This window comes from Mediterraneibacter catenae, assembly GCF_008691045.1.
GTDB lineage: Bacteria > Bacillota > Clostridia > Lachnospirales > Lachnospiraceae > Mediterraneibacter > Mediterraneibacter ornithocaccae.
Map to the genome: position 1 here is coordinate 1 of NZ_VMSO01000003.1, position 115,343 is coordinate 115,343.

A 115,343-nucleotide genomic window follows, 5' to 3' on the forward strand; every position below is an offset into this window, starting at 1 on the left:
GAAAGAAACTTCTTGAATTCCTTACGGTTTTATGCTACGATACCAAATGTATGGAAAGCAGATATATGGTACGTTCTCCATGCAAATATTTTACGCGGCGCAAAGCTGCATTATTGATTGAGTTAGGAGCTCAAATTTTATAAGTTGGTTACTTTATAACCGCGGTGTGCACAATACGCATACACAACTTGTGAAACGGTCAATAAGAGTAGTAAAAGTAAAAATATTTGCTATATAGACTCTACGTCCAATATCTGTTATATCTGTAAATCAGACGGGTCCTTCCGCGCAGGGAGGGCGCGAATATAACGCGATATCACACAGGCTGGGTGCAAAGTGCATCCGGCCTGTTTTTGTCGTAACACTTCATGAGCAAAGAAGCTGCGCAGCCGTAGTAACCACGTTAGTGCGGCTTTGCGAATGGCGCGTGCTGAACTGTTACTTTTCGGTAACATGGCAGGCGGATGCATACGCCGCAATCTTACATAGCGGAGGTTTGAGATGGAGAGATCATTACAGAAGAGAGCGCCGATTTATGAGGCGCTGGAACGTTTCCGGCGGAACAGGGTCGTGCCTTTTGACGTGCCGGGGCATAAGCACGGAAGAGGAAATCCGGAACTGGTGGAACTATTGGGGGAGCGGTGTGTCAGTATCGACGTGAATTCCATGAAGCCCCTGGACAATCTGTGCCACCCGGTATCCGTGATCAAAGAGGCGGAGGAGCTGGCGGCTGACGCATTTGGTGCTGAACATGCATTCCTGATGGTGGGAGGAACGACGTCGGCAGTTCAGACTATGATCCTCTCGTGCTGCAAGAAAGGCGACAAGATCATACTGCCGAGAAATGTGCACCGCAGTGCGATCAACGCCATGGTGCTCTGCGGAGCAAAACCCATCTATGTAAATCCGGATGTGGACCAGAGGCTGGGAATATCGCTGGGGATGAAACGTGCTGATGTGGAACGGGCGATCGAAGAAAATCCGGACGCCGTGGCGGTATTTGTCAATAATCCGACCTATTACGGTGTATGCTCTGATCTGCGGGCGATTGTTAAGATGGCGCATGAGAAGGGCATGAAAGTTTTGGCAGATGAGGCACATGGGACACATTTTTATTTCGGAAATAATTTACCGGTTTCTGCAATGGCAGCGGGAGCAGACATTGCTTCGGTAAGTATGCATAAGTCCGGCGGAAGCCTGACACAGAGTTCTTTCCTGCTGACCGGGAAGGGAATGCATCCGGGCTATATCCGCCAGATCATCAATCTGACGCAGACGACAAGCGGATCCTATCTGCTGCTGTCCAGTCTGGATATTTCAAGGAGAAATCTTGCCCTGCGCGGAGAAGAATCTTTTAAGATGGTGACGGAACTGGCGGAATACGCGAGAAAAGAGATCAACCAGATTGGCGACTACTATGCGTTTGGGCGGGAGATGGTAAACGGCGACAGTATTTTTGATTTCGATCCGACGAAACTGTCAATCCACACGCTGGATATCGGCCTTGCCGGGATTGAGGTGTATGATATTCTTCGGGATGAGTATGACATCCAGATCGAGTTCGGGGATTTGGGCAATATCCTTGCCTATCTGTCCATCGGCGACAGGAAGCGGGAGGTAGAACGGCTTGTGACAGCGCTTGCAGATCTGAAACGCAGATACAAGAAAGATAAAACCGGCATGCTCACTCAGGAGTATATCGCTCCGAAGGTGGTCATGACACCCCAGGATTCATTCTATGCGGAGAAAGAATCTCTGCCGCTTAAAGAGACCAAAGGGAGGATATGTTCCGAGTTCGTTATGTGTTATCCGCCGGGAATACCGGTGCTGGCTCCGGGGGAGGAGATTACTGATGAGATCATCGATTATATCGTCTATGCGAAAGAAAAGGGATGCTCCATGACCGGACCGGAGGATGAGCGGATCGAGCGGCTGAATGTGCTGACCGGAAGATAAACTATGATACGACGGCGAGCAGACAGATATTGTGGAGGGAGAGTGAGAAGAAGATATGGAAATGTGGTTTTCTGATATACATACGGACGGCGTGAAGCTGTCCATCCGCATTGAAGAGCAGCTCTTCAGTGCACAGAGTGAGGTGCAGAGGATCGATGTTCTTGAATCAAAGGATTTCGGGAAGATACTCGTTGTGGACGGAGACCTGATGCTGACGGAGCGGGATGAATTTATCTATCATGAGATGATCACACATGTACCGATGGCAGTGCACCCGGATGTAAGGCAGGTGCTTGTCGTGGGCGGAGGAGACGGCGGCGTCGTGCGGGAACTGATCAAGTATGATACGATCGAGACGATCGATGTAGTGGAGCCGGATCCGCTGCTTGTGGAGGCATGCCGGAAATATATCCCGGAGATAGCCAACAGCCTGACAGATGAGAGAGTCAGTATCTTTAATGAGGACGGTCTGAGGTTTATCCGGTCGAAGAGCGATGCCTATGATCTGATCATCATTGATTCCCCGAATCCATTCGGAGCGGGAGAGGGACTGTTTACGAAGGAGTTTTACGGCAACTGCTACAATGCCCTCCGCGAGGACGGTGTTATGATCAATCAGAATGAGAGCCCGTTCTATACGGAGGAAGCTTTTCAGTGCCAGCGGATGCACAAGAGGATACTTGAGACATTTCCGATCTGCCGTGTGTATCAGGCGCATATTCCGTCTTACCCGTCGGGGCACTGGCTGTTCGGTTTCGCCTCGAAGAAATATCATCCGCTGGATGATCTGGACAAAGTAGGGTGGAAACTGAAAGGAATACATACGAAATATTACGAACCGAGGCTGCATGCCGGAGTATTTGCACTTCCGGCCTATGTGGAAGCCCTGCTGGAGGATGTAGAGAGATGATATGGAAAAATACAGTGAATTTTATCGGCTGTGATGCTGAATATGCGGAGGCGGAGGTCGTGATCTTCGGTGCGCCCTTTGACTCTACGACGTCATTTAGGCCAGGTACCCGGTTCGCAGGTCAGTCAGTGCGGAATGATTCTTACGGACTGGAGATCTACAGCCCGTATCAGGATAAAGAACTGCCGGAAAATGTCGTATACGACTGCGGCGACCTTGAGCTGGCGATCGGAAGTTCTGAGAAAGTGCTCGAGCAGATCAGAGAATGTACGGAAAGTATTCTGAAAAACGGAAAACTGCCGTTTATGATCGGTGGAGAACATCTGGTCACATTGGGGAGTGTGCGCGCGGCGGCGGAGAGATATCCGGATATGCACATTATCCATTTTGATGCGCACACGGATCTGAGAGAGGATTATCTGGGAGTGAAACTCTCCCATGCGTGTGTGATCCGCAGATGCTGGGAAGTGCTGGGAATGCAGGACAAAAGCAAGAGTGCGGACGGACGGATCCACCAGTTCGGCATCCGTTCCGGTGAGAAAGTGGAGTTCGACTGGGCGAGAGAGGGACATACGGATTTTCACCCGTTTACGCTGGACGGGCTGGATAAAGTGCTGGAACAGATCGGGGATGCGCCGGTGTATTTCACGGTCGATCTGGACGTGATGGACCCGTCGGTATTTCCGGGGACCGGGACGCCGGAGCCGGGAGGTATTGACTTTCTCACAGCTATGCGCGGTGTGACGAAAGTATGTGAGCGTGTGAATCTGATCGGGTGCGACGTAAACGAACTGTGTCCGCCCTGTGATCCCACAGGCGCGTCTACAGCTGTGGCGTGCAAGATCATCCGTGAGATGCTCATAGCGGTGACAAACCGGAAATGATGATAAGTAAAGATATAAAAAAGATATGGGCTCGGAAAGAGCAGAGAGTCATAGGAGAAAAGAAAGGAGATTTATCATGGGAAAAGTAATGGTGATCGGCTGCGGAGGAGTAGCCAGTGTAGCAATTCATAAGATCTGTCAGAACAGCGAGGTGTTCTCTGAGCTGTGTATTGCCAGCAGGACCGTGTCAAAATGTGACGCCCTGAAAGAGAAACTGCAGGGGACCACGAAGACAAAGATCACAACTGCACAGGTGGATGCGGATAATGTGGAAGAACTGACAGAGCTGATCAAAAGAGAGCAGCCGGAGGTGGTGCTGAATCTGGCGCTGCCGTATCAGGATCTGACGATCATGGATGCATGTCTGGCAGCAGGTGTGCACTATATCGATACGGCAAACTACGAGCCGGAAGACACGGCGAAATTCGAGTATAAATGGCAGTGGGCTTACCGGGAGAAATTTGAGAAGGCCGGACTTACCGCTCTTCTCGGCAGCGGATTTGATCCCGGTGTCACAAGCGTATTTTCAGCTTATGCACTGAAACATTATTTTGACGAAATAAACTATATTGACATCTTAGACTGCAATGCGGGTGACCACGGATATCCGTTTGCCACGAATTTTAATCCGGAGATCAACATCCGTGAGGTGTCTGCAAAAGGCTCCTACTGGGAGGACGGCCACTGGGTAGAGACAGAGCCCATGGAAATCAAGCGCGTGTACAATTTTCCGGAAATCGGAGAAAAAGATATGTATCTGCTCCATCACGAGGAGATCGAGTCTCTGGCACTCAATATTCCGGGGATCAAGAGGATCCGTTTCTTCATGACGTTCGGGGAGAGTTATCTGACACATCTGCGCTGTCTGGAAGATGTGGGCATGACATCCATCGAGCCGATCATGTACGAGGGGAAAGAAATCGTGCCGCTCCAGTTCCTGAAGGCAGTACTGCCGGATCCGTCATCTCTGGGTCCGAGGACAAAAGGGAAGACGAATATCGGATGTATCTTTATCGGAAAGAAAGACGGACAGGAGAAGAAGCTCTATATCTATAATACATGTGACCATCAGGAGTGTTATAAGGAAGTAGGATCCCAGGCGGTCGCCTATACGACAGGTGTGCCGGCGATGATCGGAGCGATGATGGTAATGACCGGCACATGGAAGAAACCTGGCGTCTACAACATGGAAGAGTTCGATCCGGATCCGTTTATGGACGCCCTGAATAAATGGGGACTGCCATGGAAGATCAGTGAAGATCCGGAACTGGTGGATTAAATTGCTCTGGAGCGAACGGAAATTATGAGAAAAGATGAACTGAGGACTCCCTGCTATGTAGTACAGGAGAGCAAACTGAGGAAGAATCTGGAGATATTAAAGTCGGTACGCCAGGAGACAGGATGCCATATCCTGCTGGCGCAGAAGGCGTTTTCCATGTATCATTTATATCCTCTGATCGGAGAATACCTGGATGGTGCGACGGCGAGCGGACTGCACGAGGCACGGCTCGGATATGAGGAGATGGGGAAGGAGAACCACATCTTCTCCCCGGCGTATAAAGAGGAGGAGATGCCGGAGATCCTGAAGATGTGCGATCATATCGTGTTTAATTCTCCGGCCCAGTTCCGGAAGTATAAGGATCAGGTCAGGGCATATGGACGCCGGACTGACGGTCAGGACGGATCTGCGGATGCCGGAAGCATGTATGGTGGATGCGCGGGGGGCAGGAGCATGGGGCTTCGTATCAATCCGGAATGCTCCACCCAGGAAGGGCATGCGATCTATGATCCGTGCGCTCCGTTTTCAAGACTGGGCACTACTCTGGAACAGATGCAGGCAGAGCTGACGGAGGAAGAAATCAGTGAGTTGGACGGACTTCATTTTCATACACTGTGTGAGCAGAATTCGGATGATCTGGCGACAACATTGAGAGCTGTAGAGGAGAAGTTCGGGAAATATCTCCATCAGATGAAATGGGTGAACTTCGGTGGAGGACACCATATCACGAGGGAGGACTACGACCTTGAGCTGCTGAAGAAATGTATCCGTCATGTGAAGGAGACTTATGATGTGGAAGTCTATCTGGAGCCGGGGGAGGCTGTGGCGCTCAATGCCGGGGAGATGATAACAGAAGTGCTTGAGATCGTGGACAACGGTATGAAGATCGCGATACTGGATGCATCTGCGGCGTGCCATATGCCGGATGTATTGGAAATGCCTTACCGGCCGCCGTTGAAAGACGCGTGGGAACCAAATGCAGAGGAAAGTGTGGTATGCCGGGAGGGAAGTGAAACTGCGGAAGACGGAAGCCTGCATGGCGAATGCGCGGGCGGCCGGCAGTATATTTACCGGCTCGCAGGACCGACATGCCTTGCAGGCGATGTGATCGGCGACTATGCGTTCGATCATCCGCTGCAGTGCGGCGAGAGACTTGAGTTTCAGGATATGGCGATCTACACGATGGTGAAGACAAATACATTTAACGGCATGAACCTGCCGGATATCGTACTCGAGAGAGAGAACGGAGAGTGTGAGATCGTGCGGACATTCGGATATGAAGATTTTAAGTCGAGGCTGTGACACAGCAGTTCAGCTTTGTAAATAGCGCGGGCTGAACCATTTTCCGAACAGCGATAAAGTATGGTCTTTACTTGACAATCATTTCCCTGTGTGCTAACCTTTTTTACAGGTCAAAGAATATATGATGATCGACAAAAGCGATGATGAAGAGAGTAATCTGGCGGAAGTCTTACAGAGAATTCCCGGAGGATGCGGACACTAGTTCATGCATCTGTGCTGAGAGGGATAGATGGAAAGCAGATGAACATGGCTTCTGAGCAGCGCACCGAACTATGGAGGATTTATTCATCCATAGCGAGACTGCGATGGGGACCGCCCATTACAGCGGAGAAGTGCTGACAGGCACTTGCTGAGGTCTTATCCCGTGAGGGAGAGATGAAGAGAAGTGGTAACACGGTTTGATATCCGTCTTCTTGCTCTTATTAAGAGAGCAGGAAGGCGGTTTTTGTTTAATAGGAAACTTTCGTTTCCTATTAAACAAAAACGCTCCGCGGGATGCACACTCGCGCGAAGTGGGAACTTGTCGCTAAAGCGACCGCGCTCGGCGCGAGAGTTCCGCTTGCGGAACTCTTTGTTCTGTTACAAAAATAGTTGGTGAAAAGGGGACAGGGTAAAATTCAGTTTGGGACACCCTGAAGTTTGATTCGGGACGTAGTAAAACCCGAAATGAGTACGTCCCCAAAGGAGGTTAATATGTCAGAGAATCAGAAACCAAAGTATTACATTACCACGGCGATCGCCTATACATCAGGCAAGCCGCACATCGGAAACACGTATGAGATTGTCCTTGCGGACGCTATTGCGCGTTACAAGAGAAGCCAGGGATATGACGTGTTCTTCCAGACAGGTACAGATGAGCACGGTCAGAAGATTGAACTGAAAGCGAATGAGGCGGGAATCACTCCGAAGGAATTCGTGGACAACGTATCTACTGAGATTAAAAGGATCTGGGACCTGATGGATACATCTTATGATAAATTCATTCGTACGACGGACGCTGATCACGAGAAACAGGTTCAGAAGATATTCAAGAAGCTGTACGATCAGGGAGATATTTACAAAGGATATTATGAAGGAATGTACTGTACTCCGTGCGAGTCGTTCTTTACGGAGTCACAGCTTGTCGATGGCAAATGTCCGGACTGCGGACGCGAGGTACAGCCGGCGAAAGAGGAAGCATATTTCTTCAAGATGAGCAAATATGCAGACCGTCTGATCGAGCATATCAACACACATCCGGAGTTCATTCAGCCGGTGTCCAGAAAGAACGAGATGATGAATAACTTCCTGCTCCCGGGCCTGCAGGACCTGTGCGTATCCAGAACCTCCTTTAAATGGGGAATCCCGGTTGATTTTGATCCGAAGCATGTTACTTACGTATGGCTTGATGCGCTGACAAACTATATCACCGGTATAGGATACGATGCTGACGGCAACAGCACGGAGCAGTTTGGGAAACTGTGGCCGGCGGACCTGCATCTGATCGGAAAGGATATTATCCGTTTCCATACGATCTACTGGCCGATCTTCCTGATGGCATTGGGGCTGCCGCTTCCGAAGCAGGTGTTCGGACATCCGTGGCTTCTTCAGGGGGACGGTAAGATGAGCAAGTCCAAGGGAAATGTGCTCTATGCTGATGAACTGGTTGATTTCTTCGGTGTGGACGCGGTGCGTTATTTCGTGCTCCATGAGATGCCGTTTGAGAACGACGGTGTGATCACATGGGAGCTGATGGTAGAGCGTCTGAATTCCGACCTTGCAAATACACTTGGTAATCTTGTAAACCGTACAGTTTCTATGACAAATAAATACTTTGGAGGAACAGTGACGGACAAGGGCGTTGCAGAGGAAGTGGATGCAGATCTTAAGTCTGTTATTGAGAAGACGCCGAAAGCAGTTGAGGAGAAGATGGACGGTTTAAGAGTTGCAGATGCAATCACGGAAATCTTTAACCTGTTCAAACGATGCAATAAATATATCGATGAGACGATGCCGTGGGCTCTTGCAAAAGACGCTGCGAAGAAAGATCGACTGGAGACCGTGCTGTGGAATCTGATTCAGGGTATTTCCGCAGGTGCAGAGCTCCTGGAATCATTCATGCCATCAACAAGCAGGAAGATTCTGGAGCAGCTCGGCGGCGGACACGTGACGGATAAGCCGGAGATCCTCTTCCAGAGACTGGATCTCGAGGAAGTCATGAAGAAAGTTGAGGAACTCCACCCGCATGTGGAAGAGGCTGAGACTTCTGACAATGCCGATGGCGGGGCAGAGGAGAAAGCTGTGATTGATATCGAGCCGAAAGACGAGATCACATTTGACCAGTTCGGGGCAATGCAGTTCCAGGTGGGTGAGATCATCGCGTGTGAGGAAGTGAAGAAGTCAAAGAAACTTCTCTGCTCTCAGGTGAAGATCGGAAGTCAGGTAAAACAGATCGTGTCAGGCATCAAGGCTCACTACACACCGGAAGAGATGGTGGGCAAGAAGGTCATGGTACTTGTAAACTTAAAGCCTGCAAAACTGGCAGGAGTGCTTTCAGAAGGAATGCTTCTGTGCGCGGAAGATGCGGATGGAAATCTGTCGCTGATGGTGCCGGAGAAAGATATGCCGGCAGGGGCAGAGATCTGCTAATATAGGCTGGAATATTAAAACGGTAAGAAAAGGGACAGGGCTAATCTTGATTGGGGACGTAGTAAAATCCGATTTTACTACGTCCCCAATCAAAGTTTACCCTGTCCCTAATTCATGCAGCAGCCGGCTGTTCGCTTCCGGCATCATGACGCAGAACCGTATAAATTCTCCGTCGAGACACTGGAACGACGAGCAGTCCCTGATCATGAGTCCTGCCTTAATGCACCGTTCAAACACATCAAAGGATGTGATCCCGTCTTTTATGATCTTTACGAGCAGGAAATTGGCGTATGGCTCGTAAGTTTTATACCCTGGCATCTGAGACACTGCCTGATACATCCGATCCCGCTCTGAGAGGATCAATTCTCTTGTCTGCCTGATATATTCCTGATCTTTAAACATCTCTTCTCCGGCGAAGGCGCCGATGCTGTTTAATGACCACGGGATCTGTTTTTCTTTCATCTTCTCTAGAAATTCTCTGTTGCCTGTGATTCCGTATCCGAACCGCATGCCCGGAGCGGCAAAGAACTTGGAAACGCCGCGCAGCACCATCAGATTCTCATGATCGCAGGTAAGCGGGACTGCGGTAACCGCGGATATGTCCGGCGCGAATTCTACGTATGTTTCGTCGATCATGACGAAAATATTGCGGGAGGCGCAGAAGGTGAGCAGCCGCTCCATATCTCCGCGAAGGATTGCAGAGGAAGTCGGATTGTTCGGGTTACAGAGGATGAGAAAATCATAGCCATTCTCAAGTGTACGGCAGAGATCATCCACATCCAGATGAAAATCTTCATCTTCTTTCAGATGATAATAACCCTGTGTACTTCCGGAAAAGGATAGCTCCCGCGAATACTCGGAATAGGTGGGGCCCAGTATGAGTGTGTGCCGGGGTGCGAGTGTCTCGATCAGCAGTGAGATCAGCTCGCTGGAACCGTTGCCCGGCAGAATGAATTCCGCCGGGATATGGCAGTATTCGGAGATTGTCTGCCGGAGCGATGAGTACTCCCTGTCCGGATAGGATGAGAGCAGATCCAGATGTCCGGCAATCGCACGCTTCACCTTTTCGGACAGTCCGAGCGGGTTGACGTTTGCTCCGAAGTTGGTAATATCTTCTTTATTTAAATGATAGTACTCACATATTTTTTCGATATCGCTTCCGTGGAAGGCAGGTCTTGCAGTCATAGTTGATACTCCTTATGCAGCATTTACTGACATCAGATAACTAAACCGTTACAAACATTACTTTGTTTCGAACAATATCCCCAGCGTATTCGGCCCGCAGTGGCAGGAGATCGTGCAGCTTGCTTTTGTTACATGGATTTCTTTGAAAGCCATTGTGTCTTCTACAGTTTTTCTTACTAAATCGATGTATTCCTGCGGGATGCCGGAGTGCGTGATGAACAGAAGATCCGTATTGATGTCCGGATGCCTTGCAAGTTCATCCTTTACATATTTTACGAGCACTTTGTCCAGTGCACCGCGGTATTTCTTTCCGACGCTCATGCTTCCGTCATGGTTATCCACCTGGATGCTCGGTTTGAGCTTCAGGATATTTGCGCCGAGAGCTGCGACGGCCGAGCATCGCCCGCCCGCGTGGAGAAATGTGAGGGTGTCAAGTACAAAACTGGCGTGACGTTTGGATGTACTGGCGCGGAGCTTCCCAGCGATCGTTTCGGCATCCATTCCTTCTTCGATCATTTTCCCGGCGGCGACGACAGTCAGACCTGTTCCAGTAGAAAGGTTGCAGCTGTCTACGACATGGACGTGTCCGAGCTCCTGAGCTGCAAGGCAGCAGTTCTGATATGAGCTGGAGAGTGCGTGACCGAGATTGACATGGATAACTTCGTATCCATCCTCGACCCAGGGGCGGAAATGATCTATGTATTCCTGGACATTTACTGCAGAAGTTTTCGGAAGTACTTTATGGTCATAGTATTCCTGGTAGACCTGCTCCGGCGTGATATCGACATTGTCCAGATAATCTCTGCCATTCAGGTTGATATGTAACGGAAAATAGTTGACGTGATATCGTTCTTTCAATTCTTCGTCTAGATCGCAGGTGCTGTCTGCGCTTAATATGATCTTTTTCTTTTCTGACATATAAAATAACCTCCATATATGAGATTAGTATATCACAGTTTTGGGAGGAAAAAAGCATAAGCCTGCAAAAACTATTGACTTTTTAAAATTTATATACTATATTATTAAAAACTTAACTATTAAATCTTAAACAACGCCGGTTTTCCAGCCGGCGGTATTGTAGTATAAAGAGGTGAGCAGAAATGAGATGCCAATTTTGTAACAAAGAAAGGGTAGACAGAGTTTTTTACATAAACTGGCTGGGAACAGTCTATCAGGTTCCGGTATGTGCGGACTGCCTGCGGAAGATGTGGAATCAGGCTTCAGCAGCAGGCCGGACAGAAGAATTTAAGAATTATACGGGCTGGTGGCCCGGAAAGCCTGACCCAAGGCACTTGGGAGACAGGGCATTCCCGGATGCTGCTGTTCCTGGGCTGGTTAAGAGACGTAAGCTTGCAGCACTGCGGGTGCGTCTGAGTGAGGCGGCCGAGACAGAGAATTATGAAGAGGCGGCAAAACTGCGGGATGATATTGCAGTGATTGAAAAGGAGGTGTGTACACATGGAAATTAATCTGGGGATATTCAGCCAGCGGACAATGAAAGTATTTCAGTCGGCGCTGCGGTTTGTGACGCACATGGAGCATGGCTTTATAGGAAGTGAACACTTCCTGTGGGCGCTGGCGGCAGATCGGGGCACAGCGGGAAGAGCCCTGAGGCGCAATGGACTGGATCAGAAGCTTATAGAGGAATATCTTCATCAGTATGATTTTAATGCAAAAGCAGGCGGAAGTTTCCAGGCTGTACAGATTTCTGATGAAGCAGAACAGGTACTGCATATCGCGGAACGGCGCTCAAAGGCACAGGGACATCATCAGACAGAGCCGGAAGATTTGTTGAGAGCAATCCTGGATGCGGGAGACTGTGCTGCATCGCAGCTTATTTCCTCTCTGGAAATGGATCCGGAGGAGATAAGAAGAGAACTGGGGCCCGGACAGCCTCCGATGCTTGTGAGAAATGCACCGCAGGGAGATGTGGTGTCGGGAGAAAGCGTAGCAGGAGATGTTGCGGCAGCAGAGCCAACGCAGGGCGAGACTGCATACAGTGGAAACCCGGCACAGGCTGGAAGGGCAGACAGAGCGAATGTAGAAGACGAGCAGCCGGAGGATGAAGATGTGCCGGTGCTGGAGAAATTCGGCACGGATATGACAGAAAAAGCATCGGAAGATGCATATGATCCGATGATCGGCCGGGAGGATGTACTGGAGCGTGTGATTCAGGTGCTGTCCAGGAGAACTAAAAATAATCCGGTGCTCACAGGAGAGCCTGGAGTCGGTAAGACCGCAGTTGTTGAAGGCCTGGCAGAGCGTATTGCAGATGGAGTTATTCCTGCAAATCTGAGAAACAAGCGTATCATTGCCATGGATTTGGTGGGGATGCTTTCAGGTGCAAGATTCCGCGGTGACTTTGAAGAGCGGATGAAGAATTTTCTCGAAGAGGCGGAAGCTGACGGCAATGTGATTCTCTTTATTGATGAATTACACATGATCATGGGAGCGGGGGCAGGTGCCAGTGAAACGATGGATGCGGCGAATATTCTGAAGCCGATCCTTGCAAGAGGCAGACTGCAGGTGATCGGTGCGACAACTCTAAAAGAGTACCGCCGTCATATCGAGAAGGATGCAGCTTTTGAGAGAAGGTTCCAGCCTGTTGCCGTAGAGGAGCCGGATCAGGAAGATGCTGTAAAGATTCTTCTGGGCCTGAAAGGAAAATATGAATCGTACCACGGACTTATCATTACAGATGAAGCTGTCCGGGCAGCAGTCACTCTGTCAGCGAGGTACATACAGGACAGATTCCTGCCGGACAAAGCGGTGGACCTGATGGATGAAGCTGCTTCCCGTATTAAGACGAGAGGTCTGACGACCCCGCCGTATCTTGCGGAACTTGAGCAGGAGATCAAACGGATAGAGCGTCAGAAGAAGCAGGCGGCTGACGCGCAGGAATACGAGAGAGCCGCAATCCTGCGGGACAGTCAGAATGCACTGGTCAAAGAGCTGACCCAGAAACAGACCGAATGGCAGAAGAAGCAGTGCAGCCGCGTTGACGCAGAAGATATTGCTGAAGTTGTTGCCGCGTGGACGAAGATACCGGTGACTATGCTGACGGAGAATGAGGCCGTGCAGCTTCGCTCCCTGGAAGCATCGCTCCACAGCCGTGTCATCGGTCAGGAGGATGCGGTGAGTGCCGTAGCGAAAGCAATCCGCCGGGGAAGGACGGGAGTGGCGGATCCGGAGAGGCCGGTCGGATCATTTCTGTTCTTGGGACCGACGGGAGTTGGAAAGACTGAGCTGTGCAGAGCTATGGCGGAGGTTATGTTCCATGACGAAAATGCGATGATCCGGCTTGACATGTCAGAGTATATGGAGCAGTATACTGTGTCCAAACTGATCGGTTCGCCGCCGGGATATGTAGGCTATGACGAGGGCGGGCAGCTTACGGAACTTGTACGCAGGAAACCATACAGCATTATACTTCTGGATGAGATAGAGAAAGCCCATCCCGATGTGTGGAATACTCTGCTCCAGATTCTGGATGACGGGCGGCTGACAGATGCCCAGGGACGTACGGTCAGCTTTAAGAACACGATCATCGTTATGACGTCCAATATCGGAGCGCGGGAGATTACGGGAAAAAGTTCCCTTGGATTTGCCAGAAATGAGGAGAACGAAGAGATCCGCCGTGAGGCAAACATCAGAAGCCGTGTTATGGAAGCTGTAAAGGCAACATTTCGTCCGGAGTTCATTAACCGTCTTGATGAAGTGATCGTATTCCATCCGCTTACAAAGGCGGATGTGAGAAGAATTGCAGATCTGCAGATTGCGAAATTTGCGGAGAGAATGCAGAAGCAGGGCGTTGCACTGCGAGTGGAGGAAAGTGCTCTGGAATTGCTCGCGGAGAAAGGATATGATCCGGCGTTTGGCGCACGGCCGTTGAAGCGGACAATCCAGTCAATGCTGCAGAATGCCGTGGCGGACTGTATTCTGGATGCTAAACCGGGAGAGGGAGAAACTCTTGCGGCGACTTCTGACGGAGAGAAGATTAAAGTGGAGCGGAAGGCTCTGATAAAAGAAGAATATGCACTGACGTAAGATAAAGAGAAAAGAACCCCCAAAGAGTATTTCCTTGGGGGTTCAAGTTGTAATATATCAATTATTATTTCTCATCGCAGAGCGTCATATACAACTCATCAAGATCACCCATCAGCCTCAGAAGCTGCCGCATATTTTCTTCTCCGAACCGGGTGAGAATCTCGTCCCACAGCTCGTCGAACTTCTTCTGCGACTGTTCGGCCGCGGCCTTTCCTTCCGGCGTAGCGCTGATAGATACTTTGCGTCGGTCTTTGGCATCAATCTCACGGGTGATGTATTTTTTCTTTTCCAATGTATTCAATATGTAAGAGATGGCAGGCTTTGAGATGTTGAGTTTTTTCTGTATCTTCGGCACGTCGAGATTCATGCACGGACACTCCTGACAGCATGTGCCTGCAATGCTCTGCAGGATGACCATTTCGTTCATCTGCATCTCACATTCTGAGGAGAAAGTCGACTCTAATTTTTTGAAATGAACGATAGATGTAAAAAACTGTTCTCTCAATTCACTGCTCATGATTAACTCCTTAAATAGTAAATCCTTAATAAATTATACATCAGCAGGTTTGGGATTTCAAGGAAAACAGGCTATCAGTCATTGAGATATAAAAGCTCAGCCTGCTCCATTAGAAAATCAGCACTAACGTGCTCTCTGTGGCTGTCTGACCCCTTTGCTCATATCTGATGAAAAATGAAAAAAATTATCAATTACACACCTTTTTGAGAATTATTATTGACAACAGGTCATGAGTCGTGATATATCAAAATGTGCCGATTAGTTAGTAAATACTAACTAAGTGCGCTGGAGCAAAATGGCTCAAGGAACAGAAATTATGACTTTAAGAAAGGAATATACTGTATGAAGAATCAGAAAAAGAATCCTGTGCGGATCGTGTGGCTGCTTATTGGTTTCCTGTCAATGGGGATCGGCGCAGTGGGAGTTGTGCTGCCGGTACTCCCGACTACGCCTTTTCTGCTTCTGGCATCCTTCTGTCTGGCAAAAGGGTCTGCGAGGTTCCACAGGTGGTTTACTGGTACAAACCTGTACAAAAAACATCTGGAGAGTTTCGTGGAGAACCGGACTATGACCCTGAAGACGAAATTCAGCCTGCTGATCCCGGCTTCATGTATGCTGATCCTGGCATTTCTTGCAATGCAGAATGTGTACGGAAGAGTATTTATCATTTTTCTGATCCTGTTTAAATATGTGTATTTCTTTACACGAATACGAACTGTTCCGGCAGGGCAGAACCGTATACCTGAGGTGGAGGGATGATGTGCTGTGAAAGCGGCTGACAAGAAACGGGAAAAAGAGCAGCGTGTAGTGGAAGAAATGATCCGCCTCTACTGCCGGAAGAATCATGCGGAATATGACAGCAAATCAGGACAGATGTGCCCCTCCTGTCAGGAATTGTCGGATTATGCGAAGCTTCGCAGCGAAAAATGCCCGTTTATGGAGAAAAAAACTTTCTGCAGTAACTGCAAGGTCCACTGTTACAAGCCGGAAATGCGGGAGAAGATCCGTCAGGTAATGCGGTTTTCCGGACCGCGGATGCTCTTATATCATCCTGCCCTTGCCGTCTGGCATGTGGTATGCAGTGTAAGAGAGAAGAAAAAGCAGAAGTAAGAGAGGAACCTATGATCAAGAAAAGACTCGTGGGGCTTTTATCCCATGCAAAGAAATATATCATTTATCAAGTGGTCTGGCAGTGGCTTGCACTGATCTGCCAGATCGTGATGATCTACAGTGCGGCCATGCTCCTGGAGACTGCGCTTTTCTGGGAGGTGACACCGCTGATGGCGGCTTGCTATGGCGGACTCGTGCTTGTGGCACTGATCCTGCGGTTTGTCTGTGATAGGCAGGCATCCCATGCGTCCTATCGGGCCAGTGTGGATGTAAAGAGGATCTTGAGGGACAAGATCTACAGCAAGCTGCTCCGTCTGGGGGCTGCCTACAGAGAAAAGGTGACGACTTCCGAGGTAGTTCAGATGGCGGCGGAGGGAGTGGAACAGCTGGAAACGTATTTCGGGAAATATCTTTCCCAGCTGTTCTACAGCCTGCTTGCACCGGTGACATTGTTTGTCATCCTGTCCTTTGTAAACTGGCAGGCAATCCTTGTCCTGCTGATCTGTGTGCCGCTGATACCGGTTTCCATTATTGCGGTCCAGAAGATCGCGAAGAAACTCCTGAATAAATACTGGGGAATCTACACGGAGCTGGGAGACAGTTTCCTAGAGAACCTGCAGGGGCTGACGACATTGAAGATCTACCGCTCGGACGAGAAGAAAGCAGAGGAGATGGATGAGGAATCCCAGAGGTTCCGTCAGATCACTATGAAGGTGCTGACTATGCAGCTCAACTCTACCAGCGTAATGGATATCATCGCATACGGCGGCGCAGCAGTGGGGATGATCGTGACCCTCACCCAGTTCATGAAAGGAAATTTAAGCGTCCATGGGGCGCTGATGCTGATCCTGCTGGCATCGGAATTTTTCATTCCGCTGCGGCTTCTGGGATCGTTCTTCCATATCGCTATGAATGGGATGGCGGCAAGCGATAAGATCTTTGCGCTCCTTGACCTGCCGGAGCCGGAAGAAAAATCCGAATGGCTTGACGGCATGGCGATGGATATAGAGTTTACGGGCGTACATTTTTCCTACGAAGAAGACCGGGAGATCCTAAAAGGGATCGACATGGAATTCCCGGCGGGAAGCTTTACTTCACTGGTAGGCGCTTCGGGATGCGGCAAGAGTACGGCTGCAGCGATCCTTATGGGAAGGAATCATGGCTATAAAGGAAGTGTGACTATCGAAGGCAAAGAGTTAGCAGACATACAGGAAACCAGTCTGATGGATCAGATCACCCTGGTCAGCCACAACAGCTATCTCTTTAAGGGCACCGTGGAGGACAACCTGCGGATGGGAAAACCGGATGCTTCGGAGGAAGAGATGAGGGAAGCTCTTAAGAAGGTCAACCTGTGGGGATTCCTGCAGGCACAGCAGGGGATAGGCACACCGATCCAGGAGAGGGGGAGCAACTTCTCCGGCGGTCAGTGTCAGAGACTCGCTATCGCGCGGGCGCTTCTCCACGATACACCGGTCTATATCTTTGATGAGGCGACATCAAACATTGATGCGGAGAGCGAAGAGATGATCATGGATGTGATCCATAAGCTGGCAGAGACAAAGACCATTATCCTGATCTCCCACCGGCTTGCAAATGTTGTGAAGTCAGACCGGATTTATATGATGAAGGAAGGATGTGTCACGGAGACAGGAACTCATGAAGAGCTGATGGAGCAGAACGGTGATTATGCGAATCTGTACCGGTCACAGATGGAATTAGAGCAATATGGAAAGGAGGCGGTATCATGAGTGCAGGGAAGATCATGCAGGGCGGGAAATCCCGCCGCAGCGGTATCCGTATCATGGGTCAGCTCATTGGTCTGGTAAAACCGCTCCTTCCGGTGATGCTCCTTGCCATCGTGCTTGGGACTGTCGGATATCTGTGCGCCATCTTCCTTACGATCCTTGCGGGATACGGTCTGATGCATATCCTGCTGGAGCCGGTCATGGAGGCGCTTGGGTTAAGCCTTGCTTCTTTGGGCGCCGGGGCATTCCTGCAGATGGAAACGCAGACCCTGTTTATCGCGCTGATCGTGATGGCGGTGATGAGAGGAATCCTCCACTATGGAGAGCAATACTGCAATCATTTTATTGCATTTAAGTTATTGGCGATCATCCGTCATAAAGTGTTCGCTGCGCTGCGAAAACTTTGTCCGGCGAAACTGGAGGGGCGGGATAAGGGTAACCTGATCTCTATTATCACCTCGGATATCGAGCTCCTTGAGGTCTTTTACGCACATACGATCTCCCCTATCGCTATCGCAGTGCTGACTTCTCTTGTGATGATCCTGTTCATCGGACAAATCTCACCTGCTGCTGCGATCCTTGCATTAGCAGGATATCTGGCGGTCGGAGCAGTGATCCCGCTGTTCTTCGGAAAAAGGGGAGCGTATAAGGGGATGGAATTCAGGAATGGGTTCGGTGACTTGAACAGTTTTATCCTGGATTCTCTGCGGGGGTTGGACGAGACGATTCAGTATTGTCAGGGAGAGAAGAGAACGAAAGAAATGGCGGAGCGTTCGGACCGGCTCGGCGGAGTACAGAAAGGGCTGAACAGACTGGAGGCGTCCCAGAGATCCGTTACCAATCTGGTGATCCTTCTGTTTTCCTTTGCCATGCTGTTCCTGATGATCACACTGAGGCAGACGGGGAGCGTGGATCTCACCGGCATGTTGGTGGGCACCATTGCCATGATGGGATCCTTTGGGCCCGTGACCGCCCTTGCGAGCCTGTCTAATAACCTGAACCAGACTTTGGCAAGCGGAGAGCGTGTGCTGGCTATCCTTGAGGAAGAGCCGAAGGTTGAGGAAGTGTCAGGCGCGGAGAGTGTTTCTTTTGCCGATGCAGAGGCCGACAATATTGATTTTGCATATGAAGAGGAACAGATCCTGAAGGATTACTCCGTCCGGATACCGAAAGGAAAGGTTATCGGCATCCACGGCGCCAGCGGATCCGGAAAATCCACGCTGCTGAAGCTTCTGATGCGTTTTTGGGATGTGCAGGGAGGTCGGCTCCTGATCTCGGGACGGGATGTGCGGGGGATCAATACCTCGGATCTGCGGGAGATGGAATCCTATGTGACCCAGGAAACGGTCCTGTTCCATGATTCCATCGCCAACAATATCGCCATAGGAAAGCCTGGAGCGGCAAGAGAAGAAATCATGGAGGCCGCGAAGAAAGCATCTATCCACGATTTTATCATGTCTTTGCCAAAAGGATATGATACAGAGGTCGGAGAGCTGGGTGATACGTTATCCGGCGGGGAGAAGCAGAGGATCGGGATTTCCAGGGCATTCCTTCATGACGCCCCGTTTATCCTGCTGGATGAGCCCACCAGTAATCTGGATTCGCTGAACGAGGGAATCATCCTGAAATCGTTGAAGGAAGGAAAAGGCGATAAGACCGTGCTGCTCGTATCCCACAGGAAATCGACAATGAATCTGGCAGATGTTGTGTATGAGATGGATAACGGGAGGATTTCATAGATTATAATCTTCAGCTTTGCAGAGCGCTTCTGATACGGTATAATTTTTTCAAACACTATTTGATTCTGGAGTTTGTGATATGGAATATACTTTTGGAAGCGCTTTGCTGTTGAATATTCCACTTGTCTTAGCGGAATATAAATGCTGTATCTTACTTACATTTGCTCTGACGAAAAAGACACTGCAGGGAAAGCGGGTATGTTTTATGTTTATCCCATATAGCCTGCTTATCATTATTCCGGCTTCGTTGTTTTTCGTACAGAGCTTATTTGAAAATGTGATTTTTGTGATAATTGTGAGTTATCTGGAAACCTCCGGATGGACGATTGCCCTGAAAGTTTCCGGAAGGGAAACATGGGAAAGATCGCTGGTCACCGGGGCGATGGCGGTATTCTTATATGGGGTGTTGGATGAACTGGGAGGGTTCTTCCTTCAGAACAACTTTAATCTGAAGATTCCCCGTGAACTGCTGCTGTATATGGTGAGCACCATGGCCGCGATACTGGTTTCTGCTTTTAGTAATTGGAGGCATGAACTATGCGTTTCGCTGCGACATACAGAGTAAACAGCTTCAGGAGCAGCAGGCTAGTCTGGAGCAGCAGAAATTGTATATACAGAATCTTGAAAGTGTACAGCGGGATGTGAGGGCTTTCCGCCATGACTTTAAGAACCGGATGGCAGGTATCAGGATACAGGCTGATGACGGAGACCTGAATGCGGTTCAGAATTTTATTGCTGAAGTAACAGGGGATTTCGAGAGAAAGGTGGGAGAGAAGATTTTCCAGATTTCTCAGCTCGGCAACATCAGGATAACCGAGCTAAAGGGGCTGGTTGCCGTTAAAGCATCTGAAATGCAGCAGCGGGGAATCCCGTTCCGTCTGGAGGCAGCGGCGCCTGTTACATATGTGAATATGCCGGCGGGAGATTTGTGCAGGGCAGCAGGTATATTGTTGGACAATGCAATGGAAGAAACAGAAAAGATTCTTCAGAGCGTTGGGGAAATTACAGAGGATCAGAAAGAATACAGAGTGACAGCGCTGTTCTGTGCAGAAGAATCAGGTGTGAGTATCGTGATCTGTAATCCGGTTAAAGAACCGGTGCCTATTTCAAAGATATGGGAGGACGGGTATTCCACGAAAGGATCGGGAAGAGGGATAGGACTGGCAAGCCTGCGCCGTATTGTTGAGATGTATGATAATATTTCCTCACGTACATATCAGGAGGACGGACTTTTTATTCAGGAACTTAACATTAGAACGGGAAAAGAGGGATATATTTTCTCGATGTGGATTTAAAGAATGAACGATATACAGGGTTTACATTAGGTCAGGCTATTAGAAAAATTGATCCGAGAGGTTTCCTGATTTATGTCACGGCATACGGAGAACTGGCTTTTGACACCTTTCGGTATAAGCTGGAAGCGCTGGATTATATTGTAAAAGAGGATCGGGAAAGCATGTTTCGCGGGATCAGGAAATGTCTGGGAGTGATCAGGGATCGTCTGAAAGAAGAACGCGGTGAGGACAGGCAGTATTTTACAGTGAAATTCATGGACACGGTCCGCCATATACCGGTTGATGAAATCCTTTATTTTGAGACCGGAGGAAAAAGCCATCGTATCATTCTGCATGGACTAAAAGAAAATATGGATTTTACGGGGAGCATTCAGGAGCTTCAGAAAAATCTGAGTGGAAAATTTGTCCGTGTGCACCGCTCTTATCTGGCAAATGTCCGTATGGTTAAATTATTGGACATAAAAGAGAAGAAAATAGTATTTATAAATGGAGAAATATGTCCGTTTTCCCAAAAAGTCAAGTATGAATTAATGCAGAGGATTAACGAGTAAGATTTGCAGATCTATTCAGGTATGAAATAAGCATTTCAGGCAAAAATCCCCCTGTATTCAGAGTGATATGCGACAATATCATATCATCTGGATTATGGAGGTTTCATATATGGCTAAAGAGACAAAGGTATGGGAAATTATCAGAGAAGCGGGTTTTGAACCGATTGAGAACAAGAGCATCATTGTATCCTATGCTCCTGCTGACCTGAGCGATGCGATCGTAAAGTTTCTGGGTGTAAGCACAGAATTCCTTGTCCTGCAGATCTGCAGGGAGGAGCTGGTTCTGATTCCTTTTGGTAAACTGGATTGGGGGCTGAAAAAGGACGTAGCATTGTCAATCCCTTTTGCTGAAATTATAGATGTGGAAATCAGGGAATCGGCGCTAAACTACCGTCTCACCATTAAAACGAAAAAAGATGTAATCACCCTGTCTGTACAGCAGAAAGGGCTGAGCACCCTGAGAAGTTCGGGGATACTGGGAGGAAGCCTGTCAGAAGGAAACTGGCACAGTGAGAATCTGGACGGCACACTTCAGGCGCTTCAGGAATTGCAGGCAGGTCAGGATTGAGGTTATGAGAGGAAGATGCCGGCTTTATATAAGCCGGTACTTCCTCTTTCTGTTATTGAGCAGCACCCGAAAAGTAATTGGCTGTATTTATATCAATAATCTCTTTCGCAGTTTCGGTCAGATGGTCTGTGATTTGGCCTGCGTTACTCTCATCACAGGCAGGTCCGCTGAGTGAGAAGACAGCGCTGTTTTCCTCATCGACCCAGACTACGTGCGGAATAAAGCCGGAAATACTGTCATCATTTCTGTCGTTATAAACAACAGTTCCGATCTGTAAAGTGATTCCTTTGTATTCTTCAGTCCGGAGTCTGCCGGACTGAAGATGCTCGGGTGACCAGATATTTTCTGAATTCAAGTCAAAGCAGTATTGGTACAGCTCGTCTTTTGTACTTCCAAAAGAAAGTGACTCGGCCCCGTCACTGCCATAGTCCACGGAATACCATTGGTAAGCCGGTGTGATAAGAGCTTCCAGATAACTGGTTCCATGCGGAACAACATATCCGGTGGTTATGTTACAGAAGACGTTTCAGTCCAGCGATTCCGGAATGGTGATTCCCAGCTCTTCGGATATACTCTCTGCTCTTTCTTTAACTGTGGTAAAGCTGACTGTTGGCACAGGCAGTTCCTGCACGGCTTCATATAATCTGTCTTCAATCATTATGATACCTCCATTTCTGCCCGGAGTTTTTTTATTGCACGTTCGTAACGTTTCTTAGCCGCTGCTACGGTCGTTCCGGTGATGTGTGCAATTTCTTTATGAGAAAACCACCGATGAATTTCAGTGAAATGATTTCCTGTTCTGATTTTGTCAGGGGAGAGATCATTTCTATAAATGTCCGGTTCCAGTCGGGGTCGGCAGGAACGTCCGGCGGCAGCTCATCATGTTTTCTGTTTTTCTTTAATAGGTCCAGACATCTGTTCCGTGCCACTTTATAGAGCCATGTCTGTTCTTTTCCGGGGGCAAGACGGACATTGCTTATGAGCAGTTGTACAAATGTATCCTGCAGTACGTCTTCCGCCAGATGAGGATCATGTGTCATTGACAGGATATATCTGGAAGTATACTATCGGTGGTCATTACTGTGTAGAATTATATGAAAATGACGATTTTGTAGGAAATACGCAAAATAAAAATGACGATTTTGTAGGAAAAATGAATATGACAGCTATATCCTCAGTGATTTCTTAATTGCGTCTCAGACGGTAAAAGGCCTTTGTGTCAATTTGGGATTTGTATGAAAACATAGTGGCTCAGATGCTGACTGCGAACGGAAATGAAGTGTTCTACTACACATTTATGAATGAGAAAACAAGACATAATTACGAAATAGATTTTATACTGACAAGAAATAATAAGATATGCCCGATTGAAGTAAAATCATCAGGATATAAAACACATGCGTCTCTGGATAAGTTCTCCGAGAAATATTCCGGACGTATAGCAGAGAAATATCTTGTCGCAATTTTTACCGCATTGTTTTTTCGAAGCCGTCCGTCTGCCATGTAGCAGCTCGAATCCACTGCTGCGCAGTTACTTCTCGCTGTATGGCGTGCGCCATATAGCAGAATTACCGCTAGTTGTCACTTGCAAGTAAACTTGCGTGACACCTATCGATAATTCTTACTGCATGGCAGACTGTTAACATATCCTCGGCAGTTGTATGCCGCTTAGTTTTGCCAGAATTCTCCTGCCTCCGATGGGAGTTTTCAGGAGGACTTTTCCGGGCATGTTTTCTGTCACGGTTCCGATCTGTGCGGCGTTTTCTCCACCGGGGATTTTTCGCATGGCGTCGAGGATATCTCCGGCAGTCTCCGGATCGCAGACTGCCAGCATCCGCCCTTCGCAGGCGCAGTAAAGGGGATCGAGGCCGAGTATGTCGCAGGCTGTCTCTACTGCAGGATCGATGGGGAGGGCAGACTGGTCAAGCTCAATGGAGAAAGGCATCTGTTCTGTAAATTCATTGAGTGTAGTGGCGACTCCGCCTCTGGTCGGATCGCGCAGGATTCGGACAGGCGCAGAGCTGCCGGATGCCCGGGCAGTCATGCCTGCGGCTTCGAGAGCCGCCGCGCTGATCTGGTGCAGGGGCTGGCAGTCAGAGACGAGAGGACTGTCTTCTCGCAGCAGTCCGGAGCGGGCCATCATGACAGCGGCTCCGTGACAGCCGATACTTCCACTGATGAGAACGGCGTCTCCGGGACGTATGGCGGACTTGCCGGGCAGTACAGCTCTCTGGAAACCGATTCCTGCGGTATTGATATAGATTCCGTCGCCTTTGCCGGAATCTACAACCTTTGTGTCGCCGGTCACGATGGATACGCCTGCTTCTTTCGCCTCATCGGCGATCGAGGAGACGATACTTTTAAAGTCAGAGAAAGGAAATCCCTCTTCTAATATAAAAGACAGGCTCAGATATTTTGGGATTCCTCCTGCCATACACAGATCATTTACTGTACCGCAGACAGAGAGCCTGCCGATATCCCCGCCGGGGAATTTCCACGGAGAGACGACGAAGCTGTCTGTTGAGAATACGAGCTTCTGACTGCCGTCGAGGACTGCGCCGTCTCCGAGTGAGGCGAGCGTGTCATTGTCAAATGCGGGCAGCAGGATGGATTCAATCAGTTCTGAGGTCTTCAGGCCTCCGCTTCCGTAGTCAAGCGTGATCCTGTCGTCTGTTGTTCTTGATTCAATTATTCTGTCTTCCATAGTCGTTACCTCTATTCATACTGGTATGCTGCGGCACAGGCACCCTCGCCGGACACCATGCACGGTCCTACCGGATTGTCCGGAGAGCATAACTTTTTAAACAGCGGACATTCTGCGGGACGCAGGACGCCGCGTATGACCTGCGCGCAGCGGCAGCCGGGTATCTCTTTTTCACCGGCAGGAGCAAGGGAGAATTTCTTCACAGCGTCCCAAGGCGCATACTGTTCCCGGATCGCATAACCGCTGTCTTCAATCAGTCCCAGCCCTCTCCAGTCGGATGGAGCAGGGCAGAATACCTGTTCCATGAGAGCGAGAGCTGCCGGATTGCCGCTTTGTCGTACGAGCCTGGTATACTCGTTCTTTAATTCCGGTATGCCGTGCGCGAGCATCTCTATCAGCTCCAGGATGGAATAGAGAAGATCGCCGGGCTCAAAACCGCTCACGACTCCCGGGAGCCTGTAATCATCCGGGAGAAAGGAAAAACCATCCGCACCGATGATGGCAGCCACATGCCCCGGGCACAGGAATCCGTTTACGGCGAAATCATCCGACTCGATGAGAGAACGGATGGCAGGTTCGGTCCTTTTTAACAGACAAAGCACAGAGAAATTATTCAGTTTCCGGGAGGCTGCCTCCAGGATACACGCGGCAGTTCCGGGCGCTGTAGTTTCGAAGCCGACTCCGAGGAAAACTACTTCCGTTTCGGGATGCTCTTCTGCAATCTTAAGAGCGTCCATCGGTGAGTAGACGGATTCAACTTTCCCTCCGCCGGCACGGCGCGCCAGAAGGCAGTCGCCCTGTGCCGAGCCGGGAACTCTTAAAAGATCACCGTAGCTTGTGATCAGCACGCCCGGTCTCTGGGACAGATCCAGGATCATATCGATCATATTTGCGGGGGTGACGCAGACCGGACAACCGGGACCGGAGAGGAGCTGTACATTGTCCGGCAGGATACTTCTGATCCCGCTCCGGGCAATCGCCATAGTGTGGGTTCCGCAGATCTCCATCAGTCGGACCGGTCCGGTCTGCTCCGTGTATTTCTCTATTTTTTCAAGAAGCAGGGGCACATCCTTCGGATTTTTAAAATAGCTGTTATAGAGCATTTTTTATCTCCTCCAGGAGTTCCATGTTCTCGAGCGCTTCCTTTTCTGACATTTTCTCGATGGCAAATCCCGCGTGCACCATGACATAATCGCCGGGCTGCGGGTCAGTGATAAAGTCGATGCGGATATCCTGCGTGAGACCGCCGGCTTCACACTGAGCCAGAGAACCGTCTATTTTATTGATCTTCATAGGCATTGCTAAACACATAAGTTATGCTCCTTTTTTTCTTTTATAATGATCCGATGGCTGAACGGCGCTGCCCGCTCCGGATAACTTCTGTCTGTGCCGGGCTATGGCGAGTTGTCCTAAGGCTACGCCCTCATCGTTTGTCGATACCTGATGATGAGTATACACGGAAAATCCGCTGCTTTCCAGCAGGGTTGTGACGCCGTGCAGGAGAAAGCGGTTCTGGAAAACTCCTCCGGATAGGACGACAGGGAGCCTGTCGGGATTCAGCGCCATACACTGGTCTGCCGCCATACAGATGAGCGTCGCCATAAAGCGCAGTGCAAGAATGCCGTTACGCTCCTTTCCGTGCGGGCTGTACAGCTCTGAGGCTATACTGCGGATCACAGGGCGGGTGTCGAAGATGCGAAGTCTGTCTTCCTCATAAAATGTAACAGGCCAGGCGAGTTCCTGCAGAGACGCGGGTGGCTGACAGCGGGAGTTCTGTTCTCTCTCTGGAAGTATCCTGCTGTACAGCTCTTTACTGATCAGATCCGGTGTCTCGACCGGGGAGACCGCTTCCACAAGGGCTGCTCCTTCTCCTTCGTAGTCGATTTCGGAGCGCCCGAGGATCAGGGCGCATACCCCGTCAAACAGGCGGCCGATACTGCTTGCAGCCGGCAGGGACGACGGAGACATATCTATCAGGGCAGACAGCATCCGGCATTTCTCCTCCGGAAGGGGAACGCGCGAGAGATTGTCAAGCCCTGCATCTTTTGCGAGCGCGAGTGCGATTCTTCCGATTTCGCGGACGGCACGGTCGCCGCCGGGCAGAAGCACCTGGCGGATGGAGCCGACCCGTTGAAAAGATTCCAGATCCCCTGTGAGAAATTCACCGCCCCATATGTTCCCGTCTGTCCCGAGTCCGGTGCCGTCCCAGATGATGCCGAAACAGGGGCCATCCAGACCGTTGTCGGCCATGCAGGACGCCATGTGAGCCCAATGGTGCTGCACCTGCATGAGGGGGACATGCTCTTGTTCAGAACGGCGCTTCGCCTCGCGGGTGGACAGATAATCCGGATGAAGATCGCATACAAATACGGACGGCATGAGATGAAACAGTTTTTCATATGTCGCCATTGCGCCTGTATAGTGCTTAAAAGTCTCGGCATTTTTCAGATCCCCTATATAAGGGCTTAGGAACGCATAGGAGCCGCGTCCGAGTGCAAAGGAGGCTTTCTGCTCGGCACCCAACGCAAAGATGCCGTCCGCGTCAGCCGGGGGACTGCCTGTGCAGGCAGGACCGGTGCCTGCGTCTGCCGGGATTCCGTCGGGAGGCGTCTGGACAGGTATGTTCAGCCTTATGGGCCGGGGAGCGTAGCCCCGGCTTCTGCGCAGGAAATACGGACGCCCCTGCCATTCGGCTATTAGAGAATCATCACACCGGTTTGCAATCCTGCGGTTATGCAGCAGGAAACCGTCTGCCACGTCTGCAAGTGCACTCAGCGCGGCTTCATTATCTGTGAGTACGGGACAGCCCGGTACATTCCCGCTTGTCATGACGAGGATGTCCGGTCCCCCGTAAGTTCCGTCCAGAAGCAGTGTGTGGAGCGGTGTGTAGGGCAGCATTACTCCGAGCCTCGGACTGAAACTGAGTATATCAAGAGCCCTGGCAGTCTGTGAGTCCGATACTGTTTTCTTCTTTGCAAGCAGGACGATGGGACGGGCGGGATCAGACAGGAGTCTTTCTTCCACAGGAGTGATCTCGCAGATCCGGCGTACTGCATCGAGAGAACGGCACATGAGAGCAAGAGGCTTCTCGGCTCTGTGCTTGCGCCGGCGCAGTCTGAGGACGGCATCGGGGTTCAAGGCGTCGCAGGCAAGATGGATGCCGCCAATCCCTTTTACCGCGAGAATGCCGCCGCCTGCCAGAAGTTCCTGAGACCGGAGAAAAGTATCGTCTCCGGATATGCTGCGGGCGTGTGTACCGGCAGTGGAATCCGTATAAAAGACTTCAGGACCGCAGTCGGGACAGCAGTCCGGCTGAGCGTGATATCGCCGGTCGTGGATATCACTGTATTCGTCTGCGCAGTCCTGACACATGAGAAACTCCTTCATTACAGTACGTTCCCGGTCATAGGGGAGAGATTCTATGATCGTGTATCTGGGTCCGCAGTTCGTGCAGTTGATGAATGGATAACGGTATCTACGGTCAGACGGATCATAGAGCTCGGCTTCACATTCGGGGCACATTGTGATATCAGGGGATATGAGAGTGGATCCTGTACGGATACGGCTCTCGCGTATTGTAAAGCGGTCAAACGTCCCGGTGTGCTGCGCTGTATTCGAAGAAGTATCGATGTTTTCCTTCCGGATCGCTTCGATCTGTGCCATAGGAGGCGGTGAAGCCTTAAGTTCTGTCAGGAAGAGGCTGAGTTCCGCTGTCTCCCCTTCAAGGATGCCCTCGAGTCCTGCGGAAGTGTTGCGCACCCAGCCGCAGATACCATGCTCTTCGGCAAGGCGGTGGAGAAACGGGCGGAAGCCGACTCCCTGTACGATCCCCTCTATGTGAATATGGATACGCTGACGCAGATGTCCTTTTCTGATGCGGTCGCTCATGACTGTGCTTTCCTGATATGTTCTGAGATGAAGACGGACAGCTCCTGTATGCCGTCTTTTGTCCGGCTGCTGACCTTAAAGAGCGGGGCGCCGGGATTGACCGTTTCATAGTTGTCGCTCACCCGTTCTTCATCAAAATCAAAGTAAGGTATCATATCATATTTATTAAGTACAAGACAGTCTGTATCGGTGAACATGAGCGGGTATTTCTCTACCTTGTCGTCGCCTTCCGGTATGCTCAGGATCGTGATGCGAAGAGATTCGCCGATCCTAAACTCCGCGGGGCATACGAGGTTTCCGATATTTTCTACAAAGATGACGTCCAGGTCATCCAGAGGAAGTTCGGGCAGTATATGCTGAATGCTCATCGCTTCGATGTGGCATGCGCCGTCAGTGTTGAGCTGTACAGCGGGAATCCCGAGAGAAGCGATACGCTCCGCATCGACCTGACCTGCGATATCACCCTCGATAACGCCGACGCGAAAGTCTTCTTTTAAGCTGTCGATCAGAGAGGTGATAAGGCTCGTCTTCCCGGCGCCGGGGCTGCCCATCACATTGATCATACAGATATGATGAGCGGCGAGGGTGCCCTTTACCTCTTCACTTACATCTTCATTCCAGTCCATTACCTGATGCAGTACTTTGATCTCCATCGATGTCTACCTCCAAGCTTTTAATATAGAATTCTTTTCCTGACAGGAGTTTCAGCCGCATGCTCCCGCAGTGGGGGCATTTCAGCTGATGCGGGGTGATCTCTCCGTCTTCCTGGCAGTCCAGACAATGCACTTTGACGGGAAGTGTTTCCGACTCGATACGGGCACCTTCTGCGATGGTCCCCTCCGACAGCATATCAAGATAAATCTGGATGCAGTCAGGGACAATACCCCGCAGCTGTCCGATGCACAGCCGTATGACACGGATCCGGACCGCATTCTGAGCCCTGGCTTCCCGGATGCAGTCTTCGAGAAGATGTTCTGTTATGCTCAGTTCGTGCATGGTGTGTCCTCCTGTAACGTAACAGTTCAGCCCGCGCCATTCGCAAAGCCGCACTAGCGTGCTGACTGCGGTTACACCGCTTCTTTGCTCATTCACTGGCGCTCAGCTCATCTGTGCATCATTCGCCGGATTTTTATGCAGGCATAAATCCGTCTCCTGATGACAGATGGCTGAACTGTTATCCTGTAAAATATTCACTATTTGGACGGATTGGATATATATGGAATATGGCTATATGAACAATCGTCCATTGCTCATTTTAGCACATTTTTAGCAGAATTAAACATAAAAATCGCAAACAGCTATTGTAAAATCGGCGAATCGGGATTATAAATAAATAGGTAGAGAGTGAGTGAAAGGAGGATTACGATAATGATACCATTACTGATCGGAATTCCGGCAGTGCTGGCGGTGCTTTTCCAGTTTATCAGAAATGAGAAAGCAAGAGGGTATGTCGTCTATGCAGGTGCCGGTATTATTATGCTTACCACGGTTATTTTTATCGTCCGCTGGATTACCGGCGGGGCACAGATATGGATGTTTTATCCTGAGACAGAATTGATCGATCACCTGATGACGGCGGGGGATATTTTCCTGATGTGCCTGATCATCTATTTGAGTGTGAAGCATGGGAAAGTGCTGCCGATTATTCTGTCGATCGCACAGACAGCGATCGTATTGTACACGGAATTTACCGTGGATGTGAAAGAGGGAGCGCACATGATGGTGGACTGGCTGACGATCCTTATGTGCATCATCATCGCATTTATTGGAGGTTTCATTTGTATTTACACCGTGGGATATATGAAGGGCTATCATGCACATCACAAAGACGTGAAAGACAGACAGCCGTTCTTTTTCTCTATGCTGTTTTTATTCCTCGCAGCAATGTTCGGCCTGGTGCTCTCGCAGAATCTGATCTGGATCTATTTCTTCTGGGAGATCACAAGTGTGATCTCGTTCCTGATGATCGGATATACAAAAACGGACGAAGCTGTCAATAACAGTTTCTGCGCTTTGTGGATGAACCTGCTCGGGGGCCTGGGCTTCGCTGTGGCGATCGCCCTGATGGCGAATCTCCACGGAACGCTTCAGCTTCTTGAAGTAGTTAATATCGGGGCGCTGCTCCCGCTGATGTGCCTGTCACTGGCGGGTCTTACGAAATCCGCGCAGCTTCCGTTTTCCACATGGCTTCTTGGGGCCATGGTTGCACCTACGCCGTCCAGCGCGCTTCTTCACAGTGCAACGATGGTCAAGGCAGGTGTGTATCTGCTGATCCGTATCTCGCCGGCGCTTGAAGGGAACCTTGTGGGAATCATCGTCTCCAGTATCGGCGGACTGACATTTATCATGGCAAGTATGATGGCAATCGCGCAGAATGATGCCAAGAAAGTTCTGGCATTTTCCACCATATCCAATCTGGGACTTATTGTGGCCTGTTCCGGCATCGGGGTGGAGGAGACAGTGTGGGCAGCCATCTTCCTGATGATCTTCCACGCGGTGAGCAAGTCCATGCTGTTCCAGTCTGTAGGAGCGACAGAGAATACACTGGGTTCAAGAGATATCGAAAATATGCACGGGCTGATAATAACGGTTCCTAAGCTTGCTTATATAATGGGTATCGGTATCGCCGGAATGTATCTGGCGCCGTTCGGAATGCTCATCTCCAAGTGGGTGGCGCTCAAATCTTTCGTGGATTCAGGCAATGTTGTACTGGTGCTCTTTATCGCTTACGGCAGCGCCACGACTATGTTCTATTGGACGAAATGGCTGGCAAAGCTGCTCTGTTTCCACATACCGAGAGAGACAGTAAAGGATGTGACACACAGGGATGAGTACGTGTCCATGTTCTTCCATGCGGTGACAATGATCCTGCTCTGTCTGCTCCTGCCGCTGGTAGCGATCGGAGTGGTGAACCCGATCGTGAGGGAACTGTTCGGCAACTCGACAGACGTGCTTTCCATGAGCGTACTTACGACAATGGCTATCATGCTCGTCTCCATCTTTATCGTGCCGGTTGCGATGTTCTTCATCAGCAGAAGGTCGCACAGGGAGATCGTTCCTATTTACATGAACGGTATCAACGAGGGAGACAACCGTTTCTTTATGAACAGTTACGGGAAGAAAGAGCATCTGTACTTAAGCAACTGGTATCTGCGCTTTGAGTTCGGACGCAGGCATCTGAGGATACCGTCGATCATCATGGCGGCGGCAGTACTTGTTGTCGGATTCTGTCTCGTTATAGGAGGTGTGTCATGGTAAAAGTAGTATTTGTTCTGGCTTATCTGATCCTGGCACCGTTCCTCGGAGCGCTCCTGGACGGAGTGGACCGTATTATCAGCGCAAGGATGCAGCGGAGAAAAGGACCGAGCCTCCTTCAGCCGTTTTATGACCTGGGAAAACTTTTTTCCAAAGAGATGATCGCGGTCAACAATGTACAGTTCCTTCTGAACCTGAGCTATCTTGTGATTCTTATGATCGCAGGCTGTATGCTCTTCGCGGGAGCCGACCTTCTGATGGTGCTCTTTATCCTAAGTACCGCTGACATGTTTCTTATCATGGCGGCTTCCAGTGACTCTTCGCCCTATGCAAATATGGGAGCGAGCAGGGAAATGCTGCAGATGATGGCTTATGAGCCGCTGACGCTGCTGATCGCAGTCGGTTTCTATCTGACGACGGGATCTTTCCAGGTGTCAGACATCATCCGTGCCGATACGAGCGCGGTTCTGTGGATGCCGGGACTCCTGGTCGGATTCATGTTCACGGCGGCGATCAAATTCAGGAAATCACCCTTTGACCTGTCGACAAGCCATCATGCCCATCAGGAGATGGTCAAAGGTCTGACGACAGAGATGTCCGGCACAACGCTTGCCATCATGAATATCGCCGAATATTATGAGATGGTGCTGCTGTTCGGCATTTTCAGTCTCTTCTTTATAAACAGTACATGGTGGAGCTGGATCGTGGCGATACTGATCTGTGGCGTGATCTTCTTTATGGAAACGCTGTGGGATAATATCAGCGCGCGTGTGAAATGGAAGACCCTTCTCTACAGCTGCTGGGTAGTGACACTGGTAGCCGGCGGAGTGAATATACTGATCCTTATGTTGGACAAGTGAGCAGGAGGCAGATGAATTATGAATAAAGTATCAAAATCACCGTGGCTGCTCCACTATGATGCCAGCAGCTGCAACGGATGTGACATCGAAGTTCTCGACTGTCTTACACCGAAATACGACATCGAGCGTTTCGGTATCATCAATACAGGAGACCCGTTCCAGGCGGACATCCTGCTGATCACAGGCGGTGTGAACAGCCAGACCGAGAGTGTAGTAAAACAGATCTACAGCCAGATGCCGGAACCGAAGGTCGTGGTGGCTGTCGGGATCTGTGCCTGCACGGGCGGTGTGTTTAAAGAATGTTACAATATCAAGGGCGGGATCGACACCGTGATCCCGGTTGATGTATATGTTCCGGGCTGTGCTGCACGTCCGGAGTCCATTATCGACGGAGTCGTCAAGGCTCTGGATATACTCGACGCAAAACAGGCAGCTATGGCTAAGGACGGGAGGTGACAGAGATGGAATACAAGAATGAGATCAGAAAGATCACTGCAGCAGAATTCTTCCCGGCTGTTGTGCATATGAAGACAGAGAACTGGCGGCTGGTCCAGATCTGTGCATCCTGCATTGAGGGCGGATATGAGATGAGTTATTCCTTCTGCCTGAGATATGATATGGTGACGCTGCGTCTGGAAGTGGCGGAGGATGAAGAGGTTGCGAGTATCACGCAGATTTATCCCTGCGCATTTCTGCAGGAAAACGAAGCGGAGCAATTGTTTGGTGTGAAGATCAAGACGATCAAGCCGGACTATAAGGATAAACTATACCGGATCGATGTAGAGACACCGTTTAAGAAGAAGGAGTAGAGAAAAATGGCAAAGAGAAGTATAGTACCTTTTGGTCCTCAGCATCCTGTACTGCCGGAGCCGGTTCATCTGGATCTGGTACTGGAGGATGAGACTGTGGTACAGGCGGTTCCCAGTATCGGATATATCCACAGAGGACTTGAGAAACTTGTAGAGAAGAGAGATTTTAAACAGTATTGTTATATAGCGGAGCGGATCTGCGGCATCTGCAGCTGCGGCCACGGGCTCGGATATTGTATGGCGGTCGAGGAAGTCATGGGTATCGAGGTGCCGGAGAGAGCAAATTATCTCCGTGCGATATGGGTGGAAATGAGCCGTATCCACAGCCATCTGCTCTGGCTCGGACTCCTGGCTGACGCCATGGGATTTGAAAGCCTGTTCATGGAAAGCTGGCGCCTGCGTGAGAAGATCCTCGATATGTTCGATGAGACGGCAGGCGGCAGGATCATCCATTCCGTCAATCAGGTGGGCGGCGTGCAGAAAGATATGGATCATATGATGCTGCATCATCTGCTGGAGGCTGTTAAAGACATTGAGAGTGATATAAAACCTGTGGTTGATACATTTCTCCAGGATTACACTGTGCAGAGCCGTCTGAAAGGAGCCGGCGTCCTGAAGAAAGAGGATGCAGTTGCTCTTGGTGCGGTAGGACCGATGCTGAGAGCCAGCGGAGTCGAGTATGACGTCCGTATGCTCGGCTACGGAGCATATAAAGATCTGACAGTAAAACCGATCACGTCGACTGACGGGGACTGCTACGGGCGCTGCGAGGTGAGACTCAGGGAACTCTTCCAGTCATTTGATCTGATCCGCGAGGCGATCGGGAAGATCCCGTCCGGCGATATCAGCGTGCCGGTAAAGGGCAATCCGGACGGCGAGTATTTCATGCGGATCGAGCAGCCCAGAGGCGAGGCGATCTATTATGTTAAAGGAAACGGAACGAAATATCTGGACCGCTTCCGTCTGCGTACACCTACGACGAGCAATATCCCGCCGCTGGTGGAGACACTCAAAGGATGTCAGCTTGCGGATGTGCCTATCCTGATCCTGACCATTGACCCGTGCGTGAGCTGTACGGAGCGTTAAGCGGAAAGGAGCAGTAGTATGGAAAAGCCAAGAATGTTTACATTTGCCGGAAGGGTGATCAAGAACCTCTTCCAAAAACCGGCGACGACGCAGTATCCTTTTGAGCCTGTGGAATATCCGGAGAGGATGCGGGGGCATATCCGTATTGAGATCGAGAACTGCATTACCTGCGGGCTGTGCATGAGATCATGTCCCTCCCAGGCGATCCGGGTAGATCGGAAAGCGGGCACATGGACAATCGAGCGGTTCGACTGTGTACAGTGCGGATTCTGCGTGGCAACATGTCCGAAGAAATGCCTGTTTATGGAGAAAGGATATACAGAGCCGGATATCCTGAAGAAGAGTGAGACGTTTACTAAGCCGAAGGAAGAGAAGAAAGAAGCGCCTGTGACGGACAGCGGAAAACCCGTGATGGACGCAGAGAAGTGCGTATACTGTACACTCTGCGCGAAGAAATGTCCGCAGGAGGCGATCCATGTGGAGAGAAAAGAGAAGATCTGGAAACTGGACGAGGAGAAATGCGTGGAGTGTGGAATCTGCGCGGGAGCATGTCCGAAGAAGGCGATAGAGCTAAAAGGGTAGGCAAAAGAACTGTCAAGTTCGGATCGAATTGAAGGCAATGAAATGCAGCGCAACAGGTTTGCGTTGCATTTTTTATGAAACGAAAATATAATTTCAGTATATAAGTAGAAGACGAGGGCTATGGTGGATAAACTTTTTAGGAATAGAAACAGGAGGTCTGTCATGATTAATAGTGAAGACGTTTTGGAACTGTTAAAGTATGGCGAAAGAATTTGTTTGGAGTGTAAAGATTCAAGAAATGAAATTTCAAAATCTGTATGGGAAACATATTCGGCATTTGCCAATACGTGCGGTGGCGTTATTTTGCTTGGCGTAGAGGAACATATGTCTGAAACAGATATTGAAAAGCGTTTTACCTTTACAGATATAAAAAATCCAGAAGCCCGGTTAAAAGAATTTTGGAATACTATCAATAGCAATAAAGTAAGTGCCAATATTTTGTTGGATGACAATGTTGGATACTGTCAAGTCAATGGTCGTACTGTGTTGTGGATTGAGGTGCCTCAGGCTGATTACAGATATAAGCCGGTGTATATAAATGAGAATCCGATGAAAGGGAGCTATAAACGTAATCATGAAGGAGATTATCATTGTACTGGAGAAGAAGTGAAGGCAATGTTGCGAGATGCTTCTGATTATGGGATGGATGGCGGAATTTTAGATGGTTTTACAATGGACGATATTGATTTAAATACCCTTAGGTCTTATCGGATTGAATATGAACGCCATAATCCAGATCATGTCTGGAATGGAAAAGATGACAAAGAGTTTTTACGCAACTTGGGAGCATATGCATTGGATAGGTCGACAAAAAGAGAAGGTCTGACGACTGCCGGGCTGTTAATGTTCGGTAAGGGGCTGGCCATTAGAGAAAGATTTGATAATATACGAATGGATTATCTTGATCAGACAAATCTTTCGGATGGCATTAGAAGGGATGATACGAGTTGATGATACGGCTGTCCATAAAGCTATAAGAGAGGCTGTCGTTAACATGATTATTCATGCGGATTATCATAGCTATATACGAAGGCGGGCACTCCGTGGCAAGAAATCCTAAGATTCAGAAAATGTTTCGTATGATCGGTCTGGGAGATAATATTGGGTCTGGATTTCCAACTATTTTAAAGGCATGGGGCGATGAAAAATGGCGGCAGCCTGATTTGTATGATGATCAGGAACTGCATCAGGTTGAACTGAGACTCTGGATGGTTTCTTTGATGCCAACGGAATGTACGGAGTATCTGAATAATAAATTTGGAACCGCATATTGTCATTTGCATTCAGAAGAACAAATAATTCTTGCTACGGCATATTTGGAAGAAAAAGTGTCTAATGCAAGGTTACAGTCAGTTTTGGGCTTGCACTCTACTGAAATAGGAAAACTGCTCTTTAATCTTGTGGAAAAAAATATGCTTATAGCAGAAAGGCGAGGCCGGTGGACAACGTATCATATCAATAGGGAATATGTAATTCAACCAGAACAATTGGAGTTGACGGATATATCAATTCCAGAACTTGATTTAAATAGAACTGATCAATTGATTTATCAATTTGTTCAAGTAAATAAGATAATAACAACACAGCAGATTGTAGATATAATAGATTCTATTTCCACGAAACAAGGAGCTTCTGTCGCGATAAACCGGCTTATAAATAAAGGACTATTAATAAAAGTGCGTCAGGGACGGCATGTGTTTTACACTCTAAAATGATATATCAACTAGGTTTGAATTTTTTAGTTGATATATTGAAAAAAGTTGATGTATTTAGTTGAACAATCAATTTTGTTTTGTGAATAACGATATAAAACGATATTTTTATAGAATTTAAACAGGAGGCAGCCATCATGAAAAAACTCGCAGTCATTTTCCCGGGAGTCGGCTATCACACGGACAAGCCGCTCCTCTACTACAGTAAAAAGCTCGCGTCCCGGAACGGATATGAGATTGTCGAAGTGCCTTACGGCAAGTTCCCGAAAGGAGTAAAGGGCTCAAGAGAAAAGATGGAGAAAGCTTTTTTAGTGCCGTGGAGCAGGCGGAAGAGATCTTAAAGACCGTTGATTTCTCCGGGTATGACGACATTCTGTTTATCTCAAAGAGCGTGGGGACTGCCGTTTCGTCCGCCTACGCAGGAAAATACCATCTGAAGACGAGAAATATCTATTACACGCCGGTAGAGGCGTCTTTCCAGTTCATGACACAGCTGGGAATCGCATTCACCGGAACAAAAGATTCGTGGGTAGATCATGTGGCCATAAAAGAAGGCTGTGAGAAAGGCGGATTCCCGCTGCATATCACTGAGGATGCAGATCACTCGCTGGAGACGGGAAACGTGCTGAAAGATCTTGAGAATCTCCGGGAGATCATGCGGGTTACAGAAGAGTATATCGTGGGTAACAGCGATGAGTTTTGATTTCTACAAGCGTGCCGCCATCGTCTGCCGTGCCATCCCTTACGGGAAAGCCGCCACTTACGGACAGATCGCGCTCCTCTGCGGCAGACCGAAGAATGCGCGTCAGGTCGGATATGCGCTGAACCGGAACCGGCTGGGAGATGCCATCCCGGCCCACCGGGTGGTCAATGCAAGAGGGATCCTAAGCGGAGCCGCGGCTTTTGAGACGGCGGACATGCAGAAGATACTTCTCGAGAATGAAGGCGTAAAGGTCCGGTTTACGCCGGACGGATGGCAGGTGGATCTTAAGAAAGACGGCTGGCACAATACGATGGAGGACGCCCTGAGATTTCTGGAAATATTTCAGGCACAGGACATATAAAAACAGAGGTATGGGAAAATGCAGATAAAGTGTATCGCTCTTGATCTGGACAGGACGACGCTGAACAGTCAGGGGCATCTGAGTGAAGCAAACAGAGCAGCGATCGAGAGAGCTGTTGACGCCGGCATCCAGGTCGTAGTGGCGAGCGGAAGGGCGCTCGACTCTCTTCCGGCGGAGGTCACGGACATTAAAGGTATACGATATGCCATTACATCTAACGGAGCAGCCGTGTATGATCTGTATACAGGAAAATGTCTGAGGCAGTATAAGATGACGCGGGAGTCTGTAAATGAGATCCTTAAGTATACTGTTCCGGAAAGAGTGTACGGATATTTTGCCGGCATGGAGATATCATACGAGGCGTTTATCGACGGCAGGGCATACGCTGAGAAGCGGTATGTGGATGATCCGGTGAGATTCGGGGCGATGCCTCACGCTGTTGCATACATACAGGGAACCAGGACTCCTGTGGAGGATATGAGGGCTTTTATAAGGGAACATATTGAAGAACTGGACTGCATCGATCTTGTGGTAAAAAGTGAAGAACTGAAAGCACGATTGTGGAAAACTCTGCAGGAAAATGTAGAAGATGTGTATATCACTTCATCGGTGCGTCAGCTCCTTGAGATTTCCCACAGAGATGCCGGAAAGGACTCGGGCGCGGCGTTCCTGATGAAATATCTTGGACTGGAGAGGGAAGAGCTCGCGGCCTTCGGGGACGGGGACAATGACACCGGACTTCTTAAATATGCCGGGATCGGATTTGCCGTGGCGAATGCATCTGCTGCATGTCTGGCGGCCGCCGATGAGATCGTGGTGTCAAACGATGAGAACGGAGTAGCACAGGGGATAGAGAGGATATTATGAAGATTATTATTTCACCAGCAAAGAAAATGAATATTGACACCGATACGTTAGCCTTCAGGAGTATGCCGTCCTTTCTCAGTGAGACAGAAGAACTTCTCGCGTGGATGCGGCGCCTGACATTTGCAGAGGCAAAGGCGATCTGGAAGTGTAACGATAAGATTGCCGAGCAGAATTACCGAAGATTCCAGGAGATGGATCTGGAAAGGAATCTTACCCCGGCGGTCATTGCATATGAGGGGATACAGTACCAGTATATGGCACCTGCTGTGTTCGGCGGTGCACAGACGGATTACATTCAGGAACATCTGCGTATCCTGTCGGGATTCTACGGAGTGCTTAAGCCTTTTGACGGTGTGACACCCTACCGCCTGGAGATGCAGGCAAAGGCGTCCGAGGCGGGAGATCTGTATAAGTTCTGGGGCGATAAGCTGTACCGGGAAGTGGCAGGGGAAGAGAAAGATGGCGGGCTCATCCTGAATCTGGCGTCAAAAGAGTATTCAAAGTGTGTGGAGAAATATCTAACACCGGAAGATACATACGTGACAGTGGTGTTCGGTGAACTGGCAGACGGGAAGGTAAAGCAGAAAGGGACACTCGCCAAGATGGCGCGGGGAGAGATGGTGCGCTATCTGGCGGAGAATAAAGTAGAAGATCCGGAGAGAATCAAAGGGTTCGACCGGCTCGGGTACTGTTTTGAGGAAACCCTGTCGAACGAAAAAGAATATGTGTTTCTGAAACACGGAGAATAATGTGAAATACAGGAGGGAAAGTTTATGTACAATGCATCAGAAAAAAGATACGAGAACATGTTATACAACCGCTGCGGGAAGAGCGGGCTGAAGCTTCCGGCGGTATCGCTGGGACTATGGCATAATTTCGGAGACACTGCTCCGTTTGAGACGATGAGGCAGATCTGCTTTACGGCGTTTGACAATGGGATCACACATTTTGACCTTGCAAATAATTACGGGCCGGAGCCGGGAAGCGCGGAGAAAAATTTCGGAAGAATATTAAAGGAAGATCTCGGTCAGTACCGTGATGAGCTGATCATCAGCACGAAAGCCGGATATGATATGTGGCCCGGGCCGTACGGAAACTGGGGAAGCAGGAAATATCTTCTGGCGAGCCTTGACCAGAGTCTGCAGAGGATGGGACTTGAGTATGTGGATATCTTCTATCATCACAGAATGGATCCGGAGACGCCGCTCGAGGAGACAATGGGAGCGCTCGCGCAGGCAGTCTCATCTGGGAAAGCCCTCTATGTGGGTCTTTCGAACTATGACGGCGAGACACTGAAGAAGGCTTCGGCAATCCTTGACGAACTGCGTTGCCCGTTCATCATCAACCAGAACCGTTATTCTATTTTTGACCGTACCATCGAGAACAATGGACTCAAAGATACAGCGGCGGAACTGGGAAAAGGCATCATCGCGTTCAGCCCTCTTGCACAGGGACTGCTGACGAACCGGTATCTGAACGGGATTCCGGAGGACAGCCGGATTATGACGGACGGAAGATTCCTTACGAAGGATGCGCTCACGGAAGAACGTCTGCAGCAGATCAGGAATCTGAACGGGATAGCGGCAGGAAGAGGACAGACACTTGCAGAGATGGCGCTGAGCTGGGTGCTCCGTGACGGGATCGTGACGAGTGTACTCGTCGGTGTGTCCAGGCCGGAACAGGTGCTGGATGATATCAGGGCGATACAGAATCTGGAGTTCAGTAAAGAGGAGCTGGCCAAGATAGACAGCGTATCGCTGTAAAAGATCGGGAAGAGCAGCGAAAAAAGATGTAATATCTCCCGATTCCTGGTACGGTATTTGACCGGGGATAAAAACACAGCTTATTCAGCTCGCTGCCCCGCCGGGCAGGGGTCTCTTTATTTTGTACTTGACCTTGACGTTACGCCAACATTTATCATTAATGACAGAACGAAACCTGCCTCTGCATAATTTTATGGATTTTCGGCGGGCGGAAAGGGCGCCCGCTCTTATCTTTATCTGCCAAATCTTTCCCCGGCCTTCTCCCAGTTTACTACCCGGAACCAGTCGTCGATATATACAGCACGCAGGTTATAGTGCTTCAGATAATACGCGTGTTCCCAGACATCGATGTTCAGGAGGAGTGTGCGTGAATGCAGCATCGGCGTGTTCTGGTTGGATGAGGTTACGATTTTAAGCCTGCCGCTGTCGGAGACGAGCCATGCATAGCCGGAACCGAAGACCGACAGAGCGGCCTCTTTGAACTGGGTTCTGAAATTTTCGGGACTTCCGAACTGGCGTGCCATCTCGCGGAAGAGCCTGGCTGAAGGGTCGGATCTTACTTTTGGTTCGCAGTCGTCAGTTATCCGGCGGGAATCGTTTGATTGAAAGAAATTTTCACGCCGGTGAGGTCTCATACTGTCAAAATAAAAGCGATGGTTGTATACTCCGCCTGCATTGTTGCGAAGCGGCGCCTGCAGATGGCAGGGAAGCCTGCACCATGAGGCGAGCAGTTCTTCCAGAGAGTATTTCTGCAGTGCAGGATTTTCTTCGAGAAAATGGTTAAGATTGTCGATGTATGTCTGAAGATGCCGGTCGTGGTGAAGGTGCATTGTCTTCTCATCAATATAAGGCTCGAGAGCGTTGTAAGCATATGGAAGAGGCGTGTTGATAAACGGGTAATAATTGTTCATGCTGAACTCCGAATACTCTTTCTGATACTTTATGAAAGAAATCCATACATGTTTCATAGTGTGCCAAAGAAATTTGCACAGATTCCAAACAGATTTGCTGGCAATCCAAGAGTCTTTCTGATATTCTGTGTAAGACAAAAAGACAGAAGAGAGGAGCGGGGAGTATGCTGGGAGAGAAGCTTGTAACACTCAGGAAGAAGTACGGTTACAGTCAGCAGGAAATCGCGGATATGCTGTCTGTTACGAGACAGACTATATCAAACTGGGAGTGTGGTCAGGGGGCGCCGTCTCTGGACAAAGCATCTGAACTTGCCAGGATCTATAAAGTGAGCCTGGATGATCTGGTGAAAAATGATGTGGAAATCACAGTGGGAGAAAAGAAAGAAAAAGATTTACATGTCCTGAAAAAACTTATCGGGAAAAGATGCTGCCTGGACTGCAGGGACTGGGATCTGATGCTGGTTGATGAAGCTGCAAGTGATCTTTCGGGCGCTTTGGAAGTGCGGATTCTCGATGTAAATGAGGAATGGATCAAGATCGAGTATGAGCGAAGGAAAGAGGGAACTATTTTCCAAAAAGAGACAGTGGTAAAGTTGGTTGATCTCTCTCTGATCACCGGACTGAGGACGGAGGTGACGGCAGTATGGTGATATTTCTACTGATTGTTATTATAGGAATGCTGATCTATATCATCTGCGAATATAAGAAAGAGAAAAAAACAGACAAAAAACAGATGCCGTGGGGAAAACTTCTCCCGGAATACGTGGGGAAAAACTGCGAGATCGTGGTGAAAGATCCACTGGTAAATATCGATATCATGTATAGCGTGAAAGGAATCCTGACAGATGTGGATGATGAGTGGCTGGAGATGGAATGTACGATCAAGAAGAAAAAAGTGTTGAAGATTTTCAGAATTGATAATATCAGCGGTGTAAAGGAAATCGTGTAGCATTGCAGTGAGAGACAGATAGTACAGAATAGTATTATTGTGCAGGAGATCATAACAAAAGGAGGCATATTTTCAATGAGAAAGTATGTCTCCTTTTTAAAATACAATAGTCCGGCTGTTATCAGAATTTGTTTCATTATAACTTTGTCGTGTCAATTCTTCAAGGTTGCTTCTGGATTTTCGCAGGTGTATGATTGAAGTAAATGTTCTGATGTGTCGAACAGTTGATTTACAGTTAAGCGAAAGAGGTATCATTATGTACATAGGAGATTTGCATATTCATTCCAGATATTCCCGGGCGACGAGCAAAGAGTGCACACCTGAGCACCTGGATCTGTGGGCGAGGAAGAAAGGAATACATATTGTAGGAACCGGTGATTTCACTCATCCGGCATGGCGGGAAGAGCTGGAGGAGAAGCTGGAGCCGGCGGAGGACGGGCTTTATGTACTGAAAGACGAATACCGGATCAAGGATGAGAGTGTTCCGGGAGAAGTTATTCCCCGCTTTGTCATAACAGGTGAGATCAGTTCTATCTATAAAAAGAACGGAAAAGTTCGTAAAGTACACAGCCTGATCCTTCTGCCTGGTCTCGAGGATGCGCAGAGGATTTCGGCGAAGCTGGAACAGATCGGAAATATCCATTCTGATGGCCGGCCGATCCTCGGTCTGGACTGTCATGATCTTCTAGAGATCATTTTGGAGCTCTGTCCGCAGGCAGTCTATGTACCTGCGCATATCTGGACGCCGCATTTTTCTCTGTTCGGGGCATTCTCTGGATTTGATACAGTGGAAGAGTGTTTTGAGGATTTGACACCGTACATTCATGCCATGGAGACGGGGCTCTCATCTGACCCGCCGATGAACTGGCGTGTCTCGGCACTGGACCGGTATCAGCTGATCTCTAATTCAGACGCCCACTCTCCGGCTAAACTTGGCAGAGAGGCTAATCTGTTTGATATTCCACTGTCCTATGAGGGGCTTTCCCGTGCTATTCAGACGGGAGAGGGATTAAGCGGCACGATCGAGTTCTTTCCGGAGGAAGGAAAATATCACATGGACGGGCACCGTAAATGCAATCTCTGTCTGACGCCTTCTGACACACTGAAATATAACGGTATCTGCCCGGTGTGCGGCAGGAAGATCACAATCGGAGTGTCCCATCGTGTAGAGGAGCTTTCAGACCGGGCAGAAGGATATATCAGGGAAAACGCAAAGCCGTTTGAGAGCCTGGTTCCGCTGCCGGAAGTCATCGGGGCTTCTGCAGGACATTCGGCGGCCAGTGTGAAGGTGCAGAGAGAATATCAGAAAATGCTCTTGGAGCTGGGATCGGAATTTGAGATCCTGAGGAATCTGCCGCTGGAATATATCCGCAGGGTGTCCGGCACCCGCGTAGCGGAGGGAATTGAGCGCCTGCGCCGCGGGCAGGTAGAGCGGCTCCCGGGCTTTGACGGGGAGTATGGTGTGATCAAATTATTCAGCTCAGAAGAGCTGAATAATACAGAGGGCCAAATGAGTTTCTTCGAGCTTCTCAGAACGCAGGAAAGCAAAAAAGAAAAGGCAGAGAAAGCAGGCAAAGAGACAAGGAAAGCGGAAAAGAAGCATGTGGAATCAGCGGCGGAGCAGAAAGAAGATCAGAAGAAACGACAGGAGAAACAGCAAGATCAACACCGGAATAAGGCAACTGCTCTGAACCCGGAGCAGGAGTATGCCGTTCGCTGTACTTCGCCTCATATTGCGGTAAAAGCAGGCCCGGGAACCGGAAAGACGAAGACGCTTGTATCCCGTCTTCGTTATCTTCTGGAATACCGTAAAGTGCGGCCCGCAGAAATTACAGCGGTCACATTTACCAATCAGGCGGCTGCCGAGATGCGAACCAGAATTGAGCGGGAGACCGGAAAAAAACAGGCGGGCCGTACGATGCAGATCGGCACGTTCCACAGCATATGTCTGAACTTCCTGAAAGAGCAGGGAGAAGAATTCACCCTGATGGGCGAGGCACAGCAGCGGCTTATGGCAGAAGAGGTCATCTTGCAGGAGGGGCTGAATGTCAGACCAGCTAAATTCCTGGAGCAGGTATCACGCAGAAAATCCGGTATGGACAGAGCGCTTGCAGGCGATGCTTTCGGCGCGGATATTTCTGGAGACCCGGTATGGCAGCAGGCGTACCAGCTTTATGAAGAACGGAAGCAGGAACTGCATCTGCTGGACTTCGATGATCTTCTGGTGCGTGTGACGGAGCGGATAGAGAACGGACAGGTAAATGACGGATGGGAGAAGAAGTTCCGGTATCTTCTTGTCGATGAATTCCAGGATATTAATCCTGTGCAGCTTATGCTGGTGAAGCTGTGGAGTCAGGCGGGAAGAGAGCTGTTTGTGATCGGCGATCCGGATCAGTCAATCTACGGCTTCCGCGGAGCGGACAGCGCCTGTTTCGAGCGCCTCGGAAGAGAATACGAAGATCTTGAGGTCGTAAACCTGAAAGAAAATTATCGTTCCGCGCCTCAGATCCTGAAGGCAGCATCGGCAGTCATCAGAGAGGCAGAATCAGTGGAAAAGGAAGAAAGAGAAATGCTTCATCCAAACTGTCCTGACAGCGTGCCTGTCAGGATCGTCCGTGCCGGAAGCCCCATGGGCGAGGCAATATTTATCGCAAAGGAGATCAACCGGATGGCGGGCGGTATGGGGATGATCGAGGCGCATCAGACTGCATGGGAACATCCGGATAAGAAAGCACGCAGTTTTGATGAAATGGCGGTCCTCTGTCGTACACACCATCAGGCCGAACTGGTGGAAAAATGTCTTCGCACAGAGAGCATCCCGTACGTGATCGCCGGCAGGGAGGATTATCTGAATGAAGAATCTGTACAGAACAGTATCTGTTTCTTTCGCCTCATAGAGCAGACAGAGAAATCAGAGCCTCTGCCGGATTCGCCGCATGAAGAATCAGAAAACACACAGCAGCGCGAAGTTTCGGATATGACCGGCGATATTTCCGGGATGGAGATATGTGCCAGATATTTCTGGAAACTGGAGTGGAGCGATATGGCTGAGGAAGTGATCAGAAATACTCTGATCAGGTACCGCCCGCTCTATAAAAAGAAAAAACCTCAGAAATTCCTTGAACAGTGGATGGAGGAGATGGAGCTGACAGGTGATCCTGCGATGCAGAAACTTCTGCAGGCGTCAGTCTTCTACAAGACAATGACGGAATTTCTGTATGCACTTGAGCTGGGAGTGGAGAGTGACCTGAAACGATGCGGCAGTAAGAAATACGCTTCCGACGCGGTTACTGTCATGACTCTGCACGGCTCGAAAGGACTTGAATTCCCCGTGGCATTTATCTACGGAGTGGAGAAAGGTTCGATCCCGCTGGAGAATGAGAAACATCCGTCAGATAAAGAGGAAGAGCGCCGTTTGTTCTATGTAGGGATGACAAGAGCGGAGGAAGAGCTGATCCTGACAACTTCCGGGGAGGAGTCTGAATTTACCGGTGTCATCCCCGAGGATGTATCTGTTCGCGAAAATGAAGAGAAAAAGAAGAAAGAACAGGAATGGCAGCAGATGAGCTTGTTCGACATGTGATGAAGAGAATCTTCCGGAAGACTGTGATGATCGTTTGAAACATCTGCATCGAAAACTGGAAAAAAATAAGGATATCAAGGAGATAGCTGAGGAGCTGGAATTAGAAAATAATTACGTGGAAAAGGTTACTGCCCTGCTTCGGGAAGATCCGGACAGAACGGATGAACAGGCGGCAGAGCTGCTTCTGCGTGGAAAGGAAATCTAGAGAGATGGAAATAAATATTAAAATTGACTATAAGGCAGTCGAAGAGATTGTGCGCCGCGCGGGCAGGATGATAAAGGAGGCGTATCTTTCGTCAGATTCTGTACAGCACAAGGAAGGGGATGCGAATTTTGTTACTTCTTATGATGTGGCGATCCAGAAGTTCCTGATAGATGAGCTGCATGGCATAGTTCCGGAGGCGGCATTTTTCGGCGAGGAGGAGACAGAAGGAAATACCCGGGAGAAAGAACTCGATGGTCTGTGCTTCCTGATCGATCCGATCGACGGTACGACGAATTTTATGTTCCGGTATAATTACAGCTGTGTTTCCGTCGGGCTTGCATATGCAAGGAAAATGATCGCGGGATTTGTATATAATCCGTATGTGGACGAGATGTTTACAGCGGTCAGGGGAGAAGGGGCGTATCTGAACGGGAACAGGATCCATATGCCGGACAGCACTCTTGAAGACGGAATCGCGTCTTTCGGATGCGCAAGGTATAATGATCCCAATACTGATCTTTTGTTCCGTGTGGTACAGGAGATGTTTAACCGCAGTCTTGCAGTGAGGTGCGGAGGTTCGGCGGCGCTTGACCTGTGCCGTGTGGCAGCCGGAGCAAGTGTTGTATATCTGGAGATGAAGCTGAATCCTTATGATTATGCAGCGGCGTCCATTATTATAGAAGAAGCGGGAGGAGTGATCACGCAGATTGACGGGAGTAAGATCACGCTGGATCAGCCGTGTTCGATATTGGGGGCAGCGCCGAAGGCGGCAGGTGAAGTGCGGGATATGATAGAGTGTATATACAGCAGCACTGACGATGAGGAAAAACTGCGCAGATAATAAGAAGAAACAACAGCGATAAAATAACAGGGCGGCACGGATTATTTTCCTGATCTGAAAAGATCACGGAAATATCCCTGTCGCCCTGTTATTTTATGCACTGATGATCTCAGTCAGGACGCCGAGAAGATCTGCATCCAGATCCATGGTCTGGAGCTGGGAGAGCAGGATCGTTCTGTCGTCTGATCTTTGGATCATGCTATAGAGCGTATCTTTGAGGACGAATGAAATTTCTGCCTGATTCAGGAAGTCAAAACATTCTTTTACAATATCATTCTCCGCTGTTTCTGCGTGTTCTGCGAGGAGGCGGATCTGCGTGCAGACGGGAACGTCCTTCAGTGTGCAGGTGAGGACGCATGTCTTTTCATCATAAGTGATACTGCAGCCGGATGCTTCCGACAGACAGGAACCGCCGGCATATACGGAGGTATGATCCGTGCAGTCCTTTACACCGTGCAGCTGAACGATATATGTACGTTTCTCGGGAATTAGTTCTGTTTCTCCGCGAGCTCCTTCTATGATAAATTCGGCATTGTCATCCCAGTGGAATTTCATGTCTGTTGTAACACATTTGCCGGATTTATAGTCTTCTGAAATATTGTCGTCTTCATAGAGGGTAAAGCTGCCGTCAGCGCCTGCGTAAACATGGATGCGCAGTTCCTGCGGATTGCTTCCTGCATCCTTTATTTCATCGGTCATAGGTATGACAGCTCCGGCTTTTGCGAGAACAGGAATGGAATTGATATCCCGGTACATGGCCAGGATACGTCCTCCTCTGTATTTCCTTCCGGTGAATATGTCGTAACAGATTCCGTCCGGAAGCCATACTTTCACTTTTGCCATATTCAGTTTCGGAATACACGGCGAGGTGACTGGCGCCGCGACCAGTTCGCTTCCAAAGAGATACTCGTTGGGGAACTGATAAGCGTTTTCTTCTTCCGGCCAGTTGTAATACATCGGCAGCATCAGCGGTATATCCTCTTCGTATGCGCGGTGGTTCATTGTATACAGATAAGGGAGAAGACGATGACGGAGTCTCAAGAACTCTTCCATCATTGAGCAGATCTCCGGTCTGTAGCGCCACGGTTCTTTTCCGTTGAATTCGCTGTTGCTGGAGTGCAGGCGCATGATTGGCGAGAATACACCGAACTGCAGCCATCTGCCGGCCATTTCATCATCTTTGAACCCCCTCATATGACCGCCGATGTCATGACTCCACATTCCGTAGCCGATATTTGACGCAGTGGATGTAAAATATGGCTGGAACGCAAGCGAATCCCAGGTGATAATAGTATCGCCCGAAAATCCTACGGGATAGCGGTGGCTCCCGGGGCCTGCATATCTGGAGAATGTCATAGGACGCTTCCCGTCTCTTGCGTTGTCCAGATAGTGATAGTGGTTCAGCATCCACAGAGGATCGAGCCCTTCAATCTTGCTGACGCCTCCGGACTGCCAGTCGATCCACCAGAAGTCTACGCCTTTTTCTTCGGCAGGGTGGAAGATGTGGCGGAAGCACGCATCGAGAAAATCCGGATTTGAAATGTCAAATACAACGGGCTGCTCCGTGTCCGGATCGATCCCCATAGCCTGAGCCATCTCAGGGTACATCTCTTCAAAAGCCCGGATGCCGTCGGCAGGATGGATGTTCAATGTGATATGCAGGTTCCGGTCGTGAAGCCATCTCATAAAACCTTCCGGATCGGGGAAGAATTCCCTGTTCCATGTATAGCCTGTCCAGCCGCTTCCGTATTTGGGGTCGATGTCTACCAGATGCCAGTCCATATCGATAACAGCTACAGAGAAAGGAAGGCTCTCATTTTCAAAGCGTTCCATCAGTTCCTTATAAGTTTTTTCTGTATATTTATAGTAACGGCTCCACCAGTTTCCGAGTGCGTAGCGCGGAACCATGGGACTCTTTCCGCACAGGCGGGCAAAGTCTCTGAGCGCCTGCAGATAGTCATGCCCGTAAGCCCAGAAATAGATGTCGATGCATCCTTTGCGCCGGGGCTCAACCCATCCGTCTTCCCGGATAGCCAGAGAGCGGCTGTCGTCCATTACAGAGAAGCCGTCACGGCTCACGATTCCGTGATCCAGAGAAATAGCGCCGTCCGCTTCATCCAGGGTACGGGCGGTTCCCCCCAGATCTTTGAAATCTTCGCCGTAATGCCAGATGCTGTGATAAGCGCTGTAGTTGCCGATGGCCTGTATGGAGAGCCCGTTGGCGGAGAACGGCTTCCGGTCATAGATCAGATGCGCCTTTGGCGTGATGATCTCAAGAGAATCATCCCCATCGATCACGCGGAAGGTGCTTTTGGGGAAATTGCGGTTCCACACGGACTGGGTTGCCCTGTCTTCAAAAATCCCGTCCGGGTCATATTCAAGACGGAGAAGCCCTTCTGTAAGGACAGATATCCGCCAGCAGTCTCCTTTAATGATATTTTCAAGTGCAGTCTCAGGATGAGTTTCTGCGATCAGTTCTGGTCTCATATTCGAATCTCCTTTCAACTGGTCTGCCGCGCGCTGACAGGAGCCAGTGCGCGGCAGGCGGCAGAAAAACTGCCATATCTATATTAACCCTTGACCGCTCCGGCGGCAACGCCTGCCACGAAGCGTTTCTGGAATATCACGTATACGATGATGACCGGGAGGATCGAGATCGTAGTTGCTGCGAACAGTCCGCCGTAATCTGTGGAATACCTTCCGTTAAAGAGGGTAAGACCTACGGCAAGGAGCTGTTTCCCTTCGCTGTCGATCATCAAATATGGCCAGAGGTAATCTTCCCATACCCAGAGGAACTGGAAGATCGCGATAGCGGATATCCCGTTTTTACACAGGGGGAGCACCAGCTTGTGAAATGTCTGGAACTCATTGGAGCCGTCCATGCGGGCAGCTTCGATCAGTTCGTCGGGAATGCTCTCCATGTTCTGTTTCATCATGAAGATACCGAATCCGCTGACCATCACAGGCAGGATCAGGGATATGTAAGTATCCTGAAGACCGGCCTCCATGAACATTGTGTATCTCGGGATGATCGTAACTGACCATGGCACCATCATCGTCATCATGACGAAACCAAAGATGATGTTCTTGCCCTTAAACTGATATTTGCCGAGTACGTAGCCGCACAGGCAGCTCGTATAGATCACGAGCACGGTGACTGCAACGGCGATGAAAATACTGTTCATAAAGTAACGCAGAAAATCAAAAGTCTGCTGAAGGTTCATATAGTTGTCGACGGTCGGCTCCTGCGGGAGCAGCGTCTGAACGATGGACTGGATCTCGCCGTTTGTCTTAAAGGAGGAGAGCACCATCCATACGAACGGGAAGACCGTGATGACTCCGACCAGGGCGAGCACGACGTATAAAGCTGTTTTCAATACCTTGTGTTTCATATCCTGACCTCCTTAACTTTCATTTGCTCCGGTGACCTTGAACGAGATCACGGTGAATAATGCGGTCAGCACCAGGATAAACAGAGAAATGGCTGATGCGAACCCGAAGTTATACTGCTTGAACGCCTGATCGTAGACGAGGTATGAGCTTAAGTAGGTCGAAGTTCCCGGTCCTCCTGTAGTCATGACCAGTACCGGTACATATGCCTGCAGGTAGGAGATGATCGAGGTGACTACGACGAACAGCATGGTCGGTTTGAGCAGAGGCAGTGTGATATAGCGGAAAGTCTGCCATGCATTTGCCCCGTCGATGCTCGCTGACTCATAGCAGTCGGACGGCAGGGAAAGCAGACCGGACAGGAAGAGGATCACTGCGTATCCGAAGTCCTTCCAGATCGTCATCACCATCAGGGCGGGCAGAGCGAAACTGCTGTCAAACAGCCAGTTGATATCCAGCCCGAAGATATTGTCGATGAGTCCGAACTGCGGATTGTACATGATCTTCCACACATATGCAACGGCAACAAGCGGAGTTACGGTCGGCATGTAAAAGATTGTCCGGAACAGTGTCTTGTGCTTCATCAGTTTTGAGTTCAGCGCGTAGGCGATCGCCAGTCCGAGAAGAACACGGAAGAAGACGACGACCACGCAGAAGATCACGGTATTTGCCATGGACTGCCAGAATGTCGGATAGGAGAACATACGGATATAGTTGTCCAGCCCGATCCAGTTATAAGTCTGGTTCAGGGGATTCCACTGATGGAAGCTTCCCGCGATGACGATGACCACAGGAATGATCAGGAAGATCGTCATGTAGATAATGAGGAATCCCATCGCGATATTCCGCATCCAGATTTCGCTTTTACTTTGAAGCGGTCTTCTTTTAAACATAAATTTCCCCTCCCTTATTCTTCATAATAGGCGTAGAGACTCTCACTCGAAGTGAAGTCCGCGTTTGCAAGGTCGATGTCGATCGTATCCGCGGCGGTCTTAAGAGCGTCGTCCGCGTCTTTGCCGTTATAGAGGATATCTTCCCCGGCGATCTTCAGGTTGTTTTCAACTGTGGAAGGCATTGCTCCCGGCCAGATGTAGCGGTCGATATGCGGACCGACAGTCTTGACGATCGGGGTGTCTTTGAGTTCAGGCGCCTCCATGAGTGAGGACTTGGCAGGAATCAGGCCGCCGTCCTGGCTGAGCTTGATCTGTACGTCATCGCTGGCGAGGAAGAAGCGGATGAAATCCTGCGCGACTTCCTTCTGCGCATCGGTCGCGTTCTTGTTGATGCCCGGAGTGGACTCGCCATTATAACGGTAGTAAGCGTAAGGCGTCTTTCCGTCCTGAGTCGGGATCTCGAAGGTGCCGTAGTTGATGTCAGGAGCGTTTGTGGCGAGGTTCCCTACGAAGAAGCCCCAGGCAAATACCATTGCACTCTGGCCCTGGTAGAAGCTCTGGTCGTAGTTGGTACCGAAATCCTTGTCTCCTACGTGGTATTTCTCATAGAGATCGATCAGGAAGGAGGCTGCATCCTTCATGCCGTCGCCGTCTACAAGAGACTCTTTTCCGTCTGCGGAGAACAGGTTGTCTCCGAACTGGTAGTTCAGGCCGATAACAGTAGAGTTGAAGTAATTATTATAGTTATATCCTGCCTGGATCATATTTCCATTTTCATCGAATTTTGTAAGCTTCTGGGCCACTTCGATAAATTCGTCCCAGGTCTTCGGGATATCGTCGTCCGTCAGTCCGGCTTCCGCCCAGAGGTCTTTGTTATAGTAAAACATTCCGGTAGACAGGCCGTAATCCATATAGTAGATGTTCCCGTCCATGAGATGGGTCGAAGCGGAAGGATAATCTGCGATGAGATCATCTGTGCTGATATCATAAGGCTCTATATAGTTGAGGAGCAGATGCTCATAGCTGTTATGTATATTGAAGAGTGTCGGTCCTTCCTCGTCCCTCTGAAGGGCAAGGGGAAGTTTGGTAAAGAATCCGTCCCACGGGTTGTTGATGACGTTGATAGTCACATTGGGATGAATCTCCTGATAAGCTTCAGCGATACTGCGGAACATATCCTCTGTCGCCCAGACCCACCAGTCGATAGTGATGGGGGCGCCGTCGTTGACTAGATGGTTTGGGTCGTAAGTGACATTGTCTCCCATGATCTCCAGACCTTTGTCCGCCTGTGTGTCCTGTACGCCCTGTGAAGTCCCACTTCCGTTTCCGCCGCCGCTGCATCCGGCGAGGGATAAGACGAGTACGAGGGCAAGACAGAATGAAAAAAATCGTTTCATATCGCACCTCCTGATAAAGTTTTATTGTTACGTTAGCGCTAACTTTTGATAAAATTATAGAATTGTCAAGCAAAAATGTCAATATTAATTTTGAAAAATATTGAATATGTGCAAAAATTGCATTATAATTTAGTTAGCGGTAACTATAAGAGGGGATTCTTTTATAGTAAGTACGAGACAAAGAAAAGGGAAAGGAAACGATGGCGATATGGTTACATTAAAAGATATTGCGGAAAAAGCCGGAGTCAGCAGCATGACTGTGTCCCGTGTGATGAACGGAAAGACGGGAACTGTTTCTCAGCAGACTTCCGAGCGGATAAAGAAAATCGCGCAGGAGATGGGCTATGTTCCCAATTCATCGGCGAGGGCACTTGCGTCCCGTTCCTCCCGGCTGATCGCCGCACTGCTGCAGGAGTATGATGAGGAGAGAAATCCTCTGGAAGACAGTTATACAAGCTGTTTCCTCGGGGAACTCGCCCTCCAGATCAAGAAGGAAGGATATGACCTGATGCTCCACTATGTAAAAGATTACTCGGAGATCACTTACAGCCTGAAGTCGTGGAACGTTGCGGGTGCCGTGTTTATAGGGATGTTCGATGAAAGCATACGGAAGCTTCAGGAGGACAATCACATTCCGCTCATTTTTACAGACAGTTACAGTTCCGTCCGCAGCATCACGAACGTAGGAATCGACGATTACAGAGGAGGAGAACTGGCAGCAGAGTATTTTCTGAAAAACGGCCACAGAAATGTAGCCTTCTACGGACCGGAGGCGCTGGATAACGGCGTAGTGATGCACAGGCTCAGAGGATTTGTCTCTGTGCTGCGGAAAGCGGGGATCTCCCTGCCGCAGGAGAACTTTATCAATCTGGGGGTGAAAGATCTCGGGGGAGAACTGGTGAGGCTGTGCAGCGGGGAAAATCCCGTGACCGGAATCTTCACTACAGCGGACAACTGCGCGTACCAGGTCTATTCGGAGGCATACAGGAAAGGGCTTCGCATTCCGGGCGATCTGTCCGTCATAGGATTTGACGATCTGTCCATGAGTGAGCTGGTCACGCCTCCGCTTACAACGGTCCGCCAGGACATTAAGAAGAAGGCGCTGGTGACATGTGAGCTTCTTATGAAGAATATTAATACGGCGGACAGACCGGCTGAAAATATAGTGCTTAATGTGTCGCTTTCCGAGAGAAAATCTGTACAGAAGCTGTGAAATACTGTTGGGCCTTGCGAACGGCGCTGACTGTACAGTTATAAGTCCGGAAGCGGCCGCCGATCAGATGCAGACGATATATTGACAATCTGGCAGTCACTGGACTATAATAGCGGCGTTTGGTTGAAGCAAACCGGCATAAGATATGAATAGACAGAGCTTTGCAAATATAAAGGAGAATATACCATCATGAGATTAGGGGAAAAGCAGGTGCTGACCGTCGTAAAAAAGGTAGATTTCGGAGTGTATTTAGGCAGCGATGAGGAACGTGTCCTGCTTCCGAAGAAGCAGGTGCCCGAAGGAATCGAAGCAGGAGATCCTATTGAAGTATTTCTGTATAAGGATTCATCTGACCGTATGATCGCTACTACAAAAGAGCCGAAGATCACACTCGGACAACTGGCGGTACTTGAGGTTGTAGATGTAGGACGTATTGGGGCGTTTCTCGACTGGGGATTAGAGAAGGATCTGCTCCTTCCATTTAAAGAGCAGACGTCGAAAGTGGAGAAAGGCGACCGATGTCTTGTCAGTCTTTATATTGATAAGAGCGGAAGGCTCTGCGCCACCATGAAAGTCTACCCGCTCCTGCGGACAGATTCATCTTATAAAAAGGACGATACGGTGAATGGAACCGTCTATGAGATCAGCCGTGACTTCGGTGTATTTGTTGCGGTAGATAATAAGTTTTCCGCACTGATCCCGAAAAGAGAAGTGTACGGAAGAATGTATATCGGGCAGCAGATCGAGGCGCGGGTAGCGGCGGTCAAAGCAGACGGTAAGCTGGATCTGAGTGTCAGAAGCAGGATACCGGAGCAGATGGACGCGGATGCGCAAAAGATTATGGAGAGACTGGAGAAAAGCGGCGGAGTGCTTCCTTTTACGGACAAGGCTGATCCGGAGCGTATCAGAGACGAATTCGGGATGAGTAAAGCTGCGTTCAAGAGAGCGGTTGGGAGGCTGATGAAACAGGGAAAGATCAGGATAGACGAAAAGCAGGAAAAAATCTTGCAATCCGTTCCGAATCGGTTATAATAATCAATAGGGGTGCGCACGGCATAAGATGCCGGCGGCTCTTAGATATGACAACACAAAATGTTGTAAGACATGATGTAGAGAGAAAGGAGAACATATCATGAAAGTTCAGAACATCACAGATATAGAAGGATTTTTTAAGGTCGTTGACGAGTGTAAAGGAAAGGTTGAGCTTGTGACAGGCGAGGGAGACAGACTGAATCTGAAATCAAAACTTTCCCAGTATGTATCTATGGCAAATATTTTCTCAAACGGCGAGATTCCGGAGCTGGAAGTTATCGCATATGAGAAAGAAGATACAGACAGACTGATCAAGTTTATGCTTGACGGAGGCAACAATTAAGATATTCCGGTATCAGGAGTAAAAAAGACAGGAGAGGGCGGTTCCAGCAGGAAAGGAGCCGCCCTTTTTTCCAGTACACTGTTTCGCAAATAACTATAGAGTCAATGCACAAAGAGCGTATTGCCCACTTGTACATTGACGTTGTCAAATCGCCTGCCTGTTTTTCCGGCTGCGCGGATGGTCCGGTTATTTGACGAATGGTGTGCCAGATGATGATATCAGAGGTGGACCATGAGTTTTGTGCATTTGCATGTCCATACAGAGTACAGTCTGCTGGACGGATCAAATAAGATAAAAGAATATGTCGCGCGGGTGAAGGAACTTGGCATGAACAGCGCCGCGATCACAGATCACGGAGTTATGTACGGTGTCATTGACTTCTACAGAGCTGCCCGCGCACAGGGCATCAAGCCTATCCTCGGGTGTGAAGTGTATGTGGCGCCGAATTCCAGATTTGACAGAGAAGTTACAGGCGGCGATGACAGATACTATCATCTTGTGCTGCTCGCGGAGAACAATGAAGGATACGCAAATCTTATGAAGATTGTATCAAAAGGATTTGTGGAGGGATACTATTACCGTCCGCGTGTGGATAAAGAAGTCCTGCGCCAGTATCATGGAGGGATTATTGCGCTGAGCGCCTGCCTTGCGGGGGAAGTCCAGCGCTATATTGTAAAAGGACTGTATGACGAGGCAAAGAAGACAGCTCTGGAGTACAGAGATATTTTCGGTGAGGATAATTATTTTCTCGAACTGCAGGACCACGGGCTGCCGGACCAGGCACTGGTAAACCAGCAGCTTTTAAAGATGTCCGAGGAGACGGGAATCGAGCTTGTTGCTACAAATGACGTACACTATACGTATGCCGAAGATGCGGTCCCCCATGATATCCTGCTGTGCATTCAGACCGGAAAAAAACTAAGTGATGAGAACCGGATGCGGTATGAGGGCGGGCAGTATTATGTGAAATCGCCCGAGGAGATGGAGAAACTCTTTCCCTATGCGCTGCAGGCGCTTGACAATACACAGAGAATTGCGGACCGGTGCTCGGTAGAGATTGAATTCGGAGTAACAAAACTTCCGAAATATGATGTGCCGGACGGGTACACTTCATGGGAATATCTCCAGAAGCTCTGCCGGGAAGGACTGGAGAAGAGGTACGGTGTGCCGTCGCAGGAGCTGAAAAACCGGCTGGACTACGAGTTGAATACCATCAAAAATATGGGGTATGTGGATTATTTTCTTATTGTATGGGACTTCATTAAATACGCCAAAGATCATGGAATTGCCGTGGGGCCCGGACGGGGATCGGCTGCCGGCAGTATTGTGTCCTACTGCCTGGGGATCACGACTATAGATCCTATCCGATATCAGCTGCTGTTCGAGCGTTTCCTTAATCCGGAACGTGTGTCCATGCCCGATATTGACGTCGATTTCTGCTTTGAAAGGCGTCAGGAAGTGATCGACTATGTAGTGCGAAAGTATGGGAAGGACAGAGTGGTACAGATTGTGACTTTCGGTACTCTTGCTGCCAGAGGTGTCATCCGGGATGTAGGGCGCGTGATGGATCTGCCGTATGCATTCGTGGATTCTATTGCAAAGATGATCCCCCAGGAGCTCAATATCACCATTGATAAGGCTCTGAAAGAGAATCCGGAACTGCGCCGAACTTATGAGACAGACGAGCAGGTGAAGACGCTGATCGATATGGGCAAGCGTCTGGAAGGACTGCCGCGCCACAGTTCCATGCATGCGGCCGGAGTTGTGATCAGCCAGAAATCTGTGGATGAGTATGTTCCGCTCTCCAGAGCTGCTGACGGGACGATTACTACACAGTTCACGATGACGACACTTGAGGAACTGGGGCTTCTGAAGATGGATTTCCTCGGGCTGCGCACATTGACCGTGATCCAGAATGCAGTAAATATGGCGCGCCGCAAGCAGCCGGATCTGGATGTGGAGAAGATTGATTATGACGATCAGAAGGTGATGGACTATATCGGAACAGGAAAGACAGACGGTATATTTCAGCTTGAGAGTGCAGGGATGAAGAGCTTTATGAAAGAGCTTAAGCCTCACAGTCTGGAGGATATTATCGCGGGTATTTCGCTGTACCGTCCGGGACCGATGGATTTTATCCCGCAGTATATTAAAGGGAAGAATGACGCTTCGTCCATCACTTATGACTGCCCGCAGCTGAAGCCGATACTTGAGCCGACGTATGGATGCATCGTATATCAGGAACAGGTTATGCAGATTGTGAGGGATCTTGCCGGATATACTCTGGGACGGAGTGATCTTCTGCGCCGCGCCATGTCAAAGAAAAAGGGCGATGTGATGCAGAAAGAACGACAGATCTTCGTGTACGGAGATCCGGATACAAATGTGCCCGGATGTATTAAAAACGGTATTGACGAGAAAACGGCGAACAAGATATATGATGAGATGATTGATTTTGCGAAATATGCCTTCAATAAATCTCATGCAGCCGCGTATGCGGTCGTGGCATATCAGACTGCATGGCTAAAATATTATTATCCGGTGGAATTTATGGCAGCGCTTATGACATCCGTCATTGAAAATCCTTCCAAAGTAGCGGAGTATATTTATGCATGCCGTCAGATGAATATACAGATCCTGCCTCCGGACATTAATAACGGCGAGGCAAATTTCTCAGTTGACGGAGGAGATATCCGCTACGGGCTGGCGGCGATCAAGAACATCGGCCGTCCGGTCGTGCAGGCAGTGCTGGAAGAACGCAAAGCGTTCGGACCGTTTAAGACGCTGGAAGACTTTATTACCCGGATGTCTGCCAGAGAAGTGCTCAACAAAAGAGCAATCGAGAATCTGATCAAAGCCGGAGCACTGGATACACTGGGGGGCACACGCAAACAGTTCATGAGCATCTATGTACAGATCGTAGACCACGTAAATCAGGAGAAGAAATACTCTATGTCGGGGCAGATGAGCCTGTTTGACCTTGTGGGAGAAGAACAGAAGAGTGAATTCCAGATCCGTATGCCCGATGTGGGGGAATATGCAAAGGAGAATCTGCTGGCATTTGAGAAAGAGGTGCTCGGCATCTACGTCAGCGGCCATCCTCTGGAGGAGTATGAGGAGAAGTGGAGAAAAGTTATATCTGCTACAACACTTGATTTTCAGCCGGACGAGGAGAACGGACGCTCTAAAGTCCGCGACGGTGCGCGAGAGATTATTGGCGGCATGATCACGGATAAGACAGTCAAGCATACAAAGACAAATCAGATGATGGCGTTTGTCACTGTTGAAGATCTGCTGGGGACTGTGGAGGTAGTTGTATTTCCGAGGGATTACGAGAAAAACAGAGAGTACCTTGAAGTAGACAATAAAGTGTTTGTCAGAGGCAGGGTGTCCGAGGAAGATGAAAAAGCAAGCAAGCTGATCTGTGAGAAAGTGATCCCCTTTGAGAAGACCAAAAGAGAGTTGTGGATACAGTTCCCGGATAAAGCGGATTTTCTGGAGAACGAGCAGATTGTCTATGGTTATCTGGCTGATTCCGAAGGCGATGATGAGGTCGTGATCTACTGTGCGAAGGAGAGGGCGATCAAGCGTCTGCCGAGGAACAGGAATATAAGGATCAACCAGCAGGTTTTGAGCAGACTGATGAATCATTTCGGAGAAAAGCGCGTAAAAGTGGTTGAAAAAGCTATTGAAAACCACTTCTAAATACGGTAAAATAACCTCGGAATTGTTAAAATTTTTTCAATCAGAAAATTTTGCAGTTGTCTAAGTTTTTGGGAAAGGTGGAGAAAACATGGCAGAGTATAACGAAATGGATAATGAAAGATATGCGGAAGATTTTGAAGACCGCATCCGGACGATCGGAGTCCTTACTAGCGGCGGCGATGCCCCGGGAATGAATGCAGCAATTCGTGCAGTTGTGCGTACAGCTCTCTCTAAAGGCCTGAAAGTACGCGGCATCCGCAGAGGATACCACGGACTTCTCAAGGAAGAGATCATCGATCTTTCTGCGCGCGATGTGTCCGATACAATCCAGCGCGGAGGTACAATCCTTCAGACAGCACGTTGTAAATCAATGCGTACAGAGGAAGGACAGCAGAAAGCGGCTGCAATCTGCAAGAAATACGGCATAGACGGACTTGTAGTTATCGGTGGTGACGGTTCTTTTGCCGGAGCCCAGAAACTTGCTAATTTAGGAGTAAATACAATCGGCATTCCGGGAACGATCGATCTGGATATCGCATGTACAGATTACACGATCGGATTTGATACGGCTGTAAACACAGCTATGGAAGCAATCGATAAGGTGCGTGATACTTCCACATCACATGAGCGCTGCAGTATCATCGAGGTTATGGGACGTGATGCAGGATATCTCGCTCTGTGGTGCGGTATTGCCAACGGTGCTGAGCGTATTCTGATGCCTGAAGAGCATGACTACGATGAGGCCGCTATTGTTGCGGATATCAAAGAATGTCAGAAGCGCGGCAAGAAGAATTATATCATTATCAATGCCGAGGGTATCGGAGATTCTATTAATATGGCAAAGAGAATTGAAGAGGCAACAGGCATGGAGACAAGAGCGACAATCCTGGGACACATGCAGCGCGGCGGAAGTCCGACATGTAAAGACAGGGTGTACGCTTCTGTTATGGGTTCAATGGCTGTAGATCTTCTTCTGCAGGGCAAAACAAACCGCGTAGTGGGATACAAAGACGGCAAATTCGTTGACTTTGATATCGAAGAAGCTCTGGCTATGAAGAAGTCAGTTTCCCAGTATCAGTATGATGTAGCTAAGATACTGGCACTGTAATTTAAAAAGTAACAGTTCAGAAATCTGATCGCACGGGCAGGTACGCCGTGTATAAGAGACGAACAGGGAGAGCAGGTCATTATGGAAAACAGGAATACAGCACCGGTAGGTGTGTTTGATTCCGGCGTAGGCGGGCTGACGGTGGCAAGAGAGATCTCGCGTCAGCTCCCGAATGAAAATATCGTATATTTCGGGGATACGGCAAGAGTTCCTTACGGAAGTAAATCGCAGAATACGATCATTCGTTTCTCGGAACAGATCATCCGTTTCTTAAAGACAAAAGAAGTCAAGGCTATCGTGATCGCCTGCAATACGGCGAGCGCGCTGGCGCTTGACGCCGTCAGAGGTGAGTTTGACGTTCCGGTCATGGGAGTCGTCATACCGGGAGCAAGAGCGGCAGTCGAAGCGACCAGGAACCGGAAGGTGGGCGTCGTGGGTACGGATGCTACGGTCAAGAGCGGAATGTACACGAAGATCATTCATTCGATGGCGCCGGATGTAACTGTGATCGAGAAGGCCTGCCCTCTTTTTGTGCCTCTGGTTGAAGAGGGGTTTAAAGATCACGTTGTCACACAGGAGATCATAGAGTATTATCTGGAATCTATGCGCAGCTCGGATATCGATGCGATGATTCTCGGATGTACACATTATCCTCTTCTCAGATCAAAGATAAGGGAATATATGGGAGAAAAGATTCAGATTGTGAATCCTGCTTATGAAACTGCAATGGATCTGAAGAAACTTCTCCATGAACAGGGAATGGAAAACAGCGGGGATACGGAGCGGCACAGTATATATTCTTTCTATGTGAGCGATGCTGCGGAGAAATTCCGCAGGTTTGCGAATACGGTAATGCCGTTTGATGTACCTACGACAAATGTTGTAAATATAGAAGAATATTAGTAACAGTTCAGCCATCAGGAATGGCGCGGCTGAACTGTTATGGGAGTTAAAAGAGCGGAAAGATGACAAAGGAAGTATTGGTCAGTATATCAGGAAAACATATTGATATCATGAACGATCCGGCAGCAGGATATGAAACGGGGGACGACAACATTGAGGTTGTGACACCGGCAAACTACTACTGTAAAAACGGAAAACACTATATTATCTATGATGAAGTGCTCGAGGGAATGGCGGGAACGATCAGGAATAAGATCAAGATCACAGGAAATGACAGCGTTGAGATCATGAAGAGCGGAGCCTCAAGTTCCCATATGATTTTTGAAAAAAACCGGAAAAATCAGACATACTACCGTACACCTTACGGTCAGATGCTGATCGGTGTGAATACAAAGAATATGGAAGTAAACGTGAAAGACAACAAGATTAACGTCAGTCTTGATTATGAATTGGATGTTAATCACGAACCCCTTGCCGACTGCAGGATCAAGATGAACATAATGGCAAAAAATGATCCCGACTTTACAGTGCTCAGCAGTTAGCAGCAGTAAAAAAAGAGGGCGTTTTCGGAGTATATATCATAACACAAAACCGTTCCGCTCTACCTCAAAGATTGTGTAGATGTAACAGTGGCAGGAGATGTTCGTCCAATGGGACTCCATCTCCTGCCACTTAACATCTAAGACCAATGCTTTTCGGAACGCTCTCACTTGATGTTTTGCTTATATGATATATACTCCGAAAACTCACTTTATTTAATGCTGTAGATAATATGTCGTTATACCGGAAGTGCCAGGTCGGCTGCCGAGAGCAGCAGGCAGGCGCTTCCCAGCCGGTAGCTCGAATCATACAGGTTTGAAAAGAAAAAGCTCCCTGGACTACGATATCCGGCTAGGGAGCGAAATTTTTATACAAGCGGTATGATCACGATTTATTCCGGCGGAAGAATCCTTTCTTTTTTTTCTGCGGCTGCTCGATAGATCCGCCTCTTACGCTCTTGATCCCTGTTATGTAAAGTCCGCTGACTACGGCTTTTACTTCTTTTTTTACAGGGATGACTTCAAATACTTTATTATCACACATCAGAGTCATGATCCTCGGACCGATCTTTGCTTTGACGACCGGTACTTTTGTACGTCTTAAGTATTTCGGCGTGTTTTCAAGAACAACGGCAGGAAGACCTGCCTCTTTTAGTTTCATCTTCTTTTTATCAATGACGAGCATGCTGACCGTCTGAGCTGCAGCGTCCATCTGTTCCTGCTGCTCAGCCTGTCTTTTTTCAGCTCTTTTCCCGAAAAAGTACAGTGCGATGCAGGCGGCGATGAGGACAATCAGGATGACGATCATCACAATGGTGAATGTACTAGGCATGTTGATACCCTCCTAAACCTTAGTTTTTCCGCTTTTGCGCACATAGTATTTTAACATTGTTTCTGGACGAGTGCAAGATAATAACCGCATTTTAAAGGTTTAGGGTTTACTTTTCACGGGGAAAACGAGTATACTGTTATAGTAGTGTCTCCGGGCAGGAACAGAGAGGCCATTGCGGCAGCCCCGGACGCACACAAAGGAGTTTGATTTATGGCAGAAATGATTTGGAACGGAGCGGTGACGGTCTATGATTTTATTATGGACAACATCGTCATCATTAATATCCTCTTCGCGTTGATTATCGTGTTCTTTCAGAGGAGATCTCCGCAGACGGTATGGACATGGCTTCTTCTGCTTTATTTTATACCGATACTCGGTTTTATCCTTTATCTGGTCATCGGACAGGACTTTCACAAGAGCCGTATGTTCAAAGCGAAGGAGATTGAGGGAGAACTGAAATATGCCGTGCGGCGGCAGGAAGAGACGATCTATCATAAACGTCTGCGGCTCGCAAATCCCGAGATGGCGCGTTTCAAGGATTTGATATTGTATAATCTTGAAGCGGGTGAGGCCGTCCTTACAGACAATAATGACATCCGGGTATATACTGATGGTAAAGTAAAATTTCGCGCCCTTATCGAGGAGATGAGGCAGGCAAAAAAATATATCCATCTGCAGTATTACATCATCCGGAATGATGAACTGTGGCAGGAGATTGAGAAAGTCCTTATTGAGAAAGCGAGAGAGGGAGTGGCGGTCCGGGTACTTTTCGACAGTATGGGCTGCCGTACAATGAAGAATAAGGACTGGGAGCGTCTGGAAAATGAAGGAATTCAGGTGGCTGAGTTCTTCCCGGCACTTCTCGGAAAGCTTCAGCTGCGTGTAAATTACCGTAACCACAGGAAAATCGTGGTCATAGACGGACGTATCGGATTTGTGGGCGGTTTCAATGTGGGAAGAGAATACCTCGGGCGTGACAAGAAGTTCGGATACTGGCGAGATACCCATCTGTGCATAGAAGGAGCTGCAGTAACATCTCTCGCGGTGCGTTTTGTGCTGGACTGGAACTACGCGGCAAAAGAAAATCTGTTCCTTGACGATACATTATTCGAGATTCCGCAGTATACACGACATGGGCGGGATCCGGTGCAGATCATATCGAGCGGACCGGACTCACAGATCAAGACGATACATGACAACTATCTGCGCCTGATCCACAGCGCAAAAGATCACGTATATATTCAGACCCCGTACTTTATACCGGATGACTCCATTTTAGATGCATTGAAAATTGCAAGCCGGTCAGGAATCGATGTGCGCATCATGGTGCCGTGCAAGCCGGATCACCCGTTTGTATATTGGGCGACGTATTCGTATGTCGGGGATATGGTGGCCGCCGGTGCGAAATGTTATGTGTATAACAACGGATTCCTGCATGCAAAGACAATGTGCGTGGACGGCATGGTGGCCTGCGTAGGGACGGCTAACATGGACATTCGAAGCTTCGGGCTGAACTTTGAGGTGAATGCGGTCATCTACAGCGAGCGTACAGTACAGCGCCTGGAGCGTGCCTTTGAAAATGATATGACTCAGTGTACTCATGTCACCAGAAAAGTTTATGATGAGCGAAGTCTTATCATAAAAGGAAAAGAACAGTTCTCGAGACTTCTGTCTCCACTGTTATAGAACGTCAAAAATTAATATGATAAAAAGGAGAAAGATTATGAAAAAGAAGATTTTAGCTGTAATGCTGGCTGCAGCGCTGGCAGGAGCACTTGCCGGATGCAGCGGCGAACTGTCTAATGATTATGTGACAGTCACACAGTACAAAGGGCTGGAAGTCCCGCAGCCGGCTCCGGCAGAGGAAGTGACGGATGATATGGTTGAACAGGTTGTTCAGAGCAACCTTGCCGCGTATGCCCAGAGCGAGCCGGTGACAGACCGTGCGGCGGAAATGGGAGATACCGTTAATATTGATTATACCGGATACATTGACGGCGAGGCTTTTGACGGAGGATCTGCAGAGGGGGCTGATCTGGAGCTGGGAAGCAATTCATTTATCGGAGCGACGGATGACTATGAAGGATTCGAAGAGCAGATAGTGGGACATGAAACTGGAGATGAGTTTGACATTAAGGTGCAGTTCCCTGATCCATATACGCGTAATCCGGATATGTCAGGTACAGTAGCAGATTTCCACATTGTCCTCAATTCGATTTCTCTTCAGACTACTCCGGAGCTGACAGACGAGTGGGTTCAGGAGAACAGTGAGGATTCAGACACAGTGGAGGAATACAGGGAAGCAATCCGTTCACAGCTCGAGGAAAGTATGCAGGCATCTGTAGATGCGGAGCTTACAGACTCCGTACAGACTGCCCTGATGGAAAACGTCGAAGTGAATGAATATCCGGAAGACAGAGTTGAGGAGCTGACGAAGCAGATGACAGATTATTATACTCAGCTGGCAGGATTATACGGCGTTGAATTAGGAGAGTTTGTAGAGACATATCTGCAGACTACAGAAGAAGATTTCAATACTCAGATCGATACGCAGGTGCGGCAGAGCGTAGCCCTCGAGGAAGCGCTGAAACTGATAGCGTCGAAACAGCATCTGGAACCATCCGAGGAGGAATATCAGGAAGCTATTGCAGAGTATGCAGAAGAGGCCGGTTTTGACGATGTGGAGGAATACATCGGGCAGGTGGGAGAAGATGAGCTTAAAGCAGCTGTCCTGCGGGATAAGGTGACGGACTATCTGGTAGACGAGTGCATTCAGGTGGAGCAGAGCGACGAATCCGAGTAAAAGGAGATTAAAGGCGGATCAAAATCAAGGATCATATAAAAGGACAAGGAGGAATGACCATGAAATTAGAAAATCAGAGATTGTGCGTGGAAATCTCGGAAATGGGAGCGGAAATTACAAGAATCTATGACAAAAAGAATGACGCGGAGCTTTTGTGGGAGGGTAATCCTACATACTGGAAGCGCCGTTCGCCGATCCTGTTCCCGAATGTAGGAAAGACATACCGCAATACTGTACTGATCAACAGTACGCAGTATCCGACAGCACAGCACGGGTTTGCAAGAGACAGCAAATTTAAGTGCATCTGTGAAAAAGAGGATACCGTCTCTTTTCTTCTTGCGTCCGGCGAGGAAACAAAAGAAGTTTATCCTTTTGATTTTGAACTGATTGTTACCTATACATTAGATGACAACAGCCTGTGTGTCGGCTGGGAGGTGCGCAACCCGGGGGATGAGGATATGTATTTTACGATCGGCGGACATCCGGCGTTCCGTTTTGCAAAGCAGGAGGATAAGAAGACGGACTATCTGCTGAAATTTCCCGGATGCGATAAGCTCAGCTATATCCTGATCGATCCGGCTGAAGCAGCGGCTGACCCGGCGAAGGTGTATACGCTGGAACTGAAAGATGAGTGCTGTCCGGTTACGGAAGAAATGTTTGAAAATGACGCTTTGATCTTTGATGGCGGACAGATCGAGGAAGTGTGGCTGTGCCATAAGGACGGAACTCCTTACGTGGGGATGAAATGCGAGGGTTTCCCGAATTTCGGTATCTGGTCCGTAAAAGATGCACCGTTTGTGTGCCTGGAACCGTGGATGGGAAGATGCGATGATGTGGGATACAGCAAAGAACTTTCAGAAAAACCGAACGTCAATAAAGCAGCGCCAGGCGAGAGCTTTCGAAAAGAATATATAATAATGGCAGGAAATTAAAAAAAGGGACTCATGATACGGAGATGATCTGTATCGTAAGTCCTTTTTTATGCCATGAGGAAGTTCAGTGATCCGGGGGGATTATCGGTCCCTTTTTCCAATAAGGCAACGAGTCCTTCTATGGTTTCCTCGATATTTTCTTTGGTCGATGGAATGATCGTATTGTCCATTTTGACGGTCAGGACGATCAGCACGATCTCGGCCAGTACCTCCGGCTTATCAAAATGAATTTCTCCGGCCTCGATTGCCTGCTGAATGATCTCGGCCAGCACAGGTTTGAATTCGCTGATAAGATGATTCATATATTTTTGGTGGAGCAGTGCTTTTTCGGGAGCGCCGACTCCGCTTTTTTCTCCCGACTTCAAATACTCGGTGGAAGCATTGCGGCATGCCTGGAAGATCATGGCCATGCGCGTGAACGGAGGAATCTCTGTCTGTGAGGACAGACTTTTTGCCGTTGTCAGAGGCTTCTCATAGTTGCGTTCAACCAGTGCTTCGAGGATAGCGTCTTTGGACGGAAAATAATAATAGATACTTCCTTTGCCGATCCCTGCAGTCTGAGCAATTTCGCTGACGGAGATCGTCTGAAGCTTTTTGTTTTCCAAAAGCTTCTGCAGTGAATCAAGTATGAGATCATATTTTTTCTTCTGGTCAGTCATAGTCTCCGCCTTTCCGACAGTGTGTGTCTTTTTTTAGGGATATATTGTAAAGTTCCAGTCAAGTATAGCATATCACCGGTAAAAGAACCAGCAAGAAAAACGCACAAAAAATGACGGAAAAACAAAAGGGATTTTGATAGTAACGTATGTTGACCGTCAGTCGAAAAAATGGTACTCTAACAGAGAAGAGAACATGACCGCTGGTCGAAAAAAGACCGGAGAGGTCGAAAAGGAGGATAATATGACCTACGCAGATATGTTTTCAAAGGTAAAAGGAATGCTGATAGGGGCAGATGTCAGTGATATCCATGAACATCTCGCATATCAGTTCAATATCACCGGAGAAGCAGAAGGAATCTTCTATGCCGAGGTGAAAGACGGACAATTGTATGTGGAGCCTTATGAGTATTTTGACCGTGATGCAATGTTTACATGTAGTGCAGAGACTCTATTCAAGATTGCGGACGGCAAGACAGATCCGATCCTTGCGGTAACGCTCGGAAAACTGAAAGTAGAAGGAAACATTGATAAGGCACTGAGGCTTAAAGACCTGATCAACAGCAAAAAGAACGCAGATAAAGCGGAGAAGAAACAGGAAAAATAGCAGACAGGAAACGCAGGATAATAAAAGCAGGTGATAAAATGGGTAAGATATTAAAAGGCGCAGCGGCTGTCCTGGGACTGCTGACTGCGGCGGAAGCCGGAGGCACGGCATATTTTTACAGAAGGACCATGAAACGTTACAATGCCAAGACGGAGCGCACTATGAAGATGTCAGGTGTAGACTGGGAAAAGTATTTCCCGTTTATGCATGAACGCAGCGACTGGATGATGGAGCAGCCCCATGAAGATGTATGGATCACTTCCCACGACGGGCTGAGGCTTCACGGTACATATTTCAAAGGGGACGAAGGCTCTAAAGCCGTAATCTGTTTCCACGGATATACGAGCAAAGGGCTCAATGACTATGGCAGCCTCTCGTATTATTATCTGAAGCATGGTTTTCGGATGCTTCTGATCGATGAGAGAGCACATGGAGAGAGTGATGGAACATACATCGGATTTGGAACGATGGACCGGCTTGACGGTATGAAATGGATCGAGTGGATGACAGAAAAGATCGGCGAAGATGCACAGATCCTTCTGCATGGTAATTCTATGGGGGGAGCCACGGTCTGTATGATGAGCGGGCTGAAGCTGCCGCCGCAGGTGAAAGGAATCGTTTCCGACTGTGCGTTCACATCGGCGAAAGATGTGTTTACCCATGTGCTTCACAGCATGTATCATCTTCCGGCATTTCCGATGATCCAGATCGCGGATAAGCTGAATAAGCGCAATGCCGGATACGGGCTGGATGAGTGTAATGCGGCCCGGGAAGTCAGGAAAGCACAAGTGCCGTTTTTATTTATTCACGGAGAAAAGGACATCTTCGTTCCATGCTGGATGTGCGAGGAAATATATAAGAACTGCGCTTCGCAGAAAACGAAACTCATTGTCAAGGACGCGGGCCATGGCGAGAGCTATTATAAGGACATGGAAGCTTATGAGGGGGCCCTGGATTCATTTATCGGAGGAATAATGAAATGATGAGGACAAGAAAAGGACACAAAGTGTATCCGCTTACTGTAGCACAGAAATTTCACCTTTACTATGCGCCGCACTGCCCCAATATGGCAGTTCTGAATATCGGGACGAGCCTGACGATCGAAGTGGAGCTTGACTGGGATCAGCTGAAAAAATCGATCAACGAGGCATATGCCAGAAACGAGGGCATGCGTGTCCGTTTTGCAAAAGACAAAGAAGGAACATGGTACCAGTACGTTATGGATCCGGAAGAGAAAGATATCGAATTTAAAGATTTCTCAAATGTCAGCCTGGAAGAAGCTGAAGCAGAGATGCAGAAGTGGACAACGGTTCCATTCAAGATGTTCGATGCACCGCTGACAAGGGTAGTCATGATCAAAATGCCGGACGGCTTTAACGGAGTGTATTTCCTCGGAAATCACATGATCGTGGATGCACAGTCGCTTATCTGTTTCCTGAAAGATATCATCGAGCTGTACTGTAACGCAAAATATGAAGGCGTTCCGTATCCCAAAGACATGGCTTCCTATATCGAGCAGATTGAGCGCGACTTTGCATATGAGGCAGGCAGTAAAGCCCAGATAAGAGACGCCGAATATTTCCAGAAAGAGATCGAGAAGAGCGAGCCGATCTACAATGACCTTCACGGGACAGCCAAGCTGGAGTCCATGCGCGACATGTTCAAGAATCCGGAACTCAGGTCAGCCTTCTGTGTTACAGATGATACAAAGTCGGCTCTCGATATCTTCCATCTGGAGGAAGAGCCTACGAAGCGTCTGATGGATTTCTGTGAGAAATATCACGTATCCCTGGCTTGTCTCCTTCTTATGGGGCTGCGTACATACTATCAGAAGATGAACGGGTTCGAAGACGTGTCTCTCACGACAACGATCGCGAGACGTGCAACTCTGAAAGAAAAGAAATCCGGCGGCACGAGAATCCATTCTTTCCCGTTCCGTACCATTTTCCCGGAAGATATGAAGTTTATCGACGGAGTGTATGCGATCCGTGACAAGCAGAATGAGTATTTCCGCCATGCAAATTATGATCCGACAGCATATTTTGCATATCGTGCAAAGACATATCCGCAGCCGAATCCGGGGCTGGGATACGAGCCGATTTCATTGACATACCAGCCGTTGACGCTGAAGGAGAAAGGGCTGGATCAGCTGGGAGATATCCGGTACAAAACAAAATGGTATCCGAACGGTATCTGTCCGCAGGGAATGTATCTGACAGTAATGCACCGTCCGGAGGATAATGGTCTTGACTTTAATTTTGAGCATCAGATCAAGGCTGTATCAAGAGAGGAACTGGAATATCTGTACTACTATCTGTGCAAAATCATGTTTAAAGGCGCTGAGAATCCGGACCTTACGATCGGGGAAATCATCAAGTTAGTATAGTATGTGTCTGTGCAGGGCAGAAATGACAAAGCGGGCACATGAGGTAAGAGAATAGAAAACGAAAAAAGGAGAACGGTCATGTTTGAAAAATTAGTAAATATCATCTGCAATTATGTTGAAGTAGAACCGGAGAATATCCATCCGGAGTCACGTTTTATGGAAGATCTGGGATTTACGTCTTTCGATTTTATGAGTATGCTCGGAGAGATCGAGGACGAGTTTGATGTGGAAGTAGAGCAGACTGAGGCGGCAAATATCCGCACAGTACAGGAAGCTGTCGATTATCTTGAGACGTTGGTATAACAGTTCAGCCATATGATATCAGCAGACGGATTTGTGCAGGCTGGATGTAAGGGCCCATGCCGGTATGGCACGGAGAAAGGAATGTGAAATTATGCTTTGCAGTACAGTGCGTCAGATTCTGGTCAATACAGAGAAGAAGTACGGTCCGGAGGACGCAATACGTTATAAAATCGGTAAAAACGAAATCGAATCCAAATCTTATACACAATTAAAACAAGATAGTGAGAGTTTCTCGAACGTGCTCAATAGCCTTGGAGAGCAGGGACAACATATCTCAGTGATCGGGATGACTTCCTATGAGTGGCTTGTGACATACTTCGGTACGGTCAACAGTGGAAGCGTAGTAGTTCCCCTGGATGTAAATCTCCCGGCAGAGGATGTGTGCGATCTGATCGACCGCTCGGACTCTACAGTGCTTGTGTACGACGAAGTGAGGAAAGACGTGGCGGCGATCGCCAAGGAGCGCTGCCCGCAGTTGAAATATATCATTTCCATGCAGCAGGAAGAGCATGATGACCATGCGTCTTCATGGCAGAAACTCCTGGAAGAAAACAGAGGCAGCTTTGACTATGAGCCTCAGCCGGATCAGCTCTGTACGATCATGTTTACATCGGGCACGACCGGCAAGAGTAAGGGCGTCATGCTCACGCACAGAAATGTGGCGGAAAATGCGACTTGTCTGGATATGAAGATCCCGGAGCGGATCGTGATCATGACGGTGCTGCCGATCCACCATGCATACTGCCTGAGCATGGATATCCTCAAAGGTGTTTCACTGGGGGCGGTCATCTGTATCAATGATTCTCTCATAAGAGTTGCGAAGAATATTAAGCTCTTCAAGCCGGAGATGATCCTTATGGTGCCGCTGATGATCGAGACGATGGCAAAGAAGCTGGAGGAGGCGTCTCTCCTTCCGGCAAAGATCGTGAAGAATCAGGTGTTTGGAAAACAGTTCCACACGATCTGCAGCGGTGGTGCGTATCTTGATCCTTCATATATCGATATGTTTAAGAAATATGATATCACGATCCAGCAGGGATACGGTATGACGGAGTGCGCGCCGGTCATCAGTGTCTCACAGAGCTGGAATATCCGCAAAGATGCTGTAGGGCAGCTTATCCCCAACTGTGAGGCGAAGACTGTGGACGGGGAGCTGTGGGTAAAAGGCAGCAGCGTTATGCAGGGGTACTACAAGATGCCCGAGGAGACTGCGGAGACGCTTGAGGACGGCTGGCTTAAGACGGGCGACCTGGGATATGTGGACGAGGATGGATTCGTCTATCTGACCGGACGTAAGAAAAACCTGATCATCACGAAGAACGGCGAGAACGTATCTCCGGAAGAGCTGGAGAATGCGCTCAGCACAAACCGGCTTGTGGGTGAGGTGCTTGTCCGTGAGAAAGGCGGAGTGATCGAGGCGGAGATCTATCCTGATCAGGATTACGTGAAGAAGAAAAGGATCAAAGATGTGCAGGCCAAACTTCAGGAAGTAATCGATGAGTACAATAAAACTGCAGCTCCGCAGAAGAGGATTTACAGTCTGATCGTAAGGGACACGGAGTTCGAGAAGACGACTACAAGGAAGATCAAGAGGTTTTAATGATGTTGGGGTCAAAAGCTCCCGGGCGCGATGTGAGATAACGTCGGCCGGGAGCTTTCCTGTATCAGTGTTGGTATACAGGTGTATTGTACCCCCCCCTGTATTCTGATGCTATAGCGGTTTTATGAATAGTTGTGGTGAACGAACTTGACGGCGTCGAGAGATACTTGTTAATATAAGGAAAACAAATAATACGGGGAGGAAAGCCTATGCTGCTTACGATCGATGTGGGAAATACAAATATAACAATGGGAGTGTTCGAGGAAGAGCTCCTGTTCGGCATGTTCCGCATGACGACAAAACGTCCGCGTACATCTGATGAATATGGAATGACGATCTGCGGCATACTGGAACACAGATCCATTGCTCCGAAAGAGATTAAAGCTGTTATCATCGCATCGGTCGTACCTGATATCATGCATTCCCTGACGAGCGGGATTATCAAATATCTGCACACGACGCCCCTGATCGCGTCTGCGGATTCTGATACGGGCATCCTCGTGAATACGGATAATCCATCCAGGACAGGCCCTGACCGGATCGTCAATGCGGTGGCCGGATATGCTATCTCAAAAGGACCGGCCATTGTGATTGATTTCGGCACGGCGACTACGTATGACCTGATCGGACCGGACGGTACACTGGAGGCGTGCATTATCGCACCGGGCATTGAGACGGCCGGACGTTCTCTGTGGGGCGGAGCGGCGATGCTGCCGGCTATACAGATCCAGATGCCGGATACAGCCCTTGCGCGGGATACTGTCACAGGAATGCAGGGCGGGCTTGTATTCGGAGCCATCGGCCAGACGGAATACATTGTGAAGCGGATGAAAGAAGAATCCGGCTATACTGACGCGTATGTGATCGCCACAGGCGGACTCGGGAAGATCGTTGCGAATGAGACGGAATGTATCAATCTGTACGATCCGCAGCTGACGCTCAACGGGCTGCGGCTGATCTATGAGAGGATGAAGGGGACTGACAAATAAGAATTATGAAACACTTAAAGATAGGAAATATAGAACTTGAAAACCGATATATTCTCGGCCCCATGGCAGGTGTGACTGACCTGCCATTTCGTCTGCTCTGCCGTGAGCAGGGGGCAGGTCTGCTCTGTATGGAGATGGTGAGCGCAAAGGCGATCTATTATAACAATAGAAATACAGAGAGCCTGCTTGAGATTCATCCGGATGAAAAGCCGGTCTCCCTTCAGTTCTTCGGCTCAGACCCGAAGATCATGAGCGAGATGGCGAAACGGATCGAGGAGCGCCCGTTCGCAATCCTGGATATCAACATGGGGTGTCCGGTGCCGAAAGTTGTCAAAAACGGCGAGGGATCTGCGCTCATGAAGAATCCGAAACTGGTCTATGAGATCGTCAGTGCTATCGTAAAAGCAATCGACAAGCCGGTGACAGTGAAGATCCGGAAAGGCTTTGACGACGACCATGTAAATGCGGTGGAGATCGCAAAGATCATAGAAGAAGCCGGAGCGGCAGCCGTGGCGGTCCATGGCCGGACGAGAGAACAGTATTACAGCGGAAAGGCGGACTGGGACATCATCCGTCAGGTGAAAGAGGCGGTATCGATCCCCGTTATCGGAAATGGCGATGTCACAAGCCCTCAGAAAGCGGACGAACTGGTGAAGCAGACCGGATGCGACGGCATCATGATCGCAAGGGGAGCTCAGGGCAATCCGTGGATATTCTCTGAGATGATACATTGGGAAGAGACAGGCGAACTCCCGCCGAGACCGGACAAGGATGAAGTGCGGAAAATGATGCTCAGACATGCGCGCCTGCAGCTGGAGTACAAGGGGGAGTTTTCCGGTATCCGGGAGATGAGAAAACATGTGGCCTGGTACACAAAAGGGCTGAAAGGAGCGGCACGTCTCAGGGAGAAAGTGAACGCGGTAGAGAGCCTGGAAGAACTGGAAAATCTCTTGACATCATTATAGAGTTTGGTTATAATATTGAAATTGCGAAATAGACTTAAATGACAGTGTTGCAGGATATGCGGTCCTGTATGAAAGACATCAAAATAGAAAGAAACTTAAGGAAACAGAAAGGAAGCGTAACCAATGGCAGAGGCAAAGAAAAGATTACTTACTTATGCCGGATTAAAGGCACTTGAGGATGAACTTGAAGACCTTAAAGTGGTGAAGAGAAAAGAAGTTGCAGCTAAGATCAAAGAAGCGAGAGAGCAGGGCGACCTCTCCGAGAACGCAGAGTATGATGCTGCAAAGGACGAGCAGAGAGATATCGAAGCCCGTATTGAGGAGCTTGAAGGAATCCTGAAAAATGCAGAGGTAGTCGTTGAAGATGAAGTTGACTTTGACAAGATCAATGTGGGATGTACGGTAAAAGTATTTGACATCACATATGACGAGGAGATGGAGTTCAAGATCGTCGGATCTACAGAGGCGAACAGTCTTGAAGGAAAGATTTCCAACGAGTCGCCGGTAGGCCAGGCACTCATGGGAAAGAAAGTCGGTGAGACAGTAAATGTAGAGACACAGGCCGGGGAGATCCAGTATAAAGTACTTGAGATCAGCCGTTCAAAGTAAACATATGACATGACACAGACCTCTTAATACGCAGATGATTAAGAGGTCTGAGTTCGCGTGTAAGGAAGGAGAAAAGACATTGGCACAGCAGCAGAAAAACGGACAGGAACCAGATCTGAACCAGTTAAGAAAGGTGCGCCGCGAGAAACTCGCGGAGCTGCAGCAGAACGGAAAAGATCCGTTTGTTATCACCAAATACGACCAGACACATCACAGTCAGGAAATCAAAGACAGTTTTGATGAACTTGAGGGCAAGACAGTATCCATCGCAGGACGCATGATGTCCAAGCGTGTAATGGGTAAAGCATCTTTCTGTAATGTGCAGGATCTTAAAGGAAATATTCAGTCCTATGTGGCACGTGACAGTGTCGGAGAGGAAAACTACAAAGAGTTTAAGAAGCTGGATGTAGGCGACGTGATCGGTATCGAGGGTGAAGTCTTCAAGACGAAGACGGGCGAGATGTCCATCCACGCATCCCATGTGACGCTCCTCTCCAAGAGTCTCCAGATTCTTCCGGAGAAGTTCCACGGACTGACGAATACAGACACACGTTACCGTCAGAGATATGTGGATCTTATCATGAATCCGGAAGTGAAGGATACATTTATCAAACGGTCCAGAATCATAAGCGCGATCCGTAAGTATCTGGATGGACAGGGCTTCATGGAAGTTGAGACTCCGATGCTCGTGGCTAATGCCGGCGGCGCTGCTGCGAGACCTTTTGAGACACATTTCAATGCACTGAACGAAGATCTGAAGCTTCGCATTTCTCTTGAGCTTTATCTTAAGAGACTGATCGTGGGCGGACTTGAGAAAGTGTATGAGATCGGCCGTGTGTTCAGAAATGAAGGTCTTGACACAAGACACAATCCGGAGTTCACACTGATGGAACTCTATCAGGCATATACAGATTACAACGGAATGATGGATCTGACAGAGAACCTGTACCGTCACGTGGCACAGGAAGTGCTTGGAACGACAAAGATCGTTTATAATGGCATCGAGATGGATCTCGGCAAACCGTTCGAGCGCATCACGATGGTAGACGCCGTAAAGAAATACGCAGGCGTAGACTGGAATGAAGTAGAAACTCTGGAGCAGGCAAGAGAGATTGCGAAAGAGCACAATATCGAGTTCGAGGAGAGACATAAGAAGGGCGATATCCTGAACCTATTCTTCGAGGAGTATGTAGAGGAGCATCTGGTACAGCCGACATTCGTTATGGATCATCCGATCGAGATCTCCCCGCTCACAAAGAAGAAACCGGAGAATCCGGACTATGTAGAGCGTTTCGAGTTCTTCATGAACGGCTGGGAGATGGCCAACGCTTACTCCGAGCTCAATGATCCGATCGATCAGAGAGAGCGCTTCAAAGCACAGGAAGAACAGCTCGCACAGGGCGATGAGGAAGCTAACACGACAGATGAAGACTTCCTGAACGCTCTGGAGATTGGTATGCCGCCGACAGGTGGTATCGGATTTGGCATCGACAGAATGTGCATGCTGCTCACAGACAGCGCGGCAATCAGGGACGTGCTGCTGTTCCCCACAATGAAGAGCATCGGCGGAGCCGAAGGTAAGAAAACGGACAAGAAAGAGGAGTTCGAGCCGGCTGTGAAGATCGATCTTTCCAAGGTGAAAGTCGAGCCGCTGTTCGAGGATGCCGTTGATTTTGACACCTTCAGCAAGTCCGATTTCCGGGTTGTAAAGGTGGAAGCATGCGAGGCAGTTCCGAAGAGTAAGAAGCTCCTGAAGTTCACACTGAACGACGGAACAGACCGGAAACGCACGATTTTAAGCGGAATTCACGAGTATTACGAGCCGGAAGAGCTGGTCGGAAAGACCTGTGTGGCGATCACAAATCTGCCGCCGAGGAAGATGATGGGTATCGACTCCGAGGGTATGCTGATCAGTGCAGTACATGAGTACGACGGGCAGGAAGCATTGAATCTGCTGATGCTGGATGATAGTATTCCGGCAGGAGCGAAGCTCTACTAAGGATAAGAAATGACCCTCAGATTTGACAGCAAAAATTCATTTTGACAACAATTTGACAACAAAAACCAAAGCGAATACGAATTATTATGACGTATTGTAAGAAGTTGTCGCTCGTCCATTTCAGGCAAAACAGATTGCTTAGGGCACTTTTTGAAAGATGAACTTTCAAAAAGTGCCTTTTTTGATGCAGTCAAAAAACATCAGTGGTGGTCAGGATCAAGAATGGAGAATCAAAAGTTTGAAACAAAGGATTAAGATAGATCTTTCTACAGATGATGTCATTACACCTTCAGCAATCCGTTACAGTTATCGTCTATACAAGAACTGTCATACGAAAAGTATGCAGTCGATGATGGAAAATATTACACATATGTTTCCTTTATCTGTAATGCTATAATGCGAAAGACAATAAAAACAGCAGGAGGAAATTAGTGTATGAAAAGAAGATGGACAGGCTTTCTGGCCGCAGTTGTGATACTTGTAAGTTCATGCCTGCCCGCATTAAGTACAATAGCCGCAGAAAAAGAAGAAACAGCATCCCGGGCAGCCGCGTATACTGCGGGGATGGAGCGTAAACAGGCAGACTACACTGTGATCTATACCGCAAGAGACGGGGAGAACGAAACAGTTCTGGCAAAGGAGATATTCCGGGCTCCTGTGGGAGAGACAGTAAACATACAGCATAAAGATTTTAAAAATTACGCAAGAGAAGCAGGACAGGATATGACGATACTCGTCACTGCGGACGGCAGGGCGGTAAAGAAAGTCTATTATACAAGGTTATTTTATGACCGTATCGTATTCCGCACGGAAGGTACATATATTTCTCCTATATATGGATGGGCAGGCCGGGATATAAGCGACGATATTGCAAAAATTAAAGATCCTGTCTGGCCGGGATATGTTTTCCGGGGATGGGACAGGGAAATTCCGTCTGTTATGCCGGAGGGGGAATACGTGGTAAATGCGCTGTGGGAGCCGGGAGAGAGCCGGTATACTGTCCTGCGCTGGATGGAGAATGCGGAGGATGAGGGGTATACGCTTCTGGGAGATACGGAAGTCAGGACAGCGCAGACCGGCACTGTGGTCACGGCTTCGCAGGCAGATATAGACAGAGCGGGAATAATGGCAGACTGGTTCCCTGATTCGGATTACTATAAGGATTACTATGGGTTCGATTATGCCAGGTGCGAAGATGTAGAGGTGACGGCAGATGGAAGGGCGGTGCTGAATCTTTATTATGACAGAGAAATATGGACAATTAATCTGCATGAAGAAGCAGCGCATGAGTCTGAGGCAAGTGACTCTCTCGTGCCAAATGATGATATCTGGTATACGGCTCAGGGAAAATACGGCGCCCCGCTTCCGGATGATTTCCCGACCATGGAGGAAATGGAAGCATACTATATGGGAAAAACACAGTTTCAGGATGTACAGTTCTTAGGCGTCCGGGACGAGTTCGAGGCGGTCAGCAGGCATCTGGATACATTTTATTTTCAGGATCTTGCTGTGGGAAACCATACATTTGATGCTTATCCATGGCTGGAGCGGGATTCGTATCCTGTTTATGTGACATATCTGAAGGAATCTGCGGATGGAAGATTCCGCAAGGTGCGTGTGGAAAGCGCTCAGGTTGATAAAAATCCGGCGGTGTATGGCGCGGAGATTACTGTTCTGCATCCCAAAGGACTGACGTGTGAGGGAGGCTGGTACACGACTGGTAATTCTGTTGAGGAGTGTGAACAGAAAGAGAAGATACCGATCAGTGACGGGCAGATTCTTTCGGACGGAAAATGTGTTTTCCGAAATGTAGGGTCACACCTGTTCGTTTATCTGAAGCGTGATACTTTCACATTGAATTATATAGACGGAAGAAATGACGGAGAAAGTGTTATCTACAGAAAGGAAAAAGTGACATACAGAGATAAGGTAAGCCTGGAGTATAGGCCGGAGCAGGGAGAAGAACATTCAGGAGACCGGTTCGCGGGATGGTATCTCAGCCCCGCACTGACAGATTCAGGCAATCCACTTACTGTATTGCGGATACCGGCTCAGGATGTAAATGTATATGCCGGCTGGTATCCGGCAGAGTGGTCTGTCAGATTTGAGGTTCAAGGAGAGGTGGAAGTGCCGGGGGAGCAGATAGTTCTGGATGGTACTCTTGCGGAAATACCACAGGAACCTGAGAGAGAGGGACACATTTTTCTGGGATGGTTCTCCGATCCGGGCGAAACTGATGTACGACAGGCATGGGATTTTTGGCGGCCGGTGGAAAGTGATATAACTCTCTACGCCGGCTGGCATCCCGTAGGAGATACAGTATATACTGTACGGCATGTGATTGAAGGAGAGAGCGACCCATTTTATGAAGCGGCGGGTACAGGCAAAAGTGGAGATATTATTTTTGTCAGGCCTCTCTACATATCAGATGAGGGATATCCGTCAGATCAATATCTGGAAACCGAATCTGTGGGAAAGAAAATCACGCTGAAACAGAATGAAGACAATATAATTACATTCACATATAAAAAGACAGATGCTGAGGGAGAAGAAACTCTGCCGGATTCCGGCCGGGAAGAACTGGATTCGGATACCACAGATAAAGGAGCAAAGCCGGGCAGCGGAGACGCGGGGGATATGCCGGATACGGGAGACGACGATATAATACCGGATACCGGTAACCGGGCATATCCGCACCGGGTGATCCTGACTATGGCAGCAGCCCTGTGTCTGGCTGCAGGAATGGCGCTTTGGAGAAAAAGTATATCCGGCTCTCTATGAAATCAATCCTGTAGTGCCCATGTATAGAATGTGAAGAAGAGGAAACCTGTTATTCGGTTTCCTCTTCTTCACGTTCCCTGTGGTGCTGTCTGTCCTGACCGTGTTCCCTGTCGGTATGGCCGTCTGTTTTACAGTCTGTGCCGGATGTCTCTGTTGCAGATTCGGTTCCATCTGATTCAGTATCAGCATTCCCGGTTTCCTGATCTTCATAAGAATCAATCAGATCATAGAGCTCCCTCATGGTCAGGCTGCGGACGTCATCCAGGGATATGGAAGGAGCGAGATCGTGCAGAATCAGATAAGCGCGGTACTTGCCAAAGGATACGCCTGCGTCATGGGCTTCGTGCATCTCTTCTGTATCACCGGAGTGGCACCGGATGTTTTCATGACCGGCGGCACAGTTCTCTACAGAGTCAAGTATTTCGCTGTACTGTGTCTCATCGTCTCCTGCTACAGTGAGCGACATCAGCGCATCTCCAGACAGATAGTCTTCAATACTGCGCATGGATAAAATTTCGGCCAGTGCATCGTTATAATTCATAAATGTAATATTCAGAGATTCAGCCAGATTATCTCCGTCTTCGTTATAGCCTTCTACTGAGATGATACGGTCAAAACGGTTGATACCCAGTTCCAGCGAAGGATTGATGTCGATACTGATATAAGCAGTCGGAGTCATGAAGATCCACGATCCGCCGATGAAAAACAGAAGAACCAGTCCTGCAGCTATAGATACGGCATGCCGGAATACGGGATGGGGGGCTGCTTTGCGGCTATAGATTTTCTCTGAAAGGTATTCTTTTGTATGGACCTTGAGCGCCTCCTCCGCATGAATCTGGTCAAAGGCAGCTTTCCATTTATCATTCATTATCAACCACCCCTTCCAGTTGTTTCTTCAGGATTTGCCTGGCGCGTGTCAGAAGTGTATATACGGTATTTACTTTCTTTTTAAGGATACTGCTTATCTCGGCTGCCGAGTAACCTTCATAATAATAAAGGTAAATCACATCCTTGTATTTTTCGGGCAGTGAGAGGACTGCTTCAATCAAATCAGAGTGAGCCGTATCCGGAGCCGAAGGAGTTTCGATCAGATGCTCAAGCGGAATAGTTCTGGAGCGGAACACATTCTTTAGAAAGTCTTTGCAGGCATTGATCGTCACCCGGATTATCCAGGCCTTTTCATGCTCCGGGCTGTCGAAAGGAGCAGTATGGAGAACATATTTCAAAAATACCGTCTGAAATATGTCCTCTGTGTCGCTGTAATTTTTAAGATGAACCATACAGATCCTGCGGACCGTATCCGCATACAGATCGATTGCCCGGCAGGCTTCTTCCTGGCTGCGCATAACTCTTTCCCCGTTTCTTATTATCTGTGACCGTAACGGTGACCTGCGTGGTGGCCGGTTCCATTACAGGAAGATCCCGATATACAGTGATATCCGTTTACGCCCTGATCAGATACTGATTCATAATTCCGGGTGCAGTAGTCACAGACTCCGTCATTATCAGTATCGGTGTATTGGTGACCGTACTCTTCACAGTAACCACATTTACAGTTTTGATTATAGACCATGTCAGCAGTTCTATCTACACTGTTCTGATATCCGGCTCGTCCGGATTGACCGAATGCAAGTGCTGTTGTACCTCCCAGTGTGATTACGAGAGCTGATACGATAACAGCGGCTGTTGATTTTTTCATATATATTCCTCCTCCTTCTATACATTAATGATATTTTTGCAGCCTTTTCAGTTTTCATAATTAATACGATTTACTCCGGGAATTTCATTCAATAAATCAAAAATTGTTTAAAATCTTTTTTGCCAATAAGATACGAAAAAGATATAATCAGCCTGTACACTTGCATTAGAAACAAAGAAATATACCGGAGAGGGGAAACGGATATGGAACTTAAGCTTTTGATCGTGGAGGATGACAGGCTTCTGGCTGAGGCAGTGAGTGATTATTTTACCGGAAAGAGCTGGGAGACAGACGTTGTGTATGACGGCGACAGCGCGGTGGAGAAGGCAGAGCGGAAATCTTATCAGATGATCCTTCTGGATGTGATGCTTCCCGGCAGGGACGGATTCTCCGTGTGCAGAAAGATCCGGGAGATGACGGAGACGCCGGTGTTCTTTATCACGGCGCGTGTGATGGAGGAGGACGAACTCAACGGTTATGCTGTAGGCGCGGATGACTACATCACCAAACCGTTCTCGCTGCCAGTGCTCTATGCGAAGGTTATGGCGATGACAGGGCGTGTGAGGGGCACCTATTTAGCGGATCTTATAGTCAAAGGCAGTGTGACAGTGAATGTGCGCACCCGGAGTGTCACTGTCCGGGGGATGGACTGCCCGCTTGCGCCGAAGGAGTATGAGATGCTTCTCCTTTTCCTCAGGAATCCGAACCGGACTTTTACAAGGGATCAGCTTCTGACTCGATTGTGGGGGTACGATTTTGAGGGAAATGAGCGCGTCGTGGACAATCATATCAAAAAGCTGAGGAAAGCTCTGGAAGGGAGCACATGCCGGATCCATACCGTGAGAAACACTGGTTACAGGATGGAGGTGTCGATATGAGAGTGGAAAAAGATAAGAAGGCAGATAAGAAACGATCAGCTTTTCGGGGCTATACAGGAGGAAAACTGAGAGCCTTCCTGATCCTTGCTTTTGCGGCTGTGTACGTGTTGAGCATGCTGCTGGCTACCTGGGTGGACCAGTTGGGAAGGCAGAAAGACTATTGGGGAAAAATTGTAAAGATTGAGCAGGGAATCTGGGATAATATGCGTTATAAAGCACAGGCAGAACGGATTTCAGCGGACGATACCGCGGAAGGAGCCGGGGATGACTGGCAGATCCACAAATTATATGAGGAAGTCACTGTTGCTGCTCTTGTAAACAGCACGGAGTATCAGCGGATCTCGGCGGCGGTTTATGACGCGGATGGCAATCTGGCTGCTAAGAGTACAAATCTGCTGACTGCGGAGGTCGAAGATGAGACCGGGACAGCCACAGTGAGCTGGCCGTTGTCAGACTACCTGTCGGATGAAGAAATAGAGACCCTGGCAGGATACGAGGGAGAGAATTATGAGCCTCATGAGTATGCGGGGGTAACGTATGAGATAAAGGCAGCTAAAACAGCTGTGGGAAACGGGCTTGGAGCCATCAGCGTGAGACGGCTCTTTTATTCCACAGAGGATGTAAAGGAAGCAGGAAATATCGGACCGGCATGGCAGTGGGAAAATATGGATCAGAAAGAAACAGATCCGGCAGACCGGGCTCAGGATTCGGTCAGGGAGAATGACAGTATATCTGATGCGGCATTGAACCGGCTCCAGAATGTAGCGTGCTATTTCCCGGGAATGGAGCAAAACAGGGGGATAGACGGATGGCATGAGTGGATGGCTGAGGAGTATCTCCAGAATTATCCGGAAACATACTCGGAACCACGTTTTCTGTATAGCAGCGGTGGCCTTGTCCGGCAGACAGAGACGTCTGCGCAACTGTTTCTTGGCGAGGACTACAACGTGCCAGACTATACGCTTGTGATCAGGTCGGTTGAGTACCCTTGGAAGGAAGCGTTTGATTCCCTGAAGAATATCTACCTTTGGGGAGGCGCCCTGACATTGCTCAGTGCCGGACTGGTGCTCTGGATCGTTGAAAAAACATTTCGCAGGAGGGCGATATTGGAAGAGCGGCAGAGAGATTTCACAAATGCGATCGCCCACGAGATGAAGACGCCTCTTGCCGTGATCCGCGGATTTGCGGAGAATCTGGAGGAGAATACAAACGAAGAGAAGAGGAAGTATTATCTGGAACAGATTATCGGGCAGACGGAGCAGATGGACGACATGGTAAAAGAGATGGTATTTATCTCCAGACTGGATTCCGGAGAGTACCGGCCGGTGAAAGAACCGGTATCTGTCAGAGAATTGATCGGGGAGCTTCATAGTACATACGATACACAGATTGAAGAAAAGCAGATCGAGGTCAGGATAAGCTGCGGGGAAGACCTTGTGATCAGCGGGGACAAAAGATTCCTTGAAAAAGCTTTCGGAAATCTGATCGCAAATGCGGTCGATCACAACCGGTATGAGGGGAAGATCAACATAGACATAGAGAAGGCTCGATGTGTGATCGAGAACACCGGGGAGAAGATATCTCCGGAGGGTCTGCCAAGGGTATGCGAGCTTTTCTATACGGGAGACAAGAGCCGCGGCGGACAGGAGAAACATCTGGGTGTCGGCCTGTATCTGGCTGACCGGATTTTCCGTGCGTACAGGATGAAGCTTAAGATTGCCAATACGGAAGACGGAGTGCAGGTGACAGTGGAAATATAACTTTCAGGCATGGGAGGGTATTCAATCTAAATATTTGCCCAATAACGATTCCAGAGCTACACTAAAGTAAAAGGCAGTATATGCCATACAGGAGGCGGAAGATTATGGGTAAAACATTAGTTGCATATTTTTCAGCGAGCGGTGTGACAGAGCGCGTGGCAAAGACTCTGGCCGCAGCGGCGGAGGCAGATCTCTACGAGATCAGACCTGCGGTACCTTATACGAGCGCGGATTTGAACTGGATGGATAAGAATTCCCGCAGTACGATTGAGATGAAAGATAAAACGTCCCGGCCAGAACTGGCGGATACAGATGCGGATATCGCTGCATATGAGAGGATATTCGTAGGATTTCCGATCTGGTGGTACACGGCGCCGACGATCGTCAATACATTTCTGGAGAGCTATGATTTTTCAGGGAAGACGATCATCCTGTTCGCAACTTCCGGAGGCAGCGGTCTTGGAAAGACGGCGAAAGATCTTGAAGGAAGCTGCCCGGGCGCTGTGATCAGAGAAGGAAAGCTCCTAAACGGAAATCCGTCTACAGAAGCTCTTAAGAAGTGGGCAGAGCAGTTCTGAGAGCTGTATTTATAGTAAAGACCTGATTGTACTCCTGACTTTTTCATGCTAAACTGGTAAGAGATTTTTATGAAAAAGTCAGGAGTATATTTTTATGCCAGTTTTTGATTTTAATAATTCACCCGAAGGATCAAAAGATCCTGTATGTACTTATAATGTATTTTATTCAAGTGAGTCTGAGGCGTCCGCGGAGCATCCGATTCTCGTGCTCGACAACAGCGCGGGGGAACTGAAGCATCATTCCACAGGTGTTTTTATAAATCCGATCAGACGGACTGCTTTTGAATTCGCGGGAGCGGACGGGACAGTCAGTGCGGATATCCTGCAGATCGATGCACGCTTTGTAAGCCTCCTCAAATGGCTCGGAGAGAATCACATTAATGTGCGGCTCTCCGGTGCGGTCCGGGAAGACGGCTATGCAGTATATAAGATCCGTGAGATAGCGTTCGGCGGCGGTGTGAAGCTCTCTGCCGAGGACGGTTTCCTGCAGTTTATGATCGAGCGCCTTCTATCGAGCGACGCTCCGTCAGAGGAGATACCGGACGAGGATGAGGAGGAAACCGGCGACAGCATGAAGCTGACCAGCATCCAGAGCATTACGGACTTTATGAACTGCGCGGGCAGGACTCTGCCAGACAATATCAGGCTTTGGGCGCGGAGAAATCTGGCGGTGGCACGTTCTCACGAAGTGTCCGCGGAGGAGCGCCGGCATGCTCAGCGGGCGCTTTCCATCATGATGAATATTCAGTGGAAGGGAAACTACTTTGAGGCGATCGATCCCGAAGAAGCGCGCAGGATACTTGACGAGGAACTGTACGGCATGGAACGGGTAAAACAGAGGATCATCGAGACGATCATCCAGATCAACCGCACACATACGCTGCCGGCATACGGACTGCTTCTGATCGGTCCGGCAGGAACCGGAAAGTCCCAGATCGCCTATGCCGTAGCGCGCATCTTAAAGTTGCCCTGGACGACGCTTGACATGAGCTCTATCAACGATCCGGAACAGCTCACCGGCAGCTCCAGAATATATGCCAACGCAAAGCCGGGTATTATCATGGATGCCTTTTCCATGGCGGGAGAGTCCAACCTTGTATTTATCATCAATGAGCTTGACAAGGCGGCAGCGGGAAAAGGAAACGGCAATCCGGCCGATGTCCTTCTGACTCTGCTTGATAATCTTGGGTTTACGGACAACTATATCGAGTGTATGATTCCGACTGTGGGTGTATATCCTATTGCGACGGCGAATGACAAAGACCAGATCAGTGCGCCGCTTATGTCCCGATTTGCCGTGATCGAGATTCCGGACTATACTCCGGAAGAGAAGAAAGTCATTTTCTCAAAATATGCACTCCCGAAAGTTCTGAAGCGGATCGGCATGAGAGAGAATGAATGTGTCCTTACGCCGGACGGGCTCGATGCAGTTATCGATCTGCACAGAGATACGAGCGGTATCCGTGATCTGGAGCAGGCGGCAGAGCACATTGCTGCGAACGCACTGTATCAGATCGAAGTCGAGCATGTGGATTCTGTGGCATTTGATGCAGAGATGGTAAGAGAACTGCTTTCGTAAAAAGCACCGGGGTTTACCCCAGTGCTTTTTTCAATACATCCGTTACTTTTTTTACCGGAATGATTTCCAGTTTTTCTTTTACTTCCTCAGCTACATCTTCCAGATCTTCCACATTATCTTCAGGGATAAACACCTTTTTAATACCTGCTCTCTGTGCTGCCATAAGTTTCTCGGGCAGGCCGCCGATCGGCATGACGCCGCCCCGCAGGGAGACTTCACCGGTCATGGCGATGTCGGTATCAACAGCCTTGCCTGTGACGAGAGAGGCGAGAGCTGTGGTGAGAGTGATCCCGGCGGAGGGGCCGTCTTTTGGCACGGCGCCTGCGGGAACGTGGATATGCAGGTCATGATTTTCAAATACTTTACATTCCTTCGGGTAAAGTGATTTTACAAGGCTGAGGGCGATCTGGACGGATTCTTTCATCACATCGCCGAGCTGCCCGGTGATCGTAAGCTTCCCTTTCCCTTCTGTCAGCTTTGTCTCTATGAAGAGGATCGCGCCGCCCGCGCGTGTCCAGGCCAGACCGGTCACGACGCCTGCAGTCTTTGAACTCAGTTTGCGTTCGGAGTGGATCTGCTTTCTTCCGAGGTAATCTGTCAGGCTGCTTTTTGTGACCGAGATACTGTTCTCAGCAGAAACAGCGTCAGTGCCTTCATCTCCGGAAGGCGCGTTTTTCACCAGTTCGACAGCCGCAGACCGGCAGATAGTCTCTATGCATTTCTTCAGATCCCGCACGCCTGATTCCATCGTATATTCATCTATGATCTGGCGAAGTGCACCGTCGGTGATCTTGAGCATGTTCTTTCTGATCCCCATAACTTCCATTGCCTTTGGTATCAGATGTTTTCTCGCGATATGATATTTCTCAACAGCAGTATAGCCCGGGAATGAAATGACCTCCATACGGTTCAGCAGAGGTTCCGGTATGGTGTCTGTCGTGTTGGCCGTACATACGAAGAGGACATTTGACAGGTCATAGGGAACGTTCATGTAATGGTCCGTAAATGTGTTGTTCTGCTCCGGATCAAGTACCTCGAGCAGAGCGCTTGCCGGATCGCCGCCGTAATCTTTAGCCAGTTTATCGACTTCGTCCAGTACCATGACAGGGTTGGAGGCTCCGCTCCGTTTCATTGCTTCCATGATCCGGCCGGGCATTGCCCCTACATAAGTCCTTCTGTGTCCGCGGATCTCTGCCTCATCGCGGATACCGCCCAGGCTGATGCGGACATATTCCCTGCCGAGGGCCTTTGCAATACTCTGGCCGATGCTGGTCTTGCCCGTGCCGGGGGCGCCGACGAAGAGCAGGATAGAACCGTACTGTTTCCGGTTCAGCGCCATGACCGCGAGCTGCTGGATGATACGTTCTTTGACTTTTTTAAGGCCATAGTGATCCTCGTCAAGTATCTCTTCTGCCCGTTTCAGGTCGATGGGAGTGAACTGCGGCGCTTTCCAGGAGAGGCTTGTGACAAAATCAAGATAGTCATAGAGGAGTCCGTACTCGTGGCTCTCTTTGCCTTCCTGACGCATGCGGTTCAGCACTTTATCCGCCTCACGCCGTGCCTCTTTGTTCATTCCGGACTCCTGAATCTTTTTCTCAAATTTCCTTACGTCGGATATATTCTCAGGATGCATCTCGTCCAGTTCTTTCTGGAGATAGTCGATCTGCTTCTTCAGCGCGGCTTCGCGGTAGAGCTGTTCCTGATCGCCTTTCTGAGCTTCCTGTGCTTCGGAAGAAACCCGTGCGATCTCCATGAACTCTCTGACAGCGCGGATGATCAGGCTGCACCTTTCTCTGATGGAGTCAGCAGCAAGGATCTGATATTTATCATCAGGTGTCAGGTTCAGATATTCTGAAAGAGCGGATGCCAGATCAAATATATTCTTTCTCTGAAGGATAAACCCTCTTGCCCACAGTCCCCACTGATAACCCTGCACGAATTTGAGCAGATCAGAACGAAGTTCTGCAAATGTTTTCTCCTGTTCTTCTTCCGGCATATCTTCGACGGATGGAAGGACAGAGAAGGAGGCGAGTATTTCACCGTCTTCGATTACCGGATCGGTGATTTTCACCCTGTCGACAGTGCGGATCTGAACTACGTCCTCATCGCTGATATTTTCAATCTTTGCAGAAAGTCCTACCGGATAGATGTCATCCGGCTTAAGCATGCCGTTTTCAGTGTCGTTTTTCAGCAGCGCGAATAAAATATCGGTGTCAGATTTCAAGTCATCTGATCTGCCGGCAAAAAAATCTTTCTTAAAATAATAAGTAACATCCGGCAGGAGAAGTATATTATAAATAGGTTGAATGAACATAGAAAATCCTCCTTGCAGCAGAATGAATGACATCGTTGCTAAGTTGTCAGCACTCAAATAGAGAGAGTGCTAAACTTATAATATAGAAAATTAGCATAAAAAGTGCAGATTGTCAATATCCCGAAAAAGGTCGTGAAAGCGGACGACACAAAGAAAATGATAGTTATTAGGTGATAAGATTCAGTGTTGTCTGTCAAGTGTAAAGAAAGTGTGAAAATTCTGTTATTTCCATAACCTCTATTGCCAGCATTGGTGTAATTACGATATATTCTATTTATAATCAATCAGCAGACAGGAGGATAACAGTTTATGAGCGGATTTTTTTCAGGTTCCAGCAGCAGAAGACGCTATCCGAATCCTAACATGGGAGGAAAACATTACAGGAAAAAAGGATTGTTCGGTATGATCCCGGGGATGGGAAGCTTTTCGGGTTCCGGCGGCTATAGCGGATACGGATATGTGAATCAGGGATACCCGAACCAGGGATATCCAAATCAGGGGTATTCAAACCAGGGGTATTCAAATCAGGGATATCCGAACCAGGGGTATTCAAATCAGCCGTATCCGAATCAGGGGTACAACGGCCAGGCACCGGCGAACCAGTCGGCATATCAGCAGAATCCGGCAGCAGGACAGGGAACATTTCAGCCGAACACACCGTCAGCGGCAGGACAGGCAGTATGTCCGAACTGCGGAGCATCCGTTCCGGCAGGATCCAAGTTCTGCCTGTCATGCGGGGAGAAGATGGTTTCGAATGCTGCATTTTGCCCCAACTGCGGCAGGCCGCTGCCTGCGGGAGCAAAGTTCTGCTCTGAGTGCGGAAGTAAAGTACAGTGATGTGTTCTGTAAAAACAGGAAAAAAGATCGGAGACTACACCGTAGCGTCCTGCATTGGGAAAGGGCGCTACGGTGTATGCTTTCTTGCCCTTGATCCCGACGGAAAGAAAGTGATCCTCAAAAAATTTCGCGCGCGCATGTGGAAAAAGAATAAAAATGCGAACCATTACGAGGCGGTGATCCTGTCAGGGCTGGAGCATCCTGCAGTACCGGAGCTGCTGGGAGTGATAAATAACCGGCAGGGATACTATTTTGTTCTTGAATATAAAGAAGGTCTGACGCTGGAGCAGTGGCTGTTTGACAGGAAGAAGATATTTACCTCCGGAGAAATATACCGGATAGGTTCGCAGATGTTTGAAGTGCTGGAGTATCTCCATGGGCGGAATGTCGTGCACGGCGATATCAGTGTCGCAAATGTGACCGACGACGGAGAGAAGATATCTCTGCTGGATTTCGGACTTGCCCGATATGCGGACGGGGAGAATATCAGATTCAGCCTGGATTATGCGCGCGCCGCAAATGTGATCCTGTATCTGCTGTACTCCGGATATGACGGGAAAGGCAGCCGGCCGTGGCATGAGGAGCTGCCGCTTACCGGAGAGCAGAGAGAGTTCCTGAAGAAGCTGCTGGAACCGGAGGAACAATTCAGGGATACGGGAACAGTGAGACATGAATTTGAAAAAATATTTTAAGGAAACAGAAACGGATATCTTTAATAAATACAAAAATAGTAAAAGAATTGCCAGATTGATCTTAAATAATTGCTATAATTCCCATTAGAGACGAAACGTAGCAGGAGGAATCAATCATGAAATTTGATATGAAACAGTGGGCAGCAGAGTATATCAGTTCTTCGACGAAAAAGGCAATGCCGATCCTGTCATTCCCGGGGGTGCAGCTGACAGGACATACTGTAGATGAGATGGTACGTGACGGACATCTTCAGGCAGTATGTATGAAAGCAATCGCAGACAAGTTTGATACAGGCGCGGCGTTCAGCCTTATGGATCTTTCTGTTGAAGCTGAGGCTTTCGGAAGCCCGGTACATTACAGCGAGGATGAGGTGCCGACAGTTACAGCGGCGCTCGTACATGACGAGGATGAGGCGGAAGCACTGAAAGTTCCGGAAGTAGGGGCAGGACGTACCGGAGAGTGCGTAAAGGGAATCAAGGAAGTATCTGAGATGATCACAGACCGTCCGGTCCTGGCAGGTATTATCGGACCGTTCTCTCTGGCAGGAAGACTTCTTGACATGACAGAGATCATGATCATGACATATGAAGATCCTGAGGTGGTCGAGATAGTTCTGGAGAAAGCGACAGAGTTTCTGATCAAATATGCACAGGCATTTAAAGAGGCAGGAGCCAACGGAATCGCGATCGCTGAGCCGGCAGCAGGACTTCTTTCTCCGAATCTGATCAAGGAATTCTCCACTCCGTATGTAAAGAGGATTCGCGAGAGTGTGGGAGACGATAACTTTGCGGTACTGTACCATAACTGCGGCAGCGTAGTACCGCTCCTCGACAATATCCGTGAGATCAATGCAGGCGCATACAGCATTGGCAACGCTGTAGATATTGAAGAGGCCTTGAAAGCAATTCCGCAGGAGAGCATTGTGACAGGAAATATTGATCCGGCAGGAACATTCCGCAACGGAACACCGGAGCAGATGCGCAAAGAGACTCTTGAACTTCTGGAGAGATGCAGCAAATATCCGAACTTCGTTATTGGCAGCGGCTGCGATATCCCGCCGATGACTCCACTTGAGAATATTCAGGCATTCTTTGACGCGGTGAAAGAGTTCTACGAGGGAAAATAGTCAGTTATCACATAAATTCCCGGCTCGGCACGGGACTGCGGATGTTCCGCTTAATAAATACTAATTATCTGAAATAATTGCAAAAAAAATACATTGCGTTATATATAATAGGAAACATAAAAAAGAGGAAAGGAAGGTAACATCTATCATGGGACTGATTGAGGAAATCTCTGAATATCTCCAGAAAGGAAGAGCAAAAAACGTTAAGGCACTTGTACAGCAGGCGCTGGATGAGAATCTGGATCCCAAAGAGATCCTGAACGAAGGACTTCTCTCAGGTATGATGATCATCGGCGCAAAATTTAAAAACAATGAAGTATTCGTGCCGGAAGTTCTTGTTGCTGCAAGAGCGATGAATGCAGGTCTGACAGTGCTTGAGCCGAAACTGGTAGAGATCGGAAACGAGCCGGTTGGGAAAGCAGTTATCGGAACTGTTCAGGGAGACCTTCATGACATCGGTAAGAATCTGGTAGTTATGATGTTAAAAGGAGCAGGATTCGAGATCTGCGATCTGGGCGTTGACGTGGAACCGTCAGCTTACATTGACAAAGCAGAGGAAATCGGAGCAGATATTATCTGTATGTCCGCACTTCTTACGACGACTATGCCGAAGATGCAGGATTGTATCGACCTTCTCAATGAGAGAGGACTTCGCGACAAGTATATCGTGATGATCGGCGGAGCTCCGGTAAATGACAGTTTCTGCGAGCAGATCGGAGCAGATTACTATACACCGGATGCAGCGTCATGCGCTGAAGTTGCCAAGAAAGTAGTTCTGGAGAAGAAACAGGACTGATCCGCTGACTGCGGAACAAGGAAACCGGTGAGAATCCGGTACAGGCTTGCCCCTACTGTCAGCAGGGACGAAGGACGAAAGAACCATTGCCTGAAAAGGTGAGAAGGATGTCCGGAGGATGAACTGCGAGTCAGGATACTTGATAATATAGCTTTATCTTGGGCAGGAGATGAGCTATGATATAATGAATAAGGATCATGTCAGCGGAAACTCTTTTTGGTATAAAAGGAGTTTTTATTATTATCGGTTTGTTTTTGCAAATGACACGGACCGGACTGGCGTATCAGTAAAGTCTTTCGGACGCTCCAGCCGATGAACTGACATGGGAAATAGCAGGAGACGGACAGATGAAGATAACAGATTTTGATATTAAGATATCGGCAGAGAATGTCTGCGCATTCCTCGACGGGGACAAGACGGGCGACCTGTATGAGGAGATCATGGATGAACTTGAGGAGATGCTGCCGCAGGCGTATGAGAAGATCAGGCCGGTAGCGCTTCTTGAATTCGGCAGTCTGGAAGGATACAGCATAGAAGCGGACGGGAAAAAGGTGAAGGAAGCATTGTTCGGCGTCTGCAGTATCGGCAAAGAGATGGGCGAGTGGTCTACGAGCCTGTTTGCGCAGGGCGATTATCTCGGTGGAATGCTTGCGGACGCCATCGCGGACGACTATCTCTTTCAGATGGATGATGCGATTCAGGGGACGGTCGTGGCTATGTGCAGAGAGCGCGGCAGAGGAATTGCCGGAAGAGCCGAGGCGCCCCAGGATCTTCCCATGAGTATCCAGAAGAGAGCCTGGGAAGTGACGCGGGCCGGTGAAGAGGGGATCGGCATCAAAGCAAGCTTCATGTATGATCCGGTCAAGACGGTCTGCCATGTCTATCTGCTTGATGACAATACGAAGCGTTATCATCCTGAACATGACTGTAGCAAATGTAATAATCTTACCTGTAAGAGAAGAAACCTTCCGTCCGTACAGATAAAGGTTGTGAAAGGGAATCAGGAAACTGTCATAAAAGGCAGGAAGAAGGATTCTCTCCTGAAGACGCTGCAGGAACATGACATTTTCATCCCGGCTATGTGCGGCGGGCGAGGTACATGCGGTAAATGCAGCGTGCGTTTTATAAAAGGATGCGTGGAGCCCTCGGAGGAGGACAGACGGTTCTTCCCGGGAGACAAACTGAAAGACGGATACCGGCTTGCATGCAAAGCATATCCCGGCCGGGCGTGCACAGTTGTCGTAGATGAGCGGGAAAGCAGCGGGTTCTTCGTTCTCACCGATGAGGGGACTGAGGAAGAGCAGAGCTCTGGCAAAGCTGAGTTTTATTCCTACGGTATAGCGGTGGATATCGGAACAACAACGATCGCCATGCAGCTTCTTGAACTGCCGGAAGGCAGGCCGGCTGATGTGTTTACAGATATCAACAGGCAGAGGGCGTACGGCGCGGACGTGATCAGCAGGATAGAGGCATCCAATGCAGGGCAGAAGGAAGAACTCAGGAAGAGTATCTGTGAGCAGCTTCTGACAGGACTGCTCAGGCTTACAGAAGGCAGGGATAAACAGGTCAGCCGCATGGTGATCGGCGGAAATTCCACAATGATTCATCTTCTCATGGGTTATTCCTGTGAAACACTCGGAGTGTATCCGTTTACACCGGTGGACATCTCGCTCACCCATACAACGAGCAGAGAACTTCTCGGGACACAGGAGCAGGATTTTGATATTATGATCTGTCCGGGCGTATCCACCTATGTGGGCGGAGATATCACGGCCGGGATGTATGCTCTGGATTTCGATAAGAGAGAGAAGCCGTGCGTTCTGGTGGATCTCGGTACTAACGGCGAGATGGCGATCGGGTGTAAGGACCGCATTCTGGTGACATCGACAGCCGCGGGTCCGGCCTTTGAGGGCGGAAATATCGTATGCGGTACCGGAAGTATCCCGGGTGCGATCTGCAAGATCGAGCTTGACGGAGAAAACGTAAAACTGGAGACGATCTGCAATGAAGAGCCGCGGGGAATCTGTGGAACGGGAGTCATTGATGCCGTGTATGAGCTTAAGAAAGAGGAGATCATGGACGAGACCGGACTGATGGATGATCCGTACTTTGAGGACGGCCTTCTCCTGTCAGAAAAGAACGGCGGTATCCGGTTCTATCAGAAAGATGTGAGAGAACTGCAGCTTGCCAAGTCAGCTGTGCGTGCAGGTCTGGAGACGCTGATCTCGAAATACGGCGTTGGTTACGAAGACATAGATCATATCTATATCGCCGGAGGATTCGGTTATCAGATGGATGTGCGCAAAGCGGCGGATATCGGCCTTCTGCCGGGAGAGTGTCTGGACAAGATCTCGGCGGCGGGAAATACCTGCCTGAAAGGAACGGTGAAGGCTCTGACAGATAATGATGTGGAAGAACGGCTGCGCTCTCTGGCTGATATGTCGAAGGAAGTACAGCTTTCCAACGATAAAGAATTTCAGGAATTCTATATGGAATATATGTACTTTGAATAAAATGAAGTCAAAAACAGGGAAAGTCAGAAGGCTTTCCCTGTTTTAGTTACTGTGATATATTCTGCAAGAAAGAGCATGCTTCCGTCAACGGGAGCTTCCTGCTTATTCTGTGAGAAAGAAGTGGAAAACGGCGGCTTGCCTCCTTTTTGAATAAGGAGCTCTTCCGCAGTTTTCTCGATCTGTTCCCTGGCATATGCCATGCTTTCGTCATAATCAGAGAAGACGGCAGAAGTTTCCTGTGTGATGACACGGAAATTCTCAGCAGACACCGGATCCGGACGGATCTGTGCGGTGACACTGGCGGAGACATTTCCAACAACGGCGCCGACGGCATTTGCGACAGAGGCGTGCTCCGGAATGACCGCGCGGGTGTGGAGCATGCGCGCTACCGGTTCCAGGAAGAGATGGACCGGAGCACCGATACCAATCAGGACAGCATCGGAGAAGAAACCGGCGGAGAAGAAATCCGTCTTGCCTTCCAGAGCGCTCTGGAAGCTCTTCTCGATCAGGGCGTTGATCTGTGCGTCGGGCATGTTGCCGCGGAACAGGTTGTATTCTGTATCCAGCAGGATGCGCTGCGGTCGTATTCGGAAAAGTCTCCTTTTATGTGCATGATATCTGTGGGAGTGATGCCGGAGCGGAGGACCTGTATGGAATGTTCGGAATGAATATGCAGACTGAGGAAGGGAGAATCTTGTGCAAATACGTTCCGAATTATCGGATTAATCTTGTGGACGCCGGAAATATTTCAGACTTAGGAATGTTCCACACGGATTTACAGCAGATACTCGGCGTGCTAAAATACAGACAAGATAAAAAGGAACTAAAGGATTATATATATGAGAACAGGGATTATTTTGCCGGAGTAGACGTGGAAACGTATCAGGCTTTAAGAGCGTTTCTGCATTCGGAAAATATGTTAAAAGACTTTGCAGTTTCAGGTAAGGAGGCAAGAATAGATATGTGTCAGGCATTAGAAGAATTATATCAGGATGGAGTAAGAGAGGGGCGAGAAGAAGGTCGAGAAGAGGGCGTTGCTATGATTATATTGAATATGCTGAAGAGCGGAATGTCTGTCTCAGACATAAAAAAATATACGGGAGTCGGGGAAAGCATGATCGTACAGGTGCAGAAATCTATGGGAACATTGATACACAAATCTTGACATTTCTTCGCCCTGCATGTACTATAGAATCCGGTAACAGTTCAGCTTGAGAGCCGGACTGTTCCGGAAAATTACATAAGATTGATGACAAGGGGAGCTTGTAGTACAGGCTGAGAGGAAGTTGAGAACTTCGACCCATAACCTGATTTGGATAATGCCAACGTAGGGATATGTTATGAGTGCCTTTAGGCCCTTTTGTTTTCAATCTGAGAACAGGAGGGTTTTTATTATGTCTGAATTACTTGTTAATGCAGAAGGCGGCCTGACGACAGCAGGCTATGCCGTCACGATCGTTGTCGGGATCGTACTATTCCTGACAGCAGTGTTTTTCGCGTCAAAGAGTTCTTCCCAAAAGAGGATGAGCACGAAGCAGCTCGTGTTTTGTGCCGCGGCTCTGGCGCTCGCGTATCTCACATCTTACATCAAGCTCTTTGAGATGCCGTGGGGCGGCAGCGTGACATTGTTCAGTATGCTCTTTATCGTGCTGATCGCAAACTGGTACGGTGTGAAGACAGGTATCCTTGTTGGATTCGCATACGGGATTATCCAGTTCATCCAGGAACCGTACGTTCTGACGTTTTTCCAGGTGTGCTGTGATTATATCCTTGCCTTTGCGGCACTTGGCGTGGCGGGCTTCTTTGCAAAGAGCAAATACGGTCTGGTAAAGGGATACATAATCGCGGTACTGGCAAGAGGCGCATTCCATGCCATCGGCGGGTATCTGTACTGGATGGATTATATGCCGGACAACTTCCCGAAAGCGCTCGCAAGTCTGTATCCGATTCTCTATAATTACAGCTATCTGTTAGTAGAGGGTGTTATTACAGTGATCATAATCTCCATACCGGCGGTGTCAAAAGGACTGGCAAGAGTGAAACAGATGGCAGAGGAGTAATAAGAAAGGCCGTCTGTCCGGGGCGATAATAATTTATTAAAATGCAAAGAAAAAGTAAAGTTATTTCAATTGGCAGAAATGACTTTACTTTTTTCTTGTTTCTTCTACAATGGGATTAGTGAAAGCAGTTGATATCCATATACGGGAATATAAGATTTTTTTAAGATTTACATCGGGGATTTTTTAAGCCCGCGATTTTATATTCTATATAGAGTAACAGTTTGGCATGTGCCATTCCTGATGGCGGAACTGTTATAATACAGAAACAGGGGAGGCAGATATGGCAGAAGAGACAATACTGGTCGTGGATGATAATAAGGAAATCGTCTATTCGATCGGGGAATTACTGAAGTACGAAGGGTATCAGGTGATGAGCGCCTATGACGGGATGCAGGCACTGAATGTACTGGAACAGAACAAGATCGACCTGATCCTGCTGGATGTGATGATGCCCCGGCTGAACGGGCTGTCGACCCTCATGAAGCTGAGGGAGAAACACAGGATACCGGTCATCATCCTGTCGGCAAAGACAGAGGAGAGCGATAAAGTCTCGGGGCTGATCATGGGAGCGGACGATTATGTGGAGAAACCTTATAATCCGGCGGAGCTGATGGCGCGGGTCAAGGCGCACCTGCGCAGATACCGGGCATGGGGCGGGGGAGTGCCTCAGCAGGATGAGGATCGTATCGTAAACGGTGGTCTGATCCTGGATAAGAAGCAGCGTCTGATCGAAGTCGAGGGTGAAGAAGTCAGGCTGACAGCCACGGAATACAAGATACTGGAGCTTCTGATGGAACATCCGGGGCAGGTGTTCTCAGCGGAACAGATTTATGAGAATGTCTGGCAGGAGACAGCTACATACGGTGTGGAGAACACGGTCATGGTGCATATCCGCCATATCCGGGAGAAGATCGAGATTGATACGAAGAAACCAAGATATGTAAAGGTGGTGTGGGGAATTGGATATAAAATGGAAAAATATTAGTGAAAAGGCGGTAAGTTTTTTCGGGCGTTATTATAAGCGCGCGGCAGGGGGGCTTTCGGCTGTCTGCGGCATCGCCTTTTTCTATAACGTTATCGCATACCGCGGATGGCATCCAACCGGAGAGGCATTCTTCTTCGGCATATTGGGAAATCTTCTGCTGGGAGCGGGAATATGGTTTGGCCTGAATGAACTGCTGAACAAGAAGTTTGGCGACTGGCTGCCGGATGATGACAACAGTTACGTGCAGTGGAAAGAACGCGGCAAGGCTGTGGAACGTCAGATACGTATAGCGGGAGCTGCGGCGATTCTGATGGCGGCCTGGTATCTCTCCTATCTCATGAATGGAGGGGTTTATTGGGGAAATGGCGGTTATTATAACTATGCATCCGGATATGTGATGATATTCACCGCGCTGGTTCAGTTTATTGCGGCAGAGGCTACCCTGAATCGATTCAGGAAGAAACAGCTTGATTATATGATGGAGCAACTGGAAAATCTCAACCGGCGCAGGCTTGACGTGGCTTTGGAAATTGAGAAGAAGAGTCTGGAGAAAGTCTCACGGAGCGACCAGCTACGTGTGGATCTCATTACGAATGTATCCCACGATCTTAAGACGCCTCTGACTTCTATGGTCGGATATATCGAGCTGATCCGTAAGGAAGAGCTGAGCGACACAGTACGGGATTATGTGGATGTTATTTCCGAAAGGGCGGAGAAATTGAAAGAGATGGTCAACAGCCTTTTCAGTCTTGCCAAAGCAAGCAGCGGAAATGTGGAGCTCCATCCGGAGAAATTTGAGGTGAACCGTATGATCGAGCAGATCTTTGCTGACATGGATGATCAGATAAAGAACAGCGGTCTGGAGTTTGTTACGCGCCTGACGGAAGAAAGCACGGAGATTGTATCCGACAATTCTTATTTCTACCGTATCTGCCAGAATCTAATGGAGAATGCACTTAAATACTCAGCGAAGGGAACGAGAGTGTTCGTAACTACTTATATTGGAAGACCGGCTTCTCAGAATGGAAAGCTGACGGAAAAACTGTGCATGGAGATTACGAACACATCGGCATATCCGATGGATTTTACGAAGGAGGATATTGTGGAAAGATTTGCGCGCGGGGATAAGGCGCGCACCAGTGACGGAAACGGACTGGGGCTGGCGATCGTCAGCACATACGTAAAAGCACTCGGAGGGGAGTTTGACATAAAGATCGACTGCGATCAGTTTAAAGCGTGTGTAATGATGCCGGTGGAAGTGAGATGAACATAATCCGTAGACATCTTAGTTGGGAGCTTTTGCCCCCAACATCATTTTGTACAGACAGGCTGCTATTTTGCAGCTTGTTTTAATAAGCGTTGTTCTGTTTCCATTTGTTTCATTTTCTTTATTTCGCCTGCTATCAGGCAGATCGTTACAATGAATGCAATACCGTCCGCTGCCGGCCCTGCAAACAGAATGCCGTCAAGCCCGAAGAAGAGAGGCAGGATGAGTACGAGAGGAATGAGAAAGATGACCTGCCGTGTCATGGATAGCAGGAGACCCTTTACCGGCTTTCCGATTGCTGCAAAGAAGTTGGACGATATGAGCTGTATGCCGTTAAAGATGACCATAAAGAGGAAAATCCTCATAAACCTTACAGCAAATTCAAAATAGGCTGCTTCACCAGTGCCGAACAGAGAGATGATCTGGTAAGGGAAGAACTGGAACAGGATAAATCCTATCGCGGAGATGACCAGATTAGCAGCGATGGCAAGCTTATATGTCTTCCGCACCCGGTCATACTGTCTGGCGCCGTAATTGAACCCGATGATCGGCTGTGATCCCTGAGAGATCCCGATGATGAAAGCCAGAAGAATGGCGTTTGTCTTCATGACAATGCCGCAGGCAGCGAGAGGAATCTCTTTACCGTATACGGACATAGCACCGTAGTAGGTAAGAGAGTTGTTCAGTACAATCTGTACAAATGTAATAGCCACCTGATTCAGGCTGTTGCTCATTCCGAGGGAGGCTGTCTGGATACATTCTTTTGCTGACAGGCCGATATCTTTCTTTTTCAGTGTTATATTCTTAAATTTTCTTATGTACATCAAAGCAAATATAAATGAGAAGAATTGCCCGATGATAGTCGCCCACGCCGCACCGGCTACTCCGAGATGGAAGATGAAGATAAAGACCGGATCGAGGATTGTGTTGATGACGGCACCGATCAGCATACATGTCATGGAGTATTTCGGGCTTCCGTCTGCGCGGGCCAGATTGCTCATGCCGTTAGTGACAATGAGGAAAGGCATACCGAGAGCAACGATACGGGAGTAAGTTTCGGCGTAAGGCATAACGTCCGGCGTGGCGCCGAAAGCGGTGAGTAGAGGGGACATAAAGATCTCTACAAGTACTGCATAGAGTATGCCGAATGTAAACATCATGCAGATACCATTTCCAACAACCTTTTCCGCGATGTCTTTCTCGCCTGCCCCGAGATGGAGAGAAAATCTTGAGGCACTTCCGATCCCGATCAGAAGGGCGATGGCAAGGCAGATGGTAGTCAGAGGATAGGATACATTTGTGGCGGCATTTCCGAGATATCCCACACCCTGGCCGATAAAAATCTGATCCACGATATTATATAAAGAACTGACCAGCATGGCGATGATGCTGGGAATAGCAAAACTCTTCAACAGAGATGGTATGCTTCTGAAGCCAAGTGGATTTTCTTTTGTATCTGATTGCAACAAATCATTCACTTCTTTCTTTTCTTTCTTTTGGATTTCCGCCCATGTATTATAACGCAGACGGGGTATATGCGCCAGTGATTTTTGCAATATTGACAAATCTTCCGAATGGCATTATTGTATTAATAGAATAATACAAAAAGGAGGCGCGCGTATGCTGTCTACATTGCTGGCATTGTTGGGTGTTTTCCTGTTCGTGATGGGGATATGGTTAGTATCATACTATAATATGAAGCGCAGAAGGAAGAGCTACATCCATGAAAAATTCGGGAAGATTCCGAAGGTAAAAGACTGGAATGATGCGGTCAAAGGATTTTATAATATTGTGAATGACGGATCCGGTATTGATGATATCACCTGGAATGATCTGTCGATGAATGAAGTGTTCCAGAGAATTGCCCAGTGTGATACATCTGCAGGGGAAGAGGTGCTCTACTGGAGACTGCGCAGGAACCGTATGTCACTTGAGGAAAGGCAGATCTTTGAACGCCGCGTGCGTACGTGGAGTAATGATGAGAAAGAGAGGGAGAAGATCGAGCTCCTGCTGTGTGATATCGGGAAGGGAGACGCGTCCTATTACATTCCCGACTATCTGGACAGTATAGAATCCTACGTCCTCAGGTCCCAGTGGATATACCGTGTACTGCAGATTCTGCTGGCTGCATCATTCGTGGCAATACCAATCCTTCCGGCTGACAGGGCGTTAGTCCCTTTCGTAGCTATGTGCTCTCTCAATATGGCGGTATATGTCTGGTTCAATCTGAAGCATACTCTTGAGCTTGGACTGGTCGGTACAGCAGTCAGCCTGCTCCGGAATGCGAAGCTCATCTCTGGAAAGAAGGGGATAGCTGAACTGTTTCCTGAACTGAAAGGAGCTTTGGGAGAACTTCGCGGCGTAATCAGAGGAGAGCGTATACTCCGTATTAAAAAGGAGAACACCATATCAGGAGATGCGGCAGGAGCAGTTCTCGATTATATCCTGGGGATTACCCTCTGTCAGATCACCACATACAACAAGGTCATGAAACGCCTGATAGGAAATATGGAAAATTATCTGACAGTGTACAGATGTATCGGAGATCTGGATGTGGCGATAAGCACGGCGTCTTTCCGGAAGAGTCTGCTGTGGAGCTGTACCCCGGAATATACAGGAGAAAAGAAACTCGGGATGAAAGGAATGTATCATCCGCTTATCAAAGATCCGGTGGCAAATGATCTGACTCTTGAGAGAAGCTGCCTGATTACGGGATCGAACGCCTCCGGAAAGTCTACGTTTATAAAAGCGGCAGCGGTCAATGCCGTCCTTGCGCAGTCTATCAATACATGCGCGGCAAGATACTTCAGTATGCCCCAGGCCGAAGTGATTACCTCTATGGCAGTGAAGGATGATCTGATGGCAGGAGAGAGCTACTTTATCCGGGAAATCAGATATCTGAAAAGGATATTAGAGAGTCTCACGGATGAGAGAATGACAATATGTGCGATTGACGAAATCCTGCGGGGAACAAATACCGGAGAGCGTATCCGCGCCTCCAGGGCGATTCTGGAATATCTCAGAGATAAGAACTGTATTGCACTTGTGGCTACACATGACAAAGAGCTGACGGAACTTCTCGGGGATGATTATCTCAATTATCATTTCAGTGAGGAAATCGGGGAGGACGACATTGTATTCAGCTATAAGATTCTGGAAGGACCGGCAACTTCACAGAATGCCGTGAAGCTGCTGGAGTTTGCCGGATTCCCGGAAGAGATCATAGAAGCGGCGCAGGAATAAGCAAAAATACACCATATTCAGGCCGGAAGAACTATAAGAGAAAATAAATGATAAAAACGGGAGCAACACTTCAGACAAATATATGTCCGGATGTGCCGCTCCCTCTTTTGGTATCTACATATCCTTTAAAATATTTCTCACTACTTTATCCTGTATCCCGTCCACTTTCTCGTTTTCTACCCGGTAATCTGCATACCGTGCGCACATATAAAGATAGTCGGACAGGCGGTTGATATACTGAACTGCCTTGGCGTCCGCACCATAATTCTGTTCCACTTTGCGGAAACGTCTCTCGGCGCGCCGTGTTACGGATCTCGCTACGTCTAATCTTGCGGAAAGTTCGCATCCGCCGTACAGAACAAAATCCTTGATGCGCGGAAACGAATTCTCGATCCGGTCAATCTCTTCTTCCAGGGCTTTTGTCTCGTCAGCAGAGAAGCGGTAATCCATATTCCTCGGATCAGCTACCCCTGCCATGATCTGCATCAGATTTCTCTGTATATGGGCAAGGCTTTCCTTCAGGGAAGAATCCGCAAGCACCTTTGCCAGTCCGATGAAGCTGTTCAGTTCATCGATCGTTCCTACGAGTTCGATCCGGTCGTCAGACTTCGAAACACTGATGCCGTTCATCAGGGAAGTAGTGCCCCGGTCTCCGTTTCTGGTATAGATATTCATAACCTGTATTCCTCCTTAAACGGCAGCTTTTTGATCGCCCGTGCGCTGTTCGCTCCGATATTGCGGCACTGTGCGCGGTTTGGCGTAAGATAGCTCTCAATATTGCGGCCTTTCTCCAGTCCTCTCATTTTCAGGCATACGGCCGTGCCGAAGATGCCGACCCCGGAACCAAGCATAGAATCCCGCGCCGCCTTGTACGCCAGCTTTTCCATACATTCATCCGGCATTTCAGTAGTATCGTAGAAGACGCCTTCTTCTTCAATCCCGGCGCAGACTTCTTTTAAAACAGCAGGATCAGCTTCATGGGTGTAAATAAATATAGAAGGTCTTTTAATAATCAAGTTCAGCCCTCCATTTCTCCGATATAGGAGAGCACCAGCCCGGTGGCGACGGCGTTTCGCGGACCTTCGGTGCCGCGGATATTTCCGCGCCCGCAGACGATGCGGTAATCGGTAAATGCTTCCATCAGCATTTCCGGTATCTCGAAATCCTCTGCCGATCCTCCCACAAGTACGACAGTAGATATATTTTTCAAATTGTGATCAGGAGCCACTTTCTTGAGCGCGCGGAAAGCGTTTGTCACGAAAACTTTGCGCTTTGCTTCACGGCGTACCTGAACGATCTTCTCCATCGGAATCTCTTCTTCAATGCGGACAAGTCCGTTTTCCGTGAGCAGGACAACACGTCCGAAAAATCTCGGATCAATGGACTCATCTACGAAAGTCATCTGACCGTTCTCCATACGCATATGGAAGAGGCTTTCCACTTTCGCAAGCGGATACTTCTTGATCTCTTCTGCGATGTGGCGGTCGCTTAAGCCCAGCTCGGTCTGGATCAGCATGGATACCAGTTCGCCCGCACCTGCCTGATGGGTCAGGTTAACGTGTCCGCTTTCGTCTATGATCGCAGCGTCGGTGGAACCGCCGCCCATATCAAGGATTGCGAGAGGGAGTTTTGTACCCGGCGTAGTCAGCGCCCCCAGACTTGCCATAACCGCTTCAACGCCTGCGACTTTCACATCTGTTCCCAGATCTGTCGTAAGGTGTGCGGCAATCTCCTGCATGGGAAGCTTCTGGGTCTTTACCATGGCCGCGATGCCGACGGCTTTTTCAAGACAGGTTTCTCCTGCCAGCGCACCTGAGATCAGGACAGGAGCAAGAGTATCAACAGCGAGGATATCGGTAATGCGGATATCTGCTTCTGCGCTCTTGTCAAGCTCGCTCATTCCTGTCCGGATGCGGGAGAGCATATTTCCGACGTTTGTATCCGGCTGACCGCTGATGTCGCGGATATCGCCGGCGTCTTCTGCGGCTGCCATGATCTTATCGGCGCCTTCGTCCAGACTGATTGTGACATTTTTATCGCCGTAGAAATATATTTCTCCTGCGGGAAGTACGTTTTCGTGGATATTTCCGCCCGGCGTCTTCAGGACAACGGCGCTCCGCTTGCCGATCAGGCTCTTTGCTATCGGCGTGATAGTCCTGGTTTCTTCTGCGGTCAGACCGAGAAGAGTGGCAATTCCGTACGGATTTGAGAGCATGCGGATCGTCTGTCCCGGAAGTGCTACCTCGATAGCTGCAGGGACGCCGTCCGGAAGCCGGTCGATCCGTCGCACCTCGTCGATGATCGGAACCTGTTTATGGATACGGTTCTCTACAAGAACTGCTTCATCCGCCTGCAGGATGATACCGACGATGTCCACTTCCTCGTGCTGATTGACGACAGCGGCAACTTCTTCGTAGCTGTGCTCTGAAGATGAGGCCAGGATATAGGCAGTGCCAGGAACGGCCCGGGATATATTTTCGATCAGCAGGATCTCGCCGACAGCCTGTCCGGCTCCTGCGGGAGTGGACGGGTTGTGACCGATCATGGAAGAATCCGTGATCACGGTTTCGGTCAGCGTTTCCATAGCAGTATCTCCGATGACCGGAGCGGCTTCGTTCAGCCGTACAAGATCGATATCGGAGGTTTCGCGCCCGATCCGGCTCATAGCCAGTTTGAGCGCGTTCTTTACGGAATAGACATTCTCGATGGTTCCTTTTGTACCTGTGGTCGGACAGGAAGCGCTGGTAAGAAATGTAACATTTCCTCTGTCGGTCACTTCCCCTACACAGACTTCAGTTGTGGAATTTCCTATATCAACTCCAGCGATATAACTCAACGTAATATTCCTCTCTTTTCATACACTTCTGCGGCTTCCATAACAAGACGCGCACAGTTCTTTGCGTTGTATTTCTCAAGAAGTTCCTGCGCCATCATGACCAGTTCCAGTTTGGTGGAGCGGTTCGGACGAAGTTTGTCATACATTTTCAGGATCACATCATCCGGCACATCTACTAGCTCGGCGGCACGCTCAAAATTTTTCTCCATAGGAGCGTTGCCGGCGTCCATAGCTACCTGTCCCTGTGCTCTTAACATCTCTTTGGAAATTTTGATGTCATCAGAAGAAATGTGTCCTTTCGTCACTTCGTCCAGTGTGATGTCGGTGAATTTTTTTCCTGTTTTGGATGTAATGTTGTCTTTTTCGTGTTCTGCAAAGGGATATCTCATCTATCTTTCCTCCCATTCAACAGCCCCGACTTCGGGATCAAGCTGTTCTGTCTCTGCGATGTGCATGATCGCCGCTTTCACCTGATAGCGGGGTCTGGACATCGGGTCGTTTGTACAGGGAACAGGGGTGACCTGCTCGCCTTTTACGTATTTTGCTGCGTTCTGTCCGATCTGGCGGTAAGTCTCCAGCGTCATAAGCGGCGCCTGCGGGAACAGCTCCAGATTGGAGAGCGGGAAAAGGTCTTTCTGATGAATAACGGTTGTCCCTTTGGACTGGATGCCGATACCGATACCGGAACCGGACAGCTTGGCTGCTTCCAGCGCCATAAAGCATACGTCTGATGTATCGAGGATCTTTACGACTCTCGGGATCATTCCCTCTTCCTCTATACCTGCCTTTACGTTACGGAGCACATCGTCCAGCGGGATGCCGCAGATAGTTTTTTTGATCTCTTTCTGGAATGCGGCACCTACCCCGATGACAACCTCTTTCGGATCTGTCCCTTTCTTTGCGCGGGGATAAGAAGCATAAGAAGTCTTTTCGTCATTGATACGTTCTCTTCCTGCCAGGGAAAGTGACTTCCCGGAGGAAGGTGCTGTTATATGATCTCCTGTCGAAGAGGAGACGCCGGACTGTGACATCTGGCTTAATACTGCGTTAGTGATCTGTTTTACCAATTCTTCGCTGATCTGCATGATTTAGTCTCCTCCTTTCCTATATATCGTACGGGTTGATAATGTGCGGGATTTGTTTGATCTCTTCCCAGCGGTCCCCGTCTACGCGGTATCCTGTCCCCGGTCCCATATAATCGTTCGGAGTGTTGACCCCGGAAAGTACATGGAAATCTTTGTCAAGGATCGCTGCAGTCTGCATATAATCGCCCGCAACGCGCTGCTTCAGCATGTTCAGGACACTTGATGCGACATCTTCAAATCCGGTTTCTGCCAGAGCTTTTACTACATCAACGCCTGTGATGCCGCGTTTCAATACCCCTTCAGCGGCTGCCAGATCGGCAGTGATATCGCGGGGCAGTGTGTCTTTGCTTCCGTGTGCATAAGTAACTGCTTCTACCTGCTCGTCGGATACCGGCGAGAGGTTCAGAGTGCGGAATACAGCCTGTACTGCACGCGCAGCCTTATTTCGTACATGGATCACCTGTTCTTCGGTAACAGGTCTGAGCCCGCCGTCTACCTGCATATCTCTCTGCAGGACGTTGTAGTCGTCGAAGTCTTCTGCGTCAAAGTTTGACCCTGCGAACATATTGTCGTAATTTGGCTCTGCTGCATATCCTGAGAAGATAAAGTCTGTTCCGGGAAGAAATTCGAGCATTGTCCTGGCGGTACGTCTCATATCCGAGTTGGAGAAGCTCTGGTCATTGGAAGAAGCACATTCCAGACCAAGGAGCGCTGCCACAAGGTTCTCCGAGAGAACTTCACGGATACCTGCCGGCACGGAGCCGGTCACACCGATACAGCTTACGGAACCGTTCTGTGTCCCCTGGCTTCCGGCACCTTTTGTCACGTACAGGCAGCGGCACTCCAGGTAGAGCAGGGATTTTTTCTCACTGCTTCCCATAAGGGCCTCGGAGCCTGAACCTGAGCTGAAGCGTACTTTCAGTCCGCGGGATGCATATGCGGAGTTCAAAAATGCTTTGGAATACGGAGTATCGTCTCCGTCGATAAATACTTTTTCCGTACCATATACAGAAAGTGTTTCCGCATAGGTGGTAAGACCACGGATACCGAGTTCCAGCTCGGTTGCCTCTTCTGCCGAACACTGTGTAAGTACGCCCGGACGTCCCACCTGGGAGCCGATCAGAAGAGCCATGGCGCTTAAAGGCGCGTAACGGGCCACTCCCATTGTCGTCTCTTCCTCAGAAAAACCTCTCAGTGCACCTTCGGCGGCATCTGCGGCAATCTGTACCGGGTCGTCTTTCAGATTTGTGATATGCGCCTGATTGCCGGGAACTCTTCTTGCGCGGATCTTCTGCATGCCCATCATGAGTTCCACAACATTTAAGTGGTTCATGACTTCGGCCATCTTCGCCGGCGTAATGCCTGAGATGAGTTCCAGGATCTCTTTCCGTGATACGTGAATATCCACGATCATCCGTGCAATCTCAAGAGAAGACACGGACATGGATTTTTCTGCCCGGTCGATATTGATGGCATAATCTGCAATGAACTGGTCGATGAAGTCAAAGTCTTCACGGCTCTTGCCGTCCAGCTCCACGATCTTTCCATCCTCAACTCTGACAGAAGGAGTCGGATCATAGGGACTCTTCATTGCTATGAATCCCATTTCCGGCCACTCATTGATGTAGCCGTCCAGATTGACCGGACGGGCATCCAGTGCTTCAATTCGTTTTGAACGTTTCATATTGTTTTCTCTCCTTGCGGTTTGGCCTGCACATGTATTTAGAAATACGTGTACATGATACCCTATATGTTGGTATTTTCGCAGACCCGCATGCTAAATGTGCATAAGCGGGCATTTCTAATACTGATTATACTATAATCACAGGCAAATAGCAACAGAATAATCTTGAAATATGGCAAAAAACCACAACCAATAAAAACAAAAACCACATAAAACCACACGAAACCAGACGCTCCATATGAGACAGTGCGGAGCTTCAGCGGGATATCCCCGCTTTGCTAAATGAGAAAGATACATTTAAAATGAAATGCGGATATTGATTAAATCAGGAAATATAGTAAAATTGCATATTAGCGGACGATATAAATGACTTTGCAGCTTTTTGTCTGCAGATTTCTTTAAGGATGGGTGTAATTATGAGACAAGAGATTATTCAAAAGATGAAGGAGACCGCAGATTATATTTTTCGTCATCCGGAGCTTTCATTAAAAGAATATCAGTCCTCCCGTGCTCTGGCGGCGTTCCTCGAGGATGAAGGCTTTAAGGTCAGCTGGGGACTGGCGGGCTTTGAGACTGCATTTGCTGCGGAGTGGCGCAGCACACAGGGCGGAGACAGGGCGGTCGGTACATTAGGAATAGCAGGGAAGCCGGTTATAGGGTTCCTGGCAGAATACGATGCGCTGCCCGGGCTTGGTCAGGAGTGCGTGCCGGAGCAGGAGCAGAATGGAGAACCGGGTCACGGATGCGGACATAACCTGCTCGGAACGGCCTGCGCGGGAGCTGCATGTGAATTAAAGGAAAGGATGCAGGCGGAGAACCTGCAGGGGACGATCCGCGTATACGGCTGTCCGGCGGAGGAGATCGTGGTCGGGAAGATCAGGATGAACGAACAGGGAATCTTCGATGATCTGTCCGTGGCAGTCACCTGGCATCCGTTTGACCGGAATCGTGTGAGCTATGATATCTGGCAGGCACAGGATATCAAGAACTATAAGTTTTACGGTATATCGGCGCATGCGTCAAAGCATCCCGAGATGGGAAGGAGCGCTCTGGATGCGGCAGAGCTGATGAATGTGGGAGTGAATTATCTGCGGGAACATGTGACGGACGATGTGCGGATGCACTATACTTACACGAATACAGACGGACCGGCAAATATTGTGCCGGCGTATGCATCTACGAACTATTTTATCCGCTCCAATAAGTGGGAACGGACGGAAGACGCGTCAGAGAGAGTGGATAACTGTGCAAGAGGCGCAGCGCTCATGACCGGAACGATAGTAGAGATCGAGCGTGTGACTTGTAATAAGGAAATGAAAGTCAACCGGACGCTTGCGGAAGTATTTTATGAAGAAATGAAGAAAATACCGGCTCCGGCATATACGGAGGAAGAAATAGAGTTTGCCCGGAAGATATCAGAAGCTGCGGGATTTGATAACAAGGGTGAGTATTTTTCGGGGCTGGAGTCTCTTGAAGATGAACCGGTGCCACTTTCCATCGGAACTGATGTGTCGGATGTGAGCCATACGGTTCCCACGATCATGCTGAGTGCGGCTGCCATGTGCAAGGGGACACCACTGCATCACTGGGCGGCGACAGCCCAGGCCGGTATGAGCATCGGACAGAAAGGGATGGATTATGCGGCAGAGTGTATGGCTGCCGGAGCATACCGCCTCGTAAGAAATCCTGAGATCATAGAGAAAGCCTGGAAGGAGATGACACCATAATGCAGGAAAATGAGAAAATACAGCTTTTTGAAAATGCGCCGATCCCCGGGGCGGTGGCAAAGCTTGCCGTACCGATGATCTTCAGTTCCCTTGTCATGGTGCTCTACAATATGGCTGATACCTATTTCGTGGGAATGATGAACGATCCGGTGGAGAATGCGGCAGTATCTCTGGCCGCTCCGGTGTTGCTGGCATTTAATGCGGTAAATAATCTCTTTGGTGTAGGCACATCCAGTATGATGAGCCGGGCGCTGGGAAGAAAAGATTACAAGACGGTGTCGGAAAGTTCGGCTTTCGGTTTCTATTGCTCTCTTATAAGCGGCGTGCTCTTCGGGCTGCTGTGCGGGCTGCTGAACAGTCCGCTCCTGACGCTCATCGGGGCGGATGAGACGACCCGGGCGGCGACGCAGGGGTATATGTTCTGGACAGTATATCTGGGAGCGGCGCCTGCCATCCTCAATGTGGTCATGGCATATCTGGTGCGCTCCGAGGGCGCGGCGATGCATGCCAGCATCGGGACGATGAGCGGCTGCATCCTCAATATTATCTTAGACCCGGTCTTCATACTCCCGTGGGGACTGAACATGGGAGCGGCAGGGGCCGGCCTTGCCACATTTCTCTCTAACTGTGTGGCGTGCCTGTATTTCTTCGTACTTCTCTATGTGAAACGTGGAAATACATTTGTCTGTATCGATCCGAGGAAGTTCCGTCTGAAAAAGAGGATCATCATAGAAGTGTGCGGTGTCGGCATCCCGGCTTCTATACAGAATCTGCTGAATGTGACGGGAATGACAATACTCAACAACTTTACTTCCGTATATGGGGCTGATGCGGTTGCGGCGATGGGGATCACATACAAGATCTATATGGTGCCTATGCAGGTGGCGCTGGGATTCTCCCAGGGCATCATGCCACTGATAAGTTATACATTTGCCGCGGGGAAGATCCGCAGGATGAAAGATACGATTTTGTTTGCCCTGAAACTTATCGTGCCGGTGCTGGCGGTGGTGACGATCGGATACTATGTGGGCGCAGATACGCTCATCAGCCTGTTTATGAAGAATGAGACGATCATAGCGTACGGGTCGGCATTCCTGAGAGGGTTCTGTCTGGGTATTGTATTCCTCAGTGTTGACTTCCTGGCGGTCGGTGTTTTTCAGGCGCTTGGCCTGGGAAGATATGCGCTTGTATTCGCTATTATGAGAAAGGTTGTGCTGGAGATTCCTGCATTGATCATACTGAACCGTCTGTTCCCGCTCTACGGACTTGCTTATGCGCAGTTTGCGGCGGAACTGATCCTGAGCATCTGTGCAGTTGTGATGCTGAGACATATCTTTAAAAAGTACGGAAAGAAAGAGAATGGTAATACGTATGTGGCCGACTGAGATAATAGAATGATGGCCTGGAAATTGCTGTGTATTACCGCGGGATAAGGAGAATAATATGAAAAAACGTATCATACTCGGTTCTGCATCTCCGAGAAGAAGTGAGCTGCTCGCACAGATCGGTGTGGAGTTCGAGGTCAGAGTCAGCGAGAAAGAAGAAATATATAAGAGCAGTATACCGGAAGAGATTGTAAAAGAACTTTCGCTTATGAAAGCGGAAAACGTGGCGTCTGAGCTTGGAGAGGATATTGCGTATGATCCTGCTGGCAATACCTTGGATCCGGATGTCTGTATAAAAGACACTGTCGTGATCGGCGCGGATACTATAGTCGTACTGGACGATGAAATATTGGGGAAACCGGTTGATGAAGAAGATGCAGTCCGCATGATCACACGTCTGCAGGGACGGGAGCATTGGGTGTATACCGGAGTGGCAGTCCTGAATTTCGGACCGGACGGAGCAAAAACGGTTACCAATTATCCGGTCGGAACAAAAGTATATGTCAATGCTATGACAGAAGAGGAAATCCGTGCCTATGTGGAGACGAAAGATCCGCTTGACAAGGCGGGAAGTTACGGTATACAGGGCAGGTTTGCAGCGTATATCGACCGGATCGATGGAGATTATTATAATGTGGTGGGGCTGCCGGTGTCGAGAGTGTACCAGACGCTCAGGGAGATTGGCGCAATATAATGGGTAAGTGAAACGATAGAAAGGCAAATGTAAAGAAGAGACGCAGTCCGAAAGGGGCTGCGTCTCTGGCTCTAATGAAAAATTAAATGCCGTGCTTTTTATACAATTCTTCCCGGTATTCCGGGTCAGATGCAATTTTAATGATCAGATCAGCTTTCTTTTCTTTGCTGAGAATGAGAATCAGACGGCTATAGCGTTCGGAAGCCTCTTTCTGTCCGATACGGACACAGATATTCGAGTCGTTAACGGACAAATAACATCCGGAGAGAAGTGAAAAAGATAAGAATCATTTCGGATATAATATTGAAGGCAGCATTTTTGACAAAAGAGTATCTTTTCGATAGAATAATAGTCAGAAGCAGAGCTATAATTGTGAATTATAACATGAAAAACGGAAATACTGTCACAGAGACGAAAGCACATTTTGCGCCTGTTTTCATAATATGGTATAATGTCTCCGACAATGGAAAAAGGATGTGAGGATTTTATGAGCAATAGAGATAAAGCAAAGCAGATACTGGATACTCTCCCGGATTATAAAATAGATAAAATATTACTCATACTACAGGGAATACAAATAGACGATGAAATCGAAGATGATATTTTCTGTGAAAATCTGACAGAGAGATATCTTCGGGATGACAGCTCAGATAAGAATGACAGCATCTCGCTGGAAGAATTTGCCGAGCAGGAAAATGTAAAATTATGAAATATAAGATTATGATCGAAAAACCGGCGCAGAAATTCATTAAGCGGTTGGACAAAGTGGATAAAGAACGGATTTTAAGAGCGATTGCAAAACTTCCGGATGGAGATACAAAGGCTTTGCAGGGACATAAAGGATATTATCGTCTTCGAGTCGGTTCCTACAGAATAATATATACCATTCATAATGGAGAATATATCATATGTATTGTAGATGCCGGAAACAGAGGAGAGATATATAAAAAGTATTGAAAACTGGTTTCCGCCTTTCTCAAAGGAACAGAATTATCAGAAGTTCTGTTCCTTTTTTAGAGAGAAAAACGGAAAATCACACCTTCTCCCACAGCAGCTGTCCGTTATCCCGCAGCCATCTCCGCGCTTTGCGGTAATCGGGCAGCACAGATTCCACGATGGCGTAAAATGCCTTGGAGTGGTTCATCTCCCTGCGGTGGGCGAGCTCGTGCACGACGACATAGTCAAGTACTTCTTCCGGGGCAAGGATAAGGCGCCAGTTGAAATTTAAATTGCCCTTACTGCTGCAGCTTCCCCAACGGGTCTTCTGTTCGCGGATGGAGATGCGCCCGTAGGAGACGCCTATGATACGCGCGTAATACTCTGTCTTTCGGGTAAAGATATCCCTTGCAATTTCGATGTATCGGCTGCGGTCTTTGGAAGAGAGCGGCGGGTGGGAGGAAGCGGCGGATTTTTTCTGCTCTTCCAGTTCTTTCACGCTGGCAAGGTGTTTAAGCACCCAGTTTTCATTGTTGGAGACAAAGTTATCAATATAGGAACGGGAGCACTGCCGGGGAGAGCGCACAAGGACGCGGCCATCGCGTGTCACCTGGATCGCGATGGTTTTCCGGCTGCTGTATATGATTTCATATTCAAACGGATGTCTCATGGCAAGTAACCTGTATTTTTTGAATAAATAATAACGGGGCAAAAGGTGTTTGGAACTTATAATGCTGCGGATTGCTTCGCATTGTATGTTCCCACAATCATAGAAAGTAGTTTATCAGGAAAAGCACTGATTTAGCAAGAAAATTCTGAAAGACCAGGTGGAAAAACGGAATCCCTTGGGTACGCAGTATTTATCGTGCTTGTGCCGATTCTGATCACGGAATATATGGTGAGGAGATTCCAGAGGCAGACGTTGGTAGAACGACTGAGGGAAGAATGAAAATGACAGAGCAGTAATACGGAGAAGAGGAGAATGTATCGGTAATAAAACAGATACGTTCCCCTCTTTCATGGTTTATATGTCTGGCAGATAGTAACTTTTCAGTTGTTCACTGAGTGGTGCGCCGGATATGAATCGACGGTCAGCGCCTCGAATGCATATCCCTGGCTGCGGTAATGCTTGATGATATCCGGCAGCGCCTCCACGGTCGTACCTTTTGCGTCTGTATCATGCATCAGGATATTTATGTGCTGTGCGCTGCAGGAGGTCGCGTTTTTGATAAGCGTCTTTACCGGAATATTATTTCCGCTGGCATCGGTGGAATCGCAGTTCCAGTCAAAATACTGGTAGCCTTTTTCCTGTACTTTCTTTGTGAGTTTTGTCATGAGGCCCGGGCTGTACTGTTTGCTGACTGTATTGCTCGAACCGCCCGGGAAACGGATCAGTTTAGATTCGACTCCCGTGGCTTCCTTTACCATATCGGAGATTTTCTGCAGATCCTTAAAATAAGCCTCTTCGGAAGCGTATACTTCCGCATAGTTATGAGTATAAGTGTGGAGAGCTACGACGCTTCCCTGGTCAACGATGCGTTTGAGCACATCGTTGTGCTTCTGGTTATTTCCTGTTACGAAGAAAGTAGCTTTTGCATTATATTTATTCAGGATATCCAGAATCTTATCTGTATGTGCAGACGGACCGTCGTCAAATGTGAGATAAACGACTTTGCGGTTATAGTCACGGTCCTTTTTGACTGTGACTGTTCTCACGGTTGTTGCTTCATTTCCTGAACGGTCCTTTGTCGTGTATGTTACTTCATAAGTGCCCGGTGTGGCAAAATCGACCTGGTCTGAGTTGACAGAGAAATGCGGCTTGGGATCCATGTCGTCGGTTACGGTGACCCCATCCTCAAAATCTATAGTCTTTCCCTGCATGACTTCCACATTGTCAGCGCCCTGGACAACAGGCGGAGTAGTATCCTTTTTGCGTGTAAGTGTTGTAGTTCCGACTGTTTCATTGCCGGAAGTGTCCGTGGCGGCGATTTCTACATCGTAAGTTCCTTCCTTGTCCCAGGCGCCCTGCTCCTTGAAGCGGACGGATACCTCTGTCAGATCCTTTGTTTCTTTTACAAATTTATCAGGAGTAATCTTTTCTACAAGATCTGTCGTACAGGGCTTTAATGTCAGTTCCGGCGGAGTAGTGTCCTCCACTTTGACAGTTGCCTTGTACTCATGCCCGCGGCAGGTGTATGTGACAGGATATTCTCCGAGCTGTTCGATGTTCGCCCCGGATTTGATGTCTACATCTGATTTGTCGGCAAAGTATAGATGTTTGACATTGTCCCACGGATCGAACGGCTCCATTAGTTCGTGTTTTATGACTGTATCTTTCAGCTTGACCGGATGCGTATACAGATACGCAAAGATTCCGGATGCAATGAGAACCGGGATGAGCAGTATGATTGCTGAGATTTTTAGTAACAGTACCCGTCTGCGTCTTCTTTTACGTGTGATTTTTTTTGTGTTTTTTTTCGTCATATTCCCCTCTTTTGTACAAATAAATATTACTGTTGTGGATAGTTATAGCATGTTTGCGGCTTCAATATACTAGGTTGGGATCATATATGCAAGTGGGTTACACAAATTCTAAACAAAAGTACAGAAAATATTAAGAATTGACCATTTTTTCCCCTTTGGGTATACTATACACGATACATTTTGGCAGTATGAAAAGGAAGCTTATATGGAACGGCACAATATGAATATAGATGATAACAGACAGAATGATACAGGAAGAAAGACGGAAGAAAAACGAAGCGGCGGACGCCTGAGAAATCTGAGCAGGGCATTATACATGGAGCTGCGAGAGCACAGGAGTTCGTTTATCGTGTACTTTACACTGCGCATACTCGTGATCGTTATGATGATCCTGCAGCTTCTGAACCGCAATTATGAAAATGTGTTCCTTTGTGCGCTGACGCTGGTCCTGCTGATCATGCCCAGTCTCGTGCAGATTACGTTCAAAGTAGAGCTGCCGACGACATTGGAGATTATTATACTGATTTTTATTTTTGCAGCCGAGATACTGGGAGAAATCAGTGAGTTCTATCTGGTATTTCCTTTCTGGGATTCAGTGCTCCATACGCTGAATGGCTTTCTGGCAGCAGCTATTGGTTTCTCTATGGTCGATCTGCTCAACCGGAGTGAGAAAATTATGTTCAACCTGTCGCCGCTGTTTATGGCGATTGTTGCTTTCTGCTTCTCCATGACGATCGGCGTAGTATGGGAATTTTTTGAGTTCATGATGGATCAGGTGATCGGATATGACATGCAGAAAGACACGATAATCCATACGATCAGATCGGTGACGCTTGATCCGGCCGGGCGAAATGTACCTTATGTGATCAATAATATTACGGAGACAGCGGTGAATGGGAAGGAGCTTGAACTTGGCGGATATCTGGATATCGGACTGATCGATACGATGCAGGATCTGATCGTCAATTTTATCGGGGCTTTTATCTTTTCTGTGATTGGATTCTTCTATGTCAAAAACAGAGGAAAAGGTGTGTTTGCAGGCTGTTTCATTCCGAGGCGGAAAGCGAAAGACAAAGATTTTCTGAAAATCGCCAGAGAAATCGGGGAGAACGGAGAAGATGTAAAGGAGATTGTGCGTCAGAATGCGGCTCGGAATACAGCATCAGAAGCGCCTGCCGCGGCCGGACCGGGAACGGAGCGAGAGACGCCAGACCAGTTTCCAAAGGAGGAAGAAAAGGAAGGCTCCGAGAACAGTTGATGCGATATAGAGCAGGATGACACCGGTGTTTCCGAGAAAAGGAAGCAGATTGCGGAAAATAACCTGCTGCATCCTGTAATCAGGATTAATATAGAACATATTAATCGTGCCGAATTTATCCAGAGACAGATTAAGCAGTTCTGCGA

General features: G+C 48.7%; 110 protein-coding genes and 2 riboswitches (1 of these 112 running past the window's edge). Of the genes, 76 read left to right on the forward strand and 34 right to left on the reverse strand.

All coding sequences use genetic code 11. From position 1 onward, the window contains the following. The first annotated feature begins 501 nt into the window (after positions 1–501). The 6 genes from FNY66_RS03280 to metG all read left to right on the forward strand — a co-directional run bounded on the left by FNY66_RS03280 (position 502) and on the right by metG (position 8,959). A complete protein-coding gene (locus FNY66_RS03280) occupies positions 502–1,956 on the forward strand; it encodes an aminotransferase class I/II-fold pyridoxal phosphate-dependent enzyme (RefSeq protein WP_087149764.1) in 1,455 nt (484 codons plus the stop codon). A gap of 55 nt (positions 1,957–2,011) precedes the next feature. Beyond that, positions 2,012–2,866, forward strand: a complete 855-nt coding sequence (speE, locus tag FNY66_RS03285) for a polyamine aminopropyltransferase (protein WP_150310287.1) — start codon at positions 2,012–2,014, stop codon at positions 2,864–2,866. Further along, a complete protein-coding gene (speB, locus tag FNY66_RS03290; protein WP_087149762.1) occupies positions 2,863–3,750 on the forward strand; it encodes an agmatinase in 888 nt (295 codons plus the stop codon). Before speE ends, speB begins: the two co-directional genes overlap by 4 nt. A 76-nt stretch (positions 3,751–3,826) precedes the next feature. Continuing rightward, on the forward strand, positions 3,827–5,029 hold the full coding sequence (locus FNY66_RS03295) for a saccharopine dehydrogenase family protein (protein WP_087149761.1): 1,203 nt from the start codon (positions 3,827–3,829) through the stop codon (positions 5,027–5,029). A 24-nt stretch (positions 5,030–5,053) separates the two neighbouring features. Then, complete coding sequence (gene nspC, locus FNY66_RS03300) at positions 5,054–6,331, forward strand: carboxynorspermidine decarboxylase (RefSeq protein ID WP_150310288.1); 1,278 nt, start codon at positions 5,054–5,056, stop codon at positions 6,329–6,331. Positions 6,332–7,024: 693 nt separating this feature from the next. Then, on the forward strand, positions 7,025–8,959 hold the full coding sequence (metG, locus tag FNY66_RS03305) for a methionine--tRNA ligase (RefSeq protein WP_087149759.1): 1,935 nt from the start codon (positions 7,025–7,027) through the stop codon (positions 8,957–8,959). A 96-nt stretch (positions 8,960–9,055) separates the two neighbouring features. Here metG and FNY66_RS03310 read toward each other — a convergent pair whose 3' ends face one another. Both FNY66_RS03310 and FNY66_RS03315 read right to left on the reverse strand, forming a co-directional pair. Further along, entirely contained in the window at positions 9,056–10,144 is a 1,089-nt protein-coding gene (locus tag FNY66_RS03310; RefSeq protein ID WP_150310289.1) for a pyridoxal phosphate-dependent aminotransferase, read from the reverse strand. Positions 10,145–10,201: 57 nt separating this feature from the next. Continuing rightward, the gene (locus tag FNY66_RS03315) at positions 10,202–11,062 is read right to left on the reverse strand and encodes a DegV family protein (RefSeq protein WP_150310290.1); all 861 of its coding nucleotides are present in this window, start codon (positions 11,060–11,062) and stop codon (positions 10,202–10,204) included. A 182-nt stretch (positions 11,063–11,244) separates the two neighbouring features. Between FNY66_RS03315 and FNY66_RS03320 the strand changes: the two genes are divergently transcribed. Together FNY66_RS03320 and FNY66_RS03325 are read left to right on the forward strand one after the other, a co-directional pair. Further along, the gene (locus tag FNY66_RS03320) at positions 11,245–11,613 is read left to right on the forward strand and encodes a UvrB/UvrC motif-containing protein (protein WP_087149756.1); all 369 of its coding nucleotides are present in this window, start codon (positions 11,245–11,247) and stop codon (positions 11,611–11,613) included. Next, positions 11,603–14,191 (forward strand): ATP-dependent Clp protease ATP-binding subunit, encoded by a 2,589-nt coding sequence (locus FNY66_RS03325; RefSeq protein ID WP_087149755.1) that lies wholly within the window; start codon positions 11,603–11,605, stop codon positions 14,189–14,191. Before FNY66_RS03320 ends, FNY66_RS03325 begins: the two co-directional genes overlap by 11 nt. Positions 14,192–14,255: 64 nt before the next feature. Here FNY66_RS03325 and FNY66_RS03330 read toward each other — a convergent pair whose 3' ends face one another. Further along, positions 14,256–14,708 carry a MarR family winged helix-turn-helix transcriptional regulator gene (locus tag FNY66_RS03330; RefSeq protein WP_150310291.1) on the reverse strand — a complete coding sequence of 151 codons (453 nt, stop codon included), beginning with the start codon at positions 14,706–14,708 and terminating at the stop codon, positions 14,256–14,258. A gap of 342 nt (positions 14,709–15,050) precedes the next feature. On the opposite strand from FNY66_RS03330, the gene FNY66_RS03335 reads away from it, so the two are divergent. The 8 genes from FNY66_RS03335 (at position 15,051) to FNY66_RS03370 (ending at position 21,716) form a co-directional block, all read left to right on the forward strand. Then, entirely contained in the window at positions 15,051–15,467 is a 417-nt protein-coding gene (locus FNY66_RS03335; RefSeq protein WP_229409435.1) for a YbaN family protein, read from the forward strand. A 57-nt stretch (positions 15,468–15,524) separates the two neighbouring features. Beyond that, positions 15,525–15,818 (forward strand): nitrous oxide-stimulated promoter family protein, encoded by a 294-nt coding sequence (locus FNY66_RS03340; RefSeq protein ID WP_229409443.1) that lies wholly within the window; start codon positions 15,525–15,527, stop codon positions 15,816–15,818. 11 nt (positions 15,819–15,829) lie between these two features. Next, positions 15,830–17,566 (forward strand): ABC transporter ATP-binding protein/permease, encoded by a 1,737-nt coding sequence (locus FNY66_RS03345; protein ID WP_150310293.1) that lies wholly within the window; start codon positions 15,830–15,832, stop codon positions 17,564–17,566. After that, positions 17,563–19,302: an amino acid ABC transporter ATP-binding/permease protein gene (locus FNY66_RS03350; protein ID WP_229409436.1), complete on the forward strand. Its 1,740-nt coding sequence runs from the start codon at positions 17,563–17,565 to the stop codon at positions 19,300–19,302. The genes FNY66_RS03345 and FNY66_RS03350 overlap by 4 nt, the downstream gene beginning before the upstream one ends. A gap of 205 nt (positions 19,303–19,507) precedes the next feature. Beyond that, positions 19,508–19,867 (forward strand): hypothetical protein, encoded by a 360-nt coding sequence (locus tag FNY66_RS03355; protein ID WP_150310294.1) that lies wholly within the window; start codon positions 19,508–19,510, stop codon positions 19,865–19,867. Then, complete coding sequence (locus tag FNY66_RS03360) at positions 19,833–20,597, forward strand: sensor histidine kinase (RefSeq protein ID WP_087149749.1); 765 nt, start codon at positions 19,833–19,835, stop codon at positions 20,595–20,597. Before FNY66_RS03355 ends, FNY66_RS03360 begins: the two co-directional genes overlap by 35 nt. After that, positions 20,588–21,148 carry a LytR/AlgR family response regulator transcription factor gene (locus FNY66_RS03365; RefSeq protein WP_087149748.1) on the forward strand — a complete coding sequence of 187 codons (561 nt, stop codon included), beginning with the start codon at positions 20,588–20,590 and terminating at the stop codon, positions 21,146–21,148. Before FNY66_RS03360 ends, FNY66_RS03365 begins: the two co-directional genes overlap by 10 nt. 109 nt (positions 21,149–21,257) lie before the next feature. Then, complete coding sequence (locus tag FNY66_RS03370) at positions 21,258–21,716, forward strand: hypothetical protein (protein WP_087149747.1); 459 nt, start codon at positions 21,258–21,260, stop codon at positions 21,714–21,716. Between the two features lie 526 nt (positions 21,717–22,242). Here the strand turns inward: FNY66_RS03370 and FNY66_RS15905 are convergent. Together FNY66_RS15905 and FNY66_RS03375 are read right to left on the reverse strand one after the other, a co-directional pair. Continuing rightward, the gene (locus FNY66_RS15905; RefSeq protein ID WP_267872922.1) at positions 22,243–22,374 is read right to left on the reverse strand and encodes a hypothetical protein; all 132 of its coding nucleotides are present in this window, start codon (positions 22,372–22,374) and stop codon (positions 22,243–22,245) included. A 64-nt stretch (positions 22,375–22,438) separates the two neighbouring features. Beyond that, the gene (locus tag FNY66_RS03375) at positions 22,439–22,765 is read right to left on the reverse strand and encodes an RNA polymerase sigma factor (RefSeq protein WP_324613891.1); all 327 of its coding nucleotides are present in this window, start codon (positions 22,763–22,765) and stop codon (positions 22,439–22,441) included. 167 nt (positions 22,766–22,932) lie between these two features. On the opposite strand from FNY66_RS03375, the gene FNY66_RS03380 reads away from it, so the two are divergent. Continuing rightward, positions 22,933–23,223, forward strand: coding sequence for a DUF4143 domain-containing protein (locus tag FNY66_RS03380; protein WP_229409437.1), 291 nt, complete (start codon positions 22,933–22,935; stop codon positions 23,221–23,223). 132 nt (positions 23,224–23,355) lie between these two features. Here the strand turns inward: FNY66_RS03380 and hypE are convergent, their stop codons facing one another. Genes hypE through hypA form a run of 6 tightly spaced genes read right to left on the reverse strand, consistent with a single transcriptional unit; the run spans position 23,356 to position 29,304 of the window. Continuing rightward, positions 23,356–24,420 carry a hydrogenase expression/formation protein HypE gene (hypE, locus tag FNY66_RS03385; protein WP_150310297.1) on the reverse strand — a complete coding sequence of 355 codons (1,065 nt, stop codon included), beginning with the start codon at positions 24,418–24,420 and terminating at the stop codon, positions 23,356–23,358. 11 nt (positions 24,421–24,431) lie between these two features. After that, positions 24,432–25,523 (reverse strand): hydrogenase formation protein HypD, encoded by a 1,092-nt coding sequence (gene hypD, locus FNY66_RS03390; RefSeq protein WP_150310298.1) that lies wholly within the window; start codon positions 25,521–25,523, stop codon positions 24,432–24,434. Beyond that, positions 25,513–25,731 carry a HypC/HybG/HupF family hydrogenase formation chaperone gene (locus tag FNY66_RS03395; RefSeq protein ID WP_150310299.1) on the reverse strand — a complete coding sequence of 73 codons (219 nt, stop codon included), beginning with the start codon at positions 25,729–25,731 and terminating at the stop codon, positions 25,513–25,515. Before FNY66_RS03395 ends, hypD begins: the two co-directional genes overlap by 11 nt. A gap of 3 nt (positions 25,732–25,734) precedes the next feature. After that, entirely contained in the window at positions 25,735–28,308 is a 2,574-nt protein-coding gene (hypF, locus tag FNY66_RS03400) for a carbamoyltransferase HypF (RefSeq protein WP_150310300.1), read from the reverse strand. Further along, entirely contained in the window at positions 28,305–28,961 is a 657-nt protein-coding gene (hypB, locus tag FNY66_RS03405) for a hydrogenase nickel incorporation protein HypB (RefSeq protein WP_150310301.1), read from the reverse strand. Before hypB ends, hypF begins: the two co-directional genes overlap by 4 nt. Beyond that, entirely contained in the window at positions 28,921–29,304 is a 384-nt protein-coding gene (gene hypA / locus FNY66_RS03410; protein ID WP_087151240.1) for a hydrogenase maturation nickel metallochaperone HypA, read from the reverse strand. The genes hypB and hypA overlap by 41 nt, the downstream gene beginning before the upstream one ends. A 372-nt stretch (positions 29,305–29,676) precedes the next feature. Between hypA and FNY66_RS03415 the strand changes: the two genes are divergently transcribed. From FNY66_RS03415 to mgrA, 14 genes are all read left to right on the forward strand, one after another. Beyond that, positions 29,677–31,566, forward strand: a complete 1,890-nt coding sequence (locus tag FNY66_RS03415; RefSeq protein WP_087151239.1) for an NADH-quinone oxidoreductase subunit 5 family protein — start codon at positions 29,677–29,679, stop codon at positions 31,564–31,566. Then, a complete protein-coding gene (locus FNY66_RS03420; RefSeq protein ID WP_150310302.1) occupies positions 31,560–32,423 on the forward strand; it encodes a respiratory chain complex I subunit 1 family protein in 864 nt (287 codons plus the stop codon). The genes FNY66_RS03415 and FNY66_RS03420 overlap by 7 nt, the downstream gene beginning before the upstream one ends. A gap of 18 nt (positions 32,424–32,441) precedes the next feature. Continuing rightward, positions 32,442–32,879, forward strand: a complete 438-nt coding sequence (locus tag FNY66_RS03425) for an NADH-quinone oxidoreductase subunit B family protein (protein ID WP_087151237.1) — start codon at positions 32,442–32,444, stop codon at positions 32,877–32,879. A gap of 5 nt (positions 32,880–32,884) precedes the next feature. Then, complete coding sequence (locus tag FNY66_RS03430) at positions 32,885–33,232, forward strand: NADH-quinone oxidoreductase subunit C (protein ID WP_087151236.1); 348 nt, start codon at positions 32,885–32,887, stop codon at positions 33,230–33,232. Between the two features lie 6 nt (positions 33,233–33,238). Further along, complete coding sequence (locus FNY66_RS03435; RefSeq protein WP_150310303.1) at positions 33,239–34,318, forward strand: hydrogenase large subunit; 1,080 nt, start codon at positions 33,239–33,241, stop codon at positions 34,316–34,318. A gap of 18 nt (positions 34,319–34,336) precedes the next feature. Next, on the forward strand, positions 34,337–34,900 hold the full coding sequence (locus FNY66_RS03440; RefSeq protein ID WP_150310304.1) for a 4Fe-4S dicluster domain-containing protein: 564 nt from the start codon (positions 34,337–34,339) through the stop codon (positions 34,898–34,900). Between the two features lie 162 nt (positions 34,901–35,062). After that, the gene (locus FNY66_RS15705; RefSeq protein ID WP_229409438.1) at positions 35,063–35,851 is read left to right on the forward strand and encodes an AlbA family DNA-binding domain-containing protein; all 789 of its coding nucleotides are present in this window, start codon (positions 35,063–35,065) and stop codon (positions 35,849–35,851) included. A gap of 92 nt (positions 35,852–35,943) precedes the next feature. Then, complete coding sequence (locus tag FNY66_RS15710) at positions 35,944–36,615, forward strand: putative DNA binding domain-containing protein (protein WP_229409439.1); 672 nt, start codon at positions 35,944–35,946, stop codon at positions 36,613–36,615. Positions 36,616–36,749: 134 nt separating this feature from the next. Beyond that, positions 36,750–36,953: a hypothetical protein gene (locus tag FNY66_RS03450; RefSeq protein ID WP_150310305.1), complete on the forward strand. Its 204-nt coding sequence runs from the start codon at positions 36,750–36,752 to the stop codon at positions 36,951–36,953. Beyond that, on the forward strand, positions 36,929–37,315 hold the full coding sequence (locus tag FNY66_RS03455) for a hypothetical protein (RefSeq protein ID WP_150310306.1): 387 nt from the start codon (positions 36,929–36,931) through the stop codon (positions 37,313–37,315). Before FNY66_RS03450 ends, FNY66_RS03455 begins: the two co-directional genes overlap by 25 nt. After that, positions 37,305–37,676 carry an MGMT family protein gene (locus tag FNY66_RS03460; protein ID WP_150310307.1) on the forward strand — a complete coding sequence of 124 codons (372 nt, stop codon included), beginning with the start codon at positions 37,305–37,307 and terminating at the stop codon, positions 37,674–37,676. The genes FNY66_RS03455 and FNY66_RS03460 overlap by 11 nt, the downstream gene beginning before the upstream one ends. A gap of 18 nt (positions 37,677–37,694) precedes the next feature. Continuing rightward, entirely contained in the window at positions 37,695–38,543 is an 849-nt protein-coding gene (locus FNY66_RS03465) for an HAD-IIB family hydrolase (RefSeq protein WP_150310308.1), read from the forward strand. Continuing rightward, positions 38,540–39,292: a peroxide stress protein YaaA gene (gene yaaA, locus FNY66_RS03470; RefSeq protein ID WP_150310309.1), complete on the forward strand. Its 753-nt coding sequence runs from the start codon at positions 38,540–38,542 to the stop codon at positions 39,290–39,292. The genes FNY66_RS03465 and yaaA overlap by 4 nt, the downstream gene beginning before the upstream one ends. A 24-nt stretch (positions 39,293–39,316) precedes the next feature. Then, complete coding sequence (mgrA, locus tag FNY66_RS03475; protein ID WP_150310310.1) at positions 39,317–40,306, forward strand: L-glyceraldehyde 3-phosphate reductase; 990 nt, start codon at positions 39,317–39,319, stop codon at positions 40,304–40,306. A 233-nt stretch (positions 40,307–40,539) separates the two neighbouring features. On the opposite strand, the gene FNY66_RS03480 is transcribed toward mgrA, so the two are convergent. Further along, positions 40,540–41,217: a superoxide dismutase gene (locus tag FNY66_RS03480; protein WP_150310311.1), complete on the reverse strand. Its 678-nt coding sequence runs from the start codon at positions 41,215–41,217 to the stop codon at positions 40,540–40,542. Positions 41,218–41,381: 164 nt separating this feature from the next. On the opposite strand from FNY66_RS03480, the gene FNY66_RS03485 reads away from it, so the two are divergent. From FNY66_RS03485 to FNY66_RS03500, 5 genes are all read left to right on the forward strand, one after another. Beyond that, positions 41,382–41,867 carry a helix-turn-helix transcriptional regulator gene (locus tag FNY66_RS03485; RefSeq protein WP_087151228.1) on the forward strand — a complete coding sequence of 162 codons (486 nt, stop codon included), beginning with the start codon at positions 41,382–41,384 and terminating at the stop codon, positions 41,865–41,867. Then, on the forward strand, positions 41,861–42,166 hold the full coding sequence (locus FNY66_RS03490; RefSeq protein WP_150310312.1) for a transposase: 306 nt from the start codon (positions 41,861–41,863) through the stop codon (positions 42,164–42,166). The genes FNY66_RS03485 and FNY66_RS03490 overlap by 7 nt, the downstream gene beginning before the upstream one ends. A 256-nt stretch (positions 42,167–42,422) precedes the next feature. Further along, on the forward strand, positions 42,423–45,749 hold the full coding sequence (locus FNY66_RS03495; protein WP_150310313.1) for a UvrD-helicase domain-containing protein: 3,327 nt from the start codon (positions 42,423–42,425) through the stop codon (positions 45,747–45,749). A 34-nt stretch (positions 45,750–45,783) separates the two neighbouring features. Continuing rightward, the gene (locus tag FNY66_RS15425) at positions 45,784–45,954 is read left to right on the forward strand and encodes a hypothetical protein (RefSeq protein WP_190324765.1); all 171 of its coding nucleotides are present in this window, start codon (positions 45,784–45,786) and stop codon (positions 45,952–45,954) included. A gap of 4 nt (positions 45,955–45,958) precedes the next feature. After that, positions 45,959–46,795, forward strand: a complete 837-nt coding sequence (locus FNY66_RS03500; protein WP_229409440.1) for an inositol monophosphatase family protein — start codon at positions 45,959–45,961, stop codon at positions 46,793–46,795. A gap of 93 nt (positions 46,796–46,888) precedes the next feature. Here FNY66_RS03500 and FNY66_RS03505 read toward each other — a convergent pair whose 3' ends face one another. The 4 genes from FNY66_RS03505 to FNY66_RS03520 all read right to left on the reverse strand — a co-directional run bounded on the left by FNY66_RS03505 (position 46,889) and on the right by FNY66_RS03520 (position 52,475). Beyond that, positions 46,889–49,282 carry a glycoside hydrolase family 31 protein gene (locus tag FNY66_RS03505; protein ID WP_150310314.1) on the reverse strand — a complete coding sequence of 798 codons (2,394 nt, stop codon included), beginning with the start codon at positions 49,280–49,282 and terminating at the stop codon, positions 46,889–46,891. 83 nt (positions 49,283–49,365) lie between these two features. Further along, entirely contained in the window at positions 49,366–50,187 is an 822-nt protein-coding gene (locus tag FNY66_RS03510) for a carbohydrate ABC transporter permease (protein WP_087151224.1), read from the reverse strand. A 12-nt stretch (positions 50,188–50,199) separates the two neighbouring features. Further along, entirely contained in the window at positions 50,200–51,078 is an 879-nt protein-coding gene (locus FNY66_RS03515) for a carbohydrate ABC transporter permease (protein WP_087151223.1), read from the reverse strand. Between the two features lie 14 nt (positions 51,079–51,092). Then, positions 51,093–52,475 carry an extracellular solute-binding protein gene (locus tag FNY66_RS03520; protein WP_087151222.1) on the reverse strand — a complete coding sequence of 461 codons (1,383 nt, stop codon included), beginning with the start codon at positions 52,473–52,475 and terminating at the stop codon, positions 51,093–51,095. Between the two features lie 208 nt (positions 52,476–52,683). Here FNY66_RS03520 and FNY66_RS03525 point away from each other — a divergent pair, with 208 nt between their 5' ends. From FNY66_RS03525 to FNY66_RS03555, 7 genes are all read left to right on the forward strand, one after another. Further along, positions 52,684–53,688 carry a LacI family DNA-binding transcriptional regulator gene (locus tag FNY66_RS03525; RefSeq protein ID WP_150310315.1) on the forward strand — a complete coding sequence of 335 codons (1,005 nt, stop codon included), beginning with the start codon at positions 52,684–52,686 and terminating at the stop codon, positions 53,686–53,688. A gap of 189 nt (positions 53,689–53,877) precedes the next feature. Next, a complete protein-coding gene (locus FNY66_RS03530; protein ID WP_087151220.1) occupies positions 53,878–54,720 on the forward strand; it encodes a CvfB family protein in 843 nt (280 codons plus the stop codon). A 100-nt stretch (positions 54,721–54,820) separates the two neighbouring features. Continuing rightward, complete coding sequence (locus tag FNY66_RS03535; RefSeq protein ID WP_150310316.1) at positions 54,821–55,063, forward strand: polya polymerase; 243 nt, start codon at positions 54,821–54,823, stop codon at positions 55,061–55,063. Positions 55,064–55,294: 231 nt separating this feature from the next. Beyond that, positions 55,295–58,768, forward strand: coding sequence for a DNA polymerase III subunit alpha (locus FNY66_RS03540; protein ID WP_150310317.1), 3,474 nt, complete (start codon positions 55,295–55,297; stop codon positions 58,766–58,768). Positions 58,769–58,856: 88 nt separating this feature from the next. Beyond that, positions 58,857–59,876: a 6-phosphofructokinase gene (gene pfkA, locus FNY66_RS03545; protein ID WP_190324766.1), complete on the forward strand. Its 1,020-nt coding sequence runs from the start codon at positions 58,857–58,859 to the stop codon at positions 59,874–59,876. An 81-nt stretch (positions 59,877–59,957) separates the two neighbouring features. Next, on the forward strand, positions 59,958–60,779 hold the full coding sequence (murI, locus tag FNY66_RS03550; RefSeq protein ID WP_087151217.1) for a glutamate racemase: 822 nt from the start codon (positions 59,958–59,960) through the stop codon (positions 60,777–60,779). Between the two features lie 62 nt (positions 60,780–60,841). Beyond that, on the forward strand, positions 60,842–61,321 hold the full coding sequence (locus FNY66_RS03555) for a DUF1934 domain-containing protein (protein ID WP_087151216.1): 480 nt from the start codon (positions 60,842–60,844) through the stop codon (positions 61,319–61,321). 382 nt (positions 61,322–61,703) lie between these two features. Here FNY66_RS03555 and FNY66_RS03560 read toward each other — a convergent pair whose 3' ends face one another. Then, positions 61,704–62,150 carry a hypothetical protein gene (locus tag FNY66_RS03560; protein WP_087151215.1) on the reverse strand — a complete coding sequence of 149 codons (447 nt, stop codon included), beginning with the start codon at positions 62,148–62,150 and terminating at the stop codon, positions 61,704–61,706. 210 nt (positions 62,151–62,360) lie between these two features. Here FNY66_RS03560 and cls point away from each other — a divergent pair, with 210 nt between their 5' ends. From cls to FNY66_RS03575, 3 genes are read left to right on the forward strand one after another with little or no spacing between them, the layout of a single operon-like run. Beyond that, positions 62,361–63,836, forward strand: coding sequence for a cardiolipin synthase (gene cls, locus FNY66_RS03565; protein ID WP_150310318.1), 1,476 nt, complete (start codon positions 62,361–62,363; stop codon positions 63,834–63,836). A 37-nt stretch (positions 63,837–63,873) separates the two neighbouring features. Continuing rightward, positions 63,874–64,953, forward strand: a complete 1,080-nt coding sequence (tig, locus tag FNY66_RS03570; RefSeq protein WP_150310319.1) for a trigger factor — start codon at positions 63,874–63,876, stop codon at positions 64,951–64,953. A gap of 59 nt (positions 64,954–65,012) precedes the next feature. Continuing rightward, the gene (locus tag FNY66_RS03575) at positions 65,013–65,885 is read left to right on the forward strand and encodes an aldose 1-epimerase family protein (protein WP_150310320.1); all 873 of its coding nucleotides are present in this window, start codon (positions 65,013–65,015) and stop codon (positions 65,883–65,885) included. A 47-nt stretch (positions 65,886–65,932) separates the two neighbouring features. Here FNY66_RS03575 and FNY66_RS03580 read toward each other — a convergent pair whose 3' ends face one another. After that, positions 65,933–66,544, reverse strand: a complete 612-nt coding sequence (locus FNY66_RS03580) for a TetR/AcrR family transcriptional regulator (RefSeq protein ID WP_150310321.1) — start codon at positions 66,542–66,544, stop codon at positions 65,933–65,935. Between the two features lie 241 nt (positions 66,545–66,785). On the opposite strand from FNY66_RS03580, the gene FNY66_RS03585 reads away from it, so the two are divergent. From FNY66_RS03585 to FNY66_RS03630, 10 genes are all read left to right on the forward strand, one after another. Beyond that, on the forward strand, positions 66,786–67,148 hold the full coding sequence (locus tag FNY66_RS03585; RefSeq protein WP_150310322.1) for an SCP2 sterol-binding domain-containing protein: 363 nt from the start codon (positions 66,786–66,788) through the stop codon (positions 67,146–67,148). Between the two features lie 38 nt (positions 67,149–67,186). Beyond that, positions 67,187–68,131: an alpha/beta hydrolase gene (locus tag FNY66_RS03590; protein ID WP_150310323.1), complete on the forward strand. Its 945-nt coding sequence runs from the start codon at positions 67,187–67,189 to the stop codon at positions 68,129–68,131. Then, entirely contained in the window at positions 68,131–69,534 is a 1,404-nt protein-coding gene (locus FNY66_RS03595) for a condensation domain-containing protein (protein WP_150310387.1), read from the forward strand. Before FNY66_RS03590 ends, FNY66_RS03595 begins: the two co-directional genes overlap by 1 nt. 78 nt (positions 69,535–69,612) lie before the next feature. Next, entirely contained in the window at positions 69,613–69,837 is a 225-nt protein-coding gene (locus FNY66_RS03600; RefSeq protein ID WP_150310324.1) for an acyl carrier protein, read from the forward strand. A gap of 91 nt (positions 69,838–69,928) precedes the next feature. After that, the gene (locus FNY66_RS03605) at positions 69,929–71,437 is read left to right on the forward strand and encodes an AMP-binding protein (RefSeq protein WP_150310325.1); all 1,509 of its coding nucleotides are present in this window, start codon (positions 69,929–69,931) and stop codon (positions 71,435–71,437) included. A 209-nt stretch (positions 71,438–71,646) separates the two neighbouring features. Beyond that, complete coding sequence (locus FNY66_RS03610; RefSeq protein WP_150310326.1) at positions 71,647–72,426, forward strand: type III pantothenate kinase; 780 nt, start codon at positions 71,647–71,649, stop codon at positions 72,424–72,426. Between the two features lie 5 nt (positions 72,427–72,431). Further along, positions 72,432–73,391, forward strand: a complete 960-nt coding sequence (dusB, locus tag FNY66_RS03615; protein WP_150310327.1) for a tRNA dihydrouridine synthase DusB — start codon at positions 72,432–72,434, stop codon at positions 73,389–73,391. 123 nt (positions 73,392–73,514) lie between these two features. After that, entirely contained in the window at positions 73,515–74,000 is a 486-nt protein-coding gene (greA, locus tag FNY66_RS03620; RefSeq protein ID WP_150310328.1) for a transcription elongation factor GreA, read from the forward strand. A gap of 79 nt (positions 74,001–74,079) precedes the next feature. Next, a complete protein-coding gene (gene lysS / locus FNY66_RS03625; protein ID WP_150310329.1) occupies positions 74,080–75,999 on the forward strand; it encodes a lysine--tRNA ligase in 1,920 nt (639 codons plus the stop codon). A gap of 435 nt (positions 76,000–76,434) precedes the next feature. Beyond that, the gene (locus FNY66_RS03630; protein ID WP_150310330.1) at positions 76,435–78,780 is read left to right on the forward strand and encodes an InlB B-repeat-containing protein; all 2,346 of its coding nucleotides are present in this window, start codon (positions 76,435–76,437) and stop codon (positions 78,778–78,780) included. 49 nt (positions 78,781–78,829) lie between these two features. Here FNY66_RS03630 and FNY66_RS03635 read toward each other — a convergent pair whose 3' ends face one another. The 3 genes from FNY66_RS03635 to FNY66_RS03645 are packed head-to-tail and all read right to left on the reverse strand — an operon-like array spanning position 78,830 to position 80,479. Beyond that, a complete protein-coding gene (locus tag FNY66_RS03635) occupies positions 78,830–79,648 on the reverse strand; it encodes an anti-sigma-I factor RsgI family protein (RefSeq protein WP_150310331.1) in 819 nt (272 codons plus the stop codon). After that, complete coding sequence (locus FNY66_RS03640; RefSeq protein WP_150310332.1) at positions 79,641–80,126, reverse strand: RNA polymerase sigma factor; 486 nt, start codon at positions 80,124–80,126, stop codon at positions 79,641–79,643. The genes FNY66_RS03635 and FNY66_RS03640 overlap by 8 nt, the downstream gene beginning before the upstream one ends. 20 nt (positions 80,127–80,146) lie before the next feature. After that, a complete protein-coding gene (locus FNY66_RS03645) occupies positions 80,147–80,479 on the reverse strand; it encodes a hypothetical protein (RefSeq protein ID WP_150310333.1) in 333 nt (110 codons plus the stop codon). 203 nt (positions 80,480–80,682) lie between these two features. Between FNY66_RS03645 and FNY66_RS03650 the strand changes: the two genes are divergently transcribed. From FNY66_RS03650 to FNY66_RS03665, 4 genes are all read left to right on the forward strand, one after another. After that, positions 80,683–81,357, forward strand: a complete 675-nt coding sequence (locus FNY66_RS03650) for a response regulator transcription factor (protein WP_087151199.1) — start codon at positions 80,683–80,685, stop codon at positions 81,355–81,357. Beyond that, positions 81,354–83,117 carry a sensor histidine kinase gene (locus FNY66_RS03655; RefSeq protein WP_190324767.1) on the forward strand — a complete coding sequence of 588 codons (1,764 nt, stop codon included), beginning with the start codon at positions 81,354–81,356 and terminating at the stop codon, positions 83,115–83,117. The genes FNY66_RS03650 and FNY66_RS03655 overlap by 4 nt, the downstream gene beginning before the upstream one ends. Before the next feature lie 104 nt (positions 83,118–83,221). Next, the gene (locus tag FNY66_RS03660; protein ID WP_087151197.1) at positions 83,222–83,695 is read left to right on the forward strand and encodes a flavodoxin; all 474 of its coding nucleotides are present in this window, start codon (positions 83,222–83,224) and stop codon (positions 83,693–83,695) included. Positions 83,696–83,789: 94 nt separating this feature from the next. After that, the gene (locus FNY66_RS03665) at positions 83,790–85,274 is read left to right on the forward strand and encodes an AAA family ATPase (RefSeq protein WP_087151196.1); all 1,485 of its coding nucleotides are present in this window, start codon (positions 83,790–83,792) and stop codon (positions 85,272–85,274) included. 13 nt (positions 85,275–85,287) lie between these two features. On the opposite strand, the gene lon is transcribed toward FNY66_RS03665, so the two are convergent. Further along, on the reverse strand, positions 85,288–87,588 hold the full coding sequence (gene lon / locus FNY66_RS03670) for an endopeptidase La (protein WP_150310335.1): 2,301 nt from the start codon (positions 87,586–87,588) through the stop codon (positions 85,288–85,290). Between the two features lie 309 nt (positions 87,589–87,897). Here lon and FNY66_RS03675 point away from each other — a divergent pair, with 309 nt between their 5' ends. The 5 genes from FNY66_RS03675 (at position 87,898) to FNY66_RS03695 (ending at position 93,553) form a co-directional block, all read left to right on the forward strand. Beyond that, positions 87,898–88,425, forward strand: a complete 528-nt coding sequence (locus FNY66_RS03675; protein WP_150310336.1) for a zinc ribbon domain-containing protein — start codon at positions 87,898–87,900, stop codon at positions 88,423–88,425. Continuing rightward, complete coding sequence (locus FNY66_RS03680; RefSeq protein ID WP_087151194.1) at positions 88,425–89,117, forward strand: serine/threonine protein kinase; 693 nt, start codon at positions 88,425–88,427, stop codon at positions 89,115–89,117. Before FNY66_RS03675 ends, FNY66_RS03680 begins: the two co-directional genes overlap by 1 nt. A gap of 116 nt (positions 89,118–89,233) precedes the next feature. Continuing rightward, complete coding sequence (locus FNY66_RS03685; protein WP_087151193.1) at positions 89,234–90,244, forward strand: uroporphyrinogen decarboxylase family protein; 1,011 nt, start codon at positions 89,234–89,236, stop codon at positions 90,242–90,244. A gap of 148 nt (positions 90,245–90,392) precedes the next feature. Further along, positions 90,393–91,040, forward strand: a complete 648-nt coding sequence (locus FNY66_RS03690; RefSeq protein WP_150310338.1) for a corrinoid protein — start codon at positions 90,393–90,395, stop codon at positions 91,038–91,040. Then, positions 91,021–91,201: riboswitch (cobalamin riboswitch) on the forward strand. Its footprint overlaps the gene before it by 20 nt. Before the next feature lie 186 nt (positions 91,202–91,387). After that, positions 91,388–93,553 (forward strand): ASKHA domain-containing protein, encoded by a 2,166-nt coding sequence (locus FNY66_RS03695; RefSeq protein WP_229409441.1) that lies wholly within the window; start codon positions 91,388–91,390, stop codon positions 93,551–93,553. Between the two features lie 23 nt (positions 93,554–93,576). On the opposite strand, the gene FNY66_RS03700 is transcribed toward FNY66_RS03695, so the two are convergent. After that, positions 93,577–94,086 carry a hypothetical protein gene (locus FNY66_RS03700; RefSeq protein WP_150310339.1) on the reverse strand — a complete coding sequence of 170 codons (510 nt, stop codon included), beginning with the start codon at positions 94,084–94,086 and terminating at the stop codon, positions 93,577–93,579. A 122-nt stretch (positions 94,087–94,208) separates the two neighbouring features. Between FNY66_RS03700 and FNY66_RS03705 the strand changes: the two genes are divergently transcribed. From FNY66_RS03705 to FNY66_RS03720, 4 genes are all read left to right on the forward strand, one after another. Beyond that, positions 94,209–94,718, forward strand: a complete 510-nt coding sequence (locus tag FNY66_RS03705) for a hypothetical protein (RefSeq protein WP_150310340.1) — start codon at positions 94,209–94,211, stop codon at positions 94,716–94,718. Between the two features lie 80 nt (positions 94,719–94,798). Further along, a riboswitch (TPP riboswitch) is annotated at positions 94,799–94,906 on the forward strand. A 41-nt stretch (positions 94,907–94,947) separates the two neighbouring features. Next, on the forward strand, positions 94,948–95,613 hold the full coding sequence (locus tag FNY66_RS03710) for an energy-coupled thiamine transporter ThiT (protein ID WP_087150282.1): 666 nt from the start codon (positions 94,948–94,950) through the stop codon (positions 95,611–95,613). Positions 95,614–95,893: 280 nt separating this feature from the next. Beyond that, on the forward strand, positions 95,894–96,598 hold the full coding sequence (locus tag FNY66_RS03715) for a response regulator transcription factor (RefSeq protein WP_150310341.1): 705 nt from the start codon (positions 95,894–95,896) through the stop codon (positions 96,596–96,598). Beyond that, entirely contained in the window at positions 96,573–97,865 is a 1,293-nt protein-coding gene (locus tag FNY66_RS03720; protein ID WP_150310342.1) for a sensor histidine kinase, read from the forward strand. Before FNY66_RS03715 ends, FNY66_RS03720 begins: the two co-directional genes overlap by 26 nt. 65 nt (positions 97,866–97,930) lie before the next feature. On the opposite strand, the gene FNY66_RS03725 is transcribed toward FNY66_RS03720, so the two are convergent. Then, complete coding sequence (locus FNY66_RS03725) at positions 97,931–99,331, reverse strand: MATE family efflux transporter (RefSeq protein ID WP_087150406.1); 1,401 nt, start codon at positions 99,329–99,331, stop codon at positions 97,931–97,933. A 154-nt stretch (positions 99,332–99,485) separates the two neighbouring features. Here FNY66_RS03725 and FNY66_RS03730 point away from each other — a divergent pair, with 154 nt between their 5' ends. Next, positions 99,486–101,108, forward strand: coding sequence for a MutS-related protein (locus FNY66_RS03730; RefSeq protein ID WP_150310343.1), 1,623 nt, complete (start codon positions 99,486–99,488; stop codon positions 101,106–101,108). 114 nt (positions 101,109–101,222) lie between these two features. On the opposite strand, the gene FNY66_RS03735 is transcribed toward FNY66_RS03730, so the two are convergent. From FNY66_RS03735 to FNY66_RS03760, 6 genes are read right to left on the reverse strand one after another with little or no spacing between them, the layout of a single operon-like run. Beyond that, the gene (locus tag FNY66_RS03735) at positions 101,223–101,783 is read right to left on the reverse strand and encodes a cob(I)yrinic acid a,c-diamide adenosyltransferase (protein ID WP_150310344.1); all 561 of its coding nucleotides are present in this window, start codon (positions 101,781–101,783) and stop codon (positions 101,223–101,225) included. Next, entirely contained in the window at positions 101,780–102,124 is a 345-nt protein-coding gene (locus tag FNY66_RS03740) for a glycerol dehydratase reactivase beta/small subunit family protein (protein WP_087150286.1), read from the reverse strand. The genes FNY66_RS03735 and FNY66_RS03740 overlap by 4 nt, the downstream gene beginning before the upstream one ends. 2 nt (positions 102,125–102,126) lie before the next feature. Beyond that, positions 102,127–103,944 (reverse strand): diol dehydratase reactivase subunit alpha, encoded by a 1,818-nt coding sequence (locus FNY66_RS03745; protein ID WP_150310345.1) that lies wholly within the window; start codon positions 103,942–103,944, stop codon positions 102,127–102,129. After that, the gene (locus FNY66_RS03750; protein WP_087150288.1) at positions 103,941–104,333 is read right to left on the reverse strand and encodes a diol dehydratase small subunit; all 393 of its coding nucleotides are present in this window, start codon (positions 104,331–104,333) and stop codon (positions 103,941–103,943) included. The genes FNY66_RS03745 and FNY66_RS03750 overlap by 4 nt, the downstream gene beginning before the upstream one ends. Next, positions 104,334–105,029: a propanediol/glycerol family dehydratase medium subunit gene (locus tag FNY66_RS03755; protein ID WP_087150289.1), complete on the reverse strand. Its 696-nt coding sequence runs from the start codon at positions 105,027–105,029 to the stop codon at positions 104,334–104,336. Positions 105,030–105,048: 19 nt separating this feature from the next. After that, complete coding sequence (locus FNY66_RS03760) at positions 105,049–106,713, reverse strand: propanediol/glycerol family dehydratase large subunit (RefSeq protein WP_150310346.1); 1,665 nt, start codon at positions 106,711–106,713, stop codon at positions 105,049–105,051. A gap of 416 nt (positions 106,714–107,129) precedes the next feature. Here FNY66_RS03760 and FNY66_RS03765 point away from each other — a divergent pair, with 416 nt between their 5' ends. Genes FNY66_RS03765 through FNY66_RS03775 form a run of 3 tightly spaced genes read left to right on the forward strand, consistent with a single transcriptional unit; the run spans position 107,130 to position 110,519 of the window. Further along, positions 107,130–108,440 carry an amidohydrolase gene (locus tag FNY66_RS03765; RefSeq protein WP_229409442.1) on the forward strand — a complete coding sequence of 437 codons (1,311 nt, stop codon included), beginning with the start codon at positions 107,130–107,132 and terminating at the stop codon, positions 108,438–108,440. Continuing rightward, positions 108,440–109,825 carry an MATE family efflux transporter gene (locus FNY66_RS03770; protein WP_087150292.1) on the forward strand — a complete coding sequence of 462 codons (1,386 nt, stop codon included), beginning with the start codon at positions 108,440–108,442 and terminating at the stop codon, positions 109,823–109,825. The genes FNY66_RS03765 and FNY66_RS03770 overlap by 1 nt, the downstream gene beginning before the upstream one ends. 58 nt (positions 109,826–109,883) lie before the next feature. Next, positions 109,884–110,519 (forward strand): Maf family protein, encoded by a 636-nt coding sequence (locus FNY66_RS03775; protein ID WP_087150293.1) that lies wholly within the window; start codon positions 109,884–109,886, stop codon positions 110,517–110,519. A gap of 82 nt (positions 110,520–110,601) precedes the next feature. Here the strand turns inward: FNY66_RS03775 and FNY66_RS15430 are convergent, their stop codons facing one another. Next, positions 110,602–110,772, reverse strand: a complete 171-nt coding sequence (locus tag FNY66_RS15430) for a hypothetical protein (protein WP_162607863.1) — start codon at positions 110,770–110,772, stop codon at positions 110,602–110,604. A gap of 234 nt (positions 110,773–111,006) precedes the next feature. Here FNY66_RS15430 and FNY66_RS03780 point away from each other — a divergent pair, with 234 nt between their 5' ends. After that, positions 111,007–111,228, forward strand: coding sequence for a hypothetical protein (locus FNY66_RS03780; protein ID WP_087150295.1), 222 nt, complete (start codon positions 111,007–111,009; stop codon positions 111,226–111,228). Then, positions 111,225–111,476 (forward strand): type II toxin-antitoxin system RelE family toxin, encoded by a 252-nt coding sequence (locus tag FNY66_RS03785; protein ID WP_150310348.1) that lies wholly within the window; start codon positions 111,225–111,227, stop codon positions 111,474–111,476. Before FNY66_RS03780 ends, FNY66_RS03785 begins: the two co-directional genes overlap by 4 nt. 76 nt (positions 111,477–111,552) lie before the next feature. Here FNY66_RS03785 and FNY66_RS03790 read toward each other — a convergent pair whose 3' ends face one another. Further along, positions 111,553–112,125, reverse strand: coding sequence for a M48 family metallopeptidase (locus FNY66_RS03790; RefSeq protein WP_087150296.1), 573 nt, complete (start codon positions 112,123–112,125; stop codon positions 111,553–111,555). A gap of 380 nt (positions 112,126–112,505) precedes the next feature. Next, positions 112,506–113,939 (reverse strand): polysaccharide deacetylase family protein, encoded by a 1,434-nt coding sequence (locus FNY66_RS03795; RefSeq protein WP_087150297.1) that lies wholly within the window; start codon positions 113,937–113,939, stop codon positions 112,506–112,508. Between the two features lie 205 nt (positions 113,940–114,144). Between FNY66_RS03795 and FNY66_RS03800 the strand changes: the two genes are divergently transcribed. Continuing rightward, positions 114,145–115,197 carry a hypothetical protein gene (locus tag FNY66_RS03800; RefSeq protein ID WP_324613888.1) on the forward strand — a complete coding sequence of 351 codons (1,053 nt, stop codon included), beginning with the start codon at positions 114,145–114,147 and terminating at the stop codon, positions 115,195–115,197. Here the strand turns inward: FNY66_RS03800 and FNY66_RS03805 are convergent. Continuing rightward, positions 115,102–115,343, reverse strand: partial view of a YwaF family protein gene (locus FNY66_RS03805; protein ID WP_150310349.1) — the final stretch only. Its footprint extends 505 nt past the window's final position; only the last 242 of its 747 coding nucleotides appear in the window; its start codon lies beyond the right edge, outside the window; the stop codon is at positions 115,102–115,104. The two genes, FNY66_RS03800 and FNY66_RS03805, sit on opposite strands and share 96 nt — an antisense overlap.

Coding starts and splice junctions, on each gene's coding strand:
- FNY66_RS03280 (WP_087149764.1), top strand. CDS start 502: ATGGAGAGATCATTACAGAAGAGAGCGCCGATTTATGAGGCGCTGGAA.
- speE (WP_150310287.1), top strand. CDS start 2,012: ATGGAAATGTGGTTTTCTGATATACATACGGACGGCGTGAAGCTGTCC.
- speB (WP_087149762.1), top strand. CDS start 2,863: ATGATATGGAAAAATACAGTGAATTTTATCGGCTGTGATGCTGAATAT.
- FNY66_RS03295 (WP_087149761.1), top strand. CDS start 3,827: ATGGGAAAAGTAATGGTGATCGGCTGCGGAGGAGTAGCCAGTGTAGCA.
- nspC (WP_150310288.1), top strand. CDS start 5,054: ATGAGAAAAGATGAACTGAGGACTCCCTGCTATGTAGTACAGGAGAGC.
- metG (WP_087149759.1), top strand. CDS start 7,025: ATGTCAGAGAATCAGAAACCAAAGTATTACATTACCACGGCGATCGCC.
- FNY66_RS03310 (WP_150310289.1), bottom strand. CDS start 10,144: ATGACTGCAAGACCTGCCTTCCACGGAAGCGATATCGAAAAAATATGT.
- FNY66_RS03315 (WP_150310290.1), bottom strand. CDS start 11,062: ATGTCAGAAAAGAAAAAGATCATATTAAGCGCAGACAGCACCTGCGAT.
- FNY66_RS03320 (WP_087149756.1), top strand. CDS start 11,245: ATGAGATGCCAATTTTGTAACAAAGAAAGGGTAGACAGAGTTTTTTAC.
- FNY66_RS03325 (WP_087149755.1), top strand. CDS start 11,603: ATGGAAATTAATCTGGGGATATTCAGCCAGCGGACAATGAAAGTATTT.
- FNY66_RS03330 (WP_150310291.1), bottom strand. CDS start 14,708: ATGAGCAGTGAATTGAGAGAACAGTTTTTTACATCTATCGTTCATTTC.
- FNY66_RS03335 (WP_229409435.1), top strand. CDS start 15,051: ATGAAGAATCAGAAAAAGAATCCTGTGCGGATCGTGTGGCTGCTTATT.
- FNY66_RS03340 (WP_229409443.1), top strand. CDS start 15,525: ATGATCCGCCTCTACTGCCGGAAGAATCATGCGGAATATGACAGCAAA.
- FNY66_RS03345 (WP_150310293.1), top strand. CDS start 15,830: ATGATCAAGAAAAGACTCGTGGGGCTTTTATCCCATGCAAAGAAATAT.
- FNY66_RS03350 (WP_229409436.1), top strand. CDS start 17,563: ATGAGTGCAGGGAAGATCATGCAGGGCGGGAAATCCCGCCGCAGCGGT.
- FNY66_RS03355 (WP_150310294.1), top strand. CDS start 19,508: ATGTTTATCCCATATAGCCTGCTTATCATTATTCCGGCTTCGTTGTTT.
- FNY66_RS03360 (WP_087149749.1), top strand. CDS start 19,833: ATGAACTATGCGTTTCGCTGCGACATACAGAGTAAACAGCTTCAGGAG.
- FNY66_RS03370 (WP_087149747.1), top strand. CDS start 21,258: ATGGCTAAAGAGACAAAGGTATGGGAAATTATCAGAGAAGCGGGTTTT.
- FNY66_RS15905 (WP_267872922.1), bottom strand. CDS start 22,374: ATGATTGAAGACAGATTATATGAAGCCGTGCAGGAACTGCCTGTGCCA.
- hypE (WP_150310297.1), bottom strand. CDS start 24,420: ATGGAAGACAGAATAATTGAATCAAGAACAACAGACGACAGGATCACG.
- hypD (WP_150310298.1), bottom strand. CDS start 25,523: ATGCTCTATAACAGCTATTTTAAAAATCCGAAGGATGTGCCCCTGCTT.
- FNY66_RS03395 (WP_150310299.1), bottom strand. CDS start 25,731: ATGTGTTTAGCAATGCCTATGAAGATCAATAAAATAGACGGTTCTCTG.
- hypF (WP_150310300.1), bottom strand. CDS start 28,308: ATGAGCGACCGCATCAGAAAAGGACATCTGCGTCAGCGTATCCATATT.
- hypB (WP_150310301.1), bottom strand. CDS start 28,961: ATGGAGATCAAAGTACTGCATCAGGTAATGGACTGGAATGAAGATGTA.
- hypA (WP_087151240.1), bottom strand. CDS start 29,304: ATGCACGAACTGAGCATAACAGAACATCTTCTCGAAGACTGCATCCGG.
- FNY66_RS03415 (WP_087151239.1), top strand. CDS start 29,677: ATGATACCATTACTGATCGGAATTCCGGCAGTGCTGGCGGTGCTTTTC.
- FNY66_RS03420 (WP_150310302.1), top strand. CDS start 31,560: ATGGTAAAAGTAGTATTTGTTCTGGCTTATCTGATCCTGGCACCGTTC.
- FNY66_RS03425 (WP_087151237.1), top strand. CDS start 32,442: ATGAATAAAGTATCAAAATCACCGTGGCTGCTCCACTATGATGCCAGC.
- FNY66_RS03430 (WP_087151236.1), top strand. CDS start 32,885: ATGGAATACAAGAATGAGATCAGAAAGATCACTGCAGCAGAATTCTTC.
- FNY66_RS03435 (WP_150310303.1), top strand. CDS start 33,239: ATGGCAAAGAGAAGTATAGTACCTTTTGGTCCTCAGCATCCTGTACTG.
- FNY66_RS03440 (WP_150310304.1), top strand. CDS start 34,337: ATGGAAAAGCCAAGAATGTTTACATTTGCCGGAAGGGTGATCAAGAAC.
- FNY66_RS15705 (WP_229409438.1), top strand. CDS start 35,063: ATGATTAATAGTGAAGACGTTTTGGAACTGTTAAAGTATGGCGAAAGA.
- FNY66_RS03450 (WP_150310305.1), top strand. CDS start 36,750: ATGAAAAAACTCGCAGTCATTTTCCCGGGAGTCGGCTATCACACGGAC.
- FNY66_RS03460 (WP_150310307.1), top strand. CDS start 37,305: ATGAGTTTTGATTTCTACAAGCGTGCCGCCATCGTCTGCCGTGCCATC.
- FNY66_RS03465 (WP_150310308.1), top strand. CDS start 37,695: ATGCAGATAAAGTGTATCGCTCTTGATCTGGACAGGACGACGCTGAAC.
- yaaA (WP_150310309.1), top strand. CDS start 38,540: ATGAAGATTATTATTTCACCAGCAAAGAAAATGAATATTGACACCGAT.
- mgrA (WP_150310310.1), top strand. CDS start 39,317: ATGTACAATGCATCAGAAAAAAGATACGAGAACATGTTATACAACCGC.
- FNY66_RS03480 (WP_150310311.1), bottom strand. CDS start 41,217: ATGAACAATTATTACCCGTTTATCAACACGCCTCTTCCATATGCTTAC.
- FNY66_RS03485 (WP_087151228.1), top strand. CDS start 41,382: ATGCTGGGAGAGAAGCTTGTAACACTCAGGAAGAAGTACGGTTACAGT.
- FNY66_RS03490 (WP_150310312.1), top strand. CDS start 41,861: ATGGTGATATTTCTACTGATTGTTATTATAGGAATGCTGATCTATATC.
- FNY66_RS03495 (WP_150310313.1), top strand. CDS start 42,423: ATGTACATAGGAGATTTGCATATTCATTCCAGATATTCCCGGGCGACG.
- FNY66_RS03500 (WP_229409440.1), top strand. CDS start 45,959: ATGGAAATAAATATTAAAATTGACTATAAGGCAGTCGAAGAGATTGTG.
- FNY66_RS03505 (WP_150310314.1), bottom strand. CDS start 49,282: ATGAGACCAGAACTGATCGCAGAAACTCATCCTGAGACTGCACTTGAA.
- FNY66_RS03510 (WP_087151224.1), bottom strand. CDS start 50,187: ATGAAACACAAGGTATTGAAAACAGCTTTATACGTCGTGCTCGCCCTG.
- FNY66_RS03515 (WP_087151223.1), bottom strand. CDS start 51,078: ATGTTTAAAAGAAGACCGCTTCAAAGTAAAAGCGAAATCTGGATGCGG.
- FNY66_RS03520 (WP_087151222.1), bottom strand. CDS start 52,475: ATGAAACGATTTTTTTCATTCTGTCTTGCCCTCGTACTCGTCTTATCC.
- FNY66_RS03525 (WP_150310315.1), top strand. CDS start 52,684: ATGGTTACATTAAAAGATATTGCGGAAAAAGCCGGAGTCAGCAGCATG.
- FNY66_RS03530 (WP_087151220.1), top strand. CDS start 53,878: ATGAGATTAGGGGAAAAGCAGGTGCTGACCGTCGTAAAAAAGGTAGAT.
- FNY66_RS03535 (WP_150310316.1), top strand. CDS start 54,821: ATGAAAGTTCAGAACATCACAGATATAGAAGGATTTTTTAAGGTCGTT.
- FNY66_RS03540 (WP_150310317.1), top strand. CDS start 55,295: ATGAGTTTTGTGCATTTGCATGTCCATACAGAGTACAGTCTGCTGGAC.
- pfkA (WP_190324766.1), top strand. CDS start 58,857: ATGGCAGAGTATAACGAAATGGATAATGAAAGATATGCGGAAGATTTT.
- murI (WP_087151217.1), top strand. CDS start 59,958: ATGGAAAACAGGAATACAGCACCGGTAGGTGTGTTTGATTCCGGCGTA.
- FNY66_RS03555 (WP_087151216.1), top strand. CDS start 60,842: ATGACAAAGGAAGTATTGGTCAGTATATCAGGAAAACATATTGATATC.
- FNY66_RS03560 (WP_087151215.1), bottom strand. CDS start 62,150: ATGCCTAGTACATTCACCATTGTGATGATCGTCATCCTGATTGTCCTC.
- cls (WP_150310318.1), top strand. CDS start 62,361: ATGGCAGAAATGATTTGGAACGGAGCGGTGACGGTCTATGATTTTATT.
- tig (WP_150310319.1), top strand. CDS start 63,874: ATGAAAAAGAAGATTTTAGCTGTAATGCTGGCTGCAGCGCTGGCAGGA.
- FNY66_RS03575 (WP_150310320.1), top strand. CDS start 65,013: ATGAAATTAGAAAATCAGAGATTGTGCGTGGAAATCTCGGAAATGGGA.
- FNY66_RS03580 (WP_150310321.1), bottom strand. CDS start 66,544: ATGACTGACCAGAAGAAAAAATATGATCTCATACTTGATTCACTGCAG.
- FNY66_RS03585 (WP_150310322.1), top strand. CDS start 66,786: ATGACCTACGCAGATATGTTTTCAAAGGTAAAAGGAATGCTGATAGGG.
- FNY66_RS03590 (WP_150310323.1), top strand. CDS start 67,187: ATGGGTAAGATATTAAAAGGCGCAGCGGCTGTCCTGGGACTGCTGACT.
- FNY66_RS03595 (WP_150310387.1), top strand. CDS start 68,131: ATGAGGACAAGAAAAGGACACAAAGTGTATCCGCTTACTGTAGCACAG.
- FNY66_RS03600 (WP_150310324.1), top strand. CDS start 69,613: ATGTTTGAAAAATTAGTAAATATCATCTGCAATTATGTTGAAGTAGAA.
- FNY66_RS03605 (WP_150310325.1), top strand. CDS start 69,929: ATGCTTTGCAGTACAGTGCGTCAGATTCTGGTCAATACAGAGAAGAAG.
- FNY66_RS03610 (WP_150310326.1), top strand. CDS start 71,647: ATGCTGCTTACGATCGATGTGGGAAATACAAATATAACAATGGGAGTG.
- dusB (WP_150310327.1), top strand. CDS start 72,432: ATGAAACACTTAAAGATAGGAAATATAGAACTTGAAAACCGATATATT.
- greA (WP_150310328.1), top strand. CDS start 73,515: ATGGCAGAGGCAAAGAAAAGATTACTTACTTATGCCGGATTAAAGGCA.
- FNY66_RS03630 (WP_150310330.1), top strand. CDS start 76,435: ATGAAAAGAAGATGGACAGGCTTTCTGGCCGCAGTTGTGATACTTGTA.
- FNY66_RS03635 (WP_150310331.1), bottom strand. CDS start 79,648: ATGAATGATAAATGGAAAGCTGCCTTTGACCAGATTCATGCGGAGGAG.
- FNY66_RS03640 (WP_150310332.1), bottom strand. CDS start 80,126: ATGCGCAGCCAGGAAGAAGCCTGCCGGGCAATCGATCTGTATGCGGAT.
- FNY66_RS03645 (WP_150310333.1), bottom strand. CDS start 80,479: ATGAAAAAATCAACAGCCGCTGTTATCGTATCAGCTCTCGTAATCACA.
- FNY66_RS03650 (WP_087151199.1), top strand. CDS start 80,683: ATGGAACTTAAGCTTTTGATCGTGGAGGATGACAGGCTTCTGGCTGAG.
- FNY66_RS03655 (WP_190324767.1), top strand. CDS start 81,354: ATGAGAGTGGAAAAAGATAAGAAGGCAGATAAGAAACGATCAGCTTTT.
- FNY66_RS03660 (WP_087151197.1), top strand. CDS start 83,222: ATGGGTAAAACATTAGTTGCATATTTTTCAGCGAGCGGTGTGACAGAG.
- FNY66_RS03665 (WP_087151196.1), top strand. CDS start 83,790: ATGCCAGTTTTTGATTTTAATAATTCACCCGAAGGATCAAAAGATCCT.
- lon (WP_150310335.1), bottom strand. CDS start 87,588: ATGTTCATTCAACCTATTTATAATATACTTCTCCTGCCGGATGTTACT.
- FNY66_RS03675 (WP_150310336.1), top strand. CDS start 87,898: ATGAGCGGATTTTTTTCAGGTTCCAGCAGCAGAAGACGCTATCCGAAT.
- FNY66_RS03680 (WP_087151194.1), top strand. CDS start 88,425: ATGTGTTCTGTAAAAACAGGAAAAAAGATCGGAGACTACACCGTAGCG.
- FNY66_RS03685 (WP_087151193.1), top strand. CDS start 89,234: ATGAAATTTGATATGAAACAGTGGGCAGCAGAGTATATCAGTTCTTCG.
- FNY66_RS03690 (WP_150310338.1), top strand. CDS start 90,393: ATGGGACTGATTGAGGAAATCTCTGAATATCTCCAGAAAGGAAGAGCA.
- FNY66_RS03695 (WP_229409441.1), top strand. CDS start 91,388: ATGAAGATAACAGATTTTGATATTAAGATATCGGCAGAGAATGTCTGC.
- FNY66_RS03700 (WP_150310339.1), bottom strand. CDS start 94,086: ATGCCCGACGCACAGATCAACGCCCTGATCGAGAAGAGCTTCCAGAGC.
- FNY66_RS03705 (WP_150310340.1), top strand. CDS start 94,209: ATGTTCGGAATGAATATGCAGACTGAGGAAGGGAGAATCTTGTGCAAA.
- FNY66_RS03710 (WP_087150282.1), top strand. CDS start 94,948: ATGTCTGAATTACTTGTTAATGCAGAAGGCGGCCTGACGACAGCAGGC.
- FNY66_RS03715 (WP_150310341.1), top strand. CDS start 95,894: ATGGCAGAAGAGACAATACTGGTCGTGGATGATAATAAGGAAATCGTC.
- FNY66_RS03730 (WP_150310343.1), top strand. CDS start 99,486: ATGCTGTCTACATTGCTGGCATTGTTGGGTGTTTTCCTGTTCGTGATG.
- FNY66_RS03735 (WP_150310344.1), bottom strand. CDS start 101,783: ATGAATATCTATACCAGAAACGGAGACCGGGGCACTACTTCCCTGATG.
- FNY66_RS03750 (WP_087150288.1), bottom strand. CDS start 104,333: ATGAGATATCCCTTTGCAGAACACGAAAAAGACAACATTACATCCAAA.
- FNY66_RS03755 (WP_087150289.1), bottom strand. CDS start 105,029: ATGCAGATCAGCGAAGAATTGGTAAAACAGATCACTAACGCAGTATTA.
- FNY66_RS03760 (WP_150310346.1), bottom strand. CDS start 106,713: ATGAAACGTTCAAAACGAATTGAAGCACTGGATGCCCGTCCGGTCAAT.
- FNY66_RS03765 (WP_229409442.1), top strand. CDS start 107,130: ATGAGACAAGAGATTATTCAAAAGATGAAGGAGACCGCAGATTATATT.
- FNY66_RS03770 (WP_087150292.1), top strand. CDS start 108,440: ATGCAGGAAAATGAGAAAATACAGCTTTTTGAAAATGCGCCGATCCCC.
- FNY66_RS03775 (WP_087150293.1), top strand. CDS start 109,884: ATGAAAAAACGTATCATACTCGGTTCTGCATCTCCGAGAAGAAGTGAG.
- FNY66_RS03780 (WP_087150295.1), top strand. CDS start 111,007: ATGAGCAATAGAGATAAAGCAAAGCAGATACTGGATACTCTCCCGGAT.
- FNY66_RS03785 (WP_150310348.1), top strand. CDS start 111,225: ATGAAATATAAGATTATGATCGAAAAACCGGCGCAGAAATTCATTAAG.
- FNY66_RS03790 (WP_087150296.1), bottom strand. CDS start 112,125: ATGAGACATCCGTTTGAATATGAAATCATATACAGCAGCCGGAAAACC.
- FNY66_RS03795 (WP_087150297.1), bottom strand. CDS start 113,939: ATGACGAAAAAAAACACAAAAAAAATCACACGTAAAAGAAGACGCAGA.
- FNY66_RS03800 (WP_324613888.1), top strand. CDS start 114,145: ATGGAACGGCACAATATGAATATAGATGATAACAGACAGAATGATACA.